The organism is Streptomyces sp. MAR4 CNX-425 (assembly GCF_048656465.1).
Classification (GTDB): domain Bacteria; phylum Actinomycetota; class Actinomycetes; order Streptomycetales; family Streptomycetaceae; genus Streptomyces.
This window is the reverse complement of sequence record NZ_JBMDLF010000006.1, coordinates 57,672-173,014: the sequence shown is the minus strand read 5'-3', so window position 1 is coordinate 173,014 and position 115,343 is coordinate 57,672. Positions and strand designations below refer to the sequence as shown.

The 115,343-nt window shown below is 75.2% G+C and carries 76 protein-coding genes and 5 pseudogenes (2 of these 81 cut by a window edge); 36 read left to right on the top strand and 45 right to left on the bottom strand.

Features of this window, described 5'->3' with window-relative positions:
• Positions 1-193, top strand: partial view of a DUF4442 domain-containing protein gene (locus ACHZ99_RS18755; protein WP_420305783.1) — the end only. It extends 260 nt beyond the left edge of the window; only the last 193 of its 453 coding nucleotides appear in the window; its start codon lies beyond the left edge, outside the window; it ends in the stop codon at positions 191-193.
• A gap of 15 nt (positions 194-208) precedes the next feature.
• Here the strand turns inward: ACHZ99_RS18755 and ACHZ99_RS18750 are convergent, their stop codons facing one another.
• Positions 209-754: a gamma carbonic anhydrase family protein gene (locus tag ACHZ99_RS18750; protein WP_420305782.1), complete on the bottom strand. Its 546-nt coding sequence runs from the start codon at positions 752-754 to the stop codon at positions 209-211.
• Between the two features lie 117 nt (positions 755-871).
• On the opposite strand from ACHZ99_RS18750, the gene ACHZ99_RS18745 reads away from it, so the two are divergent.
• Positions 872-1,576, top strand: a complete 705-nt coding sequence (locus ACHZ99_RS18745; RefSeq protein WP_420305781.1) for an acyltransferase — start codon at positions 872-874, stop codon at positions 1,574-1,576.
• A 161-nt stretch (positions 1,577-1,737) separates the two neighbouring features.
• Here ACHZ99_RS18745 and ACHZ99_RS18740 read toward each other — a convergent pair whose 3' ends face one another.
• Positions 1,738-2,604, bottom strand: a complete 867-nt coding sequence (locus tag ACHZ99_RS18740) for an EamA family transporter (protein WP_420305780.1) — start codon at positions 2,602-2,604, stop codon at positions 1,738-1,740.
• Positions 2,605-2,710: 106 nt separating this feature from the next.
• Between ACHZ99_RS18740 and ACHZ99_RS18735 the strand changes: the two genes are divergently transcribed.
• Positions 2,711-3,283: a helix-turn-helix domain-containing protein gene (locus tag ACHZ99_RS18735; protein ID WP_420305779.1), complete on the top strand. Its 573-nt coding sequence runs from the start codon at positions 2,711-2,713 to the stop codon at positions 3,281-3,283.
• 20 nt (positions 3,284-3,303) lie between these two features.
• Complete coding sequence (locus tag ACHZ99_RS18730; protein WP_420305778.1) at positions 3,304-3,858, top strand: YbaK/EbsC family protein; 555 nt, start codon at positions 3,304-3,306, stop codon at positions 3,856-3,858.
• A 19-nt stretch (positions 3,859-3,877) separates the two neighbouring features.
• On the opposite strand, the gene ACHZ99_RS18725 is transcribed toward ACHZ99_RS18730, so the two are convergent.
• Positions 3,878-4,288 carry a CoA-binding protein gene (locus ACHZ99_RS18725; protein WP_420305777.1) on the bottom strand — a complete coding sequence of 137 codons (411 nt, stop codon included), beginning with the start codon at positions 4,286-4,288 and terminating at the stop codon, positions 3,878-3,880.
• Between the two features lie 55 nt (positions 4,289-4,343).
• Here ACHZ99_RS18725 and ACHZ99_RS18720 point away from each other — a divergent pair, with 55 nt between their 5' ends.
• The 3 genes from ACHZ99_RS18720 to ACHZ99_RS18710 are packed head-to-tail and all read left to right on the top strand — an operon-like array spanning position 4,344 to position 9,208.
• A complete protein-coding gene (locus ACHZ99_RS18720) occupies positions 4,344-4,970 on the top strand; it encodes an IMPACT family protein (RefSeq protein WP_420305776.1) in 627 nt (208 codons plus the stop codon).
• A gap of 51 nt (positions 4,971-5,021) precedes the next feature.
• Positions 5,022-6,197 carry an exonuclease SbcCD subunit D gene (locus ACHZ99_RS18715; RefSeq protein WP_420305775.1) on the top strand — a complete coding sequence of 392 codons (1,176 nt, stop codon included), beginning with the start codon at positions 5,022-5,024 and terminating at the stop codon, positions 6,195-6,197.
• Positions 6,194-9,208 carry an AAA family ATPase gene (locus tag ACHZ99_RS18710; RefSeq protein ID WP_420305774.1) on the top strand — a complete coding sequence of 1,005 codons (3,015 nt, stop codon included), beginning with the start codon at positions 6,194-6,196 and terminating at the stop codon, positions 9,206-9,208. Before ACHZ99_RS18715 ends, ACHZ99_RS18710 begins: the two co-directional genes overlap by 4 nt.
• A 44-nt stretch (positions 9,209-9,252) precedes the next feature.
• On the opposite strand, the gene ACHZ99_RS18705 is transcribed toward ACHZ99_RS18710, so the two are convergent.
• Both ACHZ99_RS18705 and ACHZ99_RS18700 read right to left on the bottom strand, forming a co-directional pair.
• On the bottom strand, positions 9,253-10,938 hold the full coding sequence (locus ACHZ99_RS18705) for a DUF885 domain-containing protein (RefSeq protein WP_420305773.1): 1,686 nt from the start codon (positions 10,936-10,938) through the stop codon (positions 9,253-9,255).
• 57 nt (positions 10,939-10,995) lie between these two features.
• A complete protein-coding gene (locus ACHZ99_RS18700; RefSeq protein ID WP_420305772.1) occupies positions 10,996-11,466 on the bottom strand; it encodes an Lrp/AsnC family transcriptional regulator in 471 nt (156 codons plus the stop codon).
• A 59-nt stretch (positions 11,467-11,525) separates the two neighbouring features.
• Here ACHZ99_RS18700 and ACHZ99_RS18695 point away from each other — a divergent pair, with 59 nt between their 5' ends.
• Positions 11,526-12,752, top strand: coding sequence for a trans-sulfuration enzyme family protein (locus ACHZ99_RS18695; RefSeq protein WP_420305771.1), 1,227 nt, complete (start codon positions 11,526-11,528; stop codon positions 12,750-12,752).
• Here the strand turns inward: ACHZ99_RS18695 and ACHZ99_RS18690 are convergent.
• Both ACHZ99_RS18690 and ACHZ99_RS18685 read right to left on the bottom strand, forming a co-directional pair.
• A complete protein-coding gene (locus tag ACHZ99_RS18690) occupies positions 12,718-13,419 on the bottom strand; it encodes a GNAT family N-acetyltransferase (RefSeq protein ID WP_420305770.1) in 702 nt (233 codons plus the stop codon). The genes ACHZ99_RS18695 and ACHZ99_RS18690 overlap by 35 nt on opposite strands.
• A 267-nt stretch (positions 13,420-13,686) precedes the next feature.
• Positions 13,687-15,219 (bottom strand): alkaline phosphatase D family protein, encoded by a 1,533-nt coding sequence (locus ACHZ99_RS18685; protein WP_420306055.1) that lies wholly within the window; start codon positions 15,217-15,219, stop codon positions 13,687-13,689.
• A 207-nt stretch (positions 15,220-15,426) separates the two neighbouring features.
• Here ACHZ99_RS18685 and sigJ point away from each other — a divergent pair, with 207 nt between their 5' ends.
• Positions 15,427-16,317 (top strand): RNA polymerase sigma factor SigJ, encoded by an 891-nt coding sequence (gene sigJ / locus ACHZ99_RS18680; RefSeq protein ID WP_420305769.1) that lies wholly within the window; start codon positions 15,427-15,429, stop codon positions 16,315-16,317.
• 12 nt (positions 16,318-16,329) lie between these two features.
• Here the strand turns inward: sigJ and ACHZ99_RS18675 are convergent, their stop codons facing one another.
• On the bottom strand, positions 16,330-17,076 hold the full coding sequence (locus ACHZ99_RS18675) for an SDR family oxidoreductase (protein ID WP_420305768.1): 747 nt from the start codon (positions 17,074-17,076) through the stop codon (positions 16,330-16,332).
• Between the two features lie 166 nt (positions 17,077-17,242).
• Here ACHZ99_RS18675 and ACHZ99_RS18670 point away from each other — a divergent pair, with 166 nt between their 5' ends.
• Entirely contained in the window at positions 17,243-17,980 is a 738-nt protein-coding gene (locus tag ACHZ99_RS18670; protein WP_420305767.1) for a GntR family transcriptional regulator, read from the top strand.
• A gap of 112 nt (positions 17,981-18,092) precedes the next feature.
• Here ACHZ99_RS18670 and ACHZ99_RS18665 read toward each other — a convergent pair whose 3' ends face one another.
• Genes ACHZ99_RS18665 through ACHZ99_RS18655 form a run of 3 tightly spaced genes read right to left on the bottom strand, consistent with a single transcriptional unit; the run spans position 18,093 to position 21,177 of the window.
• Entirely contained in the window at positions 18,093-19,250 is a 1,158-nt protein-coding gene (locus tag ACHZ99_RS18665) for an ROK family transcriptional regulator (RefSeq protein ID WP_420305766.1), read from the bottom strand.
• A gap of 45 nt (positions 19,251-19,295) precedes the next feature.
• Complete coding sequence (locus tag ACHZ99_RS18660; protein ID WP_420305765.1) at positions 19,296-19,955, bottom strand: response regulator transcription factor; 660 nt, start codon at positions 19,953-19,955, stop codon at positions 19,296-19,298.
• Positions 19,956-19,959: 4 nt separating this feature from the next.
• Entirely contained in the window at positions 19,960-21,177 is a 1,218-nt protein-coding gene (locus tag ACHZ99_RS18655; protein ID WP_420306054.1) for a sensor histidine kinase, read from the bottom strand.
• Positions 21,178-21,352: 175 nt separating this feature from the next.
• On the opposite strand from ACHZ99_RS18655, the gene ACHZ99_RS18650 reads away from it, so the two are divergent.
• Both ACHZ99_RS18650 and ACHZ99_RS18645 read left to right on the top strand, forming a co-directional pair.
• On the top strand, positions 21,353-22,096 hold the full coding sequence (locus tag ACHZ99_RS18650) for an ABC transporter ATP-binding protein (protein WP_420305764.1): 744 nt from the start codon (positions 21,353-21,355) through the stop codon (positions 22,094-22,096).
• Positions 22,097-22,099: 3 nt separating this feature from the next.
• Positions 22,100-22,840: an ABC transporter permease gene (locus ACHZ99_RS18645; protein WP_420305763.1), complete on the top strand. Its 741-nt coding sequence runs from the start codon at positions 22,100-22,102 to the stop codon at positions 22,838-22,840.
• Between the two features lie 41 nt (positions 22,841-22,881).
• Here ACHZ99_RS18645 and purB read toward each other — a convergent pair whose 3' ends face one another.
• The 11 genes from purB to bioB form a co-directional block, all read right to left on the bottom strand.
• A complete protein-coding gene (gene purB, locus ACHZ99_RS18640; RefSeq protein WP_420305762.1) occupies positions 22,882-24,321 on the bottom strand; it encodes an adenylosuccinate lyase in 1,440 nt (479 codons plus the stop codon).
• A gap of 39 nt (positions 24,322-24,360) precedes the next feature.
• Positions 24,361-25,131, bottom strand: coding sequence for an SGNH/GDSL hydrolase family protein (locus ACHZ99_RS18635; RefSeq protein ID WP_420305761.1), 771 nt, complete (start codon positions 25,129-25,131; stop codon positions 24,361-24,363).
• A gap of 57 nt (positions 25,132-25,188) precedes the next feature.
• Complete coding sequence (locus ACHZ99_RS18630) at positions 25,189-26,202, bottom strand: hemolysin family protein (RefSeq protein WP_420305760.1); 1,014 nt, start codon at positions 26,200-26,202, stop codon at positions 25,189-25,191.
• On the bottom strand, positions 26,199-27,578 hold the full coding sequence (locus tag ACHZ99_RS18625; RefSeq protein WP_420305759.1) for a hemolysin family protein: 1,380 nt from the start codon (positions 27,576-27,578) through the stop codon (positions 26,199-26,201). Before ACHZ99_RS18625 ends, ACHZ99_RS18630 begins: the two co-directional genes overlap by 4 nt.
• Positions 27,579-27,635: 57 nt before the next feature.
• Positions 27,636-28,064 carry a GNAT family N-acetyltransferase gene (locus tag ACHZ99_RS18620; protein ID WP_420305758.1) on the bottom strand — a complete coding sequence of 143 codons (429 nt, stop codon included), beginning with the start codon at positions 28,062-28,064 and terminating at the stop codon, positions 27,636-27,638.
• Positions 28,065-28,140: 76 nt separating this feature from the next.
• A complete protein-coding gene (locus ACHZ99_RS18615; protein ID WP_420305757.1) occupies positions 28,141-30,786 on the bottom strand; it encodes an ABC transporter permease in 2,646 nt (881 codons plus the stop codon).
• A 6-nt stretch (positions 30,787-30,792) separates the two neighbouring features.
• Positions 30,793-31,575 carry an ABC transporter ATP-binding protein gene (locus ACHZ99_RS18610; protein ID WP_420305756.1) on the bottom strand — a complete coding sequence of 261 codons (783 nt, stop codon included), beginning with the start codon at positions 31,573-31,575 and terminating at the stop codon, positions 30,793-30,795.
• Between the two features lie 239 nt (positions 31,576-31,814).
• Positions 31,815-32,477 carry a class I SAM-dependent methyltransferase gene (locus ACHZ99_RS18605; RefSeq protein WP_420305755.1) on the bottom strand — a complete coding sequence of 221 codons (663 nt, stop codon included), beginning with the start codon at positions 32,475-32,477 and terminating at the stop codon, positions 31,815-31,817.
• Between the two features lie 34 nt (positions 32,478-32,511).
• The gene (bioD, locus tag ACHZ99_RS18600) at positions 32,512-33,258 is read right to left on the bottom strand and encodes a dethiobiotin synthase (protein WP_420305754.1); all 747 of its coding nucleotides are present in this window, start codon (positions 33,256-33,258) and stop codon (positions 32,512-32,514) included.
• A gap of 17 nt (positions 33,259-33,275) precedes the next feature.
• Complete coding sequence (locus ACHZ99_RS18595; RefSeq protein ID WP_420305753.1) at positions 33,276-34,595, bottom strand: adenosylmethionine--8-amino-7-oxononanoate transaminase; 1,320 nt, start codon at positions 34,593-34,595, stop codon at positions 33,276-33,278.
• On the bottom strand, positions 34,588-35,709 hold the full coding sequence (gene bioB / locus ACHZ99_RS18590) for a biotin synthase BioB (protein WP_420305752.1): 1,122 nt from the start codon (positions 35,707-35,709) through the stop codon (positions 34,588-34,590). Before bioB ends, ACHZ99_RS18595 begins: the two co-directional genes overlap by 8 nt.
• A 145-nt stretch (positions 35,710-35,854) precedes the next feature.
• Here bioB and ACHZ99_RS18585 point away from each other — a divergent pair, with 145 nt between their 5' ends.
• On the top strand, positions 35,855-37,123 hold the full coding sequence (locus ACHZ99_RS18585; protein WP_420305751.1) for an 8-amino-7-oxononanoate synthase: 1,269 nt from the start codon (positions 35,855-35,857) through the stop codon (positions 37,121-37,123).
• On the opposite strand, the pseudogene ACHZ99_RS18580 reads toward ACHZ99_RS18585, so the two are convergent.
• Both ACHZ99_RS18580 and ACHZ99_RS18575 read right to left on the bottom strand, forming a co-directional pair.
• Positions 37,066-37,218, bottom strand: a pseudogene (locus ACHZ99_RS18580) (DUF397 domain-containing protein); the annotation flags it as partial. The gene ACHZ99_RS18585 and the pseudogene ACHZ99_RS18580 sit on opposite strands and share 58 nt — an antisense overlap.
• Before the next feature lie 5 nt (positions 37,219-37,223).
• Entirely contained in the window at positions 37,224-38,096 is an 873-nt protein-coding gene (locus ACHZ99_RS18575) for a helix-turn-helix domain-containing protein (RefSeq protein ID WP_420305750.1), read from the bottom strand.
• A gap of 178 nt (positions 38,097-38,274) precedes the next feature.
• On the opposite strand from ACHZ99_RS18575, the gene ACHZ99_RS18570 reads away from it, so the two are divergent.
• Positions 38,275-38,706 carry an ATP-binding protein gene (locus ACHZ99_RS18570; protein WP_420305749.1) on the top strand — a complete coding sequence of 144 codons (432 nt, stop codon included), beginning with the start codon at positions 38,275-38,277 and terminating at the stop codon, positions 38,704-38,706.
• A 59-nt stretch (positions 38,707-38,765) separates the two neighbouring features.
• Positions 38,766-39,716 (top strand): serine/threonine dehydratase, encoded by a 951-nt coding sequence (locus ACHZ99_RS18565; RefSeq protein ID WP_420305748.1) that lies wholly within the window; start codon positions 38,766-38,768, stop codon positions 39,714-39,716.
• Positions 39,717-39,725: 9 nt separating this feature from the next.
• On the opposite strand, the gene ACHZ99_RS18560 is transcribed toward ACHZ99_RS18565, so the two are convergent.
• The 3 genes from ACHZ99_RS18560 to ACHZ99_RS18550 form a co-directional block, all read right to left on the bottom strand.
• Positions 39,726-40,301 (bottom strand): DUF6328 family protein, encoded by a 576-nt coding sequence (locus ACHZ99_RS18560; protein WP_420305747.1) that lies wholly within the window; start codon positions 40,299-40,301, stop codon positions 39,726-39,728.
• A gap of 114 nt (positions 40,302-40,415) precedes the next feature.
• Complete coding sequence (locus ACHZ99_RS18555; RefSeq protein ID WP_420305746.1) at positions 40,416-40,739, bottom strand: hypothetical protein; 324 nt, start codon at positions 40,737-40,739, stop codon at positions 40,416-40,418.
• Between the two features lie 6 nt (positions 40,740-40,745).
• The gene (locus tag ACHZ99_RS18550; RefSeq protein WP_420305745.1) at positions 40,746-41,381 is read right to left on the bottom strand and encodes an ATP-dependent Clp protease proteolytic subunit; all 636 of its coding nucleotides are present in this window, start codon (positions 41,379-41,381) and stop codon (positions 40,746-40,748) included.
• Between the two features lie 94 nt (positions 41,382-41,475).
• Between ACHZ99_RS18550 and ACHZ99_RS18545 the strand changes: the two genes are divergently transcribed.
• From ACHZ99_RS18545 to ACHZ99_RS18525, 5 genes are all read left to right on the top strand, one after another.
• Positions 41,476-41,784, top strand: coding sequence for a type II toxin-antitoxin system Phd/YefM family antitoxin (locus tag ACHZ99_RS18545; RefSeq protein WP_420305744.1), 309 nt, complete (start codon positions 41,476-41,478; stop codon positions 41,782-41,784).
• 142 nt (positions 41,785-41,926) lie between these two features.
• Positions 41,927-42,436, top strand: coding sequence for a cupin domain-containing protein (locus ACHZ99_RS18540; RefSeq protein ID WP_420305743.1), 510 nt, complete (start codon positions 41,927-41,929; stop codon positions 42,434-42,436).
• A 186-nt stretch (positions 42,437-42,622) separates the two neighbouring features.
• Positions 42,623-44,866, top strand: coding sequence for an MMPL family transporter (locus ACHZ99_RS18535; RefSeq protein ID WP_420305742.1), 2,244 nt, complete (start codon positions 42,623-42,625; stop codon positions 44,864-44,866).
• Positions 44,867-44,873: 7 nt separating this feature from the next.
• A complete protein-coding gene (locus tag ACHZ99_RS18530; protein ID WP_420305741.1) occupies positions 44,874-46,163 on the top strand; it encodes a sensor histidine kinase in 1,290 nt (429 codons plus the stop codon).
• Positions 46,160-46,858, top strand: a complete 699-nt coding sequence (locus ACHZ99_RS18525; RefSeq protein WP_420305740.1) for a response regulator — start codon at positions 46,160-46,162, stop codon at positions 46,856-46,858. Before ACHZ99_RS18530 ends, ACHZ99_RS18525 begins: the two co-directional genes overlap by 4 nt.
• A gap of 1 nt (position 46,859) precedes the next feature.
• On the opposite strand, the gene ACHZ99_RS18520 is transcribed toward ACHZ99_RS18525, so the two are convergent.
• From ACHZ99_RS18520 to ACHZ99_RS18510, 3 genes are all read right to left on the bottom strand, one after another.
• Complete coding sequence (locus tag ACHZ99_RS18520; protein WP_420305739.1) at positions 46,860-47,699, bottom strand: TIGR02452 family protein; 840 nt, start codon at positions 47,697-47,699, stop codon at positions 46,860-46,862.
• A 77-nt stretch (positions 47,700-47,776) separates the two neighbouring features.
• Positions 47,777-48,484: a lysophospholipid acyltransferase family protein gene (locus tag ACHZ99_RS18515; protein ID WP_420305738.1), complete on the bottom strand. Its 708-nt coding sequence runs from the start codon at positions 48,482-48,484 to the stop codon at positions 47,777-47,779.
• An 86-nt stretch (positions 48,485-48,570) separates the two neighbouring features.
• A complete protein-coding gene (locus ACHZ99_RS18510; RefSeq protein WP_420305737.1) occupies positions 48,571-49,797 on the bottom strand; it encodes an acyl-CoA dehydrogenase family protein in 1,227 nt (408 codons plus the stop codon).
• Positions 49,798-49,952: 155 nt separating this feature from the next.
• Here ACHZ99_RS18510 and ACHZ99_RS18505 point away from each other — a divergent pair, with 155 nt between their 5' ends.
• The 5 genes from ACHZ99_RS18505 (at position 49,953) to ACHZ99_RS18485 (ending at position 54,121) form a co-directional block, all read left to right on the top strand.
• Positions 49,953-50,627 (top strand): TetR family transcriptional regulator, encoded by a 675-nt coding sequence (locus ACHZ99_RS18505; RefSeq protein ID WP_420305736.1) that lies wholly within the window; start codon positions 49,953-49,955, stop codon positions 50,625-50,627.
• A gap of 160 nt (positions 50,628-50,787) precedes the next feature.
• Positions 50,788-52,026, top strand: a complete 1,239-nt coding sequence (locus ACHZ99_RS18500; protein WP_420305735.1) for a MurT ligase domain-containing protein — start codon at positions 50,788-50,790, stop codon at positions 52,024-52,026.
• 28 nt (positions 52,027-52,054) lie between these two features.
• A complete protein-coding gene (locus ACHZ99_RS18495; protein ID WP_420305734.1) occupies positions 52,055-52,783 on the top strand; it encodes a type 1 glutamine amidotransferase in 729 nt (242 codons plus the stop codon).
• Positions 52,784-52,894: 111 nt separating this feature from the next.
• A complete protein-coding gene (locus ACHZ99_RS18490) occupies positions 52,895-53,830 on the top strand; it encodes a cytochrome c oxidase assembly protein (protein ID WP_420305733.1) in 936 nt (311 codons plus the stop codon).
• Positions 53,831-53,950: 120 nt separating this feature from the next.
• Positions 53,951-54,121 (top strand): hypothetical protein, encoded by a 171-nt coding sequence (locus ACHZ99_RS18485; RefSeq protein WP_420305732.1) that lies wholly within the window; start codon positions 53,951-53,953, stop codon positions 54,119-54,121.
• Positions 54,122-54,162: 41 nt separating this feature from the next.
• On the opposite strand, the gene ACHZ99_RS18480 is transcribed toward ACHZ99_RS18485, so the two are convergent.
• Complete coding sequence (locus ACHZ99_RS18480; protein WP_420305731.1) at positions 54,163-54,345, bottom strand: hypothetical protein; 183 nt, start codon at positions 54,343-54,345, stop codon at positions 54,163-54,165.
• A gap of 257 nt (positions 54,346-54,602) precedes the next feature.
• On the opposite strand from ACHZ99_RS18480, the gene ACHZ99_RS18475 reads away from it, so the two are divergent.
• Positions 54,603-55,472, top strand: a complete 870-nt coding sequence (locus tag ACHZ99_RS18475) for a hypothetical protein (RefSeq protein WP_420305730.1) — start codon at positions 54,603-54,605, stop codon at positions 55,470-55,472.
• A 57-nt stretch (positions 55,473-55,529) separates the two neighbouring features.
• Here ACHZ99_RS18475 and ACHZ99_RS18470 read toward each other — a convergent pair whose 3' ends face one another.
• Positions 55,530-56,591 carry a LacI family DNA-binding transcriptional regulator gene (locus tag ACHZ99_RS18470; protein ID WP_420305729.1) on the bottom strand — a complete coding sequence of 354 codons (1,062 nt, stop codon included), beginning with the start codon at positions 56,589-56,591 and terminating at the stop codon, positions 55,530-55,532.
• A 132-nt stretch (positions 56,592-56,723) separates the two neighbouring features.
• On the opposite strand from ACHZ99_RS18470, the gene ACHZ99_RS18465 reads away from it, so the two are divergent.
• Complete coding sequence (locus ACHZ99_RS18465) at positions 56,724-59,954, top strand: glycosyl hydrolase 115 family protein (protein ID WP_420305728.1); 3,231 nt, start codon at positions 56,724-56,726, stop codon at positions 59,952-59,954.
• Between the two features lie 13 nt (positions 59,955-59,967).
• Here the strand turns inward: ACHZ99_RS18465 and ACHZ99_RS18460 are convergent, their stop codons facing one another.
• Positions 59,968-60,690 (bottom strand): response regulator, encoded by a 723-nt coding sequence (locus ACHZ99_RS18460; protein WP_420305727.1) that lies wholly within the window; start codon positions 60,688-60,690, stop codon positions 59,968-59,970.
• Positions 60,691-61,052: 362 nt separating this feature from the next.
• Here ACHZ99_RS18460 and ACHZ99_RS18455 point away from each other — a divergent pair, with 362 nt between their 5' ends.
• Entirely contained in the window at positions 61,053-61,619 is a 567-nt protein-coding gene (locus tag ACHZ99_RS18455) for a snapalysin family zinc-dependent metalloprotease (protein WP_420305726.1), read from the top strand.
• Between the two features lie 219 nt (positions 61,620-61,838).
• Here ACHZ99_RS18455 and ACHZ99_RS18450 read toward each other — a convergent pair whose 3' ends face one another.
• Positions 61,839-62,852 (bottom strand): glycoside hydrolase family 64 protein, encoded by a 1,014-nt coding sequence (locus tag ACHZ99_RS18450; protein ID WP_420305725.1) that lies wholly within the window; start codon positions 62,850-62,852, stop codon positions 61,839-61,841.
• Between the two features lie 262 nt (positions 62,853-63,114).
• Here ACHZ99_RS18450 and ACHZ99_RS18445 point away from each other — a divergent pair, with 262 nt between their 5' ends.
• Positions 63,115-64,395: a ricin-type beta-trefoil lectin domain protein gene (locus ACHZ99_RS18445; RefSeq protein ID WP_420305724.1), complete on the top strand. Its 1,281-nt coding sequence runs from the start codon at positions 63,115-63,117 to the stop codon at positions 64,393-64,395.
• 129 nt (positions 64,396-64,524) lie between these two features.
• Here the strand turns inward: ACHZ99_RS18445 and ACHZ99_RS18440 are convergent, their stop codons facing one another.
• From ACHZ99_RS18440 to ACHZ99_RS18430, 3 genes are all read right to left on the bottom strand, one after another.
• Positions 64,525-65,859, bottom strand: coding sequence for an ATP-grasp domain-containing protein (locus ACHZ99_RS18440; protein ID WP_420305723.1), 1,335 nt, complete (start codon positions 65,857-65,859; stop codon positions 64,525-64,527).
• 26 nt (positions 65,860-65,885) lie between these two features.
• Complete coding sequence (locus ACHZ99_RS18435) at positions 65,886-67,481, bottom strand: metallophosphoesterase (protein WP_420305722.1); 1,596 nt, start codon at positions 67,479-67,481, stop codon at positions 65,886-65,888.
• 205 nt (positions 67,482-67,686) lie between these two features.
• A complete protein-coding gene (locus ACHZ99_RS18430) occupies positions 67,687-68,457 on the bottom strand; it encodes an AfsR/SARP family transcriptional regulator (RefSeq protein ID WP_420305721.1) in 771 nt (256 codons plus the stop codon).
• A gap of 553 nt (positions 68,458-69,010) precedes the next feature.
• On the opposite strand from ACHZ99_RS18430, the pseudogene ACHZ99_RS18425 reads away from it, so the two are divergent.
• The 3 genes and pseudogenes from ACHZ99_RS18425 to ACHZ99_RS18415 form a co-directional block, all read left to right on the top strand.
• Positions 69,011-74,671, top strand: a pseudogene (locus ACHZ99_RS18425) (type I polyketide synthase); the annotation flags it as partial.
• A 197-nt stretch (positions 74,672-74,868) separates the two neighbouring features.
• Positions 74,869-75,060: pseudogene (locus ACHZ99_RS18420) on the top strand (hypothetical protein); the annotation flags it as partial.
• On the top strand, positions 75,061-83,907 hold the full coding sequence (locus tag ACHZ99_RS18415) for an SDR family NAD(P)-dependent oxidoreductase (protein WP_420306053.1): 8,847 nt from the start codon (positions 75,061-75,063) through the stop codon (positions 83,905-83,907). It begins immediately after the preceding pseudogene.
• 180 nt (positions 83,908-84,087) lie between these two features.
• Here ACHZ99_RS18415 and ACHZ99_RS18410 read toward each other — a convergent pair whose 3' ends face one another.
• Both ACHZ99_RS18410 and ACHZ99_RS18405 read right to left on the bottom strand, forming a co-directional pair.
• Positions 84,088-84,702 carry an allene oxide cyclase barrel-like domain-containing protein gene (locus ACHZ99_RS18410; RefSeq protein WP_420305720.1) on the bottom strand — a complete coding sequence of 205 codons (615 nt, stop codon included), beginning with the start codon at positions 84,700-84,702 and terminating at the stop codon, positions 84,088-84,090.
• A 68-nt stretch (positions 84,703-84,770) separates the two neighbouring features.
• Positions 84,771-85,787 carry a 3-oxoacyl-ACP synthase III family protein gene (locus ACHZ99_RS18405; RefSeq protein WP_420305719.1) on the bottom strand — a complete coding sequence of 339 codons (1,017 nt, stop codon included), beginning with the start codon at positions 85,785-85,787 and terminating at the stop codon, positions 84,771-84,773.
• 274 nt (positions 85,788-86,061) lie between these two features.
• Between ACHZ99_RS18405 and ACHZ99_RS18400 the strand changes: the two genes are divergently transcribed.
• The 3 genes from ACHZ99_RS18400 to ACHZ99_RS18390 all read left to right on the top strand — a co-directional run bounded on the left by ACHZ99_RS18400 (position 86,062) and on the right by ACHZ99_RS18390 (position 93,634).
• Entirely contained in the window at positions 86,062-87,246 is a 1,185-nt protein-coding gene (locus tag ACHZ99_RS18400) for a cytochrome P450 (protein WP_420305718.1), read from the top strand.
• A 172-nt stretch (positions 87,247-87,418) separates the two neighbouring features.
• Positions 87,419-92,113, top strand: a complete 4,695-nt coding sequence (locus ACHZ99_RS18395) for a type I polyketide synthase (RefSeq protein ID WP_420305717.1) — start codon at positions 87,419-87,421, stop codon at positions 92,111-92,113.
• A gap of 42 nt (positions 92,114-92,155) precedes the next feature.
• On the top strand, positions 92,156-93,634 hold the full coding sequence (locus ACHZ99_RS18390) for an FAD-dependent monooxygenase (RefSeq protein ID WP_420305716.1): 1,479 nt from the start codon (positions 92,156-92,158) through the stop codon (positions 93,632-93,634).
• 84 nt (positions 93,635-93,718) lie between these two features.
• Here ACHZ99_RS18390 and ACHZ99_RS18385 read toward each other — a convergent pair whose 3' ends face one another.
• On the bottom strand, positions 93,719-95,170 hold the full coding sequence (locus ACHZ99_RS18385; protein ID WP_420305715.1) for an FAD-dependent monooxygenase: 1,452 nt from the start codon (positions 95,168-95,170) through the stop codon (positions 93,719-93,721).
• The gene (locus tag ACHZ99_RS18380; protein ID WP_420305714.1) at positions 95,167-96,189 is read right to left on the bottom strand and encodes a 3-oxoacyl-ACP synthase III family protein; all 1,023 of its coding nucleotides are present in this window, start codon (positions 96,187-96,189) and stop codon (positions 95,167-95,169) included. The genes ACHZ99_RS18385 and ACHZ99_RS18380 overlap by 4 nt, the downstream gene beginning before the upstream one ends.
• 319 nt (positions 96,190-96,508) lie before the next feature.
• Here ACHZ99_RS18380 and ACHZ99_RS18375 point away from each other — a divergent pair, with 319 nt between their 5' ends.
• Positions 96,509-97,390, top strand: coding sequence for a methyltransferase domain-containing protein (locus tag ACHZ99_RS18375; RefSeq protein WP_420305713.1), 882 nt, complete (start codon positions 96,509-96,511; stop codon positions 97,388-97,390).
• 111 nt (positions 97,391-97,501) lie between these two features.
• On the opposite strand, the gene ACHZ99_RS18370 is transcribed toward ACHZ99_RS18375, so the two are convergent.
• The 4 genes and pseudogenes from ACHZ99_RS18370 to ACHZ99_RS18355 form a co-directional block, all read right to left on the bottom strand.
• The gene (locus ACHZ99_RS18370; protein ID WP_420305712.1) at positions 97,502-98,773 is read right to left on the bottom strand and encodes an MFS transporter; all 1,272 of its coding nucleotides are present in this window, start codon (positions 98,771-98,773) and stop codon (positions 97,502-97,504) included.
• Complete coding sequence (locus ACHZ99_RS18365; RefSeq protein ID WP_420305711.1) at positions 98,770-99,189, bottom strand: nuclear transport factor 2 family protein; 420 nt, start codon at positions 99,187-99,189, stop codon at positions 98,770-98,772. The genes ACHZ99_RS18370 and ACHZ99_RS18365 overlap by 4 nt, the downstream gene beginning before the upstream one ends.
• Positions 99,182-99,643, bottom strand: a pseudogene (locus ACHZ99_RS18360) (phosphopantetheine-binding protein); the annotation flags it as partial. The gene ACHZ99_RS18365 and the pseudogene ACHZ99_RS18360, both read right to left, overlap by 8 nt.
• 330 nt (positions 99,644-99,973) lie before the next feature.
• Positions 99,974-115,343, bottom strand: a pseudogene (locus ACHZ99_RS18355) (SDR family NAD(P)-dependent oxidoreductase) (its annotated part continues 1,601 nt past the right edge of the window); the annotation flags it as partial.

Genomic DNA, 115,343 nt, shown 5'->3' with positions numbered 1-115,343 from the left:
GATCGACTTCCTGAAGGTCGCCAGGGGCGACGTCACCGCCCACGCCCGGCTGGGCCGGCCCGCCGCCGAGGTCGTGGCCGAGCTCGACGGCGGTACGCGGCCGGAGTTCCCCGTCGAGGTCGACATCGTCCGCGCGGACGGTGCCGTCACCGGGCGGATGACGGTGCTGTGGACGCTGCGGCCCCAGGGCTGAGGGCCGGCGCGGGAGTCAGCTCTCCGCGCCGCCCAGGGCCGCGCGGTGCGCCCGCGCCAGGGCCACGTACCCCTCGCCGTTGATCCGGATGTGCTCGCGCTCCTCGTCGGTCAGCGGCCGCTTCACCTTCGCCGGCACCCCGGCGACCAGGGAGCCCGGCGGCACCTCCATGCCCTGCGGCACCAGCGCCTGCGCGGCGATCAGCGAACCGGCGCCGATCACGGCCCCGTTGAGCACGGTCGCGCCCATGCCGACCAGCACGTCGTCGCCGACGGTGCAGCCGTGCACCACCGCGTTGTGGCCGACGGTCACGCGCTCGCCGACGACGACGGGGAAGCCGGGGTCGGAGTGGACCGTGCAGTTGTCCTGCACGTTGCTGCCCGCGCCCAGGGAGATGGCCTCGCAGTCGCCGCGGAGCACCGCGTGGTACCAGACGCTCGCGTCGGCGCCGACCGTCACGTCCCCGACCACCACCGCGGTCGGGGCGACGTACGCCCCCGGGTCCACCGCGGGCTCCTGCCCGCCCACCGCCGCGATCAGCGGCTCCGGCCGTTCTGCCATCTTCGCTCCCGGTGCTCGCGGCGGCGCTCGCCGGCCGCCGTCCTAGGTCCTGGTGAGCGCCGGCGGCCGGGGCCGTCCGCCGGTTTCCGCCCGCGCCGAAGGGAGAGCGTAGGCGAGGTGCGGGCGGGGTACGGTGAGCGGGTGCCGAACCAGCAGCGCAACTCCGTGACGAGCCGGCTGCTCTCGCGCGCCGTGCACCGCGGCTGGCGGTGGGTCAGGAGCGCGGGCGCGGTGAGCGCCGGGCGGCCGGGCCCGTACCGCTTCCGCCGGATCGGCGCCGGTACGGTCCTCGCCTTCCCGCAGGGCACGATCTTCGGCGAGGGGCGGATCGAGCTGGGCGCCCACTGCATCGTCGGCGAGCAGGTGACGCTCACCGTCGGCCTGGCGCCCGGCGCCCCGCTCGGCCCGGAGACGGCCGTGCGGCTCGGCGACGGCGTGGTGCTGGGCCGGGGCAGCCACGTCATCGCCGACCTGCCCGTCACCATCGGCGACGACGTCTTCTGCGGCCCGTACGTGTACGTCACCTCGACCAACCACAGCTACGACGATCCGCACGAGCCGGTCGGCAAGCAGTGGCCGCGCTCGGCGCCGGTGGAGATCGGCGCGGGCAGCTGGCTGGGCGCGGGCGCGCTCGTGCTGCCCGGCGCCCGGCTGGGGCGCAACGTGGTCGTCGCGGCCGGCTCCGTGGTGCGCGGCGAGGTGCCGGACCACGCGGTGGTCGCGGGCGCGCCGGCCCGGATCGTACGCCGCTGGGACCCCGAGTCCGGCTGGCACCCGCCGCTGCGCCCGGGCCGGCCCGGCACCCTGGAGGCGGCGACATGACCGCGACCGGGGGAGGGCGTGCCGCGTGATCACCAACCGCACCCTGCGCATCGTCCTGGTCGTCGTCCTGTGCCTGCACGCCCTGGGCGTGCTGCTCTACACGATCCGCAACCACTTCTGAGCGCGCACCCGGCCGCCGGCCCCGCGCGGCCGGCGGCCGCTCAGCCCGACGCCAGCAGCACCGTTCCCGCCAGCGCCAGCCCCGCGCCCGCCGCCTGCACCGCGCGCAGCTTCTCCCGCAGCACGCCCCGCGCCGCCAGCGCCGTGATCACCGGATACAGCGAGGACAGCACCGCCGCCAGGGTCACCGGGCCGTGCTGCGCGGCTATCGCGTACGTCCCGTTGGCGGCCACGTCCGCCAGGCCCACGAACACCAGCCCGGGCCCCGCCGCCCGTATCGTGTCCCAGCCGCCCTCCGGCAGCGCCGCGCTGCCGCGCCGCACCGCGGCGTACAGCGCGGCGCCGCCCACCGCCACGTTCACCGCCCGCTGGACGAACAGCGCCAGGAACAGCCCCGTGACCGTCGTGGACGCCTCGGCGATGAAGGCGAAGACCGCGCCGAAGCCCGCCGCCGCGCCCAGCGTCAGCGCCAGCGTCCGCCGCTCCACCGGCGCCCCCCGCAGCTGCGGCCCGGACGCCAGCACCACACCGGCCAGCGCGACGGCCCCGCCCGCGTACTGCACCGGGCCGGGCCGCTCCCCGTACGCCACCAGGCCCACGCCGAACGGCACCAGCACGGCCAGCGAGGCGAGCGGCGAGACCACGCCCATCGGGCCGCGGGCCAGCGCGCTGTAGAAGCAGATCATCGCGACCGGGCCGGCGACGCCGGCCGCGACCGCGTACCACAACAGGGGGCCCGCCTCGCTCCAGGCGCCGGTGGCCACCACCACGGCGCCGAGCACCACCGCGGCCGCGACCTGCGAGAGCACGACCACCGTGAGCGCCGGCGTGCGCCGGCTCAGCACCCCGCCGCCGAAGTCGGCGAGCCCGTAGAGGATGCTGGTGGCCAGGGCGAAGACTGCGGTCACGACGGAGCCCCCCGAGTACACTGTGCTGAACGCTGCGGTTCCCCGCAGTGTAGTTCACCGCACTGGACGAACGCATCTAAAATATTGGACGGAGTGGGACGGACCCGTGGCGGACTTCGACCTCCTCACACACGCGCTCGCCCGCAACCTCAAGCACTGGCGCGCCGAGCGCGGCTTCACCCTGGACGCGCTGGCCGGCCGCTCCGGCGTCAGCCGCGGGATGATCATCCAGATAGAGCAGGCGCGCACGAACCCCAGCGTCGGCACGACGGTCAAGCTGGCCGACGCCCTCGGCATCAGCATCACCACGCTGCTCGACTACGAGCACGGCCCCGAGGTGCAGCTCGTCCCCCCGCACCGGGCCGTGCGGATGTGGACGACGAAGCGGGGCAGCGCCAGCCGGCTGCTCGTCGGCACGCAGAACCCCGGCCCGTTCGAGATGTGGTCCTGGCGCCTGATGCCGGGCGACGGCAGCAGCTCCGACCCGCACCCCGTGGGCACCACCGAGCTGCTGCACGTCACCGCCGGCGACCTGACCCTCGTCGTCGCCGGCACGGCGCACCTGGTGCCCGCGGGCACGTCGGCCAGCTTCGAGGCGAGCGCCCCGCACGCGTACCGCAACGAGGGCGAGGACCCGGTGGAGCTGGTCATGGCGGTCTCGGTACCGCCCGCCCGCTGACCCGCGTTAAGGTCGCCCCCATGCGCGCACCCATCGGAGACTTCGACGACGCCGCCCCCGCGACCGAGCGCCTGGAGCTGCTCGCCGGCCCCGTGGCCGCCGCCCTGCGCGGCTGGCACGGCGCCGTCCCGGCCGCCGAGCTGGTGCACGTGGACTCCGACCCCGCGGTCGCCGACACGGCCGTCTTCTGCGAGACGTACGGGCAGGACCTGCTGGAGCGCTCCGCGAACTGCGTCGTCGTCGCCGGCAAGCGCGGCGGCGCCGTCACCCTTGCCGCCTGCGTCGCGCTGTCCACCACCCGCGTCGACGTCAACGGCGCCGTCCGGCGCCACCTCGACGTGCGCAAGGCGTCGTTCGCCCGCACCGAGACGGCCGTCGCCGAGACCGGCATGGAGTACGGCGGGATCACCCCGATCGGGCTGCCGGAGAGCTGGCCGGTCCTCGTCGACGCCCGCGTCGCGGACGCGCCGCACCTGGTCATCGGCAGCGGCCGGCGGCGCGGCAAGCTCATCGTGCCCGGCAAGGCGCTCGCCGGGCTGCCCGGCGCGGTGGTCCTCGACGGCCTCGCCGCCTGACGGCCCGCCTCCCCGCCGCTCAGTCGTCGAGCAGCGGGATCTCGATGGCCGGGCAGCGGTTCATCACCATGTCCAGACCGGCCGCGCGCACCCTGCCGTACGCGTCCTCGTCGATCACGTCCAGCTGGAACCAGACCGCCTTCGCACCGGCCTCGACCGCCTCGTCCGCCACCCCGCCGGCGAGGTCGCTGTTGACGAAGACGTCGACGACGTCGACGGGGAACGGGATGTCCGCGAGGGACGCGTACCCCTGCTCGCCGTGCACCGTCTCCGCCTTGGGGTGGACCGGCACGATGCGCTTGCCGTAGCGCTGGAGCACCCGCGCCACGCCGTAGGCCGCGCGCGAGGGATTGTCCGACAGCCCCACCACCGCCCAGGTGTCGCCCGTCGCGGTGAGAATCCTGCGGATGGTGTCCTGATCTGCGTACATGGCCCGTACAACACCGCCGGCCGGATCCGGATTCCCCTCGGGCTAGGGTGGCGGCATGCGCGAGGGGTACGTGACCGTCGCCCGCGAGGGCGTGCACGAGAGCGAGGTGAACCGCTCCCGGTTCGTCTGCACCCTCGCCCCCGCGGCCACCGAGGCCGAGGCCCGGGCCGTCCTCGCCCGCGTGCGGGCCGCGTACCCCGACGCCACCCACCACTGCTTCGCGTACGTCATCGGCGCCGACGCCGGCGTGCAGAAGTCCGGCGACGACGGCGAGCCGGGCGGGACCGCCGGGCTGCCCATGCTGCAACTCCTGCTCCGCCGCGAGCTGCGGTACGTCGTCGCCGTCGTCGCCCGCTACTTCGGCGGTACCAAGCTCGGCGCCGGCGGGCTCATCCGTGCCTACGGCGGCGCGGTCGGCGCCGCCGTGGACGCGGTCGGCACCGTGACGCGGCTGCGTATGCGGCTGGTGCGCGTCACCGTCGGCCACGCCGGCGCCGGGAAGGTCCTCGGCCACCTGCACGCCGCGGGGCACGACGTGCGCGGCGTGGCGTACGGCGAGAACGTCGAGATCGAGGTCGCCGTACCCGTCGGCGAGCTGGACGGATTCCGCTCCCGGCTGGCCGACGCCACCGCCGGCGGTGCCGAACTCCGGCCCGGCGACGAGGTGTACGGCGCCGGGTGAGACGGCCGGGCCGGCGCGGGCTGTCGTACCCCGCCGATACAGTCGGGCCTCATGCGCTTCCTGCACACCTCGGACTGGCACCTGGGCCGCTCGTTCCACCGGGTCGGCCTGCTCGACGCCCAAGCCGCCTTCCTCGACCACCTCGTCGACGTGGTGGCCGCGCGCGGGGTCGAGGCCGTGCTGGTCGCGGGGGACGTCTACGACCGCGCGGTGCCGCCGCTGGCCGCGGTGGAGCTGTTCGACCGGGCGCTGCACCGGCTCGGGGCGCTCGGCGTGCCCGTCGTCATGATCTCCGGGAACCACGACTCGGCGCGCCGCCTCGGCGTCGGCGCCGGCCTGCTGGACCGCGCGGGCGTCCACCTGCGCACCGACCCGGCGGGCGCCGGCGAGCCCGTGCTGCTGCGGGACGCGGACGGCGACGTGGCGTGCTACGGGCTCCCGTATCTCGAACCGGCCCTGGTGCGGGAGGAGTTCGCCACGCCCCGCGGCGGCCACGCCGCCGTGCTGTCCGCCGCCATGGACCGGGTGCGCGCCGACCTCGCCGCCCGCCCGGCCGGCACCCGCTCCGTCGTCCTCGCGCACGCCTTCGTCACCGGCGGCGAGGTCTCCGACAGCGAGCGCGACATCACCGTCGGCGGCGTCGCCTCCGTACCCGCCGCCGTCTTCGCCGGCGTCGACTACGTCGCCCTGGGCCACCTGCACGGCTGCCAGACCCTCGCCGACCGCGTGCGGTACTCGGGCTCACCCCTGGCGTACTCCTTCTCCGAAGCCCGCCACCGCAAGTCGACGTGGCTGGTCGACCTCGACGCCGACGGCGGCGTCACCGCCGAGCGGGTCGACGCGCCCGTCCCGCGGCCGCTGGCCCGGCTGCACGGCCGGCTGGCGGACCTGCTCGCCGACCCCGCCCTCGCGCCGCACGAGGACGCCTGGGTCGAGGCCACGCTCACCGACACCGCCCGCCCGCAGGACCCCATGGCCCGCCTCGCGGAGCGCTTCCCCCACGTCGTCAGCCTCGTCTTCGCCCCCGACCCGGCGGACGGCACGGCGGCGGACACCGCCGCGACCTACGCCGACCGGCTCAGGGGCCGCGACGACCGCGAGATCGCCGAGGACTTCGTGGCCCACGTCAGACCCGGCTCGGCGGCGACCGCGGAGGAACGGGCCGTGCTGCACGCCGCGTTCGACGCCGTACGCACCGCCGGCGCGCGCGAGGAGACCGCCCGGTGAGGCTCCACCGGCTCGCCGTCGCCGCCTTCGGCCCCTTCGCCGGCGCGCAGGAGGTCGACTTCGACGCCCTCTCCGGCGCCGGCATCTTCCTGCTCCAGGGCGCCACCGGCGCCGGCAAGACCTCCGTCCTCGACGCCGTCTGCTACGCGCTGTACGGCGGCGTGCCCGGCGTCCGCCAGGGCGGCACCCTGCGCAGCCACCACGCCGCCCCGGACACCCCCACGGAGGTCGCGCTCGACTTCACCGTCGCCGGCCGCCGGCTGGAGGTCACCCGCCGGCCCGCCCAGCCCCGCCCCAAGCGCAGCGGCACCGGCGTCACCACCGAGCGGGCCACCAGCCTCCTGCGCGAACGCGACCCGGCGGCCGGCCGGTGGCGCGGCCTCAGCCGCTCGCACCAGGAGATCGGCGAGGAGATCGGCGGCCTGCTGGGCATGACCCGCGAGCAGTTCTGCCAGGTCGTGCTCCTCCCGCAGGGCGACTTCGCGCGCTTCCTGCGCGCCGACGCCGAGGCCCGGGCGAAGCTGCTGGGCCGCCTCTTCGACACCGGCCGCTTCGCCGCCGTCGAGGAGCACCTCGCCGAGCAGCGCCGCCGCTCCCACGAGGCCGTACGCGACGGCGACGAGCGGCTGCTGCACCTCGCCCAGCGCATCCGGCAGGCCGGCGGCCCCGCCGCGGCCGGCGCCCCGGACGGCTGGTCGCCCGACGACGCCTCGCCGGGCGACCCCGGCCTCGCCGACGGCGTGCTCGCCTACGCCGCCGTCGCCCGCGCCACCGCCCGCGAGCTCGCCGACGCCGCCGGCCTGCGGCTGCACACCGCCGAGACCGCCCACGCGGACGCCGACGACCACCTCCGGAACGTGACCGAACTCGCCCGGCTGCAACGGCGGCACGCCGATGCCCGGCAGCGGGCCCACGCGCTCGCCGAACGGCGCGAGGAGCGCGCGGCGCTCGACACCACGCTGCGCCGCGCCCGCGCCGCCGCCACCGTGGCGCCCGCCCTGGAGCTGCGCGACCAGACCGCCGCCGCGGCCCGCCGCGCCGCCGCCGCCGAGGCCGCGGCCCGCGCCGCGCTGCCCGGCACCGTCGCCGGCGGCGGCCCCGAGCAGCTCGACGCCCACGAGGCCCGCACCCGGCAGGAGCTCGGCGCCCTCGACGCCGCCCGCCGGGCCGAGACCCGCAGCGCGGAGATCACCCGCGAACTCGCCGCGCTGGAGGAGGAGTCCCGCGCCGACGAGGACGTGCTGCGCGAGGCCGCGGGCTGGCTCGACGGCTGGGACGCCCTCCGAACCGGCCTCCAGCGCCGCGTCGACGAGGCCCAGGAGGCGGCCACCCGCGCGGAGCAGCTCGCCGCCGAGCACGAGACCGCCCGCCGCCGCCTCGACGCCGCCGAGCACCGCGACGAGCTGGACGGCCGCATCGACGAGGCCCGCCGGGCGCAGCTCGACGCCGGCGAGCGCGCCGGCGACGCGCAGCGCACCTGGCTGCACCTGAAGGAGCGGCGGCTGGAGGGCATGGCGGCCGAGCTGGCCGCCCGGCTGGCCGACGGCGAGCCCTGCCCCGTCTGCGGCTCCGAAGCGCACCCGGCCCCCGCCACCGCCGGCGCCGAACAGGTCGGCGAGCGCGAGGAGAACGAGGCCCTGGCCGCGTACCGCGCCGCCGAGGGCGTACGCGAAGAGGCCGGCCGACGGCTGGACTCGCTGCGCCAGACCCGCGCCACCGCCGCCGAGGCGGCGGGCGAGGAGAGCGGGGCCGCGCTCGCCGCCGCCGTCGAGCGGGTCGCCGGTGAGCTGGGCCGGGCCCGGGAGGCGGCCGCCGGCGCCCTGGCCGTACGCGAGCGGCTCGACCAGGCGCACGAGGAGCACGCCCGCCGGGTACGCGGCCGGCAGCAGGCCGAGAGCCGCGCCGCCGCCCGCGCCTCCCGCGCCGACGCCCTCACCGCCGAACGGACGGCCCGGGACGCCGAGGTCCGCGCCGCCCGCGGCGGCGCCGCCGGCGTCGGGGAGCGCGCGGCCCAGCTGACGTCGCTCGCCGACCGGCTCGCCGCCGCCGCCCGCGCCGCCCGGGAGGCCGCGGCCGCCGCCGACCGCAGCAAGGACGCCGACTCCCGCGCCGCCGACGCCGCCTACCGCGCCCGCTTCGAGAGCCCCGGGGACGCCGCCGCGGCGCTGCTCGACCCGGCGGCGCTGCGCGACCTGGAGACGCGGCTGGAGGCGTGGCAGGCCGAGGAGGCCGCCGTCGCCGAGGCCCTGGCCGAGCCGCACGCCGCCGCCGCTGCCGCCCGGCCCCCCGCCGACGTCGCCGCCGCCGAGGAGGCGTTCGCCGCCGCCGGCCGCCGGCTCCGTACGGCCGCGACCGCCCGCGACACCGCCCGCGAGCGCTGCGACGCCCTCGACGGGCTCTCCGCCGACGCGGCCGGGCGGGTGCGCGCGCTGGCGCCGCTGCGCGCGGAGCACCGCCGGGTGTCCCGGCTCGCGTCGCTCGCGGCCGGCACGTCCGCGGAGAACGAGCGGAAGATGCGGCTGGAGTCGTACGTGCTGGCCGCCCGGCTCGAACAGGTCGCCGCCGCGGCGACGGCCCGGCTGGCGCGGATGTCCGCGGGCCGCTTCACGCTGGTGCACTCGGCCGACCGCGACCGCGGCCGGGGGCGCCACGGCCTCGGGCTGCACGTCGTGGACGCCTGGACCGGCACCGAGCGGGACACCGCCACCCTCTCCGGCGGCGAGTCGTTCTTCGCCTCCCTCGCGCTGGCCCTCGGCCTGTCCGACGTGGTGGCCGAGGAGGCCGGCGGCGTCCGGCTCGACACGCTCTTCATCGACGAGGGCTTCGGCAGCCTCGACGAACAGACCCTCGACGAGGTGCTGGACGTCCTCGACGCGCTGCGCGAGCGCGACCGCACGGTCGGCATCGTCAGCCACGTGCCGGAGCTGCGCCGGCGGATCCCGGCGCAGCTGGAGGTCGTCAAGGGCCGGTCGGGCTCGTACGTACGGCACCGCACGGCCGCCGACCGCTGACGGAACCCTCCTGGGACCCGTACGGCCATCACGTCACGCCGGACTCACAGCGCGGACAGCTCGGCCTCCAGGTCGTCCAGCCCGAGGGAGCCCTGCGACAGCGCCGCCATGTGCCACGCCTTGGCGTCGAACGACGCGCCGCGCGCCTTGCGCGCCGCGTCCCGGCCGCGCAGCCAGGCGCGTTCGCCGATCTTGTAGCCGATGGCCTGCCCCGGCATCGACAGATAGCGGGTCAGCTCGCTCTCCACGAAGTCCGCGGGCCGGCCGCTGTGCATCCCGAAGAACTCCTGCGCGAGCGCCGGCGTCCACCGCTCGCCCGGGTGGAAGGGGGAGTGGCCCGGGATCGGCAGCTCCAGGTGCATGCCGATGTCGACGATGACGCGCGCGGCGCGCATCATCTGCGCGTCCAGGTAGCCGAGCCGCCGCTCGGCGTCGGTGAGGAAGCCCAGCTCGTCCATCAGCCGCTCCGCGTACAGCGCCCAGCCCTCGCAGTTGGCGCTGACCCAGCCGATCGTCGACTGGTAGCGGGAGAGGCTGTCCTTGACGTACACCCACTGCGCCAGTTGCAGATGGTGGCCGGGCACGCCCTCGTGGTACCAGGTGGAGACCAGGTCGTAGACCGGGAAGCGGGTCTCGCCCATCGTCGGCAGCCAGGTCCGGCCGGGGCGGGAGAAGTCCTCGGCGGGCGGCGTGTAGTAAGGCGCGGCGGCGCCGCCGGGCGGCGCGATCCGCGACTCCACCCGGCGCACCGGCTCGGCCAGCTCGAAGTGGGTGCCGTCCAGCGCCGTGATGGCCTCGTCCATGATCCCCTGGAGCCACTCGCGGACGGCGTCCTCGCCCTCGATGTGGGTGCCGTGCTCGTCCAGGTGCTTCAGCGCCTCCCACGGGGAAGCGGCGCCGGGCAGGATCTTCGCGGCCTCGGACTTCATCTCGCCGAGCAGCCGGTGGTACTCCGACCAGCCGTACGCGTACGACTCGTCCAGGTCGAGGTCCGCGCCGTTGAAGAAGCGCGACCAACGCGCGTAGCGCTCGCGCCCGACGACGTCGGGGGCGTCCGCCGCGGCCGGTGCGTACACGTCGCGCATCCAGTCGCGCAGCGCGCTCACCGCGGCGGTGGCCTCGCCGGCCGCCGCGTCCAGCTCCCCGCGCAGCGACTCGGGGCCGGCGGTGGTCAGGTCGCCGAACCAGCCGCGCCCGCCGCCCGCCCACTCGGTGAGCTGGCCGACGAACGTCTCCGTCGGCCGCGGCCCGCCGAGGAGCCCCTTGCCCATGCCCTCGGCCAGCGACCGCCGGTACCCGTCGAGCGCCGCGGGTACGGCCCGCAGCCGGGCGGCCAGGTCCGCCCAGTCGTTCTCGTCCGCGGTCGGCATCAGCGTGAAGCACTCGCGCGTCAGGTGCACGGGGGAGTGGATGTTGCTGACGGCCCGCAGCCCCTCGCCGGCGTCGTGGACGGCGAGTTCGGCGGTGAGCCGCTCGCGCAGCAGCCGTCCGCAGCGCCGCTCCGCGTCGCTGTCCGCGCCGGGCTGCCGCTCGGCCTCGTCGAGGGCCGCGAGGGTGGCGCGGCCCAGCTCGGCCACGGCCCGCTGGCCGTCGGGGGAGAAGTCGGGGAGGGCGCGGGAGCTCTCCGGCACGCCGAGCATGGTGCCGCTGATGGGGTCGAGGTCGATCAGGTCGTCGACGTACGCGTCCGCCACCTGCCGGGGCAGTCGCTGGTTCGTGGAGTCGGGCATGCGGGCCATCCTCGTACACCGGGGCGGGCGGCGTCATCACCGAAACGGCGGTACGCCCTACGGCGGCAGCAGCGGGCCGCACTCCCAGTGCTGGAAGATCAGCCGCGTCTCCACCCGGGCCACCTCGCGGCGGGAGGTGAACTCGTCCAGGACGAGGCGTTGCAGGTCCGCGGCGTCGCGTACGGCGACGTGCGCGAGGTAGTCGTCCGGGCCGGTGAGGTGGAACAGGGCGCGGGCCTCGGGCAGCGCGCGGATCCGCTCCACGAACGGGCCGATCAGGTCGCGCCGGTGCGGGCGCACCTGCACCGACAGCAGCGCCTCCAGCCCGCGGCCGAGCCGCGCCGGGTCGATCGCGAGCCGGTGGCCGGTGATCACACCGGCGCGGCGCAGCCGGGCCACCCGGTCCAGGCAGGTGGACGGCGCGACGCCGACGGCGGCGGCGAGATCGCGGTTGGTGGTCCGGGCGTCGTTCTGAAGCACCCGCAGAATCTCCAGGTCCACCGGATCGAGAGCAGGAGAATCGGGCATCGGCCGAACGTAGCACGGAGCAGGCCCGCCCCGGCCCGTACGCGATTCAGCATCGGGGGATGGAGACCCCGTCGCGTTCACTCGCCACCGAGGCCGTGCACGCCGGGCGCGAGGACCTCGCCGCCCTCGGCCTGCACGCCGCCCCGCTCGACCTGTCCACGACCTATCCCTCCCCCGACAGCAGGGGCGAGGCCGCCCGGATCGACGAGTTCGCCGCCACCGGCGCCCCGCTCGAAGGACCGCAGGTCTACGGGCGGCTCGGCAACCCCACCGTCGCCCGCTTCGAACAGGCCCTCGCCCGGCTCGAAGGCACCGAGTCCGCGGTGGCGTTCGCCAGCGGGATGGCCGCGCTCAGCGCCTGTCTGCTGGTGCGCGGCAGCCTCGGCCTGCGGCACGTCGTCGCCGTCCGGCCGCTGTACGGGTGCAGCGACCACCTGCTCGACGGCGGGCTGCTCGGCACCGAGGTGACCTGGACCGACCCGGCCGGCGTCGCCGACGCCCTGCGCCCGGACACCGGCCTGGTGCTCGTCGAGACCCCCGCCAACCCGACGCTCGCCGAGACGGACCTCCGGGCCGTCGCGTACTCCTGCGGCTCGGTCCCGCTGCTGGCCGACAACACCTTCGCCACCCCCGTCCTGCAGCGTCCCGCCGAGCACGGCGCGCGGCTCGTGCTGCACAGCGCCACCAAGTACCTCGGCGGCCACGGCGACGTGATGGGCGGCGTCGTCGCCTGCGACGAGGAACTGGCCGGCGCGCTGCGCCGGATCCGGTTCGCCACCGGCGGCGTGCTGCACCCGCTCGCCGGCTATCTGCTGCTGCGCGGCCTGTCCACCCTGCCGGTACGGGTACGGGCCCAGTCCGCGTCCGCCGCGGAGCTGGCCCGCCGCCTGGCCGGCCATCCGGCGGTGACCCGGGTGCGCTACCCGAAGCTCGGCGGCGCGATGGTCGCCTTCGAGGTGCGCGGCGACCCGCACGCGGTCATCGCCGCCGTGCGGCTGATCACCCCGGCGGTGAGCCTCGGGAGCGTCGACACCCTCATCCAGCACCCGGGGTCGATCAGCCACCGCATCGTCGACCCGGCCGACCGCCGCTCGGGCGGGATCGGGGAGCGCCTGCTGCGGATGTCGGTCGGGCTGGAGGACGTGGACGACCTGTGGGCCGACCTGAGCGCGGCGCTCGACGCCGGCGCGGACACGCGCGCGGAGACGGACACGCGCGCGAAGAGCGCGGCGGGCGCGGACGGCGGCGCCGTCAGCGCAGTCCCGCAGGGTCCGCCGCGGGGGTGACCGGCTCGTCCAGGTGGGCGGTGACGACCAGCGTGGCGCCCTCCACCCGGTACTCCAGCGGCACGCCCGCCTTGCGCACGGTGGCGGCCATGGCGGCGTCCAGCGACCGGCTCACCACGTACACGCTGCGGTAGCCCATGCCCGCCGCGGTCGCGAGCAGCCGGCGCAGCAGGCCGGTGCCGAGGCCGCGGCGCTGCCAGGCGTCCTCCACCAGCAGCGCCACCTCGGCCTCGGCGTCGTCCCACAGCAGGTGCCCGAGCGCCACCAGCCGGCCGCCGCTCGTCTGCACCGCCAGCGTCCGGCCGAAGTGCGGGCTGAGCAGGTGGCGCAGGTAGCCGTCCGCCTCGCCGGGCGGGCCCTGGTAGCGCATGGCCAGCGTCCGCCGCGAGCAGCGCCGGTGCATCTCCAGCGCGGCGTCGAGGTCCGCCGGCCCCGCCTCGCGGACGGTGAGGGGGCGCCCGCCGCGCGGCGCCGTCGCGTCCCGGCGGCGGGGCGGGCGCGCGGTGGCGCGGCTGCCCGGCACCGGGTGGGGCCGGGCGCCCGCCAGGGCCACGGCGGCGAGGGGGTACGGCCCCGGCGCGCCGGGCGCGCGCCGCGGGCCCTCGTGCGGCGGTGCGGTGTCGTCGGCCATGAACTCCAGCTTTCCGGACGGGTGTTGCGTGATCAAGAACGAGCTGTGACCGGATGGTAAAGGGTGAATCGGACCTATGGGGTCAGTTTTCGGCCGACGCCGGGAGCCGGCGCCGCACCCGGCCGCGGCGTCGTGCGTACACGCGAGGGAAGACGCCCGGAAGCGGGTCCATGGTTGCCACCCGCCGGGAGCCGCGGGGTGTACCGGCGTCGGCACATCCCCGCGGCCTGCGCCCCGCGGCGCGCACGCCGCCCGGCGACGCGCCGCCGCGGGACGTCCGCGGACGCCCGGGGCGAGGGGCGGCTACTGCCCGACGAGTCCCGGCCGCAGCACCTTGGTGAACAGCACCGCGCCGCCCTCCTCGCGCAGCCGCACCGTCAGCTCCCGGCTGCCGCCGTCGATCTCCACCTCGCCGTAGAACTGGAACCCCCGGCCCGGCGGGACGTTGCCCGTCTCCGGCGCCTTGACGAACACCCGCTTCGGCCCGAAAGTGCCGTCCAGCGCGCTGGCCGGAAACGCGCCCGCGTGCAACGGGCCGGTGACGAACTCCCAGAACGGCGCGAAGTCCGTGAACCCCGCCCGTGCCGGGTCGTAGTGCTGCGCGGACGTGTGGTGGACGTCCGCCGTCAGCCACACGGTGCCGGTGATCCTCCGGTGCTTGATGTGCCGCAGCAGCTCGGCGATCTGCAGCTCCCGCCCCAGCGGCGCGCCCGGGTCGCCCTGCGCGACCGCCTCGAACGCCGCCGTCCCGTCCGGCACCACGAGCCCCAGCGGCATGTCGGAGGCGATCACCTTCCACTCCACGCGGGAGCGCATCAGCTCCCGCTTCAGCCAGGCCAGCTGCGCGCGCCCGAGGACGCCGTGGACGTCGTCCGGGGCGAGCCCGTCGGAGTTGGCGTTGCGGTACGTGCGCATGTCCAGCACGAAGACGTCCAGGAGCGGCCCGTACGAGATCCTCCGGTAGATCCGGCCGGCGCCGTCCGGGCGCAGCGACTCCACCGGGAAGTACTCGGCGAACGCGCGCCGGGCCCGGGCCGCGAGCACGTCGGCGCGCCGCTCGGTGAAGCGCTCGTCGGTGAGGATCTCGCCGGGGTACCAGTTGTTGACGACCTCGTGGTCGTCCCACTGCGCGATGATCGGCACCTGCGCGTTGAAGCGGCGCAGGTTCGCGTCGAGGAGGTTGTAGCGGAAGTTGCCGCGGTACTCGGCGAGCGTCTCGGCGACCTTCGACTTCTCCTCGGTGACCAGGTTGCGCCACACCGTCCCGTCGGGCAGCGGCACCTCGGCGGTCAGCGGGCCGTCCGCGTACACGGTGTCGCCGCTGTGCAGGAAGAAGTCCGGATCGAGCCGCCGCATCTCGCCGAACACGCGGTAGCCGCCGCGGTCGGGGTTGATGCCCCAGCCCTGGCCGGCGACGTCGCCGGACCAGACGAAGCGCACGTCGTCGCAGCGCGCCGGGGCCGTACGGAACGTCCCCTGGGCCGGCTCGCCGCGGCGGCGGGGGTCGTCGGCGTCCTCCAGCACCACCCGGTAGTGCACCTGCTCGCCGGGCGGCAGCCCGTGCAGCCGTACGGTGCCGGTGTAGTCGGTGCGCGGGCCGAGCAGCGGGCCGCGGCGGCGGCGCACCCGGCGGAACGACTCCGTCGCGGACGTCTCCACGACCATCCGGGCCGGCCGGTCGGCGCGTACCCACACCGTGCCGCCCGCGGCGGTCACGTCACCCACCTGTACGCCCCACGCGGCCTCCGGCCGGCCCCCGAGCGCCTGCGCCGGGGCGCCGCCCGAAAGCGTGGGCACCGCCAGCGCGGCGGACGCGGCGATTCCGCCGCGTAGCACCGACCGGCGTGCGGGGCCGCCGTTCGCTCTGTCTCCCGTGTTCACCTGGGTCTCCCGTCGACGTGCGGATCGTCGTGCGCCGTCAGACCTACCGGCGTGCGTTGCCCATGACACGAACGCCAAGTGAACAACCGCCACCGCGGCGGGGGAAGTACGACGCGCGGGCCCGACTGGACAGAGAGGCGTCCCGTCAGGTGGTATGAGGTGGTGGCAGACGGCACGGACCTCGACGTCTTCGAGGCGCACAGATCCGTCCTGATGGGCCTGGCCTACCGCATGCTCGGCGGCTTCGCCGACGCGGAGGACGTGGTGCAGGACACCTGGCTGCGCTGGTCGGCCGCGGACCGCGAGCAGGTCCGCGACGCGCGCGGCTATCTCGTGCGCATCGCCACCCGGCTCTCCCTCGACCGGCTGCGCTCCGCGCAGGCGCGCCGGGAGTCCTACGTCGGCTCCTGGCTGCCGGAGCCGGTGACCACCGACGTCCGCGGCGACGAGCTGACGGACGGCTCGGAGCGGGCGCTGCTCGCCGAGTCGGTGACGCTGGCGATGCTCGTGGTGATGGAGTCGCTGTCGCCGCTGGAGCGGGCCGTCTTCGTGCTCCGGGAGGCCTTCGGCTTCCCGTACGCGGACATCGGCGCGATGCTCGACCGCTCCGACGACGCGGTGCGCCAGCTCGCCGGCCGCGCCCGGCGGCACGTCAGCGAGCGCAAGCCGCGCTACGACGTGGACGTCGCCGAGCAGCGCCACATCACCGAGCGCTTCCTGGACGCCGCCGCGGGCGGTGACCTGAAGGGGCTGATGGCGCTGCTGGCGGCGGACGTGGACGTGGTCTCGGACGCCGGCGGCAAGGCGAAGGCGCCGCGCCGCGTCATCAGGGGCGCCGACAAGGCGGCCCGGTTCCTCATCGGCGCGACGAAGGACCTCGGCGACCTGGTGGAGCCGCGCTTCGTGATCCGCGAGGTCAACGGCCGGCCCGGGCTGCTGCTGACGACGAAGGGCGAGCCGGACAGCGTCACCGCGCTGGAGCTCCGGGACGGGAGGATCGCCCGTATCTACATCATGCGCAACCCCGACCGGCTCACCGGCCTGACCCCGTAGCCGGAGCGGTCGTCAGAGCCCGCCCGAGACCCGCAGCACCGCGCCCGTGGTGTACGACGCCTCCTCGGACAGCAGCCACGCCACCGCGCCCGCGATCTCCTCGGGCTCCCCGGGCCGGCGCATCGGCACCCGCTCCGGGTTGCGCCACGGCCGCTCCGGGTCGCCCATCGCCGCGTGCATGTCGGTCACGGTCATGCCGGGCTGGACGGAGTTGACCCGTACGCCCTCCGGCCCCAGCTCCTTGGCCAGCCCGGTGGTCATGGCGTCCACCGCCGCCTTGCTCGCCGCGTAGTGCACGTACTCGCCGGGGCTGCCGAGCGTCGCGGCGCCCGACGAGACGGTGACGATCGCGCCGCCGCCGCCCCCGTGCCGGGTGGACATCCCGCGCACCGCGCGCCGGGTGCAGATGAACGCGCCCATCACGTTCACGTCCAGCACCCGGCGCATCACGTCGAGGGACGTCTCGTCGAACCGGCCGAGCGGCCCGGTGATCCCCGCGTTGTTCACCAGCCCCGTGACCGGGCCGAGGCGCTCGCGGGCGGTGTCGAACAGCGCGTCGACCTGACCGGCGTCGCTGACGTCGGCACGTACGGCCACACACGCCACCCCCTCCGCCCGCGCCTCGGCCGCCACCCCCTCCGCCGCGGCCTCAGCCCGCTCGTACGCGAGCGCCACGGCGTGGCCCGCCCGGGCCAGCCGCCGCACGACCGCCGCGCCGATCCCGCGGCTGCCTCCCGTCACCACTGTGACCTGGTCCATCGCTGCCTCTCCACCGTCGTCGGCCCGCCGGACGGACCGTACCCCGAGGGCATTGGTCTTGACCAAGTCCGGGCAGCGGCTTACTGTCGGCGAGAGATACTGCAACAACCTTTCATAAACAACCGCGCATAAAGGCGGCCAGGCCGACGGGGATTGCGAGGATCAGGTGGGGACCACGCAGCCGGACACCGTGACCGAGCTGAAGTACTGGCATCTCAAGGGCGTGATCAGCGAGGCCCTGGAGTCGGAGTTCTCGGTGGGGGAGATCCTTCCCAACGAGCGCGAGCTGGCGGCCCGCTTCGGCGTCGCCCGCGCGACCCTGCGCCAGGCGCTCGACCAACTGGAGCTGGAGGGGCGGCTGCAGCGCAGGCGCGGCGTCGGCACGACGGTCGCGCCGCCGCGCGTGGGGGTCCCGGTGGGCACCCCGCGGCAGATGTGGCCCGGCGAGGCCGACGACGGCTGGGAGGCCGTCGACGCGGCCGCGGTGGCGGCGCCCGCTCCCGTCGCCCGTATGCTCGGCACCGACGCGTCCGAGCCCGTGCACCGGGTGCACCGCTCCCGCAGCCGCAACGGGCAGCCGGTCGCCGCCGAGCTGATCTACCTGCCGGGCGGCTCCGCCCCCGGCTTCAGCCGCGGCGACGCCGCCACCGGCGCGGTCCGCGCCCGCGCCGTGCTGCACGAGCTGTACCGGCTGCCGCTGGAGGGCCAGGACCGCTCCGTCGAGCTGGGTTCGGCGCGGGCGGAGGACGCCCGCGAGCTGGACCGGCTGCCGGGCGCCCCGGTGCTGGTGGTCACCACGCGCTACGTCTCCGGGGGGCGCACGGCGGCCGTCGCGGTCTCGACGTACCGCGCCGACACCTGCCGGCTCACCCTCGACGCGGACGCGGCGGTGCTGGCGAGCTGAGGCCGCCGCCCGCGGGCCGCTCCCCGGCCCGCCGTCCGGGCGGCCTCCCGGGTCGTACGAACCGGGCGGGAGCCCCCGGCCGGGGCTCCCGCGCCGCGCCCCGGCGCGCGGCTCAGCGGCGTGCCGTGACCGTGCTCTCCACGGCGAACAGCTCCTCGTCGAGGTGGTCCAGGGCCAGCCGCAGCGCCCCCGTCGCCACCGCCGCCTCGCCCAGCAGCGACAGCACGACCTCCGGCGTCCGCAGGCAGTAGCGGGCCAGCTCGGCGTGCAGCGGCTCCAGCACGTCGTCCACGCCCGCCGCCCAGCCGCCGATCACCACCAGCTCCGGGTCCAGCGCCAGCACCAGCGCGGCGACGTCGTGCACCAGCCGCTGCATGAACCGGTCCACGGCCCGGCGCGCCCGCCTGTCGCCGCTCTGCGCCAGCGAGAAGACCTCGGCCACCGCCGGTTCGTCCAGCGGGTGCAGCGGCTCGCCGGTGACGCTCAGCAGCTTCTCCGGCGTCGCCTCCCGGCCGAGCAGGTGCAGCGCCCCGATCTCACCCGCCGCCCCGCCGAACCCGCGGTGCAGCCGCCCGCCGATCAGCGACCCCGCGCCCGGGCTCAGCCCGGCGCGCACGAAGACCACGTCCTGCGAGTGCCGGGCGGCGCCCTTCCAGTGCTCGGCGACGGCGGCGGTGTTCGCGTCGTTCTCCACCAGCACCGGACAGCGGAATGAACGGCCCAGCCGCTCCGCGAGGTTGATGCCCGTCCAGCCCGGCAGCGCGGCGCTCAGCCGCACCAGGCCGTCCGCCTCCACGATGCCGGGGCTGCCGACGCCCACCGCGCGCAGCGAACTGCGCGCCACGCCGGCCCGGCGCAGCACCTCCTGCACCACGGTCCGCACCGCCGCCAGCCGGTCGTCGGCCTCCGCGGCCTCGTCCACGGTGCGGGACGCCGAGCCGCGCAGCCTGCCGTCGAGGTCGGCGAGCAGGACGGAGACCCGGTGCGGGCCGATCTCGATGCCCAGCAGGTGACCCGACTCGGCGTGGAAGCGGAACGTGCGGGCCGGCCGGCCCTGGCGCCGCGCCGTGCCCTCCTCGGCCGCCGCCTCCACCACCAGGCCGCTGGCGGCCAGCCCCTCCAGCACCCCGTCGAGCGTGGGCCGGGACAGCCCGGTGCTCCGCACCAGCTCGGTCAGCGTCGCCGGGCCCGCGGCGCGCAGCGCGCGCAGGACGACGGCGGAGTTGATCCTCCGGAGCAGGGACGGATCCCCGCCGGTGAGCTGCCCCAACGTCAGCCTCCCTGACCGTGCCTTCCGGATAGCGGATCGTATCGGCTATCCGGCCGCGCCGGGAGCGACGAACCCGGACTCGTACGCCGTGATCACCGCCTGTGTCCGGTCCCGCGCGCCCAGCTTCGCCAGCACCGCGCTGACGTGCGACTTGACGGTCTCGGTGCCGAGCACCAGCTCGGCGGCGATCTCGGCGTTCGACAGCCCGCGGGCGACCAGCCGCAGCACCTCGCCCTCCCGGTCGGTCAGCCGCGCGGCCGCCACCGCGGCCCGCGCCTCCTCGTTGCCGTGCCCGGCGGCCAGCGCCCGCAGCGCGGCCGGGAACAGCAGCGACTCGCCCTCGGCGACCAGCCGCACCGCGTGCACGATCTCCGCCGGGCGGGCGCGTTTGAGCAGGAAGCCGTCGGCGCCGGCGCGCAGCGCCCCGTACACGTACCGGTCCTCCTCGAAGGTGGTCACGACGAGGATCTTCGGCGGCGGGGCGAAGGCGCGGAGCACCGCGCGGGTGGCCTCGATGCCGTCCATCAGCGGCATCCGCACGTCCATCGCGACGACGTCCGGCGCCAGCCGCCGCACCAGCGGGATCACCGCCGCGCCGTCGGCCGCCTCGCCCACCACCTCGATGTCCGGCTGCGCTTCGAGGATCGCCCGCAGTCCGGCGCGGACCAGGGCGTCGTCGTCGACGAGGAGGACGGAGACGGGCACGCCGTCAGGGTATCGGCAGCGTGACCCGCACCCGCCACTCGCCGTCGCGGGGCCCGGCGACGGCCTCGCCGCCGAGCAGCGCGGCGCGCTCGCGGATGCCGCGCAGCCCGCTGCCGCCCTGCCCCGAGCCGGCCGCCTGCGCGGGCAGCCGGTTGCACACCCGCAGCTCCAGCTCGCCGGCCGCGGCCGCGATACGTACCGTGACCGGCACCGGTCCCGCGTGCCGCAGCACGTTCGTCAGGCACTCCTGCACGATGCGGTAGCCCTCCCGCGACACCGGCCCCGGCACCGTCTCCAGCGGCCCCTCGATCTCCGCGCTGATCGTCGCGCCGGCACCGCGCGCGGAGGCCACCAGCCGCTCCGCCTCGGCCAGCCCCGGCCGCCGGGACGGCGGCGCGGAGTCCTGGCGCAGCAGCCGCAGCACCCGCTCCAGGTCCTCCAGCGCCTCCCGGCCGGTGTCCTCGATCGCGGTCAGCGCCCGCTCGGTGAACTCCCGCGACCCCGCCGCCCGGGCGGCCCCCGCCTGCACCACGGCGACGGTCAGCGCGTGCCCGACGGTGTCGTGCAGCTCGCGGGCCAGCCGGTTGTGCTCCAGCAGCAGCTCGGTGCGCTCCTCCAGCGCCGCCAGCCGCTCCGCGGCCGACGGGCCGAGCAGCCGGGGCGCCAGCGCCGCCGTCAGCGAGCCGAAGACCCGCACGACCGCGAGCACCGCCGCCGCCACGACCGGGATGAGCAGCGGGTACGCACCGTTCCACGCGCCCGGGAGGGGCACGACCTCCGCGTTGAACCACCGCCACTCGGCGGCCGAGGTCAGCGCCACGATGACGAAGACGCCCTGGACGGCGGCCACCGCGGCCGTGAACCCCAGCCACATCCGCAGCACCAGCCAGACGAAGACCCGGCCGCGGTCGGCCCAGGCGGTGGCCGGCGTGCTCGCGAGCGCCGCCGGCTGCTCCTCCCCGTCGTGCGGCCCCGGGAACAGCAGCAGCCGGGCCTGCGCCGTCTCCAGCACCCGGGTGGCGGGGACCGCCGCCGCGGCGGCGAGCGGCGGCACCGGGGCGACGGCGAGGAGGACGTACCCCAGCAGCGGCGGCACGTCGTCCGGCCCGACGACGAACGCGCCCAGCATGGGCAGCGCCGCGGCGATGCACAGGTGCAGCCACCGGGTGTACGTCACCGCCCGCAGCGCCGGCCGCAGGGCCGCCCGCAGCGGCCGCGGCAGGCGGCCGGCGAGCGACCGGGGAAGGGACCGGAGGACCGGGGGACCTCCCCGGGAAGCGCGTGGCACGCCGTCCATCGTGCCAGCGCCGCCCGGCGGGCGGCTCCCCCGCGCGGGGGAGGGCGAACCCGCGCGCGGGGGAGGCCCCGGCACCGCCCCGACCGGCAGCGTTGTCCGTATGACAGCAGCGACAGCGATCGAGGTCCGCGACCTGACCAAGGTCTACGGGGGCGTCCGGGCCGTCGACGCCCTGACCTTCACCGTCCGGCCGGGCCGCGTCACCGGCTTCCTCGGGCCCAACGGCGCCGGCAAGTCCACCACCATGCGCCTCGTCCTCGGCCTGGACCGCGCCACCTCCGGCACCGCCACCGTCGGCGGCCGGCCGTACCCGGAGCTGACCGACCCGCTCCGCCACGTCGGCGCGCTGCTCGACGCGCAGGCCGCCCACGGCTCCCGCACCGGCCGCGCGCACCTGCGCGCGCTGGCCGCGAGCAACGGCCTGCCGGACGCGCGCGTCGCCGAGGTGCTGCGGCTGACCGGGATCGAGAGCGCCGCGGGCCGGCGGGTACGGACGTACTCGCTCGGCATGCGCCAGCGCCTCGGCATCGCCGCCGCCCTGCTCGGCGACCCGCCGGTGCTGCTGCTGGACGAGCCGTCCAACGGGCTCGACCCCGAGGGCATCGTGTGGATCCGCGGGCTGCTGCGCCGGCTGGCCGGCGAGGGGCGCACGGTGCTCGTCTCCAGCCATCTCATGGCCGAGACCGCCGCGTTCGCCGACCACCTCGTCGTGCTCGGCCGCGGCCGGCTGCTCGCCGACGCCCCGCTGGACGAGTTCGTCGGGGGCCGGGCCGACCTGGAGGAGGCGTACCTCCGGCTGACCGCGTCGGCGGCCGAGTTCACCAGCGGGACCGGGGAGGTCTGAGAGATGAACGCCAAGGCCGTGCTCCGCTCGGAGTGGATCAAGATCACGACGCTGCGCGGGACCGTCTGGTCGCTGGCGTGCGTGCTGCTCGTCACCGCCGGCTTCGGGATCCTCGCCAGCTCCGCCCAGGGCGGCGCCGAGACCCTCGACGGCGACTTCGACCCGCTGTTCTCCGTCCTCACGGGCGTGGGCCCCGGCCAGATCGCCGCGATCGTCTTCGGCACGCTCGCGGTGTCGTCGGAGTACCAGAGCGGGCTGATCCGCGCCACGCTGGCCGCCGTGCCGCGGCGCGGGCTGCTGTACGGGGCCAAGCTCGCCCACGTCGCAGGGCTCACGTTCGCCGTCGGACTGCCGACGACGTTGCTGTCGTTCCTGGTCGGCGGCGCCGCGCTCGGCGACCGCGCCCTCGGGCTCGGTGACGACGGCGCGCTGCTCGGCGTCGTCGGCGGCGCCGTCTACCTCACGCTGATGGCGCTGCTCGCCGCGGGCCTCGCCGCCGTGCTGCGCAGCGGCATCGCGGTGCTGGGGATCCTGATCCCGTTCGTGCTGGTGGTGTCGATGGTGCTCGGCGTCGGGTCGTCGGCGGGGGTCGCGGACTACCTGCCGGACCGGGCCGGGCAGCAGGTCCTCTTCGCCGACCCGCCGACGGACGTCCCGCCGCCGGCCGGCCTGGCCGTCACCGCGCTGTGGGCGGGGGCGGCGGTGCTGGCCGGCTGGTGGACGCTGCGGCGGCGGGACGCGTAGCGGAAGGGGCCGCCGGGGCTACGGGGCCGGGGCGGGCGGCGTCACAGGATCGCCCCGGGCGCGTAGCCCGCCGCCTCCGGGTGCCGCTCCACGACCTCCTCGACCCGCGCCGCCACCGCCGCCACCTGCTCCTCGGCCGCGCCGGTGAACGACAGCCGGTCGGCCATCAGCGCCGCCAGACTCTCCCGGCCGAGCGGGATGCGATCGTCGGCGGCGAGCCGGTCGAGGAGCTCGTTGCGCTCGGCGCCGCGCTCGCGCATGGCCAGCGCCGCGGCCACCGCGTGCTCCTTGACGACCTCGTGCGCCTCCTCCCGGCCGACCCCGGCCCGTACCGCCGCCATCAGCACCTTCGTGGTGGCCAGGAACGGCAGATAGCGGTCCAGCTCGCGGGCGATCACCGCCGGGAAGGCGCCGAACTCGTCCAGCACCGTCAGGAACGTCTCCAGCAGCCCGTCGAGCGCGAAGAACGCGTCCGGCAGCGCCACCCGGCGCACCACCGAGCAGGAGACGTCGCCCTCGTTCCAGGTGTCGCCCGCCAGCTCCGCCGTCATCGAGGCGTAGCCGCGCAGGATCACCATCAGGCCGTTCACGCGCTCGCAGGAGCGGGTGTTCATCTTGTGCGGCATGGCGGACGAGCCGACCTGGCCCGGCCTGAAGCCCTCGGTGACCAGCTCGTGCCCGGCCATCAGCCGGATCGTCTTCGCCAGCGACGACGGCGCGGCGGCGACCTGCACCAGCGCGGTGAGCACGTCGTGGTCCAGGGACCGGGGGTAGACCTGGCCGACGGAGGTCAGGGCGCGGGCGAAGCCCAGGTGGCCGGCCACCCGCCGCTCCAGCTCCGCCAGCTTCGCGGCACCCTCCGCACCGCCGCCGAGGAGGTCGAGCATGTCCTGCGCGGTGCCGACCGGGCCCTTGACACCGCGCAGCGGATAGCGCGCGAGCAGGTCCGCCACCCGGTCGTACGCGGTCAGCAGCTCGTCGGCGGCGGTGGCGAACCGCTTGCCCAGCGTGGTGGCCTGCGCGGCGACGTTGTGCGAGCGGCCCGCCACCACCAGCCCGGAGTGCTCGCCGGCCAGCCGGCCCAGCCGCGCCAGCACCGCGACCGTGCGGTCGCGCACCAGCTCCAGGGACCGCCGCACCTGAAGCTGCTCCACGTTCTCGGTCAGGTCGCGGGACGTCATCCCCTTGTGGATCTGCTCGTGCCCGGCGAGCGCGTTGAACTCCTCGATCCGCGCCTTCACGTCGTGCCGCGTGACCTTCTCGCGCTCGGCGATCGAGACGAGGTCGACGTCGTCCAGCACCTGCTCGTAGTCGGCGACGGCGCCGTCCGGGACATCGACGCCCAGGTCCCGCTGGGCGCGCAGCACGGCGAGCCACAGCTGCCGCTCCAGGACGACCTTGTGCTCGGGGGACCAGAGGGCGGCCAGCTCCGCGGAGGCGTAGCGGGCGGCCAGGACGTTGGGGATGCGCGGCTTGTTCACGTGGGGAGATTCTACGGGCCGGGCGGGCGGGGGCGGGCGTCAGGCGTCGTACGGCAGCAGCTCCGGGCGCTTCGGCGCCCGGCCGTCCCCGGAGGAGCGGCCGGTGAGCCGGCGGTGCACCCACGGCAGCAGATGCATACGGGCGAAGCGGAGGTCCGCCGTCCGGCGGGTGAACCACGGCGGCGGCGCCGGCGGCGGCAGCGGGCTCGTCCAGTCGTACTCCGGGGCGCCGCCGAGCGTCTGCCACACGGCCTCGCCGACGCGGCGGTGGCCCTCGGGCGTCAGGTGCAGCCGGTCGTCGTCCCACAGCCGCACGTCGCGGAGCACCTCGGCGCCGTAGAGGTCCACGACCAGCGCGCCGTGCCGCGCCGCCAGGTCGTCGATGTGCGCGAAGAGCTGCTCCATCCGCGGCCTGACCCGCTGAAGCACCGGGCCGTTGCGGCCCGGGCTGCGCATGAGCACGAGCTGCCCGCAGCTCGGTGCCAGCCGCTCCACCGCCTCTTCGAGCGCCCCGCACACCCGGTCCATGTCGCAGCGCGGCCGGATCGCGTCGTTGAGCCCGCCGACGAGCGTGATGACGTCGGGCTCCATGGCGGCGGCCCGGTCGACCTGCTCGTCGAGGATCTGCCGGATGAGTTTGCCGCGGACGGCCAGGTTCGCGTACCGGAAGCCGGGCCGGGCCGCCGCGAAGCGGGCCGCGAGCAGGTCGGCCCAGCCGCGGTAGGTGCCGTCGGGCAGCAGGTCGGACATGCCCTCCGTGAAGGAGTCGCCGACCGCGACGAAACTGGTGTAACGGGCATTCTCGTCCATGGCGCCGCCGATCCTACCCGCCGCCGCGGACGGCCCCTCCGGCGGCCGGGCCGCAGGTCACGACTCCCGGCCGACCAGCTCGCGGAGCACGTCCTCCATGGTCACCAGGCCCGTCACCCGGTCCTGCCCGCCGGTCACCGCGGCCAGGTGGGTGCGGCTGCGGCGCATGGCGGTCAGCACGTCGTCCAGCGGCGCGCCCGCGCGCACCCGGGCGATGCGGCGCATCGCGGTGCGCGGGAAGGGCGCCTCCCGGTCGTCGGCCCCGAGGGCGTCCTTGACGTGCAGGTAGCCGAGGATCCGGCCGCTGTCGTCGACCACCGGGAAGCGGGAGAAGCCGGACGCGACGGCCAGGGCCTCCAGCGCCTCCGGGGTGACGCCGACGGGCGCGGTCACCACGTGCCCGGTGGGCACCACCACGTCGCCCACCGGCCGGCGGCCCAGCTCCAGCGCGTCGCGCAGCCGCCCGGCGGACCGGTCGTCGAGCAGCGCGGCCTCGGCCGAGTCCGCGACCATGCGGGCCAGGTCGGCGTCGGAGAACGAGGCGGCGACCTCGTCGCGGGTCTGCACGCGCAGCAGCCGGAGCAGCGCGTTGGCGAAGGCGTTGACGGTGAACACGACGGGGCGCAGCGCCCGGGTGAGCGCCACCAGCGGCGGGCCGAGGAGCAGCGCGGAACGCACCGGGTCCGCCAGCGCCACGTTCTTCGGCACCATCTCGCCGAGCAGCATGTGCAGGTACGTCGCCACCGCCAGCGCGATCGCGAACGAGATCGGGTGCACCAGCCCGTGCGGCACCCCGACCGCGTCGAACAGCGGCTCCAGCAGGTGCGCGATGGCCGGCTCGGCGACGACGCCGAGGACCAGCGTGCACAGCGTGATGCCGAGCTGGGCCGACGCCATCAGCGTCGAGACGTGCTCCAGCCCCCAGAGCACCCCCCGCGCGCGGCGGTCGCCGTTCAGGGCGTACGGCTCGATCTGGCTGCGCCGCACCGAGATGAGCGCGAACTCCGCGCCCACGAAGAAGGCGTTGAGCACCAGCGTCAGCAGCCCGACGAGCAGCTGGACGGCCGTCATGCCGACTCCCCCCGCCGGGCGGCCGCGCCGCCGTCGCCGTTGCCGCCGCCGTCGTCGTCCGGTGCCGCGCCCGGCGGCGGGGCGTGCAGCAGGACGCGCGCCGCGCGGCGCCCGGTCGCGTCCACCACGTCCAGGCGCCAGCCGCCGACGTCCAGCCCGTCCCCGTCGACGGGGATCCGGCCCAGCTCGGTGGCGACCAGCCCGGCCAGCGTCTCGTACGGACCCTCCGGCACCCGCAGGCCGATCTCCGCCAGCTGGTCGGGGCGCACCCCGCCGTCGGCGTCGAAGAGCATCCGGCCGTCCGGGTCCGCGCCGCTGCGCAGCAGGTCGGGCGTCTCCAGCGGGTCGTGCTCGTCGTGCACCTGGCCGATGACCTCCTCCACGACGTCCTCCATGGTCACCACGCCGGCGGTGCCGCCGTACTCGTCGATCACGACCGCCAGGGAGTGCCTGTCCGTCAGCCGGTCCATCAGGTCGTCGACGGGCAGCGTCTCGGGCACCGGCACCGGGTCCCGCAGCAGCCGGGTCAGCGGGTGGCCGGCCCTCCGGTCGGCGGGGATCCCGAGCACGTCCTTGACGTGCACGTAGCCGAGGACGCTGTCCAGGCTGCCGCGGTAGACGGGGAAGCGGGACAGGCCGGTGGCGCGGCAGGCGCCGACGACGTCCTCGACGGTGGCGTCCGCGTCCAGCGCGACGACCTGCATCCGCGGCGTCATCACGTTCTCCGCCGTCAGGTCCGCCAGCCCCAGGGTGCGGACGAACAACTCGGCGGTGTCGGCCTCCAGCGAGCCCTTCTTCGCCGAGTGCCGGGCCAGCGCGGCGAGTTCCTGCGGGCTGCGCGCCGAGGCCAGCTCCTCGGCCGGCTCCAGGCCCATCAGCCGCAGCACCCGGTTGGCGGTGTTGTTCAGGTGGCCGATGAACGGGCGGAAGACGGCGCTGAAGGTGCGCTGGAAGGCCGAGACCCGCCGGGCCATCGCGAGCGGACGGGAGATGGCCCAGTTCTTGGGCACCAGCTCGCCGACGACCATCAGCACGACCGTCGACAGCGCCGTACCCAGCACCAGCGCGACGCTGGAGACGGCCGAGCCGGGGACGCCCACCGCGCGCAGCGGGCCGCGGAGCAGGGAGGCGACGGACGGCTCGGCGAGCATGCCGACGACGAGGTTGGTGACGGTGATGCCGAGCTGCGCCCCGGAGAGCTGGAACGTCAGGCTCCGTACGGCCTGGAGCGCGCCCGCCGCGCCGCGCTCACCCCGGTCCACGGCCCGTTCCAGCTCGGCCCGCTCCACCGTCGTCAGCGAGAACTCGGCGGCCACGAACAGGCCGCAGGCCAGGCACAGCGCCAGGGCCAGGACCAGCAACAGCAGCTCGGTCATCGGGTCACCTCCGTCCCATGATCACGCAGGGTCCCGGCGGTCGCGCGGCGACCGCCGTCAGCCGGCGGCAAGCGGCTTGACCCAGCGGCTCCACTGCTCCTGGCGCACGTACCCGCCCGCCTCCCAGGCGTGCCGCGCCAACTCGTTGCGGTCCAGCACCATCGCGTCCGCCCGCCGGCCGCCGAAGGCGGCGAACCGCCGCTCGGCCGCGGCCAGCAGCGCCGTGCCGACGCCGCGGCGCCGGTGGCCGGGGTGCACGGCCAGCCGGTACAGGTGGCAGCGCCACCCGTCGAACCCGGCGATGACGGTGCCCGCCAGCTCCCCGCCGCGCTCGGCCAGCAGCAGCGCGCCCGGGTCACGCGTCAGCAGCCCGGTCACACCGGCCGGGTCGTCGCTGACGGAGGTGCCCTCCGCCGCCTCTTTCCAGAACGCCAGCACCGCGGACACGTCCCCGGGCTCGGCGGCCCGGATGAGGAGATCGTCCATGTCCGGCATCCCATCACCGGCCCGGCGTCCGCGTCGACCCGATTGAGCCGCCGCCGCGGTGACCCCCGCGCCGCGGTCACTCGTGCGCGATGGCCGCCAGCACGTTGAGACGGGACGCCCGCAGCGCCGGGAGCAGCGCCGCCAGCAGCCCCACCAGCACGGACCCGATCACCACGGCGAGCTGCACCGTCCAGTCGATCGCGAAGGCGCGCATGCCCTCCAGCGCCAGCACCTCGTGCACCCCCGCGCCCCACGCCAGGCCCAGCACCAGCCCGAGGAGAGCGCCGAACACGGCGATCACCACCGACTCCAGCCGGATCATCCGCCGGGTCTGGCGTCTGGACAGCCCGATGGCCCGCAGCATGCCTATCTCCCGGGTCCGCTCCACCACCGAGAGCGCCAGCGTGTTCACCACGCCCAGCACCGCGATGATGATCGCCAGCCCCAGCAGCGCGAAGACCAGGTACAGCAGGACGACGATCTGCTCCCGGATCAGCTCCTTGAAGTCGGCCTGGTCGCGCACCTTCACCTGCGGGTACTCCGCGAGCCCGCCCTCCAGCGACGCGCGCAGCGTGTCGGGGTCGGTGCCGCCCGCGGCGTTGACGAACAACGCCGTCTCCTGGCCGCCGGGGAGGTGTTCCTCCAGGGTGGCCAGGCCCAGGAAGAAGCCGCCCGCCGCGCCGAAGCCGCCGCTGGTCTCCTGCTTGGTGAGCGCCCCGACGGTCAGCTCCGTCCGCTCGCCGTTGGGGAACAGCACGGGAAGCGTGTCGCCCATGCGAATGCCGTGGTCGCGGGCGTACTGGCGCTGGAGGCCCACGTGCCCGGGCGCGAGCGCGCCGGCGGTGTCCCCGGCCGCGTACTCCAGTCGGCTGACCTGGTCCAGTCCCTCGTCGAAGGCACCGGCGCTGGTGCTGGTCTTCTCGCCGTCGGGCAGCGTCACCCGCAGCGGCGCGAACCGCTGGCGGACGACCAGGCCCACGCCGTCCGCGTCCTTCACCTGCTCGGTGACCTGGCGGGGGAACGGGCCGAAGTTGTCGCTCTGCACGATGAAGTCGGCGCCCAGCGTCCGGTCGATCTCCTCGTCGAAGGACTTCGTCATCGACGCGGCGGCCACCGACATCCCGCCGACCAGGGCCAGGCCCACCATCAGCGCCACTGCCGTCGCGCCGGTGCGCCGCGGGTTGCGCAGCGCGTTGCGCTGGCTGAGGGCGCCGACGGAGCCGAAGATCCGCGGGAACCAGCCGCCGAGCACCCGGATCACCGGCCGGACCAGCAGCGGGCCGGCCGCCACCACGGCGAGCATCGTCAGCACCACGCCGCCCACCAGGTACACCGCGGAGTCCCGGGTCCGCTCCGCCGTGGCGCAGAGGACGAACGACACCGTCCCCACGGCCCCGAGGACGGAGCCGAGCACCGCCCGCACCCGCATCGGCCGGCCGACCTCCGCGATCTCCAGGTCGGCGAGCGCCGCCATGGGGGAGACCCGCGCCGCCCGCCGGGCCGGCAGATACGCCGCGACGAACGTCACGCCCACGCCGACCGTGTACGCGACGACCGGGGTGACCCAGCTGACCACCATCTCGGCCGCGTCCAGGTTCATCCCCAGCAGGCTCAGCGCCGCGATGAGCCCGACGGCCAGACCGATGCCGCTGAGCAGCCCGAGCGTGGAGCCGGCCAGGCCCAGCAGCAGCGCCTCGGTCAGCACCGAGCGGCGGACCTGCCGCCGGTCCGCGCCCAGCGCGCGCATCAGCCCCAGCTCGCGGGTGCGCTGGGCGATGAGCATCGAGAACGTGTTGACGATCAGGAAGATGCCGACCAGCACGGCGATCCCGGCGAAGCCGAGCATCACGTACTTGATGATGTCGAGGAACGTGCCCAGCTCCTCGGCCGCCGACTTCGCCTGCTCGTCGGCCGTCTCCACGGTGTACTTCCCGTCGAGCGCCGCCTTGACGCGCTTCTTGAGCTCGGCGTCCGGCACGCCGGGCGCGGCGTCCACGGAGAGCGACGTGACCAGCTCCGGGTCCGCGGGCTCCCCGCGCTCCCGCGTCCCGTTCTCCTGCTCCGCCGTCTCCCGCTCCGCCGTCTCCCGCTCGGGATTCGCCAGCAGCTGGCGCTGCGCCGCCGCCGTCTCCAGATAGACCACCGTCGCGCCCGGGTTGGTGGTCGTGAACTCCGCGATGCCGACGACCTCGACGTCGAACGTGCCGGGCTGGGCGAGGACGTGGAGGGTGTCCCCGATCTCGATGCCCTTGCGGTCGGCGCTGTCCTTGTCGAGCAGGGCCTCGCCGGCGCCGGCCGGCTCCCGGCCGTCAGACAGCTCCACCGGGCTGCGGTCGCTGACGTACCAGTTGGCGGCGATCGTCGGGGGGCCGGTGGTGCGGCCGATCGGCTCGTTCTCCGCGTCGGTGACGGTGAGGTTCTCCACCTCGACGTCGAGGTGGACGTCCTGCACCCCGGGGACCTTCGCCACGTCCTCGCCGACCGAGGCGGGCAGCGTCGGCACCAGCCCGGTGCCGAACCCGCGGTTCTGCTCGAACGCCTCCTTCGGCGAGACCGCGACGTCGGCGGCCGTGGAGGCGAAGAGCTTGTCGAAGGTGCGGCTGACGGTGTCCGAGAAGATGAGGCTGCCGGAGACGAACGCCACCGACAGGACGACGGCCAGCGCCGACAGCAGCATCCGTCCCTTGTGCGCGAAGAAGCTGCGCAGAGTCGCCTTGAGCACGCCGCCTCAGCTCTTCCCGAAGCCGTCGAAGCGCTTCATGCGCTCCAGCACCGCCTCGGCGGTGGGCCGCGGCATCTCGTCCACGATCCGGCCGTCGGCCAGGAAGAGCACGAGATCGGAGTGGGCGGCGGCGCCCGGGTCGTGGGTGACCATCACCACCGTCTGCTCCAGCCGGTCCACCGCCTCCCGGAGGAAGCCCAGCACCTCCAGCCCCGAGCGGGAGTCGAGATTGCCCGTCGGCTCGTCGGTGAAGATCAGCTCGGGCCGGGAGGCCAGCGCCCGCGCGCACGCCACGCGCTGCTGCTGGCCGCCGGAGAGCTGCGCGGGCCGGTGGCCGAGGCGGTCGCGCAGGCCGAGGGTGTCGACCACCCGGTCCAGCCAGTCGGGGTCGGGCCTGCGGCCGGCGATGTCCATCGGCAGGGTGATGTTCTCCAGGGCGTTCAGGGTGGGCAGCAGGTTGAACGACTGGAACATGAAGCCGATCCGGTCGCGGCGCAGCCGTGTCAGCTCCCGCTCGCCGAGGCCGGTGATCTCCGTGTCGCCCAGCCAGACCTGCCCGGAGGTCACGGTGTCGAGCCCGGCGAGGCAGTGCATCAGCGTCGACTTGCCGGACCCGGACGGGCCCATGACCGCCGTGAAACGGGCGCGGTGGATCTCCACGTCCACCGCGTCCAGCGCGACGACCGCCGTCTCGCCGCTGCCGTAGGTCTTCGTCAGCCCCCCGGCCCGGGCCGCGATCCCGGCCGGAGGTCCCGCGTCGCGTCTGTCGAGTGCCGCCGGTGTGGACAATTCCGTTCCCCCATGGAGCGTGAGTCGGGCGCCGAGTGCTGTGGTCCGGCCCGCCCGCCGGACGCCGTGGGCGCCCGCGGGCTCGTGCTGCCGGGCGGGCGCGATCGGTCGGTGGTACGCCGCCTGCCAGCGAGACTAGGCCGCCGCCGGACCGCGCGCATCCCTCCCCGGTGGCACCTGTGGACAACCCGCTACTCCCGCGGGAGGACCGGCTCCTCCTGAGCGCGGCGCAGCCGGGGTCAGCCGCGCAGCGCGGTGCCCAGGACGTGGTACGAGGTCGGCGTCGGCGGCCCCTTCTCCGGCACCCGCAGCCGCCGGTGTTCACCGAGGGTGAAGCCCGCGGCGGCCAGCTCGCCGAGCACGTCGCGGCCGGAGTGGCAGCCGCCGAACAGCATCGGCCACACCGTACGGTCCGCCCCCCGCTGCAACGCCCGCATCAGCCGGCTCTCGGCCCGCCCGTGTTCGAGGAACCGCAGCTCCCCGCCGGGCCGCAGCACCCGGCGCAGCTCGTCGAGGGCCTGCCGGGCGTCCGCCACCGAGCACAGCACCAGCGAGGCGACGGCGGCGTCGAACGACTCGCTCTTGACCGGCAGCGCCTCCGCCGTGCCCGGCACCACGTCGACCGGCACGTCCGCGCGCAGCGCCGCCGCCGCGCCGAGCTGCCGCAGGTGGCGCTCCGGCTCGATCGCGACCACCTCGGAGACGGCGGCCGGGTAGTGCGCGAAGTTCAGCCCGTTGCCCGCGCCGATCTCGATGACCCGGCCGGAGAGCCCGGCCAGGAGCTCGGTGCGCAGCGCCCCCACCCCGCCGCGCTCCTCGGCGGCGACGCTGAGGCGGGCGTAGAAGCGGGCGAAGTACGGGTGGTGGACGGCGTCGTTCGCGGCGCGCGGCGGTGACGGCATACCGGCCTCCTGGCGAGCCTCGTGGCGAGCGGGGTCACCACGATTGTCCCCCCGCGGGGCCGTCCGGCGCGTGCCGGGCGCGGAAGTCGCCGGCGTCCCAGTGCCCGCCGAGCGCCGGCGCCAGCCACCCGGGCGCCGCCGCGCCGAACCCCTCGGGCCCGTACCCGCCGGCGCCCTCCGGCACGGCGCCGAGCAGCGGCACCCCCGCCGTGGCCGGCAGGTCCGCCAGGTTGCACCGGGCCGCGAGGTCCGGTGCCGCCGGCCAGCTGCCCACCACCACGCCCGGACAGGCGAGGCCGCGCCGGCGGAGCGCCTCCGCGGTCAGCTCGGTGGCGTTCAGCGTGCCCAGCCCCGCGGCGGCCACCACCAGCACCGGCGCCGCCAGCAGCCGCGCCACCTGCGCCAGCGTGCCGCCCGCGTCGTCCAGCCGCACCAGCAGCCCGCCCGCGCCCTCCACCAGCACCAGGTCGTACTCGTGCCCCAGCTTCTCCACGGCCCCCGCCGCGTCCGCCGCCGTGAGCGGCGCCAGCCCCGCGCGGCGGGCGGCCGTCGCCGGGGCCAGCGGCTCGGGGAAGCGGGCCAGCTCCACGGCCCGTACCCCCGGGGCGAGGCGCGCCGCCTCGTCGGCGTCCCCGGGCTCGCCGGGCGCCACGCCGGTCTGCGCCGGCTTCAGCACGGCCACCGAGCGGCCCCGCGCCAGCGCGGCGGCGGCCACGGCGGCGGTGACGACGGTCTTGCCCACGCCGGTCGAGGTGCCGGTGACCACGAGCACGCTGCCCATCGCCTCGCCCCCGCCCGTCAGCCGGCCGCCGCCGCGGCGCGCACGGCGGCGCACACGCGCGCGAGGTCGGCGTCCCCGGTCACGTACGGCGGCATGGTGTAGATCAGGTCGCGGAACGGGCGCAGCCAGACCCCTTCGCCGACCGCGGCCCGGGTGGCGGCGGCCATGTCCACGGGGTGATCGAGCTGGACGACGCCGATGGCGCCCAGCACCCGTACGTCGGTCACCCCCGGCAGCTCCGCCGCCTCGGCCAGGCCGTCGCGCAGCCCGCTCTCGATGCGCTTGACGTCCTGCCGCCAGCCGCCGTCGGCCAGCAGGTCGAGCGAGGCCAGCGCGACGGCCGAGGCCAGCGGGTTGCCCATGAACGTCGGGCCGTGGGCGAGCACCGGAACCTCGCCGGCCGAGATGCCCGCCGCGACCCGGGGGGTGCACAGCGTCGCGGCCATCGACAGATAGCCGCCGGTCAGCGCCTTGCCCACGCACATCACATCCGGCGTGACGCCCGCGTGGTCCGCGGCGAAGAACGCGCCGGTACGGCCGAAGCCGGTGGCGATCTCGTCGAACACCAGCAGCACCCCGTGCTCGTCGCACGCCTCGCGCAGCACCCGCAGATAGCCCGGCGAGGTGAAGCGCATGCCGCCCGCGCCCTGCACGACGGGCTCCACGACGACCGCCGCCAGCTCGTCCGCGTGCCGTGCCACGAGGTCGCGCAGCTCGCGCTCGTACGTCCCGTCCACCGGCGCGTCGAAGCCCGCCGGGGGCACCCCGGCGAACAGCTGCCGCGGCAGCACCCCGGACCACAGCTCGTGCATGCCGCCGTCCGGGTCGCAGACCGACATGGGCTGCCAGGTGTCGCCGTGGTAGCCGCCGCGCCAGGTCAGCAGCCGGTGCTTGCCCGGCCGGCCGCGCGAGCGCCAGTACTGCAGGCACATCTTGACCGCGACCTCGACCGACACCGAACCCGAGTCGCTGAGGAAGACGTGCCGCAGCGGCTCCGGCGCGACCTCCACCAGCCGCGCCGCCAGCCGCACCGCCGGCTCGTGGGTGAGCCCGCCGAACATCACGTGGCTCATCCGCTCCAACTGCCCGCGGGCGGCGGCGTCGAGCGCCGGGTGCCGGTAGCCGTGGATCGCCGACCACCAGGACGACATCCCGTCGACCAGCTCGTCCACCCCCCACGCGGGCTCGGCCAGCCGCAGCCGCACCCCCGCGGCGGAGTCGACGACCAGCGGCTCCTGCCGGCCCGGCATGGGCCCGTACGGGTGCCAGACGTGCTCGCGGTCCAGGTCGAGCAGCCGGCGGGGCGGCAGCGGCCGGGGCGGCGACGGCTCAGGCATTGGGCGGCAGTTCCGTTCCCGCCCCGCGGCGCCGCACGGCGACCAGGTCCGTACGCGCCGCCCCCGCCGGCTCCGCCGCGGGCGGGTCGTCCGGGGCCGGCCGGCCCTCAGCGCGGTGCGGCGGCAGCGTCGTCGTCCCGGCCTCCTCCACCTCGAACCCGGCGTCCGCGATCATCTCCAGGTCCGCCTTGCCCGCCTGGCCCTCGCTGGTCAGGTAGTCGCCGAGGAACACCGAGTTGGCCAGGTGCAGCGCCAGCGGCTGCAGTGTCCGCAGGTGGATCTCCCGCCCGGCGGCCAGCCGCACCTCCACGTCCGGGCAGACGAACCGCACCATCGCCAGGATCTTCAGGCAGCGCCGCGGCGTGAGGTCCCACTCGCCGGCCAGCGGCGTGCCCTCGAACGGGATCAGGAAGTTCACCGGCACCGAGTCCGGGTCCAGCGCGCGCAGCGCGAAGACCACGTCCACCAGGTCCTCGTCGCTCTCGCCCATGCCCGCGATGAGCCCGGAGCAGGCCGACATGCCGGCCGCCTGCGCCTGCCGCACGGTGTCCACCCGGTCCTCGTAGCCGTGGGTGGAGCAGATGTCGGCGTACGTCGCCTCGGAGGTGTTGAGGTTGTGGTTGTACGCGTCCGCGCCCGCCGACCGCAGCCGCTCCGCCTGGCCGTCGGAAAGCAGCCCGAGGCAGGCGCACACCTCCACGTCCCCGTGCTTGTCCTTGATGGCGGCGATCGTCTCCGAGACCCGGTCGACGTCCCGGTCCGTGGGCCCGCGGCCGCTGGCGACCAGGCAGACCCGCTTGGCGCCGCCCGCCACCCCGGCCGCCGCGGCCTCGGCCGCCTCGCCGGCCTTCAGCCACGTGTACTTGAGGATCCCCGCCTCGGAGCCCAGCCGCTGCGAGCAGTACGAACAGTCCTCGGGGCACAGCCCCGACTTGAGGTTGACCAGGTAGTTGAGCTTCACCCGGCGGCCGAAGAACGCCCGGCGCACCTTCCCCGCCGCGGCGACGACGTCGAGCACGTCCTCGTCGGGGGTGCGCAGCACGGCCAGGGCCTCGGCACGGGTGGGCGCCTCGCGCCGCAGCCCCTTGTCCACCAGCGTCGAAAGCAGGTCCATGGCGCCGATCCTCGCCCACCGGACCCGCCCGGGCCAATGGGGTATCGCACAACGGCCGCGGCGGTCTTCTGTGCTCATCGCCACACCTGCACGCGCCCGCGCGCGCACTACGGTGCAGACACAGCCCGCCGAGCCGAGGAACCGCATGCCCCGTCACGCCTTCGACTGGATCGACGCGCAGGCCGAGGAGCGGCGGCGCGCCGGCCTGGTACGCACCCTGCGCCCCCGCGCGCACGACGCCGCGCTGCTCGACCTGTGCGGCAACGACTACCTCGGCCTCGCCCGGCACCCCGAGGTCACCGCCGCCGCGGCCGCCGCGGCGCGCCGCTGGGGCGCGGGGGCGACCGGCTCGCGGCTCGTCAGCGGCAGCACCGCGCTGCACGCCGAGCTGGAGGCCGAACTCGCCGCCTTCTGCGGCTTCGAGGCCGCGCTCGTCTTCTCGTCGGGCTACGGCGCAAACCTCGCCGCCGTCACCGCTCTGAGCGACCGCGGCACGCTCGTCGTCTCCGACGCGGGCAACCACGCCTCCCTCATCGACGGCTGCCGGCTCTCCCGGGCCGACGTCGCCGTCGTGCCGCACGCCGACCCCGACGCGGCGGCCAAGGCGCTCGACGGCTTCGGGGGGCGCGCGCTGGCGGTCTCCGACGGGGTGTTCTCCGTCGACGGCGACGCCGCCGACCTGTCCGCGCTGGCGGCCGTCTGCCGCGCGTACGGGGCCGGGCTGCTGGTGGACGACGCCCACGGGTTCGGCGTGCTCGGGGCCGGCGGACGCGGCTCGCTGCACGCGGCGGGCCTCGCGGGCGCCGGCGACGTCGTCGCCACCGTGACGCTGTCGAAGGCGCTGGGCAGCCAGGGCGGCGCGGTGCTGGGGCCGGCCCGGGTGATCGAGCACCTGGTCAACACCGCCCGTACGTTCATCTTCGACACCGGCCTCGCCCCCGCCGCCGCCGGCGCCGCGCTCGCCGCGCTGCGCCTGCTGCGCCGCGAGCCGCAACGGGCCGCGGCGGCCCGCGGGGTGGCGGCGCGGCTGCACGACGGGCTGACGGCCGCCGGGCTGACCGCCGTACGCCCCGACGCGGCGGTGGTGTCGGTACAGGCCCCCGCGCCGGAGGCGGCCGTGGCGTGGGCGGCGGCGTGCCGCGAGGCGGGCGTGGCGGTCGGCTGCTTCCGCCCGCCGTCGGTCCCCGACGGCGTCTCGCGGCTGCGGCTGACCGCCCGCGCGGACCTGACCGGTCAGCAGGTGGGCAGGGCGGTCGGGACGGTCGCGGGCACCGCGCCGGCCGCGAACTCGCCGTCCTTGACCGCCGCGACGAACGCCCGCCACGCCTCGGCCCGGAACAGCAGCGCGGGCCCCTCGACCCGGGTGGAGTCCCGCACCGCGAGCAGCCCGCCGGGTTCCGGCCCCACGGGATAGGCGGCCTCCACGCAGTTGTTCGCCCCCGTGCTGTACGAACTGCGCCGCCACCGGATGCCGTCGAGTGCCGTACTGGCGGAGACGTACCGAAGCATTGCGGTCATGGTGCCCCCTTTGCGCCCGCGCCGAGCGCGGCTATGAACGACATGGACTCCTCGTGCGAAAGGGCGCTCGCCTGCAGCGAAGCAAAGGCGTGCACATACGCCCGTAAGTCTTCTTTCCTTTCCAGGTGGAGACTACTCATCAAGTGGTCGACAACGACCACGTCGAGATCGGAACTGCGCGAATAGGAGAAGATAACGAAAGGGCCGGTGAGGCCGACGTGCTCACCGGCGGAAAAGGGCAGGATCTGGACGCGTACGTGCGGAAGCGCGCCCATCCGCCGCAGATGCCGCAGTTGCTCCGCCATCACGCCCGGACCCCCCACGTGCCGCCGCAGCACCGCCTCGTCGAGCACCGCGTGCAGCCGCAGCGGACGCGCCGCGCGCAGCACGGACTGCCGCGCGATCCGCACCTCCGCCAGCGCCTCCACCTCGTGCCGCGCCGCCCCCGCCAGCGCCGCCCGGGTCACCGCCAGCGCGTACCGCCGGGTCTGCAACAGCCCGGGGACCACCGACGTCTCCAGCGTGCGCACCGCGGACGCCTCCGCCTCCAGGCTGATGAAGTCCCGGTACGCGGGCGGCAGCAGCTCCCGGTACGCGCTCCACCAGCGGTCCCCGTCCCCGTCGCGCGGCGCCGTGGCCAGCGACTCCAGCAGCGCGCGCAGCTCGGGATCGGTGACCCCGTACGCGTCCAGCAGGCGGGCCACGTCCGCGGCCTTGGCGGCGGACGTGCCGGTCTCGATACGGCTGATCTTCGACTGGTGCCAGCCGACCCGCTCCGCCGCCTTCCCGCTGGTCAGTCCGGCTACGCCGCGCAGCCTGCGCAGCTCCGCGCCCAGCTTGGCGCGGCGTACCGCCGGCCCATTGCGCATGACGCCCTCCCGGCCGCTCCGCCGAACGCGTAACAACCGCCAGTCTGCAACCGAATACGGTCTCTCGCGGCAGAGTTCACCGCATCGAGCGACAGATATATGCATAACCGGGTGGCAGGCTCGCGCGCCGGGCACGATCGGTGGTCCGGCACTCACGTGCGAAAGGGACGTCGTCGCAATGGCAGACCACCACGAAGCATCCGTCACACTGCCGAGTGAGGCTGCTTCGGTCACGCACGCACGGAAATATGTCACTGACATTCTCGGGAAATGGGGTCTGCCGGAAGGCGCGGACGCCGCGGACACCGTCCGCCTCGTCGTCTCCGAGCTGGCCACGAACGCCGTTCAGCACACCCGCGGCCAGTCGCCGACGTTCACCGTGCGCCTGCTGCTCGTCCGGGAGGAACAGCTGCGCGTCGGCGTCACCGACAGCCACCCGCGCCGCCCGCGCCGGCTCCCGGCCGCCGTCCAGCAGGACAACGGGCGGGGCATGGTCATCATCCGGTGGCTCGTCGCGGAGTCGGGCGGACGGCTGACCGTCACGCCCACCGAGGACGGCGGCAAGACCGTCTGGATCGCGCTGCCCTGGCGGGCGGCGCCGGCCGCCTGAGGGCGCCCGGTGCGACCCCGCGGCACCGGCCGCGGGGCCGGCTGGTCCACCCTGGAGTCATGACCGACCAGCCCCTCAGCCACGAGGACGTCCACGCCGCCGCGCGGCGCGTCACGGGACAGGTCCGCCCCGTCGCCGTCGCCCCCGCGGGCGGCGAGGTGGTTCCGGACGCCGACGTGTGGTTCGCGCTCGAATTCCTCCAGCACACCGGATCCTTCAAGGCGCGCGGCGCCCTGAACTTCACCGCCGCCCACGCCGCCGCCGGCGCCGTGCCGGACGCCGGCGTGCTCATCGCCTCCGGCGGCAACGCCGGGCTCGCCTGCGCCTGGGCCGCCGCCCGGCACGGCGTGCCCGCGCACGTGTTCCTGCCCGCCACCGCGCCGGAGTTCAAGGTCGAGCGGCTGCGTGGCCTCGGCGCCGACGTGCGGCTCACGGGCCGGACGTACGGGGAGGCGCTGGCCGCGTCGCGCGCGATGGCCGCGGAGACCGGCGCGCTGGTCTCGCACGCGTACGACCACCCGCTGATCGCCGCCGGCGCCGGCACGCTGCTGCCGGAGATCGCGGCCGCGGTCCCCGGCGGCGTCGACACCGTCGTCGTCGCGGTCGGCGGCGGCGGGCTGTACGCGGGCGTGGCGGCCGCCGCCGCGCGGCAGGGGATCGGCGTGGTCGCCGTCGAGCCGGAGAACTGCCGGGCGCTGAACGCCGCGCTGGCCGCCGGAGAGGTGGTCGACGTGCCGGTCGACTCGGTCGCGGCGGACTCGCTGGGCGCGTCCCGTACCTCGCGCGACGCGCTGGCCTGGGCCGGGCGACCGGGCACCACCTCCGTGCTGGTCGCGGACGCCGACATCACGGCGGCCCGGCGGCGGCTCTGGGACCGGCACCGGATGGTCGTCGAGCACGCCGCGGGCACCGCCCTCGCGGCGCTGACCTCGGGCGCGTACAAGCCGCGCGCGGGGGAGCGGGTGGCGGTCGTGCTCTGCGGCGCGAACACCGACCCGGGCACGCTCTGACGCCGGAGCTCAGCCCCGCCCGTCGCGCCGCGGCGGCGTGCGCGACGCGGCGAGGCTCCGGCTCAGGCGCCACGGCAGCACCGCCCACAGCCCGGTGATGAACACCAGCACCGACGCGCCCGCCGCCACCCCGGGCGCCCGCCCCAGGACGACGTCCACCACGAGCATCACGGCCCCGGACAGCGCGAACGCCAGCACCCCCAGCCCCGCCGCGGCCAGCCGGGAGGAGACGTCGACGATGCGGCGCTTCGCCCGGCGCCGGAACAGCCCGCGGTGCACCGCCGCGGGCGCGGTGAGCAGCACCGCGGCGGCCACGGACAGCAGCAGCGTCGCCACGTACGTCCCGCGCTGGAGCGAGTCCAGCTCGGTGAAGCGCTGGGTGAACGCGAGGGTCAGCAGGAAGGCGAAGAGGATCTGTACGCCCGTCTGCGTCACCCGCAGCTCCTGGAGCAGCTCCAGGAAGTTGCGGTCGGCGCGCTCCAGGGCGGTCTCCCGGCGCACGTGCTCCTCGGGCGCCGCCGGCTCCTGGGCCCGCGCGCCCGGCGCCGCCGTGCCGTGCCCGTCCTCGTTCCGGTCCCTCTCCATGCACTTCCCGGTTACCCGACAGCCCCGTCCTACTCCTCGTCTACCACCGGCAGCGCCGACGCGCCCACCGGCCGGAGCCCGGCCGCCGGGAACCCCTGGACGCCCGCCGCGTCCTCACGGCGACCCGTCGGGCTCCCGCGGCCCCGGCGGCACCGCCACCAGCCCGCTGCGCCGCTCCCCGTCGAGCACCCGCAGGGCCCGGGCCATCGTGGCCGCGTGGATCCGGGTCTCGCGCCGCTCGTGCATCAGCGCCAGCGCGTCCCGCAGCCCGGCGGCCGTCCGTACGAGCGCCTGCGCAGCGCGCAACCCGGCGTACGTGTCCGTGGCGCGCGCCGGGTTGATCCGGCCCAGCTGGTCGACCGCGTCCAGATAGCGGTCGATCAGCTCCGCCTCCGCGCGGGTGAGCGCGGGCAGCGGCGGCAGCTCGGGCGGCAGCATGGCAGGTCACCTCCCGTAGCGCGGCGTGCCCGTGCCCTTGCGGCTCTCGGTCAGCCGGTCGGCCAGCCCGTAGGCGACGGCCGCCTCGGCGTCGAGGATCTTGTCGCGCTCGATGTCCGCGCGCACCTGCTCGACCGGGGTGCCGGAGTGCCGGGCGAGCAGCTCCTCCAGCAGCGCGCGGTGGCGGAGCAGCTCCCGCGCGTGGATCTCCAGGTCGGTGGCCTGCCCGCGCACCGGCTCGGCGAACGACGGCTGGTGGATGAGCACCCGGGCCCCGGGCAGCACGTACCGCTTGCCGGGGGTGCCCGCGGCCAGCAGCACGGCCGCGGCGGACGCCGCCTGGCCGAGGCAGACGGTCTCGATGTCGCTGGTCACGAACTGCATCGTGTCGTAGATCGCGGTCATCGCCGTGAAGGAACCGCCGGGCGAGTTGATGTACAGCGAGATGTCCTGGTCCGGCGCGGCGTGCTCCAGGTGCATGAGCTGGGCCATCACGTCGTTCGCCGAGGTGTCGTCGATCTGGGTGCCGAGGAAGACGATCCGCTCCTCCAGCAGCTTCGAGTACGGATCCTGGGTCCGTGTCCCGCTGCTCGTCCGCTCGGTGAACTCCGGCAGTACGTAGCGCGCCGTGGGGCTGTCCATGGCCTTCGCACCTCTCCCTCTCTCGGCGGTCCCGCTCCGGGTCACCACCACCAGTACAAAATGTACAGGACGTACATCCGGTTATGCTGGGAGCATGGCGTACGAAATTCCGGTGACGCAAGCCCGCGCAGAGCTGGCCGACCTGATCAACCGCGTGGTCTACGGCGGCGAGCGGGTCGTGGTCACCCGCCACGGCCGCCCGCTCGTGGCCCTCGTCTCCGCCGCCGACCTGGAGAAACTCGACGAGCTGGAGAACCCCCCGGCCGAGGAGCAGGTGATCACCACGGTCTCCGGCGTACACCCGGCGCACCCCGCCGGATCTGCCACGGGCGAACGCCGCTTCGGCATCGCGGCCGAACACCGCGCCCCCGACACCCGCGCCCACGGCGAGGGCCCCGCCTAGTCCCGCCGGCGCGGCCGCCTCCGCCCCCGCCCTAGGTCCACGGGCCCGGGACCGGGGCCGACGAAGATCAGCCGGTCGCCGGATGCCGCCCGCGCCGGGCCCGGGACACGATGCAGGCAGACCCGGCGGAAGGAGCGCACCCATGTCGTACCCCGAGGACCTCGCCTACCCCGAGCCCCGCTACCACGGCGACCGGGGCGAGGTGAACGCGGTGTTCCGGCCGGCCGGCGCCCCGCCGGACGTCACCTCGCCCGGCGGCTTCACCCGCTACCTCGCCACCGGCGAGTCCACCGGCGGCGAGTTCGGGCTGTACGACGTGCAGCTCGGCCCGCGCTCGCCCGGGGCGAAGACCCACTTCCACAAGGCCATGTCGGAGTCCTTCTACGTGCTCTCCGGCGAGCTGGAGCTGTACGACGGCGACTACTGGGTGAGCGGCCGGACCGGGGACTTCCTGTACGTGCCCCCCGGCGGGCTGCACGCCTTCCGGAACGCCACCGACGAGCCGGTCCGCATGCTCATGCTCTTCTCCCCGGGCGCGCCGCGCGAGGAGTACTTCGAGCGGGTCGCGGAGATGGCGCAGCGCGGCGGCGAGGAGCTGAAGCGGTTCCGCATCCGGCACGACAGCTTCTTCGTCGAGGACTTCGAGGAGTAGCCCGGCCCCCGGTCCGCGCCGGCGGTGTGGTGCGTACGCACCAGAACCCGCCGGCGCCTGGTCCGGGCGCACCAGGCGAAGACGGCCACGGCAGACGATGTCCGGCGAGGCACCGGGCGGGAGTGTGGAGAGCGCGCGGAACTCCGCGCGCCCTCCCCTCCTAGCGGTGTCTGGAGTGATCTCGAAGTGGCCACATTGCTCTACCGGATCGGACGGTGGTCCTTCCGGCGGCGCAGGCTCGTCGTGCGCCTGTGGCTGGGCGCGCTGCTGCTGGCGATCGCCGGCGCCGCCCTCGCCCCGGCCGGCGAGGAGGAAGACCTCTCCATGCCGGGCACCGAGTCGCAGCAGGCGTTCGACCTGCTGGACGAGCGCTTCCCCGGCGGCAACTCCCAGGGCGCCGAGGCCCGCCTCGTCTTCCAGGCCCCGGACGGGCAGCGGGTGACGGCCGGGGAGCACCGGGCGGCCGTCGAGGACGCGCTCGGCTCGCTGGCCGGCGGCGAGCAGGTCGACTCGACCACCGACCCGTACGAGACCGGCGCCGTCAGCGAGGACGGCACCATCGCCTACTCCACGGTCACGTACGACGCCTCGGCCGTCGACCTGACCGGGGAGACGAAGAGCGCCCTTGAGGACGCCGCCGGCCAGGCCAGGGACGCGGGGCTGACCGTGGAGACCGGCGGCTCCGCGCTGGACTCCGAGGAGGAGCCGGGCGGCACCACGGAGATCGTCGGCGTGGCGGTGGCCGCGGTGGTGCTGGTCCTCGCCCTCGGCTCGCTGGTCGCGGCCGGGCTGTCCCTGCTGACCGCCTTCGCCGGGGTGGCCGTCGCCTTCGGCCTGGTCTCCGCGCTGGCCGTGCCGCTCGGACTGACGTCCACCGTCGCCATCCTGGCGCTGATGCTGGGGCTGGCCGTCGGCATCGACTACGCGCTGTTCATCACCTCCCGCTTCCGCGACGAACTCGCCCGCGGCGGCGACGCGGAGGACGCCGCCGGCCGGGCGGTCGGCACGGCCGGGTCCGCCGTCGTCTTCGCCGGTGCGACCGTCTTCATCGCCCTGGTCGGGCTGGGGGTCGTCGGCATCCCCGAGCTGACGAAGATGGGCATGGGCGGTGCGGGCGCCGTGGCCCTCGCCGTGCTCGTCGCGCTGACCCTGGTCCCCGCGCTCTTCGGCTACTTCGGCCGGCGGGTCCTGTCCCGCCGCGTCCGCAGGGCCGCCCGGTTGGGCGGGGAGCGCCCGCACGCGCTGCCCGAGGCGGCCGGCCGCCAGGGGCTCGGCGCCCGCTGGGCACGGTTCGTCCTGCGCCGGCCGGTGGCCGTGCTGCTGACCGCCGGACTCGGGCTGGGCGCCGTCGCCGTGCCGGCCCTGAGCCTCGAACTCGGGCTGCCCGGGGACGAGTCCAAGTCGACCGAGACCACCCAGCGCCGCGCCTACGACCTGCTGTCGGAGGGCTTCGGCCCCGGCTTCAACGGCCCGCTGACCGTGGTCGTGGACAACGCGGGGTCCGGTGCCACCGAGGACACGGCGGACCTGGTGGTCACGACCGTACGGGAGCTGGACGGGGTCGCCTCCGTCGGCGATCCGCAGTTCGACGAGGCCGGGGACACCGCCGTCCTCACCGCGGTCCCGGAGACCGCGCCGAACAGCGCCGACACCAAGGACCTGGTGAACGCCATCCGGGACGCCGGCGACGGCATCGAGGCCGACACCGGCGCCGACGTCCTGGTGACCGGCACCACCGCGATGAACATCGACATCTCCGAAGCGATGTCCGACGCCCTCCTCCCGTATCTGACCGTGGTCATCGGCCTGGCGGTGCTGCTGCTGACCGTGGTGTTCCGCTCGGTCCTGGTACCGCTCAAGGCCGCGCTCGGCTTCCTGCTGTCGGTGGGCGCCGCCTTCGGCGTGCTCGTCGCCGTCTTCCAGTGGGGCTGGGCGGCCGGTCCGCTCGGCATCGAGCAGACCGGACCGGTCATGTCGCTGATGCCGATCCTCATCATCGGCATCGTGTTCGGCCTCGCCATGGACTACGAGGTCTTCCTCCTCACCCGCATGAGGGAGGCGTACGCCCACGGCGCGCCCCCCGGCGAGGCCGTCGTCCAGGGGTTCCGGCACAGCGGGCGGGTGGTGGCCGCGGCGGCGATCATCATGATCAGCGTGTTCGCCGGATTCGTCGGGATGAACAGCCCCACCATTCAGACGATGGGCGTCGGCCTGGCCGCCGCGGTCCTCTTCGACGCCTTCGTGGTCCGGATGGCGATCGTGCCAGCGGTCCTGGCGCTGCTCGGCCGCCGGGCCTGGTGGCTGCCTCGTATCCTGAACCGTGTGCTACCGAACGTGGACATCGAGGGCGAGGCGCTGAGCCGGCGGGTCCCGCCCCCCGCGCCCGCCCCGGACGCGGCGGTGCCCCGGTTCCCCGCCGGCCGGCAGTGAGTCGGGCATGACGGACCCGGCCGCCGCCTCCGCGCCACCACGCCGCGCGCGGTGGCGGGAGGCGGCGGTGCTGGCGACCGCGTTCGCGCTCTGCCTCCTCGGCGGCGTGGTGCAGGTCGACGACACGCTGTCACCGCCGCCCGCCGCCGCCTACGTCATCGCCGTGGCGTCCTGTGCCGTGCTGCCCGTACGGCACCGGGCGCCGTCGGCCGCCCTCGCAGCCACCACCGCGGCCGGCCTGCTGGTGCCGCCGCTGGGCCTGCTGCTCAGCCCGCCCATCATGGCCCCCGCCGTGATCGCCGCGTACGCCTACGCCCGCCACGCGCCCGGTGAACGGCGCGCGGCGGGCGCCGTGGCGCTCGCCTCCGCGGCGCTGCTGCTCGCCGCTACCCCCTGGGCCGAGGACCTGTCCTGGCAGGACGCCAGCCGCATGGGCTCGGTGGCCGCGTTCCCGATGGTGGCGGGGGTGCTCGGGCGTTCGGCGCACAACCGGCGGGCCTATCTGGCGGCCGTCGAGGAGCGCGCCCGGCGGGCGGAGAAGAGCCGGGAGAGCGAGGCCCGCCGCCGGGTGGAGGAGGAGCGGCTGCGCATCGCCCGGGAGCTGCACGACCTGGTGGCCCACCAGATCACCCTGGCCCACGCGCAGGCCACGGTCGCCGTCCACCTCTTCGACACCCGCCCGGAGCAGACCCGTACGAGCCTGACGGAACTCGTCCAGACGACGAGCGACGCGCTCGACGACCTGCGGGCCACGGTGGGGCTGCTGCGCCGGTCCGAGGACACCGCCGAGCCCGCGGAACCGGCCCCCGGGCTGTCCCGGCTCCCCACCCTGCTGGAGTCCTTCGGCCGGGCGGGCCTTCAGGTGTCCCTCGAACAACGGGGTCCGGCCAGGCCGCTGCCGCCGGGGGTGGACCTCACCGCGTACCGCATCGTCCAGGAGGCCCTGACCAACGTGACCAAGCACGCCGGCACCCGCACCGCCCGGGTGCGCCTCGACTGGCGCCGCGACCGCGTGACCCTCACCGTCGCCGACGACGGCGGCGACGCCGCTACGCCGCCGGCCGCGGCCGGCGCGTCGGACCGGGCGCCCGGATACGGACTGATCGGGATGCGCGAACGGGCCACCGCGGTCGGCGGACAGCTCACCGCGGGCCGGCGGCCCGGGGGCGGGTTCCTCGTCTCCACCCAGCTGCCGCTGCCGCCTGCCAGGGACACCGCGCGGGGGACCGGCCCGCCGGAGGCCGCCGGGGAAGCCGGCCGGGCGGCCGCCGGCGGACAGCCGGAGGACGCGCCGTGACGGCGCTGCGGGTGCTGCTCGCCGACGACCAGGCCCTGCTGCGCAGCGCCTTCCGGATGCTCCTCGACACCGCCGACGACATCACCGTGGTCGGCGAGGCCGCCGACGGCCGGGAGGCGGTCCGCCTCACCCGCGAACTGCGCCCGGACGTGGTGGTCATGGACATCCGCATGCCCGAGGTGGACGGGCTCACCGCCACCGCTCGGATCGCCGCGGACCCGGAGCTGCGGGGCAGCCGCATCCTGATCCTCACCACCTACGAGACCGACGAGTACGTCGCCCAGGCGCTGCGGGCCGGGGCCGGCGGCTTCATCGGCAAGGGCATCGGGGCCGAGGAACTCGTGGCCGCGGTCCGTACGATCGCCGACGGCGACACCCTGCTCTCGCCCGCCGCGACCCGCTCCCTCGTCGCCCGCTTCCTGGCCACTCCGGACGACGCCCCGCGGGCCCGCCCCGGACGGCTCGACGTCCTCACCCCGCGCGAACGGGAGATGGTCGCGCTGGTCGCGACCGGCCTGTCCAACCAGGAGATCGCCGAGCAGATGTACCTCAGCCCCTTCACCGTCCGCGCCCACGTGCAGCGCGCGATGACCAAGCTGGAGGCCCGCGACCGGGCGCAGCTCGTCGTCATCGCGTACCGCACGGGACTGGTGCGGGCGACCCCCGACGACGGCGGCGGCGACCGCCCGCCGTGAGTCACACCCCCGGGGCGAACGCCGCCTCGAACGCCGCCCGGTTCGCCGACCGCGGCTGCCGGTCCCACACGGCGAACACCAGCCGCGGAAATCGCCCCGCGAAGCGCCCGCCGGGCCCCAGGTGCGTACGGAACGCCGCCGCCACCTGCGCCGGGTCGTTGCGGAACACCCCGCAGCCCCACGCGCCGAGCACCAGTGCGGTCACCTCCGCGAGCGCCGCCACCTCCAGCACCCGCTCCGCGCGCCCGGCGAGGGTCCCGGGGATCCGGTCCACCGGCTCCGGCGTGCGCCGGGCGACGACGCCCGCGTTGGGGGCGGCGGAGGTGAGGAAGTCGGCCTCGTACGGCTCGTCGAGGAGCGCGCCGGCGTCGTCGCGGAAGACCGGGACGGCGGGGGAGTGGATGACGCGGTGGGTGTACAGGGGGCTGCGGTCGGCGCGGTGGGCGGCGTAGAACTCCGGGGCGCGGAGCAGCGCCGGGTAGAGGGCGGAGGCCCGGCACAGCTCCTCCTCCTGCGCGCGGGCGCCGTTGACATAGCCGCCGCCGGGGTTGCGGGCGGAGGAGAAGTTGAGCACGCCGACGCGCCGGGCCCCGCCCGCGGCCAGCCGCCGCGCGGCCGCGAGCGACGTCTCGGCGGTCACCTCGGCGGGCTCGGCGCGCGCCCCGTCCGCGGCGGCCCCGCCGGCGCCCGGGACCGGCCCCGGCCCGTACATCCGCGTGCCGTCCGCCGCCCGCGCCGCGGCCTCGCCGATGTCCACCCACCGGCCGGCGGGTGTCTCGTATCCGCCTTCGGCGAGGATCCGCTCGTTGTCCCGCGCCACCTGGCGCAACCGCGCGCTCATGGCAGGACGGTACGCAGCGGGGCCGGGCGGCGGCCACCGGGTTTCGGCGTGCCCGCCGGCCCGTCCGCCGGCGCGCCTCAGGCCGCGGCCGGCGGGTTCTTCTTCGCGGCCTCCTGCTCGGCCTTGACGTCCGGGGCGTACCGGTCGACGTACTCCTGACCGGACATGCCGAGGATCTCGTACATGATCTCGTCGGTGACGGCCCGCAGCACGGCCTTCTCGTCCTCCATGCCTGCGTACCGCGAGAACTCCAGCGGCTCGCCGAAGCGGATCGTCACCCGGCCGAGGCTGGGGATCTTCTGCCCGGGCGGCTGGACCTCGCGGGTGCCGACCATCGCGCACGGGATGACCGGCACCCCCGCCCGCAGCGCCATCGCCGCGACCCCGACCCGGCCCTTGTACAGCCGGCCGTCGTGCGAGCGGGTGCCCTCCGGGTAGATGCCCAGCAGCTCGCCCTTGGCCAGCACGCCGAGGCCCTCGTCGATGGCGGCCTGCGCGGCCCGGCGGCCCCGGCGGTCGACCGGGATCTGGCCGATGCTGTGGAAGAACCCCGCGGTCAGCCGCCCCTTGAGGCCGGGGCCGTTGAAGTACTCGGCCTTGGCGAGGAACGTGATGCGCCGCTTCAGCATCACGGGCATCAGGAAGTGGTCGGAGAACGACAGGTGGTTGCCCGCGACGATCGCCGCGCCTTCTTCCGGTATGTGCTCCAGGCCCTCGATACGCGGCCGGAACAGCAGCCGCAGCACGGGCCCGATGAACACGTACTTCAGCAGGTGGTAGATCAACGCGGCTCCGCCCCTTCCCCCGCTCGGTCGTCGTGCGCTGGCAGCGTAGCCGCGCCGCGCCCGCCGGGGGGAGGGTTCCGGCAGCGTCAGCGGATGGGGACCCCGGCCAGGGTACGGGCGATCACCAAGCGCTGGATCTCGCTGGTGCCCTCGAAGATCGTGTAGATCGCGGCGTCGCGGTGCATCCGCTCCACCGGGTACTCGCGGGTGAAGCCGTTGCCGCCGAGGATCTGCATCGCCCGCGCCGTGACGTCCTTGGCCACCTCGCCCGCGTACAGCTTCGACATGGAGCCCTCCGCGGAGGTGAACCCCTTGCCGGCGCTGGCCATCCAGGAGGCCCGCCAGACCAGTAGCCGGGCGGCGTCGATCTGGGTGCGCATGTCGGCGAGCTGGAAGGCGACGCCCTGGTTGTCGATGATCGGGCGGCCGAACTGGACCCGCGTCTTGGCGTACTCCAGCGCCGCCTCGTACGCCGCGCGCGCGATGCCCACCGCCTGCGCGCCCACCGCCGGGCGGGACGCCTCGAAGGTGGCCATCGCGGCGTTCTTGACCCGCTCGCCGCCCGACTTCGCCCGCTCGCGGGCGCGGGCCAGCCGCTCCTGGAGCTTCTCCCGGCCGCCGAGCAGGCAGGAGCCGGGCACGCGGACGTCCTCCAGCACCACCTCGGCGGTGTGCGAGGCACGGATGCCGTGCTTCTTGAACTTCTGGCCCTGCGACAGCCCCGGGGTGCCCGGCGGGACGATGAAGGAGGCGTGCCCCTTGGTGCCCAGCTCGGGGTCGACGACGGCGACGACGACGTGCACGGCGGCGATGCCGCCGTTGGTGGCCCAGGTCTTGGTCCCGTTGAGGACCCACTCGTCCTTCGCCTCGTCGTAGACGGCGCGGGTGCGCATCGCGGAGACGTCGGAGCCGGCGTCCGGCTCGGAGGAGCAGAAGGCGGCGAGCTGCACGTCGTCCACGTCCCCGTACATCTGCGGGATCCAGGTGCCGATCTGCTCCTCGGTGCCGTTGGCCAGCACGCCGACGGCGGCGAGCCCGGTGCCGACGATCGACAGGGCGATGCCCGCGTCGCCCCAGAACAGCTCCTCCATGACCATGGGGATGCTCAGCCCGGTGGGGTCGAAGTACTGCTGGGCGTAGAAGTCCAGCGAGTACAGGCCGATCTTGGCCGCCTCCTGGATCACCGGCCAGGGGGTCTCCTCGCGCTCGTCCCACTCGGCGGCGGCGGGGCGGATCACGTCGGCGGCGAAGCCGTGCACCCACTCCTGGACGGACTTCTGGTCCTCGTTGAGCTCGAACGTGAACTCAGACATTGCGCCTCCGCAGCCTTCGCATTCGTTACCGTCGGTAACGCAAGTCTGTTACCCGTGAGTAGACTCTGTCAACTCCCGTACGGTCTCCGGGGCTCGCGGCGGGGGTGCTAGGTTCGCAGGGCTTCGGGCAGTCGACCAGGCAGGGGAGCGGTTTCATGGACAACCGGCGCGGCGAGAGGGAGCAGGCGGCCGAGGACCGGCGCCGCGAACTGCTCGAAGCCGCGGACCGGGTCGTCCTGCGCGACGGGCCGGGCGCCTCCATGAACGCCATCGCCGCCGAGGCCGGCATCACCAAGCCGATCCTCTACCGCCACTTCGGCGACAAGGGCGGCCTCTACCGCGCGCTCGCCGTACGCCACACCGACGCCCTGCTGGCCGCCCTGCGCGCCGCGCTCGACGCCCCCACGGGCCGCCGCGAGCGGGTCGAGGCCACCCTGGACACGTACCTCTCCGCGATCGAGGCCCGCCCGCAGGTCTACCGGTTCCTCATGCACCCCGCCGACGGCGGCGCCGCGGACGCCGCGGAGGCGGCCGCGGCCGCCGAGGCCACCGAGCGGGACTTCGAGGTCGGCCGGCACTCCGCGCCGCTGCTCCGGCGCCTCGGCGAGGAGCTGGCCCAGGTCGTCGCCGACCGCATCGACTTCGGCCCGGGCGGCGCGGTGACCGCCCGCGCCTGGGGGCACGGCATCGTCGGCATGATGCACGCCGCGGGCGACTGGTGGCTGCGCGAACGGCCGTGCAGCCGCGCCGAGTTGGTGCAGAGCCTCGCCGATCTGCTCTGGGGCCGGCTCGCCGCCGCCGCGGACAAGGCCGGCGGCCCCGGGCTGTAGGACGTACGGGACCGGCCCCGGGCGCCGTGATGTGCCGCGGTTCGGGGCCCGGCGCGGATCTCGATAGGCTGGCCGCCGACGCGCCGCGCCGCAGGCCGGGCGGCGGACGACGGCGCACCGCGCGGAAGCGCGCACGGGCACGCGAGGAGGAGCTACGACGATGGCAGGCAACACCGAACCGCTGTCGCCACGGTCCAAGCTGGCCGTCACGGCGGGCAGGGCGGCGGCAGCGGTGTCCCGCGCCGCGGGCAAGGGCAGCGGCTCCGTGATCGGCGGCAAGGTCGCCCTCAGGCTCGACCCCGACCTGCTCGGCCGGCTCGCCACCCACCTCGACGTCGTCCTCGTCTCCGCCACCAACGGCAAGACGACCACCACCCGGCTGATCGCCGAGGCCCTGCGCGCCTCCGGCCCGGTCGTCTCCAACGCGCTCGGCGCCAACATGCCCGCCGGCATCACCTCGGCGCTCGCCGGCGGCTCCGACGCCCGCTACGGCGTCATCGAGGTCGACGAGAAGTACCTCGCCGGCGTCGCCCGCGACGTCACCCCCAAGGCCATCGCGCTGCTCAACCTCTCCCGCGACCAGCTCGACCGCGCCGCCGAGACCCGCATGCTCGCCGAGCGCTGGCGCGAGGGCCTCTCCGGCAACAAGGCCCTCATCGTCGCCAACGCCGACGACCCCCTCGTCGTCTGGGCCGCCTCCTCCAGCCAGAACGTCCTGTGGGTCGCGGCCGGCCAGGAGTGGAAGGACGACGCCTGGTCCTGCCCCTCCTGCGGCGGCGTGCTGCAGCGCCCCGGCGAGGACTGGCTCTGCGCCGAGTGCGGCTTCCGCCGCCCCGTGCCCGGCTGGGCCCTGTCCGGCGAGCACGTCCTCGACCCGCACGGCGCCGCCTGGCCCATCCGGCTCCAGCTCCCGGGCCGCGCCAACCGGGCCAACGCCACCACCGCCGCCGCCGTGGCCGCCGCCTTCGGTGTGCACCCGCAGACCGCGCTGGAGCGCATGTGGGAGGTCACGGCCGTGGCCGGGCGGTACGACACCGTGCAGTTCGGCGGCCGCGACCTGCGCCTGCTGCTGGCGAAGAACCCGGCCGGCTGGCTGGAGACGTTCTCCCTGATCGACCCCCCGCCCACCCCCGTGGTGCTCTCCGTCAACGCCCGCGGCGCCGACGGCACCGACACCTCCTGGCTGTGGGACGTCGACTACACCCGGCTGACCGGCCACCCGCTGTACGTCATCGGCGACCGCAAGCTGGACCTCGCCGTCCGGCTGGAGGTGGCGGACCAGAGCTTCCGCGTCTGCGAGCACATCGACGAGGCCGTCGCCGCCGCGCCGCCCGGCCGGATCGAGGTCATCGCCAACTACACCGCGTTCCAGGACCTGCGCCGCCGCGTCGGCAACTGACCCGTACGAGACGTAAAGGACCGCCCGCATGAACGACAACAGCCTGCGCCTCGTCTGGGTCTACCCCGATCTGCTGTCCACCTACGGCGACCAGGGCAACGCCCTCGTCGTCGAGCGCCGCGCCCGGCAGCGGGGCTACGACGTCGCCCGCGTCGACGTCCGCTCCGACCAGCCCGTGCCCGCCTCCGCCGACATCTACCTCATCGGCGGCGGCGAGGACCGCCCGCAGCGGCTCGCCGCCGAGCGGCTGCGCCGCGACGGCGGGCTGAACCGGGCCGCCGCCAACGGCGCGATCATCTTCTCCGTCTGCGCCGGCTACCAGATCCTCGGCCACGAGTTCATCAACGACCTCGACCGGCAGGAGCCGGGGCTCGGCCTGCTCGACGTCACCAGCGGCCGCGGGCAGCACGGCCGCTGCGTCGGCGACGTGCTCGGCGACATCGACCCGCAGCTCGGCCTGCCCCAGCTCACCGGGTTCGAGAACCACCAGGGCGTCACCCACCTGGGCCCCACCGCCAAGCCGCTCGCCCGGGTCCGCTTCGGCCACGGCAACGGCACCGGCGACGGCACCGAGGGCGCGTGGAACGGCAGCGTCTTCGGGACGTACATGCACGGCCCCGTCCTCGCCCGCAACCCGCAGATCGCCGACCTGCTGATCCGGCTGGCGCTGGAGTCCCCGGGGCTGCCGCAGGTCGACGACCGCTGGTACGAGGCCCTGCGCAACGAGCGCATCGCCGCCGCCAGCGCCGCCCGCTGAGACTCCGCCGCCCGGGGCGCCCGGCCGGGCCGGGGCACCCCGGCGAAACACCCGAAGGCGGCGGGTCTAGCCTCAAGTGAGGGCATCACCGGCACGAGGAGCAGCACCGACATGGATCACGGCGGGCACGGCGGCCACCTGGACCTTCCGCCGTTCACCCTGGCGCGCGGCCTGGAGTGGACCGGCGAGCCGGTCTTCCTCGCCGGCTCCCTCCTCGCCCTCGCCCTCTACGGCTACGGGGTCTTCCGGCTGCGCCGCCGCGGCGACGAGTGGCCGGTGGGGCGGACGGTCGCCTTCACCTTCGGCGTGCTGACGATCGTCCTGGTCATGTGCACGGGCCTGAACGACTACGGCATGGTCATGTTCAGCGTGCACATGGTGCAGCACATGGTGATCAGCATGCTGTCGCCGATCCTGCTGCTCCTCGGCGCCCCCGTGACGCTGCTGCTGCGGTCGCTGCCGACCGGCCGGGCCCGCTCCGCGGTGGTCTCGCTGCTGCACAGCCGCTACCTGTGGGTGATCACGCACCCGGTGTTCACGATCCCGCTGTTCATCGCGAGCCTGTACGCGCTGTACTTCACCCCGCTCTTCGACACCCTCATGGAGAGCAAGGCCGGGCACGTGGGCATGATGGTGCACTTCCTGGCCGTCGGCCTGGTCTTCTTCTGGCCGATCATGGGCGTCGACCCGGGCCCGAACCGGCCCACGCACGTGATGCGGATGCTGACCCTGTTCGCCGGCATGCCGTTCCACGCCTTCTTCGGCATCGCGCTGATGATGGGCAGCGAGCCCATGGTGGACGTCTACAGCGACCCGCCCGCCTCGCTCGGGATCGACGCGCTGGACGACCAGCAGGCCGCCGGCGGCATCGCCTGGGCGTTCAGCGAGATCCCCTCGGTGCTGGTCCTCGTCGCCCTGATCTACCAGTGGTACAACTCCGAGCAGCGCCAGGCCAGGCGCAGCGACCGCACCGCCGACCGCGACGGCGACCGGGAGCTGGCCGCGTACAACGCCTATCTGGCCTCGCTCCAGACCCGCGGGCAGTAGCCGCGCGGACGGCCCGCCGCTTCCTCGACTACCGCGTCCGGCTCCGGCGAGAGACCATGGCGGGGAGGTTGCGTGCGGCCGCGAGGGGACGGCCGGTGGCTGGCGGCTGCTGGAGGCGGCATGGAGAAGCCCGGTTCTGCGAAGGCCATGGTCGTGAGCACCGTGGCGGGTCTCGTGATCATCACGGCGTACACGGTGTCGGTGGGCAGCAGCGGATGGCTCTGGTTCGGCTGGGTCGTCCTGGGGCTGGCCGCCCTGGGCGTGGTGCTGACCGGCGGCTCGTGGCGCTAGGACGGCGCTAGGCGGCGCCGGCCCGGCGGCGGGTCGGCGGGTCAGCCGGGCAGCGGCGTCCCGCAGCGGGCGCACCGGACCGGGGGTGCGGTGTCGGCCAGCCGCCCGCACTCGGGGCAGACGCGTTCCAGCCAGCAGGCCGGTTCCCCGCCCTCGGGCCCGGCCGCGCCGGTGGCGGCGGGCTCGGGCACCGTCGCGGGCTCGTCGCCGTTCTCGTCCCCCATCGGCGTCCTCCTCCGGCTCGTACGGGATCACCTGCCCGGTCCCGCCTTCAGACTTTCACACTCTTCCCCGCGGTAGCGGCTGGAATTCGAGGCCGGTTCGACTTCAATTCGTTACGGTACCGTAATCTGAGTTGCGTGCGAGCGCATGCAGACAACTCGGGTTGCCGAACCCCGCCGTGCGGCGGCGGAGTTCGGCCGCGACCCGGTCCGCGTCGGGTGCACAGCCCGGCGCGACCGCGGGATGACAGGGGTGACGGATGGCGGCCGGCACAGCGACTCTGGAGCGACCCACCTCTTCGGCGCCCCCGGCCGTCCACCGGGCCCCCGCCCGCCTGGTCGAGCGCAGACCGGTCTGGTGGGCGGCCTGCCTGATCTGCGGCGGGCTCGTCGGGTTGCTCCTCGCGGCCGTGGGCACGCTGCGCGGCGCGCGGCCGTCGCGGCGCCGGGTGCTGGCCGTCGTCTGCGGCACGGTGGTGCAGGCGGTGCTCGCGGGCGCCTTCGCCGTCCTCGGCCCCGGCGGCCAGACGCGGCCGTGCGGCGCCCCCGGGGAGGGCGGCGGGCTGTGGCAGACGGCCCGTACGGTGGTCAACGCACCCGTCTCCGGCGCCGCGCTGCTGTACGCCGCGGGGGAGGGCGGCGAGATGTTCCACTGCGCGGCGAACGGCACCACGGCGGTCGTCCTCGACGACGGCTTCGCCCGCGCGGGCACGATGTACGGGACGGTGTTCCTCACCGACCAGCGCGCCGAGACCCAGTCGCCGCGGATGCGGCGGCTGTCCGAGCACGAGGCCCGCCACTCCGACCAGTGGGCGCTGGGCTCCCTGCTGGCGGGGCCCGCCGCGTTCCCCGCGCTGTACGCGGCGGACGAGATGTTCTTCCCGGGCGCGTACAACCACTTCGAGCAGGCGGCGGGCCTGGAGGACGGCGGCTACGACCCGCCGCCGGACAGCCCGCCGGCGGCGGGCCGGCTGGCGGTCCTGTCGGTCGGCCTGCTCGTCGGCTACACGCTCGCGGTGAGCCCCGGCCGCCGCAAACCGCCGCCCGAAGCCCGGCCGGGCCCGGTCCCGACGGAGCCGCGTGACCCCGCGGGGGAAGCGGGGGCCCCGGAGGTTCCGGCGCGGCGGTGACGGTGACGCGGGAGCGCCCCGGCGGCGAAAGTTTCGAAGCCGCGCGGGCCGGGAGTATCAGCGCTCGGGCGGCGGAGCCGTGCTGTTGCGGGTGACCAGGCTCGTCGCCAGCTCGACGCGGCGCGTCACCGGCTCGCGGCCGCGGCCGAGGTCGAGCACGAGCCGGGCGGCCGCCTCGGCCATCTCCGTCAGCGGCTGCCGCACGGTGGTCAGCGGCGGGCCGATCCAGCGGGCCACCGGCAGGTCGTCGAAGCCGACGACGCTGAGGTCGTCCGGGATGCGCAGGCCCAGCTCGCGGGCGGCCTCGTACATCCCGAGCGCCTGGAGGTCGTTGCCGGTGAACACCGCGGTGGGGCGGTCGGGCAGGGCGAGCAGCTCCCGCCCGGCGGCGTACCCCGCCTCGTGGTGGAAGTCGCCCTCCCGGATCAGCCCGGGGTCCACCGGCAGCCCCGCGACGCCCAGCGCGGCGCGGTAGCCGTCGATACGGGCCCGGCTGCACATCATCTCCGGCGGCCCGCCGACGACGGCGATCCGGCGGTGGCCGAGGCCGACGAGGTGGCGGGTGGCGGCCAGCCCGCCCTGCCAGTTGGTGGCGCCGATGGACGGGACGTCCTCGGCGAGGTGGCCGGCCGGGTCCAGCACCGCGAACGGGATGCCCCGCCCGGTGAGCTGGGCCCGCTGGCCGGCGGAGAGGTCCGACAGCACCAGGATGACGCCCGCCGGCCGGCGGGCCAGCACGTCCTCCACCCACGTCTGCCCCGGCGTCAGCCGGCCGGCGCTCTCGGAGAGCACCACGCCGAGCCGCTCGGCCCGGGCCACGTTCTCCACGCCGCGGATGACCTCCATCGCCCACGCGCTCTCCAGCTCGTGAAAGACGAGGTCGAGCAGCGGGGCCTGGCGCGCCCCGCCGCCGCGGCGCCGGTAGCCGTGCTCGCGCAGGAGGTCCTGGACCCGGGCGCGGGTGCCGGGGGAGACGTCGGAGCGGCCGTTGAGGACCTTCGAAACTGTCGACGCCGACACCCCGGCGGCCTCCGCGACGGCCGCCAGCGTGGCGGTGGCCTGCGGCTCCTCGCCGGCCGCCGGGGCCTCTCCGTCGAACTGGACTCCAGCACCACTCATGGCGCGATGGTAGCCCCGCCGCCCGCCGTTGCGCGATGTCTTGACCTTCCCCAACCGTCACCCTAGGTTGCGCAGAAATATTCGGAATGCTTTACGAAATATTGCCGTTCGCTCGGTGAGGGAAGGCCCGGCATGGAGAGCAACGACCCCCGGCACGACCCGTCCTCCGCGTCCGACCCCGCGTCCGGTCCCGCGCCCGACGACGGCCCCAGCCGGCGCCGGGTGCTCGGCGCCGGCCTGGGCCTCGGCGCGCTCTCCGCGACCGCCGCCGGCGGCGGCGTCCTCGCCCTGCCGGACCCGGCTGCCGCCGCGCCGCACCCCGACGCGCCGCGGCCGACCGACCCCGGCGCGTACATCGCCCACACCCCCGGCCGCGGCCGGTTCCCGCTGGTTGCCGGCGGCCGCGCCGCGCCGCTGGTGGCCGACGCCGGCGACTTCCCCGGCGTGCTGCGCGCCCTCGGCGACCTGCGTACGGACCTGGAGCGGGTGACGGGCGTACGCCCCGGGCTCACCCGCGGCCGCCCGCCCGCCGGGCGGCTCGCGGTGCTCGTCGGCACCATCGGCCGCAGCCCGCTGATCGACGGCCTCGTCGCCGCCGGCAAGCTGGACGTGACGGGGATCGAGGGCCGCTGGGAGACCTCCCTGCACCAGGTCGTCGACGACCCGCTGCCCGGCCTCGACCGGGCCTTCGTCATCGCCGGCAGCGACCAGCGCGGCACGATCTTCGGCATCTACGACGTCTCCCGCGGCATCGGCGTCTCCCCCTGGCACTTCTGGGCCGACGTCCCGCCCCGCCGCCACCGCGCGCTCTACGTGCTGCCCGGCCGCTTCTCGCAGGGCACGCCCGCGGTGAAGTACCGCGGCATCTTCATCAACGACGAGAACCCCGCCCTCGGCCGCTGGGCGCCCGGCTTCTTCGGGCCCGGCCACGCCGAGGGCCACCCCGGCGGCTTCAACAGCGCCTTCTTCGCCAAGGTCTTCGAGGCCATGCTGCGGCTGAAGGCCAACTACCTGTGGCCCGCCGTCTGGGGCCGCGCCTTCGCCGAGGACGACCCCGCCAACCACGCCACCGCCACCGAGTACGGCATCGTCATGGGCACCTCCCACGAGGCGCCCATGATGCGCGGCATCGAGGAGTGGAACCGGCACGCCGTCCCCGCCGAGCGCGACGAGGACGGGAACATCGTCACCGAGGGCCACGACCCGTACGGCGGCACGGGGGAGTGGAGCTTCGTCCGCAACGAGGACGCCATCCGCGCCTACTGGCGCGACGGCATCCGCCGGATGGCCGCCGACGGCTTCGAGGGCGTGGTCACCCTCGGGATGCGCGGCAACGGCGACACCTCGCTGCCGGACGGCGACGGCATCGAGCTGATGCGGCGCATCATCACCGCCGAGCGCGACATCCTCGCCGAGGAGCTGGGCGACGCGGCCGGGGTGCCGCAGGTGTGGACCATGTACAAGGAGGTCCAGCACTACTGGGACAGCGGAATGCGCGCGCCCGACGACGTCACCGTCGTCTTCACCGACGACAACTGGGGCAACCTGCGGCGCGTCCCCGACGCCTCGCTGCCGCCCCGCTCCGGCGGCTACGGGCTCTACTACCACTTCGACTACGTCGGCGGCGGCCGCAACTACAAGTGGGTCGACACCGCCAACCTGGCCAACACCTGGGAGCAGCTGCACCAGACGTACGCGTACGGCATCCGGCAGCTGTGGGTCGCCAACGTCGGCGACCTGAAGTCCAACGAGCTGCCCACCCAGTACTTCCTGGACTACGCCTGGGACCCCGACCGCTGGCCGGTGGAGAACCTGCCCGAGTGGGAACGCCGCTTCGCCGCCGAGAACTTCGGCCCCCGGCACGCCCACCGGATCGCCGAGGTCCTGCACAGGTACGGCCGCCTCCAGGCCCGCCGCAAGCCCGAGCTGCTCAACCGCCGCATCACCCTCGACCCGGCCCGGGACCCCGCCACCGACCCCGAGGCCGTCGTCTACGACGACGAGGCCACCCCCTTCAGCCGCGTCAACTATCACGAGCTGGACCGCGTCACCGACGAGTGGCAGGAGCTGGCGCGCACCGCGGACCGGATCGAGGCCCGGCTGGACCGGGCGGACCGGGCGGCGTACTTCCAGCTCGTCCGCTACGCGGTCCGCGGCACCGCGGTCGTCTACGCGCTGCGCCGCGCGGAGTTCACCAACCTCCTCTACGCCGCGCAGGGCCGCGCCGGCGCCAACCAGCTCGCCGCCGAGACCGACGCGCTGTTCGCCGAGGACCAGGCGCTCGCCGACTACTACAACCACACGCTCTCCGGCGGGAAGTGGAAGGGCTTCCAGACCCAGCCCAAGATCGGCTACGGCGACGTCGAGCGCTACGGCCCCAACGCCCCCTGGCAGCAGCCCGAGAAGAACAACGAGGCGCTGCCCGACGAGGTCTTCCCCGCCGTCCGCCGCATCGACCCCGCCCCCGGCGCGGTGCTCGGCGTCGCCGTGGAGGGCTCCGAGGAGTGGTGGCCGGACGCCGCCGGGCCCGCGGTGCTGCCGGCGGTCAGCCCGTACGACAGCGGCCCCGCCCCGTACATCGAGGTCTTCAACCGCGGCCGCAGCCCCTTCGGCTACGCCATCGAACCGGCCGTGCCCTGGCTGCGCGTGGACCGCCCGCGCGGCCGCGTCACCAACCAGGTCCGCGCCCGGCTGCGCGTCGACTTCGCCCGCGCGCCCCGGGGCACCACCACCGTGCCCGTCCTGGTCACCGGCGCCGGCCGCACCGTGGAGGTGCACGCCCGCGTCCACCGCCCCTCCGTGCGGCACTCCGCGCTCGCCGGCGCCGTCGAGGCCGGCGGCTGCGTCTCGGTCGAGGCGGACCGCCACAGCCGCGCCGTCGCCGCCGGCGGCGTCGCCTGGCGCCGCATCCCCGGCATCGGGCGCACCGGCGGCGGCATGGCGCCCGTCCCGGTCACGGCCGCCCCGGTGCCGGCCGGCGAGGGGCCGCGGCTGGAGTACACGATGACGCTGTTCACCACCGGCACGCTGCGCGTGGCCGCGTACCTCTCGCCGCGCAACAGCGTCCTCACCACCGACGGTCTGCGCTACGCCGTCGCCTTCGACGACGACGCCCCGCAGACCGTGAACGTCACCCGGGCCACGGGCGCCGACGACGGGCTGATGAACCGCCAGTGGGAGCGCAACACCTCCGACAACGCCGCCGTCACCGTGACCGGGCACCGCGTGACCCGGCCGGGCGTGCACGTGCTGAAGCTCTGGATGGTGGACCCGACGGTGGTGGTGCAGAAGCTCGTGGTCGACACCGGCGGCGTACGCCACAGCTACCTCGGTCCGCCGCCCAGCGTGTACGTGGGGCGCTGAGCCCCGGCGCCGGTCACGGCGCCTGCGGGGACCGGGGGGAGCCGGGGGTGACCAGGCCGGTCTCGTAGGCGGCGATGACCGCCTGGGCGCGGTCGCGGAGCCGGAGCTTGGCGAGGATACGGGCCACGTGCGTCTTCACCGTCGCCTCGCTGAGCCCGAACCGGGCGGCCAGCTCCGCGTTGCTGTGCCCGCGCGCCAGCGACTCCAGCACCTGAAGCTCGCGCGGCGTCAGCGCCGACAGGTCGCGGTGCAGCGTCACCGTCCGGTCGTCGCGGGCGGCGAAGCGCTCCACCAGGCGGCGGGTGATGGCCGGCGCGAGGAGCGCGTCGCCGGAGCGGACGAGGCGGACGGCTGCGGCCAGGTGCTCGGGCGTGACGTCCTTCAGCAGGAAGCCGCTGGCGCCGGCGGTCAGCGCCGCGTACACGTACTGGTCGAGGTCGTAGGTGGTGAGGATGATGACCCGCGGCGCGTCCGCGGGCCGGGTGTCCGCGCCGAGGATGCGGCGGGTGGCCTCCAGGCCGTCCGTGCCCGGCATGCGGATGTCCATCAGCACCACGTCCGGCAGCGCGCGGCGGACGGCGGCCACCGCCTCCTCGCCGTCGGTCGCCTCGCCGACGACCTCGATGCCGTCCGCGGCGAGGATCATCCGGAAGCCGGTGCGTACGAGCGCCTGGTCGTCCGCGATCACCACCCGGGGCGGCCGGTCGGCCCCGCCGGGTCCTGCCTGCGTGTCCACGTCCCCTCCACGGCCGTCCTCGCGGGGGCCGCGCGCCCCCGCCGCCCGCGGCCAGCGTACCGGTGCGGTCCGCCGAGACGTCCGGCGCCGCGGATCGGCCCGGAGGCGCAATTCGTCTCGACTTTCCGGCCCCACCGGAAGAACGGCCCGCGGCGCCCGGCCGGATTCCGCCCGTACGAAATCGGCCGGATACGCCGCTCCGCGGATATCGAAGGGCGGTGCCGAGATGCCGTAAGAAGGTGAAATCTACGGCCATTGCCGCCACTTGTGGGCTCCCGGCCGCCCTCCTACACTTCGGGCCGACCCTTACCGGGGTCTGCGCAGTAGTGCTCGATTCTCACACCAAGAGGAGGGCTCCCCGCATGCTGCGAAAGTTGGGTATCGGCATTATGGCCGCTGCCGCAATCGTCACCCTGTCCTCGGCCCCCGGGGCCACGGCCGCCCCCGCTCCGGCACCGGAGCGCGTGGCCGCCACCACGCTGTACTACGACGACAGCCAGGCCGGCGAATTCAAGGACGCCGTGGCCGCCGGCGCGGAACAGTGGAATTCCACCGTGGAGAACGTCACGCTGGTGCGGGCCCCGGCCGGCACCCGTGCCGAGATCCGGATCATTGCCGACGACGGCTGGCCCCGGGCCACCCTGGGCCCGGTCCGCCCCGGCGGCAGCGCCACGGTCTGGTTCGGCCGCCAGGCGGTCGTCCAGGGCTACGACACCACCCGCATCGCCGCGCACGAACTGGGCCACAGCCTCGGGCTGCCCGACATGAAGCCCGGGCCCTGCTCGTCGCTCATGTCCGGCTCCACCGGCGGTGTGAACTGCACCAACGCCACCCCGAACGCCACCGAGCAGGCACGGGTGGAGGCCAACTACGGCTTCGCCGCGAGCCGTATCCCGATGGACGGCCGGATCATCGTCGACGCACCCTGACGCGCAACGCCCCGGGGCCGGGAAGGCGACTGCCCGGCCCCGGGGCCACGGCACCCGGCGGGCGCGCGGTGGGTGAGGGCCGGATCCCGCGCACCTGCGTGCGCCCGGCGGACGGCACGAACATGCCGCCCGCCGTGCAGGACCGGCTGATCCGCGAGGCCGGCGCGCCGACCCCCGGCAACACCTTCGACGTGCGCACCGTCCCGGCGGCCAGCCGTACTACCAGCCGACGGCCACCACCATCCACTGCGGGTCCCGGACGGAGACGAAGGACGACCGCTCGGCGTAGTCGTCGTAGGGGAAGCCGTACGCCAGGTTGCCGATGGCGTGCTCGTGCCAGAACCGGGCGTAGTAGTTCGCCGGCGCCCGCTGGTAGAAGCGGCCCGGGTCGCCCCACTGGTCCCGCGGCAGCTCCGCGACGTGCCGGTTGAGCGCGGCGCAGCCGGCCGGGTCGCCCGCGAGCGGGCCGGAGCAGCCGAAGACCTCCTGGGTCGAGGCGTTCATCCCGACCGAGGCGGCGTAGCCGCTCATGTAGCCGGCGTGCTGCCCGCCCGGCTGGAAGTCCGGCACCCTGCCGGGGGAGGGGATGCGGTACGGCGCCTCCACCTCGGTCAGCGACGCGAACTCCGGGGGCATGGCGTCCGCGAACTTCTGCCACGTGGCCTCGCGGGACTCCTGGAACGTCGCGTAGTCCTCGCCGACCTGCCTGTCGGTGCCGTCGTGTCCGTGCACCCGCATGGCCAGCTTGAGCGCGAAGCCGTCGACGCGGGTGGTGTTCCCGTTGAAGACGTCCGGGCCGACCGTGAACTCGATGAAGTCGGAGTACCGGCTGTCGGGCGACCCGAGGTGGAAGTACATCCGGCCGGCGGAGTTGGCCGGCATGTCGAGGTACGGCTGCTCCGCGATGGAGCGGGTCCGGCCGTTGAAGGACCAGAAGACCTCGTCGTCGGGGTACTGGCCGTTGGTCCGGTTGACGATCTGAACGGTCAGCACGTTCTGCGCGGGCGGGATCCCTGCGGTGTCGCCCCAGAAGGCGTCCGGCGGCGGGTCGCCCGCCGCCACCGCCGCGGAAACGGGGCCCCCGGCGGGGGCGGCGCCGTGGGCCGTGGCGCCGGTCCGGTCGGCGGACGCGTAGGCGGTGAGCAGCAGCACGGCGACGGCGGCGGTCAGCAGGCTGCGGTAGCGCCTCAGCCGCGTGGGGTGCGTGGGGTGCGTGGGGTGCGCGGGGTACATGCGGTGCTCCTTCGCTGTGGGGGCGTACGCGGCCCGGAGGCGGGAGCTGTCCGGCGGGCCGGCAGTCGAGAGCGCTCTCAGAGCGTCGTGAGGCCCGGGTGCCTTGTCAAGGGGTACGGCCGTACGACCTCCGGGAGTTGAACGCCGCGAGTGTCCGCGGGACCCATTGACTGCATGACGTGAAGGGAGTTCACTCACTCGCGCAAAAGGTATGGACCAACGCTCCACGCTCGACCCCCTCCACACATCGAGGTGAGCTTCCATGTTCGTACGCAGACGCAGACGCCGGCTCCGCAAGGCCGTGCTCGTGGCCACCGCCGTCGCCGCCGTGCTCGCCGTCCCGCTGCCCGCCACCGCCGGCGCGGCGGCACCGGCCCCGGAGCCCGGCGGCGAGGCCGCCGCGCCCGCCGCCGTCACGTTCGAGGACAACTTCGACGGCCCGGCCGGCTCGGCGGTCGACGGCGGCAAGTGGCTGATCGAGACCGGCGACAACGTCAACAACCACGAACGGCAGTACTACACGGCGGGCAACGCCAACGCCGCGCTGGACGGCCAGGGCAACCTGGTCATCACCGCCCGGCGGGAGAACCCCGGCAACTACCAGTGCTGGTACGGCCGGTGCGAGTACACCTCCGCCCGGCTGAACACCTCCGGCCGCTTCACCACCACGTACGGCCACGTCGAGACCCGGATGAAGCTCCCGCGCGGGCAGGGCATGTGGCCGGCGTTCTGGATGCTCGGCAACGACATCGGCCAGGTGGGCTGGCCCGCCAGCGGCGAGATCGACGTCATGGAGAACGTCGGCTTCGAGCCCGGTACCGTCCACGGCACCCTGCACGGCCCGGGCTACTCCGGCTCCGGCGGCATCGGCGGCGGGTACACGCTGCCCGGCGGGCAGCAGTTCGCCGACGGCTTCCACACCTTCGCCGTCGACTGGTCGCCGAACGAGGTCACCTGGTCGGTCGACGGCAACGTCTACCAGCGCCGCACCCCCGCCGACCTCGGCGGCCGCGAGTGGGTCTTCGACAAGCCGTTCTTCCTCATTCTCAACCTCGCGGTCGGCGGCTACTGGCCGGGCGACCCCGACGGCAGCACCGTCTTCCCGCAGCAGCTCGTCGTCGACTACGTACGCGTCAGCACCGCGGACGGCGGCGGCGGAGACTCCGGTACGTTCACGGGCCTGGCCGGCAAGTGCCTCGACGTGGCCGGCGCCAACACGGCCAACGGCACCGCGGTCCAGCTCTACGACTGCAACGGCACCGCGGCGCAGCACTGGACCGTGGGCTCCGACGGCACGATCCGGGCCCTCGGCAAGTGCCTCGACGCGGCCGCCGCCGGCACCGCGAACGGCACCCGGGTGCAGCTGTGGGACTGCAACGGCACCAGCGCCCAGCGGTGGTCGTACAACTCCGCCACCCGCGACGTCGTCAACATCGCCGCGGACAAGTGCCTGGACGTGGTGGGCGGTTCCTCGGCGAACGGCACCGCGACCCAGCTGTGGACCTGCACCGGCGCCGCGAACCAGAAGTGGACGCTCAACTAGGGCCTGTCTTCAGGCTCGCGCCGTCCGCCCGCGGGGCGGGCGGCGCCGCGGGGTCGATCCCGGCGACGCAGCAAGCGTGCGTGCCGGGCTTCCCCCGTCGCCCGCGGCTCCGCCGTACGCGAGCTGTTCTCACGGCGCCCCGAGAACCGGCCGGCAGATCTCGTCGACCGACACGGCCAGCCGGGCGAGTTCGACGTGGTCCGCCGTACGCCCCTGGAGGTGCCCCACGCGCGCGCCCGCCCCGAACCGGGGTTCGGGCGCGCGCGCCGCGTCGGCGGGCAGGTCGGCGAGGTCGACGCCGGGCAGGTGGCGCAGGTGGTCGAGGCGGGCCGCCAGGGCCCGCACGTCGGTCAGGGGCGGGCCCCCGGGGCGGCGGGGCGGGCCGGCCGGGGTCAGCAGCGCGTACCGGTACGTGACCCCGTCGAACCGCGGCGGGTCGGGCACCGGCAGGCCCAGGGCCAGCCGCATCGCCGCCGCCACGGGGTCGAAGCCCGACCCGCGCCGTACGACGTCGCCGACGTGGCCGCCGAGGCGGCCGTCGACCCCGAGGAGCCGGGGGCCGTCCGCGGTGAGCTTCAGCTTCGTGTGGACGATCCCGTCGCTGATGCCGAGCGCCCCTATGGCCGCCTCCGCCAGGCTCTCGGCGCGCTCCGCCAGCGGCGGCGCGAGGGTGTGCGGCACGAACGACCCGCGCTGCCGCAACGGTTCGACGAGGGGAAACTTGCCGGTCACGCAGAGCTGCTGGCACTCCTCGCGGTGCACGGCGGTCTCGACGGAGACGTAGTCGCCCCACCGCGGCCCGGCCGCCGCCGGATCGCCCGGGAGCAGCGCCTCGACCAGCAGGCCCGCGTCGGGCGCCGCCGCCGACCACGCCGCGACGGCGGCGCGCGCGTCGGCGACGGAGTCCACGCGGCGTACGAGCCGGTGGGCGGGCCCGCGGCTCGGCTTGAGCACGGCGGGCAGGCCCACCGCGGCCAGTGCGGCGTCGACGTCCGCGGCGCCGGTCACCGGCGCGAACGGCAGGTCGTCCAGGCCCGCTTCGGCGAATGTCCGGCGCTGCTGCAGCCGGTCCACGAGCCTTGCGGTGACCGCGGGGGAGTGCCAGTACGGGAGGTCCAGCGCCGCCGCGATCGCGGCCGTGATCTCCATCCGGTGCGCGCTGAAGGTCAGCAGCCCGTCGGGGGCGAAGGCGGCGACCGCCGCCGCGGCGGCCGGCGCGGCGAGCCCGGTGATGTCGCAGAGGGCGAACCGCCGGGTGAGCACCGGCAGCAGCTCCCGCACGTGGTCCGAGGCCCGGTCCACGACGAGGAACAGGTCGACCCCGGAGTAGCGCGCGGCGGCCGCCACCTCCGGCGCGTCCGCCGACCCCGCGTCGTACAGGACGCCGACGGTACGCTCCCGGTCCCACGCGCCCGCGCCGTCGCCCGGCGCGCGCGGTAACGGCCGGGGCCCCCGCACGGTCACGTCGTCCCGTCCCGCGGCGTACGCACCTACCCGCCGTCCCCGTCGCGTCTGCCGCGCCGGCCGGCCGCCGCGCCGAGCACCACGGCGGTGACGAGCAGGCCGTTGCGGCACAGCCAGCGGCCGGTCAGCCGCGACAGCGACGTGCCGTCGACGGTGGGGGCCGGGACCAGGACGCGGGCGGTGAAGGTGCCGGTGTCCGGGTCCAGTTCGACGCGGGCCTCGTCGAAGCCCAGCTCCCTGGCGGTGAGGGGGTACCAGACCTTGAAGACCGACTCCTTGGCGCTGAACAGCAGCCGGTCCCAGCAGACCTTGACCCCGCCGTGCATCCGGGCGCGTACCCGCTCCTGCTCGTCAGGGAGGGCGATGGCCGCCAGGAGGTCGTCCGTCAGCGGCTCGTTGGGCTCGGCGTCGATGCCGATGCCGAGCACGTCGCCGCGGCGGGCCACGGCCGCGGCGCGGTAGCCCGCGCAGTGGGTCATGGAGCCGACGACCCCGGCGGGCCACTGCGGCGCGCCGCGGCGGCCGGGGAGCAGCGGGGCCGGTTCGACGCCGAGCGTGCCCAGGGCGCGGCGGGCACACTGCCGTACGGTGGCGAACTCCGCCTGCCGGTGCGGGACCGCGCGGGCGACGGCCTGCGCCTCCTCGGGGTACAGCCGCTCGGCGGGCGGCTCGGGCGGGTCGCTGAACGCGTCGGCCGCGGCCACGTCGGCGGGCAGTAACTCCCGCAGCAGCACGGCAGGTGCGGCGGCTGCCGCGGGCTCGGGCCGCGCCGGCGGGGTGGCCGCCGGCGCGGCCGGCGCCGGGGGGAGCACCGTACGCAGCGGCTCGCGCGGCGGGCGGGGCTTCCACTCCCGCGGGTAGCCGAGCGAGACCTCGGTGAACTTGACCCCGTCGTACCAGGTGACGCGGGGGATGTGCAGGTGGCCGTAGACGACGGCGGCGGCGCGGAAGCGGCGGTGCCAGTCGGCCGTGAGGGTCGTGCCGCACCACTGCGCGAACTCCGGGTAGCGCAGGATGTCGGTCGGCTGCCGGACCAGCGGCCAGTGGTTGATCAGCACCGTCTGCTGCTCCGGGGGCACCGCCGCGAGCCGCCGCTCGGTCAGGGCCACCCGCTCGCGGCACCAGGCGTCCCGGGAGTCGTGCGGGTCGGGGTGGAGGAAGTACTCGTCGGTGCAGACGACGCCAGACTCGTGGGCCAGGCGCAGCGACTCCTCCTTGGTGGTCACGCCCGGCATCCGGAAGGAGTAGTCGTAGAGGACGAAAAGCGGGGCGACCGTCACCGGGCCGCCCTCGCCACGCCAGACGGGATAGGGGTCCTCGGGGGTCACGACGCCCAGGTCGCGGCAGATCCCGACGAGGTGCCGGTAGCGTTCCTCGCCGCGCAGCGTGACCGGGTCGTCCGGGTGGGTCCACAGCTCGTGGTTGCCGGGCACCCAGACGACCTTCTCGAACCGCTCGGCGAGCAGCCCGAGGGCCCACTCGACGTCGGCCACGCGCTCGCCGACGTCGCCGGCGACGATCAGCCAGTCGCCGGGGGCGGTCGGGCGGAGCCCGGCGGTGACGTCCCGGTTCTCTTGGTACGCGACGTGCAGGTCGCTGACGGCCAGCAGTCTTCCGTGCATCAGGGCCATTCGATCATTCGGCGGCGGCGGTGAGGTCGGTGTCAAGTGCATCTCGGCAGATCACGCAGGAACCTGCCGCACCGGGCACGTGCCGACAGGGTGGTGCCACCACCTAAACTCCGGCCAAAACGCGACGGGGGGACGAAGGGGCGGGCGAAGCCGATGGCTTCGCCCGCCCTCGTACCGGCGTGCCCGGCAAGGCCGGTCAGACCGCGGCTGGCAGCTCCAGCCGCTCGTCCGCGACCAGGATGGCCTGCTGGAGGTCGCGCAGCGCCCGGCAGGGCTCCAGGCCGAGTTCCTCGTTGAGGCGGCTCCGGGCCTGCTGGTACGTACGCAGCGCGTCCGCCTGCCGCTCCGAGCGGCACAGGGCCAGCATGAGCTGGCGGTAGAACGTCTCCCGCAGGGGGTACTCGGCGGTCAGCGCGGACAGCCGGCCGATCAGCTCACGGTGCAGCCCGATGCTCAACTGCGCCTCGATCAGCCATTCCAGGTACTCCAGGCGGGTCTCCTCCAGCCACGTGGCGAAGCCCGCGATGATCGGCCCGTCGCAGAGGTCCCCGAGGACCGGCCCCCGCCACAGGGCCAGCCCGTCCTCGAAGGCGGTCACGGCCTGCTCCGGCCGGCCCTCCTTGAGGTGCAGCCGGCCCCGGTTGAGGAGCTGCTGGAAGCGGTCCACGTCGAACTCGTCGTCCTCCAGGTGGAGCATGTACCCCGGCGGCCTGGTCAGGATCGGGTTGTTCCGGCTGCCGGGCTGGCCGAGGAACTTGCGGAGCTGGGAGATGTAGACGTGGATTCCCGCGGTCGCCCGGCGCGGAGGGTTCTGTCCCCAGATCTCGGCTATGGCCTCGTCGATGGAGACCACCTGCCGGGCGCGTATCAGTAACAGGACGAGGAGCACCTGCATCTTCTTGGCGCTCACGAATCTGCTGCCGCGGTTGTCCACCACCCGGACTGGTCCGAGTATCTCGTACTGCACTTTTCAACCCCCGATGAATTTCCTTGGCCGAAGTGCTCAGTATCCATGGCACTGTTGTTCAATTTCACTCGCCGCCTGGTGCAGGGGAGCTTGTGTGTGTCGCGGCGATGCGGTAGAGACCTTCGCAGGTTATGGAGGGGGTAGGGGGTGCGGAAACCCCTACCCACCCCTAAGTCCCCCCTACGTGTTGTCAGGGGTATTGCGCAGTGCGCTCGGGGGCGTGTGCGTGTCATTCGCGCCCCCCTGGCCAGGCGCGGCGATGATCCGCCGTTCTCGCAAATGCCCGATATCCGCCGCACGTTATCCGCTGCCCCGATATCCGGGTTTCCCCCGTGCCCGGAATGCCCCGGCGGCCGCCGTCACCGTGGGAAACGTCGCCCTCCGGCGCCGTGTCCCGCATGCCTGGTATGACACCCCTGGACGCACCCCCGGCCCGCCGCCCCGCCAAAGGCCGCGGCAAGGGCGGCTTTAGCCGGGCTGCCGAGCATCTACCCCACAGCCGGGCAGCGCTCGATCCCGCCTGCCTGGAACTCGTGGATGGGAGTTGCCGACCATGTCGGTTGCCGGACAGGAACCCCACCGGGACGCGGACCGGGCGGAGGGTGCCGTCGGCGGCCCGTCGGCGGACCGGGCGCCGATCGCGGTCGTCGGCGTCGCGTGCCGCCTGCCCGGCGCCGACGGACCGGACGCGTTCTGGGAGCTGCTGCGGGACGGCAGGGACGCGGTACGCCCGCTGCCCGAGGGCCGCTGGCCCGCCGGCTCCCCCTCCCCGCAGGCCCTCGTGGACGCCGGGCTGCTCGGCACCGCGCGCGCCGGCTACCTCGACGCCGTCGACGCGTTCGACCCCGCCTTCTTCGGCATCCCGCCCCGCGAGGCCGCCGCCGTCGACCCCCATCAGCGGCTCGCGCTGGAGCTGGCCTGGGAGGCGCTCGAAGAGGCCGGCATCGTGCCCGCCACCCTGCACGGCGCGCCCGTCGGCGTGTTCGTCGGCGCCATGGACGACGGGTACTCCGCCGTCACCCGCGACCACGGCCCCGACGGCATCGGCCGGCACACGGCCACCGCCCTCAGCCGCGGCGTCATCGCCAACCGCGTCTCGTACACCCTCGGGTTGCAGGGCCCGAGCCTCACCGTCGACACCGCCCAGTCGTCCTCCCTCGTCGCGGTCCACCTCGCGTGCGAGAGCCTGCGGCGCGGCGAGTCGCAGGTCGCGCTCTGCGGCGGCGTGAACCTGGCCCTCACCGGCGACGGATTCCTCACCGCCGCCCGCTTCGGGGCCCTGTCGCCCACCGGCGTCTGCCGCACCTTCGACGCCGCGGCCGACGGCTACGTACGCGGCGAAGGCGGCGCCGTGCTCGTCCTCAAGCCGCTGGCGCTGGCCCGCGCGGACGGCGACCACGTCTACGGCGTCATCACCGCCAGCGCCATGAACAACGACGGCGGCACCCCCACCCTCACCCAGCCCGGCCAGGACGCCCAGGAACAGGTCCTCCACGCCGCCTACCGCCGGGCCGGGGTCGCCCCGGGCGACGTGCAGTACGTCGAGCTGCACGGCACCGGCACCCGGCTCGGCGACCCCGTGGAGGCCGCCGCCCTCGGCGCCTTCGCCGCCCCCGGCCGGGCCGCGGACGACCCGCTGCTCGTCGGCTCCGTCAAGACCAACGTCGGCCACCTCGAAGGCGCCGCCGGCATCACCGGCCTGCTCAAGACGGTGCTCGCGCTGCGCCACCGGCAGCTCCCGCCGAGCCTCAACTTCTCCGCCCCCCACCCCAACATTCCCCTCGGCGACCTGCGCCTCGACCTCGTACGCGCCACCCGCGCCTGGCCGCACCCCGAGCGGCCCCTCGTGGCCGGCGTCAGCTCCTTCGGGATGGGCGGCACCAACTGCCACGTCGTGCTGCGCGAGGCCCCCGACGCGGACCCCGCCCCCGCCGGCTCCGCGCCCGCCGCGTACGACAGCGCCCACCCGCTGCCGTACGTGCTCTCCGCCCGCGGCGAACCCGCCCTGCGCGACCAGGCTGCCCGCCTCGCCGCCCACCTCACCGCACACCCCGGCCACCGGCCCGCCGACGTCGCCCGGACGCTCACCGCCCACCGCGCCGCCTTCGAACACCGCGCCGTGCTGCACGCCGCCGACCGCGACACCCTCCTCACCGGCCTCACCGACCTGGCCGAGGGCCGCACACCCCCCGGCGCCGCACGCGGCACCGCCCTGCGCGGCGCCACCGGCTTCCTCTTCCCCGGACAGGGCAGCCAGCGCCCCGGCATGGGGCTCGAACTCGCCGCCGCCCACCCGGCATTCGCCGAGGCGTTCGACGCCGCCTGCGCCGCCTTCGACCCGCACCTCGACATCCCCCTGCGCACCGTCCTCGCCGCCGCCGAGGACACCGCGGAGGCCGCGCTGCTGGACCGCACCGCCTGGACCCAGCCCGCGCTGTTCGCCTACGAGACGGCCGCGTACCGGCTGCTGGAGAGCTGGGGCATGCGCCCCGACGTGCTCCTCGGCCACTCCGTCGGCGAACTCGCCGCCGCGCACGTCGCCGGCGTGCTGTCCCTCGCCGACGCCTGCACCCTCGTCGCCGCCCGCGGGCGGCTCATGGACCGGCTCCCCGCCGGCGGCGCCATGGCCGCGATCGAGGCGACCGAGGCGGAGATCACGGCCGAACTCGACGCCGTCGACGGTGCCGTCTGCGTCGCCGCCGTCAACGGCCCCCGCGCCACCGTCGTCTCCGGCGACGAGGCGGCCGTCCTCGCCCTGGCCGGGCGCTGGCACGACCGGGGGCGCCGAACAAAGCGGCTGCGCGTCAGCCACGCCTTCCACTCCGCCCACATGGACGGCATGCTCGACGCCTTCCGCGAGGTCGCCGCCTCCCTCACCTTCCACCGGCCGGCGATCCCGATCGTCTCCAACGTCACCGGTGAGCCCGCCACGGACGACGAGCTGCGCTCGCCCGACTACTGGGTACGCCACGTCCGGCAGGCCGTGCGCTTCGCCGACGGCGTCCGGCGGCTCCGCGAGGCGGACGTCACCACGTTCGTCGAACTCGGCCCCGACGCCACCCTCACCACCATGGCCCGCGACTGCGTCGAGGAACCCGGCCTCGCCCTCGTCCCCTTGGGCCGCGGCCGCCGCCCCGCCGCGGAAGAACTCCGCGAGGCGGTGGCCACGGCGTACGCCCACGGCGCCGACGTCGACTGGGCGGCCGCTCTCGTCCCGGCCGACGCCGTCCGCGTACCGCTGCCCACCTACCCCTTCCAGCGCCGGAGCTACTGGCTCGCCCCCCGCAACCCCGCCGAGACCGGGACGGCACCCGTCACCGACGAACCGGCGACCACCGACCAGGAGACGGAGCCGGAACCCCCCGCCGCCTCCGCCGCCCGGGAGTGGCACGACCGGCTGATCGCCCGCGACGCCCACACCGGCAGGCAACTCCTGCTCGACCTGGTCCGCACCGAGACCGCGCAGCTCCTCGGCCACGCCTCCCCGGCCGACGTCGAAGAGCGCTGGGCCTTCCGCGACCTCGGCCTCGACTCCCTCGGCGCCGTCGACCTGCGGCACCGCCTCGGCCAGGCGACGGGCCTCGCCCTGCCCTCCTCGCTGCTCTTCGACCACCCCACGCCGCTGCGGCTCGCCGCCGGCCTGTACGAACAGCTCACCGGTGGCGGCCGGGAAGCAGCCCCCACCGCGGCCCGCGAAGCCGACGACGAGCCCCTCGCCATCGTCGGCATGGCCTGCCGCTACCCCGGCGGCGTCACCTCCCCCGACGACCTGTGGCGCCTGGTGGCCGACGGCACCGACGCCACCGGCCCGTTCCCCGCCGACCGCGGCTGGGACCTCGGCAGCCTGCTGAACCCCGACCCGGAACACCCGGGCGGCTCCGCGACGCACCGCGGCGGATTCCTCCCCGACGCGGGCGCCTTCGACGCCGCGCTCTTCGGCATCTCCCCGCGGGAAGCGACCGCGATGGACCCGCAGCAGCGGCTGGTGCTGGAGACGGCCTGGGAGGCGTTCGAGCGCGCCGGAGTGGACCCGTCCGCGCTGCGCGGCAGCCGGACCGGGGTGTTCGTCGGCGGTACGTTCCAGGAGTACGGCCCGCGGCTGAGCGAACCGGGCGGCGGCGCCGAGGGGCACCTGCTGACCGGAAGTGCGCCGAGTGTGGCGTCGGGTCGGGTGGCGTACGCGTTCGGGCTGGAGGGTCCGGCGGTGACGGTGGACACGGCGTGTTCGTCGTCGCTGGTGGCGCTGCACCTGGCGTGCCAGTCGGTGCGCAGCGGGGAGTCCACGCTCGCGCTGGCCGGCGGGGTCACGGTCATGGCGACGCCGAGCATGTTCATGGAGTTCAGCCGCCAGGGCGGGCTGTCGCCGGACGGGCGCTGCAAGGCGTTCGGCGCGGGCGCGGACGGCACGGGCTGGTCGGAGGGTGTGGGGCTGCTGCTGGTGGAGCGGCTGTCGGACGCGCGGCGCAACGGGCACGAGGTGCTGGCGGTGGTGCGTGGTTCGGCGGTGAACCAGGACGGGGCGTCGAACGGTCTGACCGCGCCGAACGGTTCATCACAGCGACGGGTGATCCGGCAGGCGCTGGCGAATGCGGGTTTGTCGACATCGGACATCGATGCGGTGGAGGCGCACGGTACGGGGACGACACTGGGCGACCCGGTCGAGGCGCAGGCGTTGCTGGCGACCTACGGGCAGGGGCGGGTTGAGGGTGCGCCGTTGTGGCTGGGGTCGTTGAAGTCGAACCTGGGGCACACGCAGGCGGCGGCGGGTGTCGCGGGTGTGATCAAGATGGTGGAGGCGATGCGGCACGAGGTGCTGCCGCGGACGTTGCATGTGGATGAGCCGTCGCCGCACGTGGACTGGTCCGCGGGTGCGGTGGAGCTGCTGACCGAGCAGCGGCCGTGGGTGGTGGACGGGGCGCGTCCGCGGCGGGCGGCGGTGTCGTCGTTCGGGATCAGCGGCACGAACGCGCACGTGATCATCGAGCAGGGCCCGGCGGCGGACGAGCGCACGCCCAACGCCCCGGAGACGGTCCCGGGTCCGGTGGTGTGGCCGGTGTCCGGGCACACCACGGAAGCGCTGGCCGCACAGGCCGGTCAGCTGCGGGCGCACCTGAGCGAGCACCCCGAGACCGACCTGCGTGCGGTGGCCGCCTCGCTGGTGCGTTCGCGTGCGGTGCTGGATCACCGTGCGGTGGTCGTCGGCGCGGACCGTGACGAGTTGCTGGCCGGGCTGGAGGCCGTCGCCCACAGCGAGGGCTCGGACCGGGCGGTGGTGGGGCGGTACCGGGCGGGGAAGCTGGCGGTGCTGTTCACCGGCCAGGGCGCCCAACGCCCCGGCATGGGCGCGGAGCTGTACGAGACGTACCCGGTCTTCGCCGAAGCGCTGGACGAAGCCTGCGCGGCCCTGGACGCGCATCTGCCGCGGCCGCTGAAGCCCTTGATGTTCGGGCAGGACGCTGAGCTGCTGGACGACACGACGTACACGCAGCCTGCGCTGTTCGCGTACGAGGTGGCCCTGTTCCGGCTGGCGGAGTCCTTCGGGGTGCGGCCGGACTTCCTGGCCGGTCACTCCATCGGGGAACTCACCGCCGCGCACCTGGCCGGGGTATGGACCCTGCCGGACGCCGCGCGGCTGGTCGCCACCCGCGGGCGGCTGATGGGCGCCCTGCCCGCCGGTGGGGCGATGCTGTCGGTCACCGCCCCCGTCGACACCCTCACCCCCCTGACCGACGGCACCGGCGTGGAGGTCGCGGCGGCCAACAGTCCGACCCACACCGTTCTTACGGGCGCGGCCGATGCCATCGACACTGTCGCCTCACGGTGTCAGGACGCGGGGCTGCGGGCGCGCAGGCTGCGGGTCAGCCACGCCTTCCACTCCGCCCACATGGACCCCATCCTCGACGACTTCCGCCAAGCCGTCGCCGACACCCCCGCCCAGACCCCCGCCCTGCCGGTCATCTCCAACCGCACCGGACAACCCCTCACCCCCGAGCAGGCCGCCTCACCCGACTACTGGGCCGGGCAGTTGCGCCACACCGTCGAGTACACGGCCGTGACCGGCTGTCTCGAAGAGTCCGGGACCACCGCGTACCTCGAACTCGGCCCCGACACCACCCTGACCACCCTCACCACCGACACCCTCCTCGCCCCCGCCACCGCCGTCGCCGCACAACACCGCGACCACGGACAAGCCCACGCCTTCACCACCGCCCTCGCCACCCTCCACACCACCCACACCCCCTCACCTGGCCCACCACCACCCACACCACCCACCTCCCCACCTACCCCTTCCAACACCACACCTACTGGCTCCACGACACCCCCACCCCCAACCTCACCGCCACCGGACTCACCCCCACCGAACACCCCCTCCTCACCGCCGAGGTCGAGCAGGCGGACGGCGGCGGGACGCTGCTCACCGGGCGGCTGTCGCAGGCCGACCACCCCTGGGTCGCCGACCACCTCATCCTCGGTGCGACCGTCCTCCCCGGCGCGGCGCTGGTCGACCTCGCCCTGCACGCCGCTCGCCGCGTCGGCTGCGACACGCTTGAGGAGCTGACCCTCGAAGCGCCGCTCCACGTCCCGGAGTCGACGCCCGTCCAGGTGCAGGTGCTCGTCGGTGCCCCGGACGCGGCGGGCGGCCGGTCGCTGGCCGTGTACGGGCGCCCGGCCGGCGGCGCCGGAGACGACACACCTTGGTTGCGCCACGCCCAGGGGCGGCTGGCCGTCGGCTCCCAGGACGCCGACGCGGGTAACACGCGGTTCCCTCTCGCCGACGCCCGGAGCCTGCCGGTCACGGACGCGTACGCGACGCTCGCGGAGCGCGGGTACGTCTACGGGCCCGCGTTCCAGGGCCTCACCGCCGTCTGGCAGGGCGACGGCGAGACGTTCGCCGAGGTGCGGCTGCCCGAGGCGGACACGGGCGACCCCCGGTTCGTACTCCACCCGGCGCTCCTGGACGCGGCACTGCACGCGGTCCTTCTCCACGGCCTCGCCGCCCCCGACGAGCCCGGCCGGCCCGCGGACGGCGGCCTGCTGCTGCCCTTCGCCTGGTCCGGCGTGCGCGTGCTGCGGGCGCCCGTCACCACGGCCCGCGTACGGATCCGGCCCACGGGCGCGGACACCGTCGCCCTCACCGTCACGGACGAGGCGGGTGAACTCCTCGCCTCCGTCGAGTCGCTGGCGTTCCGCCGCGCCTCCTCCGCCCAGCTGGCCTCCGGCCAGGGCGAATCCGCGCACGCCGAACACCACGCCGTCGAGTGGTCCCCGCTGCCCGCCGTGCCCGCCGCCGACGCCCCCGGCGGTTGGGCGTGCGTCGGCGACGTGCCCGGCGGACTGCCCGACGCCCCGCCTCCGTACGGGGACGTGGCCGCTCTCAGCGCCGCCGTCGCCGCGGGCGCGCCCGCCCCCGGCGTCGTCACCCTCGCCGTCCCACCGGCCGACGACGACCCCGCCCTCGCCGTCCAGCGGACCACCGAGACCGTCCTTGCCGCTCTCCGCGAGTTCACCGCGGACGCCGCTCTCGCCGACGCGACCCTCGTCGTGGTCACCCGCGGTGCCGTGGCGACGGGGGAGGGGGCCTCGCCCCACCTCGCCGAAGCCGCCGTGTGGGGTCTGGTCCGCAGCGCCCAGGCCGAACACCCCGGCAGCTTCCTGCTCGTCGACCTCGACCCGGTCGCCGCCGCCCCGGCGGACCTCGCGTCCGTCGTACAGCACGCCCTGGCCGCCGACGAACCGCAGATCGCCCTGCGCGGCGAGCAGCGCCTCGCCCCGCGCCTCGTCCGCCGGGCGTTCCCGGCCGAGGCCGTACGGAACCCGTGGCGGGACGCCGGGACCGTGCTCATCACCGGCGGAACGGGCGCCCTCGGCGCGGTGGTCGCCCGGCACCTGGCCGAGCGCCACGCCGTGCCGCACCTGCTCCTCGTCAGCCGCCGCGGCCCCGACGCCCCCGGCGCCGCGGAACTCGCCGCCGAGCTGCGCGGGTCGGGCACCGAGGTCACCCTCGCCGCCTGCGACACGACGGACGCCGACGCCCTCGCCGCCCTCCTGGCCACCGTCCCCGCCGCGCACCCGCTCACCGGCGTCGTACACGCCGCGGGCGTCCTGGAGGACGGCGTCGTGGCCACGATGACGCCCGAGCAACTCCACCGCGTCCTGCACCCGAAGGTCACCGCCGCCCTGCACCTCGACCGGCTGACCCGCGACCTGGACCTCACGGCCTTCGTCACCTTCTCCTCCATCTTCGGCGTCCTCGGCAACGCGGGCCAGGCGAACTACGCCGCGGCGAACGCCTTCCTCGACGCGCTGGCCCACCACCGCCGGGCCGCCGGCCACGCCGCCACGTCCCTGGCGTGGGGCCTGTGGGACACCGACAGCGGCATCACCCGCGACCTGGACGACGCCGACATCGCCCGCATGGCCCGCAACGGCGTCCTCGCCCTCACCCCGGACGAGGCTCTGCCGCTGCTCGACTCCGCCTGCGGTACGGACCACGCGCTGCTCGTCCCGACGCGCTGGCACTTCCCCACCCTCCGCACCGCCGCCGCGACCGGCACGCTCCCCGCCCTCCTGCGGAGCCTCGTCCCGGCCCCCGCGCGCCGGGTCGCGTCCGCCCGTACGGGAACGGGCGATGCGGTGGCGCCGCTCACCGAGCGGCTCGCGGGCCTCGACGAGTCCGAGCGGCGCACACTGGTGCTGGACGTCCTGCGCCGCGACATCGCCACCAGCCTCGGCCACGCCTCGCCCGACCGGCTCGACCTGGAGGCCAGCTTCAAGGCCCTCGGGTTCGACTCGCTCACCTCCGTCGAACTGCGCAACCGGCTGAGCGCCACGACCGGCCTCCGGCTGCCGGCGACCCTGCTCTTCGACTACCCGACCCCCGACGGCCTCGCGGCCTACCTGCTGTCCTCGGCCGCCCCGGCGGCCGGGACCGGGCGCCCCGCCGCCCCCGCGGGCCGCACCGCGGCCACCGACGACGAGCCGATCGCGATCGTCGGAATGGCCTGCCGCTACCCGGGCGACGTCGCCTCCCCGGAGGACCTGTGGCGCCTGGTCGCCGAGGCCACGGACGCGATCACGCCGTTCCCGACGGACCGCAACTGGAACGTCGAGGAGCTGTACCACCCGGACCCCGAGCACAGCGGCACCTCGTACACCCGCGAAGGCGGCTTCCTGCACGACGCGGCGAAGTTCGACGCCGGGTTCTTCGGCATCTCCCCGCGGGAGGCGCTGGCGATGGACCCGCAGCAACGGCTGCTGCTGGAGACCACCTGGGAGACGGTGGAGCGCGCCGGCATCGACCCGCGCGCGCTGCGCGGCAGCCAGACGGGCGTGTTCGTCGGCGCGATGTACCACGACTACGCCCGATGGGCGGAGCAGGCGGCGGAGAGCGTCGAGGGCTTCACCCTGACGGGGACGTTCGGGAGCATCGCGTCGGGCCGGATCTCGTACATCCTCGGACTTGAGGGCCCGGCGCTGACGGTGGACACGGCGTGTTCGTCGTCGCTGGTGGCGCTGCACATGGCGGCCCAGTCGCTCCGGCAGGGCGAGTGCGATCTCGCGCTGGCGGGGGGCGTCGCGGTGATGTCCACGCCGGGTACGTTCGTGGAGTTCAGCCGGCAGCGCGGGCTGTCGCCGGACGGGCGCTGCAAGGCGTTCGGCGCGGGCGCGGACGGCACGGGCTGGTCGGAGGGTGTGGGGCTGCTGCTGGTGGAGCGGCTGTCGGACGCGCGGCGCAACGGGCACAAGGTGCTGGCGGTGGTGCGTGGCTCCGCGGTGAACCAGGACGGCGCGTCGAACGGGCTGACGGCGCCGAACGGCCCGTCGCAGCAGCGGGTGATCCGGCAGGCGCTGGCGAATGCCGGTTTGTCGACATCGGATGTGGACGCGGTGGAGGCGCACGGTACGGGGACCACGCTGGGCGACCCGATCGAGGCGCAGGCGCTGCTGGCCACGTACGGGGAGAAGCGCCCGGACGAACAGCCGCTGTGGCTGGGCTCGCTGAAGTCGAACATCGGCCACACGCAGGCGGCGGCCGGTGTCGGCGGCGTCATCAAGATGGTCATGGCGATGCGGGAAGGGGTCCTCCCGCGGACGTTGCACGCGGACGAACCGTCCCCCCACGTGGACTGGGCAGCAGGCGGAGTGGAACTGCTGACGGAGCAGCGGGCCTGGGCGGTGGGCGATGACCGGCCGCGGCGGGCTGGCGTGTCGTCGTTCGGCATGAGCGGGACGAACGCGCACGTCATCATCGAGCAGGCGCAAGAGGTCGAGGCCGTGGCCGAGGTGGTCGAGCCGGGTGGTGTGGTGGCGTGGCCGGTGTCCGGGCACACGCCGCAGGCGCTCGCCGACCAGGCCGCACGGCTCCGGGAGCACCTGTCCGAGCACTCAGAGATCACTCCGGCCGAGGTGGCGCACAGCCTGGTCGCTACGCGTTCCGCGCTTGATCACCGGGCGGTGGTCGTGGGCGCTGAGCGGGACGAGTTGCTGGAGGGGCTGGCGGCGATCGCCGCTGGTGAACCTTCGGCGCGGGTGGTCGGCGGCGAGGTCCAGTCCGCGGGGAAGACGGTGTTCGTCTTCCCGGGTCAGGGTGCGCAGTGGGCGGGCATGGCCGCGGACCTGATCGACGCCGAGCCCATCTTCGCGCAGGCCATCGCCGAGTGCGAGACGGCGCTGTCGGTGTACGCGGACGACTGGTCGCTCACCGAGGTGCTGTCCGATCCGGAAGGGGTGTTGCTGGAGCGGGTGGATGTGGTCCAGCCCGCGCTGTTCGCCGTCATGGTCAGCCTGGCGCGGCTGTGGCAGCACCACGGCATCCAGCCCGACGCCGTCATCGGCCACTCCCAAGGCGAAATCGCCGCCGCCCACATCGCCGGCGCCCTCACCCTGGAGGACGCGGCGAAGGTCGTCTGCCTGCGCAGCCAGGCCATCCGCGCGCTGTCCGGCAAGGGCACCATGGCCTCCGTCGCCCTGCCGCACACCCAGGTCACCGAGGAGATCGCCGCCTGGGACGGCAAGCTGTCCGTCGCGGTGGTCAACAGCCCCACCGCCACCGTCATCTCCGGCGACACCGACGCCGTACAGGCATACCTCGCCCGGTGTGAGGAAGCCGGTGTACGCAACCGGCTGCTGCCCGTCGACTACGCCTCCCACGGGCCGCAGGTCACCGAACTCCGCGACACCCTCCTCGACGTCCTGGCCGGACTGGAGCCTGCGGCAGCCTCGATTCCGTTCTACTCCACCGTCACCGGCGAGGAGTTCGACACCACCGGCCTGACCGCCGACTACTGGTACACCAACCTCCGCGAAACCGTCCGCTTCCACCACACCCTCACCCACCTCATCGACACCGGCCACACCACCTACGTCGAGGCAAGCCCCCACCCGACGCTGACGACGGCCATCACCGACACCGACCCCTCCGCCCTCACCACCGGCACCCTCCGACGCCACGAACACTCACCCACCCAACTCCACCTCGCCCTCGCCCACCTCCACACCCACGGCACCCCCGTCGACTGGTACACCACCCCCACCACACCCGCCGACCTCCCCACCTACCCCTTCCAACACGCCCACTACTGGCTCGACGCCTCCGCCGCCACCGGCGGCGACCCCGCCACCCTCGGCCTTCAGGACACCGAGCACGCCCTCCTCGGCGCGGCCCTCCACCTCGCCGACGACGACAGCCGCTCCACCGTCCTGACCGGCAGCCTCAGCCTCCGCACCCACCCCTGGCTTTCTGACCATGCCGTCAACGGCGTCACCCTCGTACCCGCCGCGCTCTTCCTGGAGCTGGCCTTCCGCGCCGGTGACGAAGTCGGCTGCGCCACGGTCGAGGAGCTGATGCTCAAGGAGCCGCTGGTTCTCACCCCGGGTCTCACCGCTCAGATGCAGGTCACCGTCAACGCTGCGGACGCGGACGGGCGGTGCGCGTTCGGCGTGTTCTCCCGTACCGCCGAGGCGGGCGAGGTGTGGACGCGCCACGCCGAAGGCGTGCTCGTGCCCGCCGACGACGGCATCGACCGCCTCTCCGCTCCGGCCTTCGCCGATCCGCCCGCCGAGGGCGACGCAGCGGCCGTCGAGGCAGAGGACTTCTACGCCGAGCTGACCGGGCGCGGCTACGGCTACGGCGCTGCCTTCCGCGGCGTCCGGCGGGTCTGGCGCGACGGCGACGGCTGGGTCGCCGAGGTGGCGCTGCCCGAGCCGGTACGGGACGGAGCCGGGCGCTTCGGCATGCACCCGGCGCTCCTCGACGCCGTGCTGCACACCGCCCTCGCGGCCGACACCCCGGCGACCGGCCCCACCGGACCCGCCGGCGACCCCGGCGGCGTCCTCGTCCCCTTCGCGCTCTCCCAGGTGACCCTGGGCCGTACCGGCGCCTCCACCGTCCGCGTACGTGTCACCCCCGCCGGCGACGGCGCTGTGCGCGTCGACGCCGTCGACCCCGCGGGGCAGGCCGTGCTGTCGGTGGCGTCGCTCGCCCTGCGCCCCGCCGCCGTGGCCGGCGCCGCGGACGCGGCGGCGGCCGAGCTGCCCTTCACCGTCACCTGGACCCCCGCGCAACTTCCCGCCCCCGCCGGCGAGCCGTCCGTCACCTGCGGCGTGCTCGGCGCGGACCCGCTGGGCCTGGCCGGGGCGCTGACGGAGGCCGGGGTCCCGGTGGTGACCGTCACGGACACCGACGGCCCGGAGCTGGTCCTCCTCCCGGTTGGCGGCCCGGTGGGCGATCCAGTGGGCGGTCCGGCCGCGGGCGGTGACGCCGCGCCGTCCGCCGCCGCCGTCCGCCGTACCGTCGAAGACGCCCTCGCCGCTCTCCAGACCTGGCTGGCCGACGACACCCCTCCCCGCCCCGAGGCGCGGCTCGTCGTCGCCACCCGGGGCGCTGTCGCCACCGAAACCGGCGAGCGGCCCGCCGACCTGGCCGCCGCGGCTGTCTGGGGCCTGGTCCGCAGCGCCGCCACCGAGAACCCCGACCGCTTCCTCCTCGTCGACACCGACGACGACCCCGGCTCCCACCGCGCCCTCGTGCCCGCCCTGCGCGGCGCGGTGCGCCGCGGCGAGACCCAGCTCGCCCTGCGCCGGGGCGAGGCGCTGGCCCCCCGCCTCTCCCGGCTCGCCGGCTCCGGGTCGGTGCTCCTGCCGCCGGACGGCACCGGCTGGCGGCTGGAGACGACGGGCCCCGGCACCCTGGAGAAGCTGGCCTTCATCCCGTCCCCGCACGCCGACGCGCCCCTCGCCCCCGGGGAGATCCGGGTCTCGGTGCGCGCGGCCGGCATGAACTTCCGCGACGTGCTCATCGCGCTCGGCGTCTACCCCGGCAAGGCGATCATGGGCAGCGAGGCCGCCGGCGTCGTGCTGGAGGTCGGCGCGGACGTGACGGATCTGGCGCCGGGGGACCGGGTGATGGGCCTGTTCCTCCCCGGCGCGTTCGGCCCCGTCTCCGTCACCGACCGCCGCATGGTCGTCCCGATGCCGTCCGGCTGGACGTACGAGCAGGCCGCGGCCGTCCCGGTCGTCTTCCTCACCGCGTACTACGGCCTGGTGGACCTCGCGGGCGTACGGGCGGGGGAGACCCTGCTCGTGCACGCGGCCACCGGAGGCGTCGGCATGGCCGCGCTCCAGCTCGCCCGCCACTGGGGCCTGGAGGTCTTCGGCACCGCGAGCCCCGCCAAGCGGGAGCTGCTGCGCTCGCTGGGCGTCGACGACGGGCACGCCGCGTCCTCCCGCGACCTGGACTTCGAGGCGGGCTTCCGGGACGCGACGGGCGGCAGGGGCGTCGACGTCGTCCTCAACTCCCTCGCCCGCGAGTTCACCGACGCCTCGCTGCGCCTGCTGGCGCCCGGGGGCCGGTTCCTGGAGATGGGCAAGACCGACATCCGCGACGCCGGCCAGCTGGCCGAGCTGCGCGACGACATCAGTTACGACGCGTACGACCTGCGCGAGGTGGACCCCGACCGGATCGCGGAGATGCTCGCCGACCTGCGGGAGCTGTTCGAGAACGGCTACCTGCACCCGCTGCCCGTCCAGCCCCGGGACCTGCGGGAGGCGCCGGAGGCGTTCCGGTACATGAGCCAGGCCCGGCACACCGGCAAGGTGGTCCTGACCACGCCGCGCCGCCTCGACCCCGCCGGCACGGTGCTCATCACCGGCGGCGTCGGCCTGCTCGGCGGCCTCCTGGCCCGGCACCTCATCACCGCGCACGGTGTGCGGCACCTGCTGCTGACCAGCCGCCGCGGCCCGGCCGCCGACGGCGCGGCCGAGCTGCGCGACGAGCTGACGGCCCTCGGCGCGGACGTACGGATCGCCGCCTGCGACGCCGCCGACCGCGACGCGCTCGCCGCCCTGCTGGCCGACGTGCCGGCGGCACACCCGCTCACCGCCGTGGTGCACGCCGCGGGCGTCATGGACGACAGCCTCCTCGGCGCGCTCGACGCCGAGCGGCTGGAGCGGGTGCTGCGGCCGAAGGTGGACGCGGCGCTCAACCTGGACGAGCTGACCCGCGGCGCTGACCTGGCGGCGTTCGTCCTGTTCTCCTCGGCCGCCGGCGTGTTCGGCACCCCCGGGCAGGCCAACTATGCCGCCGCCAACGCCTTCCTGGACGCGCTCGCCGAGCGGCGGCGGGCGGCGGGGCTGCCCGCGACCTCGCTGGCCTGGGGCTACTGGGCCCAGTCCAGCGGCATGACCGCGCACCTGCAACAGGCGGACATCGCCCGTCTGGCCCGGCAGGGCATCGCGCCGCTGGCCGCCGCCGACGGGCTGGCCATGTTCGACGCGGCGCTGCGGGCCGGCAGCGCCCGGCTCGTCCCCGTCGCCCTCGACCTGCCCGCCCTGCGCGGCCAGGCGGAGCGCGGCGAACTGGCCCCGCTGCTGCGCGGCCTGGTCCGGGCCGGCGTGCGGCGCACGGCCGCCGCGGGCGAGGCGGCCGCCGGCGGCCGGTCGCTCGCCGAGCGCCTCGCCGGGCAGCCGGCGGCCCGCCAGGCGGAGGAGCTGCTCGGGGTCGTACGGGGCAACACCGCCGTCGTCCTGGGCCACGGCTCGGCGGACGCGCTGGGCGCCGACCGCAGCTTCAAGGAGTTCGGCTTCGACTCGCTGACCGCCGTCGAGCTGCGCAACCGGCTCAACGCGGCCACCGGGCTGCGGCTGCCCGCCACCCTCGTCTTCGACTACCCCACGCCGCAGATCCTCGCCGACCACCTGCGCGACGCGCTGGGACTTGCGGACGGGGCCGAGGCGGAGCCGACGGTGCTCGGGGAGCTGACGAAGCTGGAGGCCGCGCTCACCGTCCCGCCGGACGACACCGACACCCGCACGGAGGTGGAGAGCCGCCTGCGTGCGCTGCTCCGCCGTCTCGACCGGCCGGTGGAGCAGGCGGAGCCGGGGTCGGAGTTCGACGACGCCACGGACGACGAGATGTTCGCGATGATCAACCAGGAGCTCGGCCTGGAGTGACCGCGGGCGGCGACGGGGCCCGGGGCGCACCGCCCCCCGGGCCCCGTTCGCGTACGGGAAGCGCCGGCCGCCCCGGCCGCGTACATCCACCGGAAAGCACCCCGGGCACGCGAAAGCCGCCGGGGGACGTTCCCCGGCGGCTCCTCGCGAACGGACGACGGGAGGGCGTCCGTCCGGGGCTCAGCGGTGCAGCTCGTAGCGGGACTCGGCGGCGGTCATGGAGCTGATCACCCACGACAGGTCGCCGCTCATGCCGGCCCACGGGCCGTCGTAGCAGGCGACGCGGATGGTGGTGCGGCCGCCGGAGAGCTGCGTCTCCATCTCGGTGTAGCCGAAGCCGAAGAGCTTGTTGCCCTGCACCGTGGAGGACACCAGCGAGACCGTGAAGTGGTGGCCGGTCTCCGGGTCCTTGCGGATGATGCGCAGCCGACCGGTGTCCGCGCCGATCTCCTCCCGGTCGGAGTTGTAGATCTTCTCCGTCACCAGGACGAGGTCGCCGACGCTGGGCCCGTCGGGGCTCAGCGGGGTGTACTCGCGGTCGGCCACCTCCTGGATGACCTTCTCCAGCAGCACCTTCTCGCCCGGCTCGTCGGGGGCGTCCGGCGCGGCCACCTCCGCGATCGGCCGCGGCACCGCCGCCGCGACGGCGCGCGCCGTGCTCCGCGCCAGCACGGCGAGGTCCGGCAGCCGCTCGTCATGCGGCGAGTACTCGGCGTCCACGATCTGGCGCCAGGACGCGACCAGCCCGTCGATGACGGGGTTGTGGGTGAGCGGGGTCTTCGGGTCGATCGTCATGCGGACGGTTCCTTCTCTCGGGCGGTTCCACGGGGCCGGTCAGGTCCACTCCGGCCGTACGGGGCCGGTCAGGCCGGCTGCTCCACTGCGTAGCCGGACCTGATCCACTTGCTGGCCTCGATGCTCACGCCCACGGCGCGGTCGCCGGGGCGTAGCCGGGGCAGCAGCAGTTCGAGCTGGAAGTAGGGGATCGCGTTGCCGGTGTTGCCGATCTCGGTGACCCGGCTGATGGCCTCGGTGTCCGTCAGGCCCAGGTGGTCGAGGGTGCGGCTGGTCATCCGCGAGGAGAGCTGCGGCGGCAGCAGGTAGTGCAGCCGGCCGCCCTCCCAGTCCAGCGCGTGCAGCATGTGCTTCAGGGCGTCGGCGGCCATCGGCGCGGCCGCGTTCTCGATGGTCTTGTAGTCCTCCGCGGCGGGCACGCCGTCGGCGGTGGAGGCGCGGCCGAACCAGTACACCGTCTGGCCCGGCTCGCGGCCCGTGCCGACGAGACGGGTGTGCACGTGCCGCAGCACGGGCCGGCCCGCGGCGGGGTTCGTGCCGAGCACCGCGGCGCCCACCCCGTCGCCGAAGATCAGCCCGTTGACCTGGACCTCCAGCGGGACGCTCGCGGCGTCCACGTCGGGGCTGGTGTGCTTGGCGCTGGTGTCGCCGCCGATGACGAGGGCCGTACGGTACGCGCCGCTGCCCAGCAGGTCGAGCGTGACCTCCAGCGCCTGTACGGCGCCGGTGCAGCCGGACTGCAGCTGGAAGACGGGCACACCGGTGATGCCGAGGCGGGCGGCGACCCGGCTCCCCGTGGCCGGCGCCAGGTGGTCCGGGGTCGCGCTGCTCATCACCACCACGTCGACGTCGCCGGCCGTCAGCCCGGCGTCCGCCAGGGCGCCGCGGGCGGCGCTCTCGCCGAGGTCGGTGAGCGTGTGCGTGACCTTCCCGGAGGCCAGGTCGACGGCGAGGTGCCGGCTGCGGGTCCCGATGAACTCGTCCACCCACTGCCGCCACACCGTCGGCATGCCGTAGTGCGCGGCGATGTCCTCGTTGGTCACGGGCGGGCCGGGCAGCGCCGTGCCCACCCCGTGAACGTACACCTGGGCATCGTTGTGGGGGACACCCATCCGAAGACCTCCCGGCTGCTGGACCGCGGTAAAGAGCGGATAACCGTCGACGCAGAATGCAGAAAGCGCCGAATATCATGCTGATCGGCGTCCCTAAAGCTGAGCTTGCGCCCGGTTAATGTCCATGCCCGAAAGGCGATTTGGGGCTGTCTTACCCGTCCGGCGCCGACTTATGCTGGGTCCGGTCCGGGCCGCGGCGAGAGGTATTTCGTCACCGCCGCGTCAAGAATTCGGTACGGAGTGAGAAATGGCTGAAGAAACCACCCCTGGCGCCCCGGGAGCCGAGTCGCCCGATCCCGTCGCGGCCCTGATGGGGAAGCTCGCCATGGGACGCGCCTTCAAGAGCGTCCTGTTCGACGACGAGACCAAGACGTGGCAGGTCCTCCGCTACGACGACGTGGCGGAGGTCCTCACCGACGCCTCCACGTACTCGGCCGAACTGGACCGCGTGATGCCGCTCGGCACCGTCAACCGCGCCAACCTCGGCTTCATGGACCCGCCGGAGCACAACCGGCTCCGGGGCCTGGTGAGCCAGGCGTTCACGCCGCGCACCGTGCGCGAGCTGGGCACCCGGATGGAGGCCATCACCGGGGAACTGCTCGACGACCTGGGCGACCGCGCCGAGTTCGACCTGATCGCCGACTTCGCGTACACCCTGCCCGTCATCACCATCGCCGAACTCCTCGGCGTACCGGCCGAGGACCGCACCCTGTTCCACAAGTGGGCCCAGGCGCGCGCCTCCACGACCAGCGCGGTCACCGACGTCCTCAACGACGAGAGCGTCATGGACGCCCTGCGCGAGCAGACCGAGTACTTCAGCAGGCACGCCCGTGAGCGGCTGCGGAACCCCGGTGAGGACCTGCTGAGCAAGCTCACCCAGGCGGAGATCGACGGCGACCGGCTCGACGAGGAGGAGATCGCGAACTTCGCCGGGCTGCTCCTGATGGCCGGGCACGTCACCGCGACCTCCGTCATCGCCAGCGCCGTGCTCGCCCTCGACGCCAACCCCGAGCAGCGCGCCGCCCTCGGCAAGGACCTGAAGCTGATCCCCGGCGCCATCGAGGAGACGATCCGCTACTACCCGCCGCTCAGCCAGGCGTTCCGGGTCACCACCCGGGAGGTCGAGCTCGGCGGGGAGACCATCCCCGAGGGGCAGTTGGTCGTCGCCTGGCTGCTCTCCGCCAACCACGACGAGCGCCGCTTCACCGACCCGGAGCGCTTCGACATCACCCGCGACCCCAACCCGCACATCGGCTTCAGCCGCGGTGTGCACTTCTGCATCGGCGCCGCCCTGGCCCGGCTGGAGATCCGCATCGCCCTGGAGGGGCTGTACGGCCGCTTCCCCGGGCTCACGGTGCTGCCGGGCGCCGAGTGGCACGACAACCTGCGGCTCATCGGCCCGCGGGTGCTGCCGGTGAGCACCGGCCGCTGACCCCCGCCGGGGCACCGGCCCCGGCCGTGGCGGCCGGGCGCGCGCACCGTGCACGGCGCGCGCGCCCGGCACGCGGACAAGCGCGGAGAAGTTCGGGTTAGTGGGGCTTTAGCCCGACTGGTGACCATGACGCCCGTGCCCGACGTGTCGAGGAGCTGAGGGGATCAGCGCGATGGCCAACGAGGAAAAGCTCCTGGACTATCTCAAGTGGGTCACCGCCGACCTGCACGAGACACGGCAGCGCCTCGCCGACGCCGAAGCCGGCCGCCACGAGCCCGTGGCGATCGTCGGCATGGGCTGTCGCCTGCCCGGCGGCGTCCGCTCGCCCGGGGACCTGTGGCGGCTGCTGTCCGAAGGCGGCGACGCCGTCTCCGCCTTCCCCCGCGACCGCGGCTGGGACGTCGAGGGGCTGTACGACCCCGACCCCGACCGGCCCGGCCACACCTACGTCAAGGAGGGCGGATTCCTCTACGACGCCGCCCACTTCGACCCCGAGGCGTTCGAGATGACGCCCCGCGAGGCCGCCGCCACCGACCCCCAGCACCGGCTGCTGCTGGAGACCGCCTGGGAGACGTTCGAGGACGCGGGCATCGACCCCACCTCCCTGCGCGGCAGCGACACCGGCGTCTTCGCCGGCGTCATGTACAGCGACTACGCCACCCAGGTCAGCAAGGCGCTGGAGGGCTACGAGGGCCACATCAGCATCGGCAGCGCGCCGAGCATCGCCTCCGGCCGCGTCGCGTACTCCTTCGGCCTCGAAGGCCCCGCCGTCACCGTCGACACCGCCTGCTCCTCCTCCCTGGTCGCCCTGCACCTGGCCGCGCAGGCGCTGCGCGCCGGGGAGTGCTCCCTCGCGCTGGCCGGCGGCGCCACGGTCATGTGCGGGCCGGGCATCTTCGTGGAGTTCAGCCGGCAGCGGGGCCTCGCCCCCGACGGCCGCTGCAAGCCGTTCGCCGCCGCCGCCGACGGCACCGGCTGGGCGGAGGGCTCCGGGCTGCTGCTCGTGGAACGCCTCAGCGACGCCCGCCGCAACGGCCACCGCGTGCTGGCCGTGCTCCGCGGCTCCGCCGTCAACCAGGACGGCGCCTCCAACGGCCTCACCGCGCCCAACGGCCCCTCCCAGCAGCGCGTCATCCGGCAGGCCCTCGCCTCGGCGGGGCTGTCGTCCGCCGACGTGGACGCCGTCGAGGCACACGGCACCGGCACCACCCTCGGCGACCCGATCGAGGCGCAGGCGATCCTCGCCGCCTACGGGCAGGGCCGCCCGGCGGGCCGCCCGCTGCGCCTGGGCTCCGTGAAGTCCAACCTCGGCCACACCCAGGCGGCGGCCGGCGCGGCCGGGCTGATGAAGATGATGCTGGCGATGCGGCACGGCGTGCTGCCCCGCAGCCTGCACATCGACGCGCCCTCCCCGCACGTCGACTGGAGCGCCGGCGACGTCGCGCTCCTCACCGAGGACCTGCCGTGGCCCGCCGACGCCGAACGCCCGCGCCGGGCGGGGGTGTCCTCGTTCGGCATGAGCGGCACCAACGCCCACGCCATCATCGAGGAGCCGCCCGCGACCGAGCCGGCCGCACCCGCCCCCGAGCCGCCGGGGCCGGTGGTCCTGCGCGTCTCCGGCCACACCGCCGCCGCGCTGCGCGCCCAGGCCGACCGCCTCCACCGCCACCTGGAAGCCCACGAGGAGCTGGCGCTGCCGGACGTCGCGCACACCCTGGCCACCGCCCGGGCCACCCTCGACCACCGGGGCGCCGCCGTGGGCGAGAGCCGCGCCGAGGTCCTCGCCGGGCTGCGGGCCGTCGCCGACGGCGCCGCCGCGGCGGTCACCGGCCGGGCCCGCGCGGGCCGTACCGCCGTGCTCTTCACCGGCCAGGGCTCCCAGCGCGCCGGCATGGGCCGCGAGCTGTACGAGCGGTACCCGGTCTTCGCCGCGGCCTTCGACGACGTGTGCGCGGGCTTCGCCCCCCACCTCGACCGGCCGCTGCGCGACCTTGTTTTCGCCGACGTCGGCAGCGCCGCTCCCGGCAGCGACGACGCGGCCCTGCTGGACCGTACGGGCTACACCCAGCCCGCCCTCTTCGCCGTCGAGGTCGCGCTCTACCGGCTCGCGGAGTCCCGCGGGGTGCGCGCCGACTACCTGCTCGGCCACTCGGTCGGCGAGCTGAGCGCCGCGCACGTCGCCGGGATGCTCGACCTGCCCGACGCCTGCACGTTCGTCGCCGCGCGCGGCCGGCTCATGGAGGCGCTGCCCGAGGGCGGCGCCATGGTGGCGCTCCAGGTCGCCGAGGAGCAGCTGCTCCCGATGCTGGAGGGCCGCGAGGACCGGGTCGGCATCGCGTCCGTCAACACGCCCGGCACCACGGTGATCTCCGGCGAGGAGGCCGCCGTGGAGGAGATCCGCGCCTTCTGGGAGGTCTGGGGCCACAAGCACAAGAAGCTGCGGGTCAGCCACGCCTTCCACTCCCCGCTGATGGAACCGATGCTGGCCGCGTTCACCGACGTCGTCTCGGGGCTCACCTTCCGGCCGCCGCGGATCCCCGTCGTCTCCAACCTCAGCGGCAAGGTGCTCGACGCCGACGAGGCCGCCTCCCCGCGCTACTGGGCGGACCACGTACGCCGCACCGTGCGGTTCGCGGACTCCGTCAGCCACCTGGCGCAGCACGACGTCCGCTTCTACCTGGAGCTGGGCCCGGACGGCACGCTTACCGGCCTCGCCCACGACTGCCTGGCGACCGGCGCCGCGCAGCCCGCCGGCGGCGCCGTGCTCGCCGCCGCCCTGCGGCCCGGCGAGCCGGAGGCCACCGCGTTCACCACCGCGCTCGCCCGGCTGCACGCGGGCGGCGCCCGGCAGGAGACGGACCCGCCCGCCGCACCGGCCGCCGAGGCGACCGCTGCGGACGAGCACGCGGCGGAGGACGAGGCCGGGGCCGCCCGCCCGGACGGCCGGGCCGCACGCGGCGCGCTCGTGCCGCTGCCGACCTACGCCTTCCAGAGCCGCCGGCTCTGGGTGGACCCGCCGGAGGGCGCCAGGCCCCGTACCTCCACCGACGCCGACGCCCCCTTCTGGGACGCCGTCGAGAGCGGCGACGTGACCCGGCTGGCCGCCGCCCTGCACGTCGACGAGGCCCAACGCGGCCAGCTCACCGGCCTGCTGCCGGCCCTCGCCGACTGGCGGCGCGCCCGCCGCGGCGGCTACCGGCTGCGCTGGGACCCGGTCGCGCAGACCGGCCCGGACCCGGCCCCCGCCGCCACCGGCACCTGGCTGGCGGTCGTCCCCGCCGCCCCGGGCCGTACACCCGCGGTCGACGCCGTGACCGGCGCGCTCACCGCCGGCGGGCTGAACATCGCGACCCTGGCCGTGGACCCCGAAGCCGCCCCGGAGCAGACCGTCGAAGAGCTCCGGGACCGGCTGACCGGCGGCGCCGGGCCGGTCGCCGGGGTGCTCTCGCTGCTCGCCCTGGACGAGCGCCCCCACCCCGCGCACCCGGTCTCCACCGGCACGGCCCTGACCGCCGCCCTGGTCCGGGCGGTGGCCGCCGCCGGCCGCCCCGTACCGGTGTGGGGCCTGACCCACGGGGCCGTCGCCGTCGACGCGGCCGACACCCCGCGCTCCGCGCAGGCTCCGGCGGCGGCCGTGCTGCACAGCGCGGCCGCCGAGATCCCCGGCTGGTCCGGGGGCGTCGTCGACCTGCCCGGGCAGCTGGACGAGGCCGCCGCCCGCCGTCTCACCGGCCTCCTCGCCGCCACCACCGGGCACCCCGCCGCAGCGAGCGGCCCGGCCGCCGAACGCCAGCTCGCCCTGCGCGCCGGAGGCTTCCACGCCCGCCGCCTCGCCCCGCTGCCCGCCGACGCCACCGGAGCCGACCTCTGGCGGCCCACCGGCACCGTCCTCGTCACCGGCGCCGGCACCCCGCACGGGGCGTCCGCCGCCCGCTGGCTCGCCCGGAACGGCGCCGACCACCTCGTCCTCCTGGCCGACCACGCCCCCGAGGGGCTCGCCGACACCGGCGTGGTGGTCACCGTACGGCCCGACCCCGGCGGCGACCGCGAGGCCCTGGCCGCCCTGCTGGCCGACCTCCCGCCCACCGCCGTTGTCCATGCGGCCGGCGCCGCGGAGCCGGCCCCGTACGCCGCCCTGGCCACCGCCCGCCACCTCGACGAGCTGACCCGCGACGCCGACCTGGCGGCGTTCGTCGTGCTGGCCGGGCTCCCGGCCGTCCTCGCCCTCCCCGGCGGCGGCGAACAGGCCCCCGCGCACGCCGCGCTGACCGCGCTGGCCGACGCCCGCCGGGCCGCCGGCCTGCCCGCCGCCGCCGTCTGCCTCGCGCCCCCCACCGACCGGACCGACCTCGCGGCACCCGGCCTGCGCCCCCTGCCGCCCGGGCCCGCCCTGGACGTACTCGGCCGGCTGCCCGCGGCCGGCGCCGACACCACCGTCGTCGCCGACGCCGACTGGCCCCGGTTTACCGCCGCGCAGGGCGACGCCCAGCGCCCCCTGCTGCGCGACGTCCTCCCGCCGCCCGCGGCCACCGCCCCCGGCGTGGCCGGCGGCGACCCGGACGCCGAGGCCGAACGGCTGAGCGCCCGGCTGGCGGAGGCGGCCGACGACGCCGCGGCCCGCGCCGTGCTCCTCGACCTCGTACGGACCGGCGCCGCCGACGTCCTCGGCCTCGGCGGGGCCGCGGACATCGACCCGGAGGACAACCTCACCGAGATCGGCTTCTCGTCGTTCTCCGCCCTCCAGCTGTGCACCCGCCTGGGCGCCGCCACCCGGCTCACCCTGTCCACGGTCGTCGTCTACGACCACCCGACCCCGGCTGGTCTCGCCGCGCTCCTGCACGGCCGACTCGCCGCAGCATCACGCTGACCGCCCCGAGCGGCGCGTGGAAGAACTGGAATGGAGACTCACGTGACTGGCACCGTCGTCATCGCAGGAGCGGGCCCGGTCGGCCTGTTCCTCGCCAGCGAGCTGCGGCTGGCAGGGGTGGAGGCCGTCGTCCTCGAACGCTCGCCGAAGGCGAACGAGCACACGATCGGCGGTACGCTCCACGCCCGCACCGCCGACCTGTTCGACCAGCGCGGCATCATGGACACCCTGCGCGCCGGCAAGCCCCCGCTGTGGCCCCGGCTGCACTTCGCCAGCTACTGGCTCGACCTTGAGCCGTACATGGAGGACGAGTACTCGCTGCTCCTGCCGCAGCAGTACACCGAGCAGATGCTGGAGGCGCACGCCGCTTCCCTCGGCGTGGACATCCGCCGCGGCCACACCCTCGTGGGGCTCAGCCAGGACGCGGACGGCGTCACCGTCACCGTACGGGCCGACGACGGCGACTACGAGCTGCACGGCGCCTACCTCGTCGGCGCCGACGGCGCCGACAGCGCCGTGCTGAAGCTGGCGGACTTCGAGGTCCGCGAGAGCGGCCCGCGCTGGTACGGACTCCTCGCCGACATCGCGTCCGTGGAAGGCGAGTGGCACGCCGGCAACTACCCCGGCGGGCAGTTCGCCGTCATCCGCTCGCCGCACGAGGGCGGGCCGTCGCGCATCATGACGCTGGAGTTCAACGAGGGCGTGGAGCCGCCGCCGGCCGACCAGCCCGTCACCCTGGACGAGGTCATCGCCAGCACCGAGCGCATCACCGGCCGCACCCCGGTCCTCGGCGAGGTCCAGTGGCTGCACCGCTACAGCTACCGCACCCGCGAGGCGGAGAACTACCGCGACGGCCGCGTGTTCGTCGTCGGCGACGCCGCCCACCTGCACGTCGCCTTCGCCGGCCACGGCCTCAACACCGGCCTGCACGACGCCGCGAACCTCGGCTGGAAGCTCGCCGCCGTCCTCTCCGGCCGCGCCACCGACACCCTGCTCGACACCTACGACGAGGAGCGCCGCCCCATCGGCCACCGGGCGTGCGTGTTCACCCAGTCGCAGCTGTCGCTGCTCTCCCAGGGCGAGCACCTCGACGTGCTGCGGCAGCTCTTCACCGACCTGGTGAAGCTGCCCGAGGTCAACCACCACCTCATCACCACGGTCACCGACGTCCGCTACGCCGTCGACGGCGCCGAGAAGGACGACGCGCACCCGCTGCTGGGCCGCCCGGTGCCGAACGGGCTGGTGCGCACCGCCGACGGCAAGCCCACCGCCCTGGCGGAGGCGCTCCAGGCCGGGCGCGGCGCGCTGGTCGACCTCACCGGCGGCTCCGCCGCCCCGCCGGCGACCGACGGCCGCGACGGGCACCTGGACCGCGTCGTCCTCGACCCGGCCGAAGGCGTGGACGCCGCGGCGCTGCTGGTCCGCCCGGACGGGTTCGTGGCCTGGGCGGCGACCGCCGAGACCGGCGCGGACGGCCTGGAGCCCGCGCTGCGCCGCTGGTTCGGCGAGGCGACCGCCTGACGGCACGCGGACACGCGGTGCGCGAAGGGGCCCGGCCGAGCGGCCGGGCCCCTTTTCGCGTCCCTCGTCGTCGCGTTCCGCGCGTCAGCCGCGCACGGCCGTACGCGCCGGCTTGCGCAGCACCGCCAAGTCCGCGCCGCTCAGCCGCGGCTGGGGGAGCGGCTTCGCCCCCGTGGCGGCCGCCGCCCGCACGGCGTCGACCACCCGCGGATCCTCCAGGCCCGACATCGGCTCGGACATCGACATCACACCGGTCATCGCCGCGTTGACGCCCGCGTCCCGCGAGGCGGCCACCTGCAACAGGTCCGCGAACCCGGCGCGCGCCGCCGCCCGTTCGGCCAGCCCCGGGTCCCCGGACACGATCCGGCAGTCGGGGAACCGCACGTCCTGCGACGTCGCCCAGAGCCACGGGTCGTCCACCGCCGCGCTGACCGCCGCCACGGCCTGACGCGCCCGCTCCGGCGCCGGGCCGTGCGCCGACAGCTCCGCGCGCAGCGCCTGCGCCGCGCGGGCCGCGGCCGTCATCCCGTGCCCGTAGGCCGGGTTGAGCGCGGACAGGGCGTCCCCGACGACCAGCAGCCCGGCGGGCCAGGCCGCCATACGCTCGTACCGCAGCCGCCGGTTGCGGGTGCTGCGGGTGGTGCGCGCATCCGTCAGCGGCTCCGCGGCGGCCACCATCCGGGACACCAGCGGATGCCGCAGGCTCCGCGCGAACGCCGCGAACCCCTCCGCGTCGGCCTCCGGCCGGGCGCCGCGGCTGCCGGACAGCGACACCATCCAGCGGTCGCCCTCCACGGGCACCACGAGACCGTTCCGCGCCGGCTTGCCCGTCCGGTGGTCGGCGTACAGGCTCACCACGGGAAACGTCGCGGCGCCGTCGCCGGGGGCGCGGAAGATCCGCGTGGTGTACGTGAGTCCGGAGTCCACCGACTCCTCCTCGGCCGCCGGCAGCCCGAAGCCGCCCAGCCAGCTCCGCAGCGCCGAGCCGCGGCCCGTGGCGTCCACGACGAGCGCGGCGGGCAGCCGCTCCCCGCCGTCCCGGCCGCTTCCGGCGGCGTCCGCGTCCCGCGGGCGCACCCACGCGCCGTCCACGGCCTCCGCGCTCCCGGACAGGCCGGTGGCCGCGGTGCCGTCCAGCAGGGACACGTTCGGCAGCGCCACCACCGCGCGGCGCAGCACCCACTCCAGCAGCGGACGGCCGCAGGTGAGCATGAACTGCGTCTCGGGGAAGCGCTCGCTCCAGCCCGCCGCCGACATGAGCAGCATGTCCTGCTGCACCGCCACCCGCCGCCCGCCGGCCGCGAGCACCCGCTCGGTCGTCCCCGGCAGCAGCTCCTCCACGGCCCGTACGCCGCCGGACCACAGCACGTGCGCGTGGTCGGCCTGCGGTACGCCCGTACGGGCCGCAGGCATGTCCAGCGGCACCCGGTCCCGTTCGACGACGGCGACCTCGTCCACGTACGGCGCGACCGCCGCCGCCGCCAGCAGCCCGGCGACGCTGCCGCCGAGGACGACGGCCCGTACCGGCTCGCTCACGGCACCTCCACGGCGATCCCGCCGCACGCCCACTCGGTCGCCTCGACCATGAGGCCCACCGCGCGCCCGCCGCTGGGCAGGTCGGGCAGCGCGCTCTGCAACTGGAGCGGCATCAGGGCGTTGCCGCAGTTCCCTGCCTCCTCCACCCTGCTGACGCTCCGCACCCCGGCCAGGCCCAGCGCCTCGGTGACCCGGTCGGTGACCCGGCCCGAGTGCTGCGGCGGCAGGACGACGTCGACGTCGGAGTCCTTCCACCCGTTCTCGTCCAGCAGCTCCCGCCACGCCTCGGCGGCCAGCTCGGGCACCCGCTCCTCGACGGCCGCCCGGTCGTCGGTGACCGCCGGCTGCCCCGCGCCGGCGTGCGCGCCGAACCACTCCAGGGTCTGCGCGGGCGTCCCCCCGGCCAGCCGCGACGCGACGCTGCGCAGCACCGGCGCGCCCGGCCGCGGCTCCGCGCTCAGCACCAGGCAGCCCGCGCCGTCGCCGGCGAGGGCCACGGTCGTCAGCTCCGCCGGGGACAGCCGCTTGACGTCCCCGCTGGGGTCGACGTGCTTGACCCACGTGTCGCCGCCGAGCACCAGCGCCGTACGGGCCTCGCCGCTCGACAGCCGGCGCACCGCGATCTGCAACGCCTGCACGAACGCCGAACACCCGCCTTGCAGCTGGTACGTCGGCACCTCGTTGACGCCCAGGCGGTCCGCGACGACGTTGACGGTCGCGGGCATCAGCATGTCCGGCATGCTCGACCCCATCACCATCAGGTCCACGTCCGCCGCGTCCACCCCGGCCGCCGCCAGCGCGTCCCGCGCCGCCGCGGCGCCGAGGTCCGCGAGGGAGTGGGTGATCGCACCGGACTCCAGGTCGCGGGCCAGATGGCGGGAACGGACCCCCACACCCGTCTCGGCCCACCGCACCCAGGCGTCGCCCGTGCCGAGCCGGCGCGCCAGCGCCGCGTTGCCGACCGGGGGACCGGGCAGGGCGGAGGTGACCGCCAGGATATGGATGCTCGGGGAGTCCATTCCGCTCCTCTCCCGCGCACCGCTGCGATGCGCGCCTCGTGGACCTCGTCAGACCTGACCCCCGGGACACGCCCTGGGCACGACACAGGGGGTGCCGATCGTGCCGCCGCGGACTAAAGCAGCGCTAACCCGGCGACTTTCAGGTTCGCTTTAGGTGACTGCTAGCGGACGCGACGAGAATGAGGCCATCCCATTTCCCGCAGAACGGCCGTCAGTACGTGCCGCGGTGAGAGAACTCGGCCGTCGCCAAACCCTGCGGCCTGCTTGGTCAGGAGGAACAGCAACCATGGCAAGACCGCAGGCATCCTTCCGTGAAGACATGCGCATGTTGGGCGCGCTCGTCAAGTTCCGGATGGCGAAGGACTGGACGAAGAAGGTCCAGAGCATCTACCAGATGTACCCCCCGGGTCACCTCATGACCGAAAAAAGCACCTACTTCAACCAGGGCTACTGGGAGACCGGCGACGAGACGTACGACGACGCGCAGCAGGCGCTCGCCGGGCTGCTCGCCGACGCCGCCAAGATGCAGGCCGGCGACGTCGTCCTGGACTGCGGCTTCGGCTACGGCGACCAGGACTTCTACTGGATGGAGAGCCGGGAGCCCAAGCGGATCTGCGGCATCAACATCACCCCGCAGCACGTCGAGTTCGCCGGCGCGCGGGCCGAGCGCGAGGGCGTCACCGACAAGCTCTCGTTCCAGCTGGCCTCGGCGACCGAGATCCCCTTCCCGGACAACACGTTCGACCGGGTGGTCTCGCTGGAGTCGGCGATGCACTACCAGCCGCGCACCAAGTTCTTCGAGGAAGCCTTCCGGGTGCTCCGCCCCGGCGGCGTCCTGGCCACGGCCGACATCGTCCCCATGCCGCACGCGGGGCCGCGCGAGGACATCAAGTCCCACGCGATCGGGTGGCTCAACTGGACCGTCGACGAGCGCAACTGGCACGACCGCGACGTCTACGCCACCAAGCTGGGCGACGCGGGCTTCGAGGACGTCGACGTCACCACCATCCAGCCGAAGGTGTGGGAGCCGTGGCGCGCCTACATCACCAACAAGATGGCCGACCCCGCGTTCAAGGAGACCGTGAGCAAGCTCTACTTCCGCGTGCTGCAAAAGGCGTGGGCGAACCCGGAGCTGCTCAAGCGGGAGCTTGAGGACGTCGACTACATCCTGTCCTCGGCGACCAAGCCGATGGACGCCTGACGACCCGGCAGCCACACCACGTGGGGGCGGTCCGCAAAGGACCGCCCCCACGTCGCCTTTCCCGCCCCTTCTCCTTCTGCGATCTCCGGCGTGCTCCGACGCGACGGGGCGTCAGGACACCGACCGGATGCGCAGGACCAGCGCGCTGCCGCCGAGGGTCAGTACCGCGGACATCGCGAACAGCGCCGGATAGCCCGCCAGCCACACGACCGGCCCGGCGAGCGCCGGGGCGAGCAGGTTGGGCGCCGTGTTCGCCACGTTGACCAGCCCCATGTCCTTCGCCCGGTCCGCGGCGGACGGCAGCACCTCCGTCAGCAGCGCCGAGTGCACCGCCAGGTACACGCCGAAGCCCGCACCCAGAATCGCCGCGGCCGTCACCACCGCCGGCCACGTCGGCGCCACCGCCATCACCACCGACGACACCGCCAGCACCGCGCCCGCGCCCAGCACGAACACCTTGCGGCGCCCCACCCGGTCCGACCACCAGCCGCCGAGCACGACCGTCACCAGCAGGAACAGGGCGGTGACCGCGGTGAGCTGGAGAATCGCCTCGTCGGCGTCCGCCACCTTCACCTCGTCCTCCAGGTAGTACAGCAGGTACAGCGAGGCCGACGCGCCGCTGAGCTGGGTGACGAACCGGCTCGCCCACGCCCACCCGAAGTCCGGGTGCTTGCGCGGATCCAGCCACATGCCCCGCCACACCGTGCGCATCTCCGGCCGCGCCGACTCCGGCAGCGGATCGTCCTTCGTCAGCAGCACGAACGGCAGCGCCAGCCCGACGACCGCCACGCCCAGGGCCACGTACCCCGGGCGCCCCGGCACGATCGCCGACGCCACCGCCGCACCCAGCACCGCGCCGAGCACCTGCGGCAGGTTCGTCCAGCCCGACACCAGCCCGCGCTGCGCCACCGGCACCCGGTCCGGGACGGCGGCCGTCAGCGACGCCAGCATCATGTTCAGGCCCACCTGCACGAACACCCAGGCCACGATGACGCCGGCGAGGGTGTCCTGCGGCGCCAGCGCCGCGAGCGACACCGCGCTCAGCAGCGCCCCCGTCACCGTCCAAGGCCGCCGCCGGCCCAGCCGGCTCGTCGTACGGTCCGACAGCGCCCCGCACAGCGGCGTGGCCACCAGCGCGGCCAGCGCGCCCGCCGCCGTCACCCAGCCCAGCAGGGCCTTCTTGTTGTCCGGCGAAATGCTGTCCAGCTGGTCCGGCAGCAGCACCTGCAACGGCGCCATGAAGGCCATCCAGACCCCCAGGTTCGCCAGCACCAGCAGGAACGTCCACTTCCGGCCCACCGGCTCCGTCGGCTCCGCCAGCGCCGCCGGCACCGACGCCGCCTTGACCGGCGGCGGCTCCGGGTCCCGGACGGGCGCGCTCACCGTACGACCCGGGCTTCCGGCGCTCCGGCCACGACCGTCGCGTCCGAACGCCCCCAGAACATGCGCATCTCCCGGATCAGCCCGTCGGCCCCCACCCGCAGCATCGCCACGAAGTTCACCGACAGCCGGCTCCCGGCGGGCAGCCGCGCGTCGTCCAGCTCGGCGCGGCACGGCAGCAGCACGTGCTCCCCGTCCAGCGCCGCCACGGGCTCCCCGGGCGTCTCCCGTACGCGGTTGGCCACCGCCTCCGCCAGGTGCGCGCGGACCGCGGCCCGCCCCGTCAGCGCGCCGCCGCCGACCGGGTCCTCATACCTGACGTCCGCGGCGAAGAGCGCAAGCGCGCCGTCGACGTCACCGGCGTTGAGGCGGCGGCAGTACTCCAGCGCCACCCGCTTGCGTGCTGCCTCATCAGGCATCGGAGTTCCTTCCCAGATCCTTGTCGATAAAGGCGAACAGCTCATCGCTGGACGCCGTCTGCAGCCGGTCGGACACCCCGTCCTCCCGCTCGCCGCGCTCCGCACCGAGGCGCGCCAGCATCGCCGAGAGCCGCTGCGCCACCCGGTCGCGCACGGCGTCGTCCTGGCCGGCCGCGGACAGCGCCGCGTCCAGCCGGTCCAGCTCGGCCAGCGGATCGACGGGCGCCGACTGCGCGGCCGCCGGGGCGGCCTGCGCGAACAGCTCCTCGTGCAGCAGGTCCGCGACGGCCGCCGGCGACGGGTGGTCGAAGACGAGGGTGGCGGGCAGGAGCAGCCCGGTGGCCGCGTTGAGCCGGTTGCGCAGCTCCACGGCGGTCAGCGAGTCGAAGCCGAGGTCCTTGAACGCCTTCTCCGGCGGCGCCGCGGACGCCGACGCGTGGCCCAGCACCGCCGCCACATGCCCGGACACCAGCTCCACCAGCGCCGCGCCCCGCTCCTCGCGGTCCAGCCCCGCGAGCCGGCCGACCAGCTCCGCCGCCCCGCCGCGCCCGGCCGCGCCCACGGCCCGCCGCGCCGGACGGGCCAGCCCCCGCAGCAGCGGCGGCGCGGTCTCCGCGTCGAGCTGCGCGGTTGACAGCCCCGCCGGCAGCAGCACCGCGGGCCCGCCGGGCGCCGTGGCCGCGTCGAACAGCGCCATGCCCTGCTCGCCGGTCAGCGGCACGAGACCGGAGCGCCGCAGCTTCCCCACGCCGGCAGCGTCGAGGTGCCCGGTCATGCCGGACTGCTCGGCCCAGTAGCCCCAGGCGAGGCTGACGGCGGGCAGTCCGCGGTGGCGGCGGTGCGCGGCGAGGGTGTCGAGGAAGGTGTTGGCGGCGGCGTAGTTGGCCTGGCCGGGTGCCCCGAGGGTGGCGGCGCCGGACGAATAGAGGACGAAGGCGTCGAGCTTGAGGTGCTCGGTCAGCTCGTGCAGGTGCCAGGCGGCGTCCACCTTCGGCTTCAGGACGGTGGTGAGGTGGCCGGGGGTGAGGTTCTGGAGCGTGCCGTCGGCGAGGACGCCGGCGGTGTGGACGACGGCGGTCAGCGGGTGGTCGGCGGACAGGCCGCCGAGGAGGTCGGCGAGCTGCTGACGGTCCGCCGCGTCGCAGGCGGCGACGCGCACCTCGGCGCCGAGAGCCGCGAGTTCGTCCCGCAGCTCGGTGGCTCCCGCCGCCCCGGGGCCGGAGCGGCTGGTGAGGACGAGGTGGCGTACGCCGTGCGCCGTGACGAGGTGGCGGGCGGTCCGGGCGCCGAGGGTGCCGGTGCCGCCGGTGACCAGGACGGTGCCCTCGGGGTTGAGGCCGAGGTCGTCGCCGGTCGGCGGAGCGTGGCGGGCCAGCCTGGGCACGAGGACCTGGCCGCCGCGCAGGGCGAGCTGCGGTTCGTCCAGCGTGAGCACGGCGGGCAAGGCGGCTTCGCTGTCGGGGTGACCGTCGGTGTCGACGACCGTGATCCGGCCCGGGTGCTCGCTCTGGGCGCTGCGGACCAGACCCCACAGTGGCGCGTGCACCAGGTCGGTGACGTCCTCGTCGGGGCCGGCCGCCACCGCCCGGCTCGTCACCACGACGAGGTGCCGCTCGGAGTTCGCGTCGTCGGCCAGCCACGCCTGTACGTGGCCGAGGGCCTGCGCGGCGGCACGGTGGACCCGCTCGGGCATCGGCAGGGCGGCGTCGTCGGTGAGACGGGCGTACGTGCGCCCGGCGACCGCCCCGGTCGGCGGGACGGCGAGCAGCGCCGCCCAGTCGGGTGCCGCGGCGGCGCCCTGCGCCGCGGGCAGCGGAGACCAGTTCATGGCGAACAACCGGTTCCGGGTGGCGCCGCCCGCGGCCGGCAGCTGCGAGAGGTCCACCGGACGGAGCGTCAGCCCGTCGATCCGGGCCACCGCCCCGCCCTGCGGGTCGCTCAGCTCCACGGTCACGGACGCCGGGCCGGTCTGGATCAACCGGGCCCGTACGGACGTGGCCCCGCCGGCGTACAGCTCGACGCCGGACCAGGAGAACGGCAGCTGGACGTCGTGGCCGTCGCCGGAGCCGAGGACCAGCGCGTGCAGCGCGGCATCGAGCAGCGCCGGGTGGAGCCCGTACCCGCCCGGGTCGGTGTCGGCGTCGAGGGCGACCTCGGCGTACACCTCCTCGCCCCGGCGCCAGGCCGCGGTGAGCCCCTGGAAGGCCGGGCCGTACTGGTAGCCGTGGCCGGCGAGGTCGTCGTAGAGGGTGTCCGTGGCCAGCGCCTCGGCGTCGCGCGGCGGCCAGACGGCCGGACCGGCGCCCGCGGGCGCCGACGCCGCCGCCGAGAGCACCCCCGTGGCGTGCAGGGTCCACTCGGCGTCGCCCTCGTCCGCGGTCGGCCGCGAGTGGACGGTCACGCTCGACCGGCCCTCGTCGTCCCCGCCCACGGACACGTGCAGCTGAACCGCGCCCGTGTCGGGGAGCACGAGGGGGGCCTGGATGGTGAGTTCGGCCAGGTGGGGATGGCCGGTGTGGTCGCCGGCGTGCAGGGCCAGCTCCACGAACGCGGTGCCGGGGAGCAGCACGGCGCCGCCGACCGCGTGGTCGGCGAGCCACGGGTGCGTGGCGAGGGACAGCGTGCCCGTCAGGGTCGTGGCACCGGTGTCGGGGTGCTCGATGGCCGCGCCGAGAAGCGCGTGCCCGGCGCCCCGGAGGCCGAGGGCGGCGGGGTCACCGCTGTCGGCGGCGGGGGCGAGGAGCCAGTAGTGCTCCTGCTGGAAGGGGTAGGTGGGCAGGTCGGTCAGGGGGGTGGGGGTGGTGTGCCAGTCGACGGGGGCGCCGTGGGTGTGGAGGTGGGCGAGGGCGAGGCGGAGTTGGGTGGGGGAGTGTTCGTTGCGCCGGAGGGTGCCCGTGACGGTGACGGGGACGTCGGTGTCGGTGATGGCGGTGGTCAGTGTCGGGTGGGGGCTTGCCTCGACATAGGTGGTGTGGCCGGTGTTGATGAGGTGGGTGAGGGTGTGGTGGAAGCGGACGGTTTCGCGGAGGTTGGTGTACCAGTAGTCGGCGGTCAGGCCGGTGGTGTCGAACTCTTCGCCGGTGACGGTGGAGTAGAACGGGATCGAGGCTGCTGCGGGCTCCAGTCCGGCCAGGACGTCGAGGAGGGTGTCGCGGAGTTCGGTGACGTGGGGGCCGTGGGAGGCGTAGTCGACGGGCAGCAGCCGGTTGCGTACACCCGCTTCCTCGCACCGGGCGAGGTATGCCTGTACGGCGTCGGTGTCGCCGGAGATGACGGTGGCGGTGGGGCTGTTGACCACCGCGACGGACAGCTTGCCGTCCCAGGCGGCGATGGCGTCCGCGACCTCGTCGTGCGGCAGAGCCACCGACGCCATCGCGCCCTTGCCGGACAGCGCGCGGATCGCCTGGCTGCGCAGGCAGACGACCTTCGCCGCATCCTCCAACGTGAGGGCGCCGGCGATGTGGGCGGCGGCGATTTCGCCTTGGGAGTGGCCGATGACGGCGTCGGGCTGGATGCCGTGGTGCTGCCACAGCCGCGCCAGGCTGACCATGACGGCGAACAGCGCGGGCTGGACCACATCCACCCGCTCCAGCAACACCCCTTCCGGGTCGGCGAGCACGTCCGTCAGTGACCAGTCGTCCGCGTAGACCGACAGCGCCGTCTCGCACTCCGCGATGGCCTGCGCGAAGACGGGCTCGGCGTCGATCAGGTCGGCGGCCATGCCCGCCCACTGCGCACCCTGACCGGGGAAGACGAACACCGTCTTCCCACCCGGCTGCACACTGCCGCTGACCACCCGCGCCGACGGCTGGTCCGCCACCAACGCGGCCAGTCCCTCCAGCAGTTCCCCGCGGTCAGTGCCGACCACCACCGCACGGTGGCCAAGCGTGGAACGCGTGGTGACGAGGCTGTGCGCGGCCTGCGCCGGGGTGATCTCGGGGTGTTCGCCGAGGTGGGCGTGGAGGCGTGCGGCCTGGTCGGCGAGCGCCTGCGGCGTGTGCCCGGAGATGGGCCATGCCACCACACCACCCGGCTCGACCACCTCGGCCGCGGTCTCGGCCTCCGGTGCCTGCTCGATGATGACGTGCGCGTTCGTCCCGCTCATCCCGAACGACGACACCCCCGCACGCCGCGGCCGCTCCTGCGCCACGTCCCAGGCCCGCTGCTCGGTGAGCAGCCGCACGTCGCCCGCGGTCCAGTCGATGTGCGACGAGGGCTCGTCGACGTGGAGCGTCTGCGGAAGCACGCCTTCCCGCATCGCCATGACCATCTTGATGACGCCGCCGACACCGGCCGCGGCCTGCGTGTGGCCGATGTTCGACTTCAGCGAGCCCAGCCATAGCGGTGCGTCCTCGGCCCGGTCCTGCCCGTACGTCGCCAGGATCGCCTGCGCCTCGATGGGGTCGCCCAGCGTCGTCCCCGTCCCGTGCGCTTCCACGGCGTCGACGTCGGATGTCGACAAACCGGCATTGGTCAGCGCCTGCCGGATGACGCGCTGCTGCGCCGGGCCGTTGGGCGCGGTCAGGCCGTTCGACGCGCCGTCCTGGTTCACCGCCGAACCGCGGACGACGGCGAGCACCTTGTGCCCGTTCCGGCGCGCGTCCGACAGCCGCTCCACCAGCAGCAGCCCCACGCCCTCCGACCAGCCGGTCCCGTCGGCCCCGTCCGCGAAGGGCTTGCAGCGCCCGTCGGGCGCGAGCCCGCGCTGGCGGCTGAAGACGACGAAGGAGTTCGGCGTGGCCATGATCGTCGCCCCGCCCGCGAGCGCGAGGTCGCACTCGCCCTGCCGGAGCGACTGGGCCGCCATGTGCAGCGCCACCAGCGACGACGAACACGCCGTGTCCACCGTCACCGCCGGACCCTCCAGGCCCAGCGTGTACGCGATCCGGCCCGACGCGATGCTCGCGAGGCTGCCCGTGCCGAGGTAGCCCTCCAGTTCCTCGGAGATGCTCCCCAGCCGGGAGAAGTAGTCCTGCGACGTCAGCCCGGCGAACACGCCCGTCTGGCTGCCGTGCAGCGACTGCGGGTCGATGCCCGCGCGTTCGAACGTCTCCCACGCCGTCTCCAGCAGCAGCCGCTGCTGCGGATCCGTGGCCAGCGCCTCCCGCGGGCTGATGCGGAACAGGTCCGCGTCGAACTTCGCCGCGCCGTGCAGGAAGCCGCCGCGGTGCGTCGTGGACGTACCCGCGTGGTCCGGGTCCGGGTTCAGCAGGCTCTCCAGGTCCCAGCCCCGGTCGTCGGGGAACGGGCCGATGCCGGAGCCGCCGTCGGCCAGCAGCCGCCACAGGTCCTCCGGCGAGGCGACGCCGCCGGGGAAGCGGCAGGCCATGCCGACGATCGCGATGGGCTCGTCGTCCGCCCGCGCGGCGGCCGCGGTGCGGGCCCGCGGGGCGTCGGTCTCGGCGCCGGCGCCGAGGAGTTCGCCGAGGAGGAACCGCGTGAGCGCCCGCGGGCTCGGGTGGTCGAAGACGACGGTCGTCGGCAGCTGCACGCCGGTGGCGGCGCCGAGGCGGTTGCGCAGCTCGACGGCGGTCAGGGAGTCGAAGCCGAGGTCCTTGAACGCGCGGTCGGCGTCCACGTCGCCGCTGCGGCCCAGGACCGCCGACACGTGCTGGCCCACCAGCGTGAGCACCCGCTCCTGCCGGGCCGCCGGGGACAGGTCCGCGAGCGTACGGGCCAGCCCCGCCGCCGCGCCGGGCCCCGCCGCGGCGGCGACCCGCCGCGTGGGGCGTACCAGACCGCGCATCATCGGCGGGACGCCGCCCGCGGCCAGCCGCGTCGGATCCAGGTCGATCGGTAGCAGTGCGGGCGCGCCGCCGGCCAGGGCCGAGGCGAAGAGCTGGAGTCCGGTCTCGGTCCGCAGCGGCCGGACGCCGCCGCGGGCCAGGCGGTCGGTGTCCGCCTGGCTCATGTGCCCCGTCATGCCGCTGGCCTCCGCCCAGTAGCCCCAGCCCAGCGACAGGGCGTGCTGCCCGCGGTGGTGCCGGTACAGGGCGAGGGCGTCGAGGAAGGCGTTGGCGGCGGCGTAGTTGGCCTGGCCGGGCGCGCCGAGTCCGGCCGCGGCGGACGAGAAGAGGACGAAGGTGTCCACGTCCCGCTCGGCGGTCAGCTCGTGCAGGTGCCAGGCCGCGTCCACCTTGGGCCGGCGGACCGTCGCCAGGTGCGCGGGCGTCAGGTGCTCGGTTGTGGCGTCGTCGAGCGCACCGGCGGCATGCACGACACCGGTGAGGGGGTGTTCGTCGCTGACGGTGTCGAGGAGGGTGGTGAGTTGGTCGCGGTCGGCGGTGTCGCAGGCGGTGATGCGTACGTCGGCGCCGAGGGCGGTGAGTTCGTCGTGCAGCTCTGTGGCTCCGGCTGCGTCGGGTCCGGAGCGGCTGGTGAGCAGGAGGTTGCGTACGCCGTGGGCGGTGACGAGGTGGCGTGCGACGTGGGCGCCGAGGACGCCGGTGCCGCCGGTGATCAGGACGGTGCCGTCCGGGTCGATCGGCGCCGGGATCGTCAGCACGACCTTGCCGACGTGCTTCGCCTGGCTCAGGAACCGGATCGCCTGCTGCGCGTCGTGGATGTCCCACGCGGTGACGGGCAGCGGGGCGACCGCCCCGCGGGCGAACAGCTCACCCAACTCCCGCAGCATCTCCTGGATACGGTCCGGACCGGCGTCGCCGAGGTCGAAGACCTGGTACGTCGTGCCGGGGTACTCCTCCGCGACCGCCTCGCCATCCCGGATGTCGGTCTTGCCGATCTCCACGAACCGGCCGCCGTCGCCCAGCAGCCGCAGCGAGGCGTCGGTGAACTCCCCGGCCAGGGAGTTCAGGACGACGTCCACGCCCGCGCCGTCGGTCGCCGTGCGGAACTGCTCCTCGAAGTCCAGCGTCCGGGACGACGCGATACGGGCGTCCGGCAGCCCGTACTCCCGCAGCACGTGCTGCTTGGGCTCGCTCGCCGTCGCGAAGACCTCCAGCCCCCAGTGCTCGGCGAGGTGGAGGGTGGCCATGCCCACGCCGCCCGTCGCCGCGTGCAGCAGCAGCCGCTCGCCCTCCTGCACCCCGGCCAGGTCCGACAGGCCGTAGTACGCGGTGAGGTAGACGATCGGCACCGTCGCCGCCTCGGCGAAGGTCCAGCCGTCGGGGATACGGGTGACCAGGCGCGCGTCCGTCATTGTGATCGGCCCGGTGCCGGACAGCAGCCCCATCACCCGGTCGCCGACGGCGACATGGGTGACGTCGGGCGCCACCTCCAGCACGACACCGGCGCCCTCACCGCCCAGCGAGCGCACGTCGGCCACCATCCCGAGCGCCACGACGACGTCACGGAAGTTCAGCCCCGCCGCGCGCAGCGCGATGCGGACCTGCCCGGGCTCCAACGGAGCGGCGGCCTCGGGGAAGTCCACGAGCCGGACGTCCTCCACCGTCCCGCCGCCGGTCACGCCCAGGCGCCACGCGAGCGCGTCCGCGGGCGGCGCCAGCCGTTCCGGAGCCGGATGGCGGGCCAGCCGCGGCGCGTGGAACACCCCGTCGCGGAGCGCGAGCTGGGGCTCGTCCAGAGTGAGCGCGAGGGCGATCTCCTCCGCGGTGGGCGTGCGGTCGGTGTCGAGGAGCGTGACGCGGTCCGGGTGCTCGGTCTGGACGCTGCGGACCAGGCCCCACAGGGGGGCGTGCACCAGATCGGCCGGGCGCTCCCCGGCGCGCGCCGCGACGGCGCCGCCGGTGAGGACGACCAGCCGGGAGTCCGCGGCGTCCGCGTCGGCCAGCCAGCCCTGGAGCGCGGCCAGCGCCTGCTCGGTCGCGGCCTGCACGCGCTCGGGCAGCGTGCGGTCCGCGACGTCGTCGAGACGGGCGAGGACGTCGGCCTCCGGCGCGCCCTCGGCGCCGGCGAGGAGGAGCGCGTACCGCTGCTCCCGCGGCGCCGCTGGCGGCGTGAGCTGCGTCCAGGCCACGCTGAACAGCCGGTTGTCGACGTCCGGCGCCGGAGCGGACAGCTGCGCCGGGTCGACGGGGCGCAGGGACAGCGCCCGGACGCGGGCGACGGGCCGGCCCGTCGCGTCGGCGAGGTGCAGGGTGACGTTGCGGGAGTCGGAGCGCTCGATGCGTACGCGCGCGGCCGTGGCCCCGGTCGCGAACAGGCTGACGCCCGACCACGAGAAGGGCAGGGCCACCTCCGCGTCCTCCGCGCCGCCGCGGGTGTCGGCGCCCAGGGTGTGCAGGGCGGCGTCGAGCAGGGCGGGGTGGATGCCGTATCCCGTGACGTCGGTCGCCGGGTCGAGGCCCACCTCGGCGTACAGGTCGTCGCCTCGGCGCCAGGCCGCCGTGAGGCCGCGGAACGCGGGGCCGTAGCCGTAGCCGCGCTCGGCCAGCTCGTCGTACAGGGTGTCCACGGGCAGCGCCGTGGCCCCTGCCGGTGGCCAGGCGGCGAGGTCCTCGCCCGCCGCGTCCCCGTCCTCGTCGGCGAGCACGCCGGCGGCGTGCGTCACCCAGGGCTCGTCGTCGGCCTGCCGGGTGTGTACGGAGACGGGGCTGCGGCCCTCCTCGTCCTCCGGGCCCACGGTCACCTGAAGCTGAAGGGCCGTGTCCCGGGGGATGACGAAGGGGGTCTGAAGGGTGAGTTCGGCGAGGTGGGGGTGGGCGGTCCGGTCGCCCGCGTGGAGGGCGAGGTCGACGAGCGCGGTGCCGGGGAGGAGCACGGTTCCGGCGACGGCGTGGTCGGCCAGCCAGGGGTGGCTGCGGAGCGAGACCTGTCCCGTGAAGCTGAACGTCCCGGAGTTGTCGGCGTGCTGGAGGGAGGCGGGGAGGAGGGGGTGGTCGGTGTGCTGGAGGCCGAGGGAGGCGGGGTCGCCCCCGGAGGCGCGGACGTCGAGCCAGTAGGGCTGGTGCTGGAAGGCGTAGGTGGGGAGGTCCGCCAGAGGGGTGGGGGCGGTGTGCCAGTCGACGCGCACCCCGTGGGTGTGGAGGTGGGCGAGGGCGAGGCGGAGTTGGGTGGGGGAGTGTTCGTGGCGGCGGAGGGTGCCGGTCACGGTCACGGGGGTTTCGGTGGGGGTGTCGGTGATGGCCGTCGTCAGTGTCGGGTGGGGGCTGGTTTCGACGTAGGTGGTGTGGCCGGTGTCGATGAGGTGGGTGAGGGTGTCGTGGAAGCGGACGGTTTCGCGGAGGTTGGTGTACCAGTAGTCGGCGGTCAGGCCGGTGGTGTCGAACTCTCCGCCGGTGACGGTGGAGTGGAAGGGGATGGCCGCCTGGGTCGGTTCCACGTCCGCGAGGGTGCTGAGCAGGGTGTCGCGGAGTTCGGTGACGTGGGGGCCGTGGGAGGCGTAGTCGACGGGCAGCAGCCGGTTCCGTACACCCGCTTCCTCGCACCGGGCGAGATACGCGTTCACCGCGTCGGTGTCGCCGGAGATGACGGTGGCGGTCGGGCTGTTGACCACCGCGACGGACAGCTTGCCGTCCCAGGCGGCGATGGCGTCCGCGACCTCGTCGTGCGGCAGCGCGACGGACGCCATCGCGCCCTTGCCGGACAGCGCGCGGATGGCCTGGCTGCGCAGGCAGACGACCTTGGCGGCGTCCTCCAGGGTGAGGGCGCCGGCGATGTGGGCGGCGGCGATTTCGCCTTGGGAGTGGCCGATGACGGCGTCGGGCTGGATGCCGTGGTGCTGCCACAGCCGCGCCAGGCTGACCATGACGGCGAACAGCGCGGGCTGGACCACATCCACCCGCTCCAGCAACACCCCCTCCGGGTCGGACAGCACGTCCGTCAGCGACCAGTCATCCGCGTACACCGAAAGGGCCGTCTCGCACTCGGCGATGGCCTGCGCGAAGACGGGCTCGGCGTCGATCAGGTCCGCGGCCATGCCCGCCCACTGCGCACCCTGACCCGGGAAGACGAACACCGTCTTCCCACCCGGCTGCACACTGCCGCCGACCACACGCGCCGACGGCTCGCCGGCGGCGATCGCAGCCAGTCCCTCCAGCAGCTCGTCCCGCTCACCGCCCACGACCACCGCACGATCGCCGAGGGCGGGTCGCGTGGCCACCAGGCTGTGGGCGACCTGGGCCGGGCCGATCCCGGGGTGTTCGCCGAGGTGGGCGTGGAGTCGTGCGGCCTGGTCGGCGAGCGCCTGCGGCGTGTGGCCGGAGACCGGCCACGCCACCACACCACCCGGCTCGACCACGTCGGCCGCGGTCTCGGACTCGGGAGCCTGCTCGATGATGACGTGCGCGTTCGTGCCGCTCATGCCGAACGACGACACGCCAGCCCGCCGCGGCCGTTCCTCCGCCACGTCCCAGGCCCGCTGCTCGGTGAGCAGCCGCACGTCGCCCGCGGTCCAGTCGATGTGCGACGAGGGCGCGTCGACGTGCAGCGTCTGCGGCAGCACGCCTTCCCGCATCGCCATGACCATCTTGATGACGCCGCCGACACCGGCCGCGGCCTGGGTGTGCCCCAGGTTCGACTTCAGCGACCCCAGCCACACCGGTGCGTCGTCCGGCCGGTCCTGGCCGTACGTGGCCAGCAGCGCCTGCGCCTCGATCGGGTCGCCCAGCGCCGTGCCCGTACCGTGGGCCTCCACCGCATCCACGTCCGATGTCGACAAACCGGCATTCGCCAGCGCCTGCCGGATGACGCGCTGCTGCGACGGACCGTTCGGCGCCGTCAGGCCGTTCGACGCGCCGTCCTGGTTCACCGCAGAACCGCGCACCACCGCGAGGATGCGGCGCCCGTTGCGCCGCGCGTCCGACAGCCGCTCCACGAGCAGCAGCCCCACGCCCTCCGACCAGCCGGTCCCGTCGGCCCCCGCCGCGAACGGCTTGCAGCGCCCGTCCGGCGCCAGGCCGCCCTGCCGGCTGAACTCGGTGAAGCCGCCCGGCGTGGCCATCACCGTCACCCCGCCCGCCAGCGCGAGCGTCGACTCACCGCTCCTGAGCGACTGGCACGCCAGGTGCAGCGTCACCAGCGACGACGAGCACGCCGTGTCCACCGTCACCGCCGGGCCCTCCAGCCCGAAGGTGTACGAGACCCGGCCGGAGGCGATGCTCAGCGCGCTGCCGATGCCGACCTGCCCCTCGAAGCCCTCCGGGGTCTCGGTCAGCCGGGACAGGTAGTCCTGCGAGATGACGCCGGCGAAGACGCCGGTGGGCGTGTTGCGCAGCGTGTACGGGTCGATGCCCGCCCGCTCGAACGCCTCCCACGCCGTCTCCAGCAGCAGCCGGTGCTGCGGGTCCGTGGCCACCGCCTCGCGCGGGCTGATCCGGAACAGTTCGGGGTCGAACTCGGCCGCGTCGTACAGGAATCCGCCCTGCGACGTGGCGGACGTCCCGAGGCGCTCCGGGTCCGGGTCCATGAGCCGGTCGAGGTCCCAGCCGCGGTCCTCGGGGAAGGCCCCGATGCCGTCGCGGCCCTCACTCACCAGCCGCCACAGGTCCTCCGGCGAGGCGACGCCGCCGGGGAAGCGGCAGGCCATGCCGATGATGGCGATCGGCTCGTCCTCGTCGGCGCGGGGGCCGGCGGCGGGGGAGAGGGCCGCCTGCGGTAGGGCGCCGAGCAGTTCGTCCAGGACGAAGCGCGCCAGCAGCGCGGGTGTCGGGTGGTCGAAGACCAGCGTCGTCGGCAGTTGCAGGCCGGTGGCGGCGCCGAGGCGGTTGCGCATCTCGACGGCCGTGAGCGAGTCGAAGCCCAGCTCGCGGAAGCTGCGGTCGGCGCCGACCGCCGTCGCGTCGCCGAGGACGAGGACCGTCGCCACATGGCCGCGGACGAGGTCCAGGACGTGCCGCTCCCGGTTCTCGGGGGCCATCGCTGACAGCTCGTCGGCCAGCGAGGAGCCCCGGCCGCCGCTCCGGGCGGCGGCCCCCCGGCCCGCGGCCGCGGCGGCGGCGCGGCGCGGCTGGACCAGGGCGCGGAGCAGCGGCGGCGCGGTGGCGGGGTCGAGGACGCGGGTGTCCAGCCCGGTGGGCAGCAGGAACGGGCGGCTGCCGGACAGGCCCGCGTCGAGCAGCGCCAGGCCGTGCGCCGTGGTGAGCGGGGCGACGCCCGCGCGGCTGACCCGCGCGACGTCGGCGTCGTCCAGGTGCCCGGTCATGCCGCTGGCCTCGGCCCACAGGCCCCAGCCGAGGGACACGGCGCTGAGGCCGCGGCGGTGGCGGAGGGCTGCGAGGGAGTCCAGGAAGGTGTTGGCAACGGCGTAGTTGGCCTGGCCGGGGGCGCCGAAGGTGGCGGCGGCCGAGGAGAACAGGACGAAGGCGTCCAGCTCCAGTTGCTCGGTCAGCTCGTGCAGGTGCCAGGCCGCGTCCACCTTCGGGCGCAGCACGGTGGCGAGCTGGCCGGGGGTGAGGCGGTCCACGGTGGCGTCGTCGAGGACGCCGGCGGTGTGGACGACGCCGCGCAGGGGGTGGTCGTCGGGGATGGTGGTCAGGAGTGTGGCGAGTTGGTCGCGGTCGGCGGTGTCGCAGGCGGTGATGCGTACGTCGGCGCCGAGGGCGGTGAGTTCGTCGTGCAGCTCTGTGGCTCCGGCTGCGTCGGGTCCGGAGCGGCTGGTGAGCAGGAGGTTGTGTACGCCGTGGGCGGTGACGAGGTGGCGTGCGACGTGGGCGCCGAGGACGCCGGTGCCGCCGGTGACCAGGACGGTGCCGTCCGGGTCGATCGGCGCCGGGATCGTCAGCACGACCTTGCCGATGTGCTTCGCCTGGCTCAGGTGGCGCAGCGCCTCCGGCGCCCGCCGGATGTCCCACGACGTGACCGGCAGCGGCCGCAGCACGCCGCTCTCGAACAGCTCCCGCAGCTCTTGCAGCATCTCCTGGATACGGTCCGGACCGGCGTCGCCGAGGTCGAACGCCTGGTACGTCGTGCCGGGGTACTCCTCCGCGACCGCTTCCGCGTCCCGGATGTCGGTCTTGCCGATCTCGACGAACCGGCCGCCGTCGCCCAGCAGCCGCAGCGAGGCGTCGGCGAACTCCCCGGCCAGGGAGTTGAGGACGACGTCCACGCCGGCGCCGTCGGTCGCCGTGCGGAACTGCTCCTCGAAGTCCAGCGTCCGGGACGACGCGATCCGGGCGTCCTCGACCCCGTGCGCGCGCAGCACGTGCTGCTTGCCGGAGCTGGCGGTGGACAGGACGTCCACGCCCCAGTGCCGCGCGAGCTGGAGCGTCGCCATGCCGACGCCGCCGGCGCCGGCGTGCACGAGCAGCCGCTCGCCCGGCTCGACGGCGGCCAGGTCCACCAGCCCGTAGTAGGCGGTGAGGAAGACGATCGGCACCGTCGCCGCCTCGGCGAAGGACCAGCCCTCCGGGATACGCGCCAGCAGCCGGGCGTCCGTGACGGTGACCGGGCCGGTGGTGGTGAACAGGCCCATCACCCGGTCGCCGACGGCGAGATGGGTGACGTCGGGCGCGGCCTCCACGACCACGCCGGCGCCCTCGCCGCCCACCGCGCGCACGTCGGCGACCATGCCGAGCGTCACGACGACGTCGCGGAAGTTCAGCCCGCCGGCCCGTACGGCGACCCGTACCTCACCGGGCCGCAGGTCGGCGCCCGCCTCGGGCGACGGGACGAGCGCGACGTCTTCCAGGGAGCCCTGGCCGGTCACGCCCAGGCACCAGTGCTCCGCGCCGGGCGGCGGCGCCAGCACGTCGTCGGCCGCGGACCGGCCGAGGCGGGCGGCGAGGGCACGGCCCTCCCGTACCGCGGTCTGCGGCTCGCCGGCGGCCAGGACGGCGCCGAGCGCCGCCGCGGTGCGCGGGTCCGCGTCCACGTCGACCAGCAGGAAGCGGTCCGGGTGCTCCGACTGCGCGGAGCGCAGCAGACCCCAGGCGGCGGCGCCGGCCAGGTCGGTCACCGGGTCGCCGGGCTCGGCGGCCACGGCGCCCGACGTCACGACGGCGAGCCGGACACCGGCCAGCCGCTCGTCCGCGAGCCAGCGCTGGACGAGCTCCAGCAGCCCGGTGTTCAGCTCCCGCACCCGCGCGGGCAGCGGGCCCTCGCCCGGATCGCCCACGGGCAGCAGCACGGTCCCCGGGAGGTCGCCTTCGGCGAGCAGCGCGTCGAGGTCCGCGACGACCCGGCCGCCGGCGGCACCGGGGAGGCCGCCGCCGGAGCCCAGCGCGGTGACGAAGACGTGCCCGGGCGCGGTGTCCGCCTCCGGGACGGCGAGCGGGGCCCAGTCCAGGGTGAACAGGCTGTCGTGGTACGGATCGGGCGTGGCGGCCCGCTGCAACTGCGCGGCGTCGACCTGCCGCAGCGTCAGCGAACCGACCCGGCCCACGGGGCTGCCCGCCGCGTCGGCCAGGGTGATCCGCGCCGACTCCGGCGCGGTCCGCCGCACGTGGACGCGGAGGAAGTCCGCGCCGGTGGCGCGCAGTTCGACGCCGCTCCAGGAGAACGGCAGCTGCGTGCCGTCCTCACCGCCCGGGGCCAGGCCCAGCGCGTGCAGGGCGGCGTCCAGGAGCGCGGGGTGGATGCCGTACCCGGCCGGGTCGGTGCCGGCGTCGTCGGCGAGGTCGACCTCCGCGTACACGCCGCCGTCCGCGGCCCGCCAGGCCGCGGTCAGGCCGCGGAACGCGGGGCCGTAGTGGTAGCCGTGCGCCGCCAGGTCGTCGTACAGCGACTCGACGGGCAGCGGCTCGGCGCCGGCGGGCGGCCAGGCGGCGAGGTCGGCGGCCGGCTCGTCGTCCTGGCCGGCGGCGGGCGCCGCGGTGAGGAAACCGGTGGCGTGCGGGGTCCAGACGTCGCCGTCCTCGGCGCGCGAGTGGACCGTGACCGGCCGCCGCCCGCTGCCGTCCGCGTCGCCGCCCGCGGTCACCTGGAGGTGGACGGTGCCGTGCTCGCCGAGCACCAGCGGGGTCTGGAGGGTGAGTTCGGCCAGGTGGGGGTGGCCGGTGTGCTCGCCCGCGTGCAGCGCGAGGTCGACGAAGGCGGTGCCCGGCAGGAGGACGGTGCCGCCTACCGCGTGGTCGGCGAGCCAGGGGTGCGTACGCAGGCTGAGGCTGCCGGTGAACGTGACGGCACCGCCGCCGTCCGCCAGCTCCATCGCGGCGCCGAGCAGGGCGTGTTCGGTGCGGCGCAGCCCGAGGTGCCCGGGGTCGCCGCCGTGGGCGGGGGCGCTGAGCCAGTACGTCCGGTGCTGGAACGCGTAGGTGGGAAGGCCGACGGTGGCGGTGGAGCCGGGCCAGTCGAGGGGGGTGTGCGCGGCGTGGACCGCGGCGAACGCGGCCGTCAGCGCCTCCACCTGCCCCCGCTTGCGGTGCTGGGCGGCGACGGCGGTGGCCGGGGAGGTGAGGGTGTCGGCGGTGAGGGTCGCCAGGGTGGTGTCCGGGCCGAGTTCGAGGTACGTACCGGTGCCCGCCTCTTCCAGGTACGCCGTGACGGCGGCGTACTCGACGCTGTGCCGCAGCTGCTCCGCCCAGTACTCGGGCGAGGCCGCCTCGGCCGCCGTGAGGGGCTGCCCGGTGCGGTTGGAGACCACCGGCAGCGCCGGCGCCTGGGCGGGCACATCGGCGACGGCCGCGCGGAACTCCGCCAGGATCGGGTCCATGTGCGCCGAGTGGAACGCGTGGCTCACCCGCAGCCGCCGGGCGGTCACGCCCGCCTCGGCGCACCGCTCGGCGACGGTGTCCATGGCGTCGGCGTCGCCGGAGACGACCGTGGAGACGGGCGAGTTGTGCGCGGCGACCGACGCGCCGTCGACGTCCTCCAGCAGGCGGGCGGTGGCGTCCCGGTCGGCGGCGACGGACAGCATCGCGCCGCCCGCGGGCAGGGCGCCCATGAGCCGCCCCCGGGTGGCGACCAGCTTGGCGGCGTCCGCCAGCGTCCACACCCCGGCCAGGTGGGCCGCCGTCAGCTCCCCGATGGAGTGACCGGCCAGGAAGTCCGGCCGCACCCCGAACGACTCCGCCAGCCGGAACAGGGCCACCTCGTACGCGAACAGCGCGGGCTGCGTGTACGTCGTGTCGTCCAGCAGCGCCGCCTCGTCCGTGTCCGCCTCGGCGAACAGCAGGGGCTTCAGCGGCCGCGGGAGGTGCGCGTCCAGGGCCGCGCAGGCTTCGTCCAGCGCCTCGGCGAACACCGGGTACGTCTCGTACAGCTCCGCGCCCATACCCGCGCGCTGCGCGCCCTGGCCGGTGAACAGCACCGCCAGCTTGCCGCCGGCCGCCGTACCCACGACCGCCCCCGGCCCCGGC

Coding starts and splice junctions, on each gene's coding strand:
- ACHZ99_RS18520 (WP_420305739.1), bottom strand. CDS start 47,699: ATGAGCGCGCGGTTGCGCCAGGTGGCGCGGGACAACGAGCGGATCCTC.
- ACHZ99_RS18635 (WP_420305761.1), bottom strand. CDS start 25,131: ATGGACGAGAATGCCCGTTACACCAGTTTCGTCGCGGTCGGCGACTCC.
- ACHZ99_RS18560 (WP_420305747.1), bottom strand. CDS start 40,301: ATGGAGAGGGACCGGAACGAGGACGGGCACGGCACGGCGGCGCCGGGC.
- ACHZ99_RS18505 (WP_420305736.1), top strand. CDS start 49,953: ATGGACAACCGGCGCGGCGAGAGGGAGCAGGCGGCCGAGGACCGGCGC.
- ACHZ99_RS18595 (WP_420305753.1), bottom strand. CDS start 34,595: ATGCCTGAGCCGTCGCCGCCCCGGCCGCTGCCGCCCCGCCGGCTGCTC.
- bioD (WP_420305754.1), bottom strand. CDS start 33,258: ATGGGCAGCGTGCTCGTGGTCACCGGCACCTCGACCGGCGTGGGCAAG.
- bioB (WP_420305752.1), bottom strand. CDS start 35,709: ATGGACCTGCTTTCGACGCTGGTGGACAAGGGGCTGCGGCGCGAGGCG.
- ACHZ99_RS18435 (WP_420305722.1), bottom strand. CDS start 67,481: ATGCACGGAAGACTGCTGGCCGTCAGCGACCTGCACGTCGCGTACCAA.
- ACHZ99_RS18645 (WP_420305763.1), top strand. CDS start 22,100: ATGAACGCCAAGGCCGTGCTCCGCTCGGAGTGGATCAAGATCACGACG.
- ACHZ99_RS18495 (WP_420305734.1), top strand. CDS start 52,055: ATGAACGACAACAGCCTGCGCCTCGTCTGGGTCTACCCCGATCTGCTG.
- ACHZ99_RS18470 (WP_420305729.1), bottom strand. CDS start 56,591: ATGAGTGGTGCTGGAGTCCAGTTCGACGGAGAGGCCCCGGCGGCCGGC.
- ACHZ99_RS18585 (WP_420305751.1), top strand. CDS start 35,855: ATGCCCCGTCACGCCTTCGACTGGATCGACGCGCAGGCCGAGGAGCGG.
- ACHZ99_RS18450 (WP_420305725.1), bottom strand. CDS start 62,852: ATGTACCCCGCGCACCCCACGCACCCCACGCACCCCACGCGGCTGAGG.
- ACHZ99_RS18715 (WP_420305775.1), top strand. CDS start 5,022: ATGCGCTTCCTGCACACCTCGGACTGGCACCTGGGCCGCTCGTTCCAC.
- ACHZ99_RS18550 (WP_420305745.1), bottom strand. CDS start 41,381: ATGGACAGCCCCACGGCGCGCTACGTACTGCCGGAGTTCACCGAGCGG.
- ACHZ99_RS18750 (WP_420305782.1), bottom strand. CDS start 754: ATGGCAGAACGGCCGGAGCCGCTGATCGCGGCGGTGGGCGGGCAGGAG.
- ACHZ99_RS18675 (WP_420305768.1), bottom strand. CDS start 17,076: ATGGACCAGGTCACAGTGGTGACGGGAGGCAGCCGCGGGATCGGCGCG.
- ACHZ99_RS18700 (WP_420305772.1), bottom strand. CDS start 11,466: ATGCCCGATTCTCCTGCTCTCGATCCGGTGGACCTGGAGATTCTGCGG.
- ACHZ99_RS18625 (WP_420305759.1), bottom strand. CDS start 27,578: ATGACCGAGCTGCTGTTGCTGGTCCTGGCCCTGGCGCTGTGCCTGGCC.
- ACHZ99_RS18380 (WP_420305714.1), bottom strand. CDS start 96,189: ATGGACTCCCCGAGCATCCATATCCTGGCGGTCACCTCCGCCCTGCCC.
- ACHZ99_RS18400 (WP_420305718.1), top strand. CDS start 86,062: ATGGCTGAAGAAACCACCCCTGGCGCCCCGGGAGCCGAGTCGCCCGAT.
- ACHZ99_RS18730 (WP_420305778.1), top strand. CDS start 3,304: ATGCGCGCACCCATCGGAGACTTCGACGACGCCGCCCCCGCGACCGAG.
- ACHZ99_RS18490 (WP_420305733.1), top strand. CDS start 52,895: ATGGATCACGGCGGGCACGGCGGCCACCTGGACCTTCCGCCGTTCACC.
- ACHZ99_RS18365 (WP_420305711.1), bottom strand. CDS start 99,189: ATGCCTGATGAGGCAGCACGCAAGCGGGTGGCGCTGGAGTACTGCCGC.
- ACHZ99_RS18620 (WP_420305758.1), bottom strand. CDS start 28,064: ATGGACGATCTCCTCATCCGGGCCGCCGAGCCCGGGGACGTGTCCGCG.
- ACHZ99_RS18455 (WP_420305726.1), top strand. CDS start 61,053: ATGCTGCGAAAGTTGGGTATCGGCATTATGGCCGCTGCCGCAATCGTC.
- ACHZ99_RS18725 (WP_420305777.1), bottom strand. CDS start 4,288: ATGTACGCAGATCAGGACACCATCCGCAGGATTCTCACCGCGACGGGC.
- ACHZ99_RS18445 (WP_420305724.1), top strand. CDS start 63,115: ATGTTCGTACGCAGACGCAGACGCCGGCTCCGCAAGGCCGTGCTCGTG.
- ACHZ99_RS18465 (WP_420305728.1), top strand. CDS start 56,724: ATGGAGAGCAACGACCCCCGGCACGACCCGTCCTCCGCGTCCGACCCC.
- ACHZ99_RS18630 (WP_420305760.1), bottom strand. CDS start 26,202: ATGACGGCCGTCCAGCTGCTCGTCGGGCTGCTGACGCTGGTGCTCAAC.
- ACHZ99_RS18705 (WP_420305773.1), bottom strand. CDS start 10,938: ATGCCCGACTCCACGAACCAGCGACTGCCCCGGCAGGTGGCGGACGCG.
- ACHZ99_RS18545 (WP_420305744.1), top strand. CDS start 41,476: ATGGCGTACGAAATTCCGGTGACGCAAGCCCGCGCAGAGCTGGCCGAC.
- ACHZ99_RS18650 (WP_420305764.1), top strand. CDS start 21,353: ATGACAGCAGCGACAGCGATCGAGGTCCGCGACCTGACCAAGGTCTAC.
- ACHZ99_RS18540 (WP_420305743.1), top strand. CDS start 41,927: ATGTCGTACCCCGAGGACCTCGCCTACCCCGAGCCCCGCTACCACGGC.
- ACHZ99_RS18695 (WP_420305771.1), top strand. CDS start 11,526: ATGGAGACCCCGTCGCGTTCACTCGCCACCGAGGCCGTGCACGCCGGG.
- ACHZ99_RS18575 (WP_420305750.1), bottom strand. CDS start 38,096: ATGCGCAATGGGCCGGCGGTACGCCGCGCCAAGCTGGGCGCGGAGCTG.
- ACHZ99_RS18530 (WP_420305741.1), top strand. CDS start 44,874: ATGACGGACCCGGCCGCCGCCTCCGCGCCACCACGCCGCGCGCGGTGG.
- ACHZ99_RS18480 (WP_420305731.1), bottom strand. CDS start 54,345: ATGGGGGACGAGAACGGCGACGAGCCCGCGACGGTGCCCGAGCCCGCC.
- ACHZ99_RS18570 (WP_420305749.1), top strand. CDS start 38,275: ATGGCAGACCACCACGAAGCATCCGTCACACTGCCGAGTGAGGCTGCT.
- ACHZ99_RS18475 (WP_420305730.1), top strand. CDS start 54,603: ATGGCGGCCGGCACAGCGACTCTGGAGCGACCCACCTCTTCGGCGCCC.
- ACHZ99_RS18720 (WP_420305776.1), top strand. CDS start 4,344: ATGCGCGAGGGGTACGTGACCGTCGCCCGCGAGGGCGTGCACGAGAGC.
- ACHZ99_RS18605 (WP_420305755.1), bottom strand. CDS start 32,477: ATGCCGTCACCGCCGCGCGCCGCGAACGACGCCGTCCACCACCCGTAC.
- ACHZ99_RS18395 (WP_420305717.1), top strand. CDS start 87,419: ATGGCCAACGAGGAAAAGCTCCTGGACTATCTCAAGTGGGTCACCGCC.
- ACHZ99_RS18510 (WP_420305737.1), bottom strand. CDS start 49,797: ATGTCTGAGTTCACGTTCGAGCTCAACGAGGACCAGAAGTCCGTCCAG.
- ACHZ99_RS18565 (WP_420305748.1), top strand. CDS start 38,766: ATGACCGACCAGCCCCTCAGCCACGAGGACGTCCACGCCGCCGCGCGG.
- ACHZ99_RS18555 (WP_420305746.1), bottom strand. CDS start 40,739: ATGCTGCCGCCCGAGCTGCCGCCGCTGCCCGCGCTCACCCGCGCGGAG.
- ACHZ99_RS18485 (WP_420305732.1), top strand. CDS start 53,951: ATGGAGAAGCCCGGTTCTGCGAAGGCCATGGTCGTGAGCACCGTGGCG.
- ACHZ99_RS18500 (WP_420305735.1), top strand. CDS start 50,788: ATGGCAGGCAACACCGAACCGCTGTCGCCACGGTCCAAGCTGGCCGTC.
- ACHZ99_RS18375 (WP_420305713.1), top strand. CDS start 96,509: ATGCGCATGTTGGGCGCGCTCGTCAAGTTCCGGATGGCGAAGGACTGG.
- ACHZ99_RS18410 (WP_420305720.1), bottom strand. CDS start 84,702: ATGACGATCGACCCGAAGACCCCGCTCACCCACAACCCCGTCATCGAC.